The sequence below is a fragment of the Saccharothrix sp. S26 genome (assembly GCF_021390395.1).
Lineage (GTDB): Bacteria > Actinomycetota > Actinomycetes > Mycobacteriales > Pseudonocardiaceae > Actinosynnema.
This window is the reverse complement of the sequence record NZ_JAJUWT010000029.1, coordinates 1-114,914: the sequence shown is the minus strand read 5'-3', so window position 1 is coordinate 114,914 and position 114,914 is coordinate 1. Positions and strand designations below refer to the sequence as shown.

Sequence of the window (114,914 nt, the reverse complement as noted above, 5' to 3'; positions counted from 1 at the left end):
TCACCGGCGACCTCACCGAGGCCGCGGAGGCGATCCACGCCGCCTTCGGCCGCGTCGACCTGGTGGTGAACAACGCGGGCGTGATGCTCGCCAACCCCATCACCGAGGGCCGTGACGACGAGTGGCACCGGATGATCGACACCAACCTCAAGGGCCTGCTGAACGTGACCAAGGCGTTCACCGCGGACCTGGTCGAGGCGGGTGCGACCGGCACCGCCGACCTGGTGAACATCTCGTCCATCGGCGCGCACCTCACCTTCCCCAACTACGCCGTCTACACCGCCACGAAGGCCGCCGTCACGCACCTGTCGGCGAACCTGCGCACCGAGCTGGGTCCGCAGGGCGTGCGGGTGACGAACGTCGAGCCCGGCCTGGTGCACAGCGAGCTGGCCGACCACATCGACAACGCGGACGTGTCCGCGGACCTGACGCGGTGGCGCGAGGAGGTGCCGCCGCTGAACCCGGCCGACATCGGTGACGTGGTCGGGTTCGCCACCAGCCGGCCGAAGAACGTGAACCTGCGGCAGCTCGTGGTGCTGCCGACCGTGCAGGTCTGACGACGGCCGAGCCGCCCACCCCCGTCGGGTGGGCGGCTCACGTCGACCGGCGGTGGCGGTAGGCGCGTTGCTGGCACGCCCGCGAGCAGTACGCGCGGGGCCGCCCGGAGGTCGGCTGCTCGACCGGCCGGCCACACACCCGACAAGTTTCATCACGCTTTACATCACGCTTCTCGATCAGGAGCTCGATGCTGTCGAGCAACCGGTCCAGACCGAAGCCGAACGGGTCGGGCTGGTCGAACCCCCCGGTCTCCCACAGCCGGGTCAACGTCGGGAAGGCGTAGAAGTGGGCGTACAGGGAGTCCCGAGCGCCCCACCACTCCTCGTCGCCGACGCCGGTGCTGCGCTCCGTCCGCGCGGCCTCGACCAGCGCCGCCGCCTCGGCGTCCACGAAGCGGGCGACCAGGCCGACGGACGCGACCACCTCGGCCGGGGTCAGGCCGGTGTCGGCGAGGATGGCCAGCGCGTGTTCGAAGTGGGCCAGCGCGTTCGGTCCGGGCACGTGCCGGGCACCGCGTTCCTCGGCCAGCCACGGGTGCCGTTTCCGCAGCTCCCAGGCGTGCCGGGCGAACGCCTCCAGCCGGGCGCGCCACCCCTGCTCCCCCGGTGGCGCGGGCGGGTCGCCCAGCACCGCGTCCCGCATGAGGTCGACCAGGTGCGCACGACCGGGCACGTGCCGGTACAGCGACATGGTGGTGAAGCCGAGCCGTTCGGCGACCTTGCGCATGGACAGCCCGGACAGGCCCTCCGCGTCGGCCACCTCGACCGCCGCGGCCACGATCGCGGGCAGGCTCAACCCCGGCCGCCCGTCCCACAGCAGCTCGACCGAGCGGTCCGGATCGCCGGCTCTCCCCATCACGCACCTCCGCGCCCATGATATACATCCCGTCTGTTTACGGCATAAACAGCAAAGGATGTGGTCATGGTCGAGTTCCACGTCTCCCCGACCGGGGACGACGCAGCACCGGGCACCGCCGACCGGCCGTTCGCCACGCTGGACCGCGCCAGGGCAGCAGCCCGTGACGCCGGCGGTGACGTCACCGTGCAGCTCCGGGCGGGCACGCACGTGCTCACCGAGCCGTTCGAGCTGACCGAGGAGGACTCGCGGGTCGTCTACCAGGCGTTCGGCTACGGCACCGACGCGCAGGAGGAGGTCGTCGTCAGCGGCGGGCGCGAGCTCACCGGGCAGCGAGGGCCGGACGGCGTGTGGCTGGCCGAGGTCGACGGCCTCCTCACCCGCCACCTCGTGGTGGACGGGCGGCGGGTCGAGCGCGCGGGGATCGACGGGCTGCCCGGCACGGTCCGCCGCACCGACACCGGCTACGTCACGGACGCGCCGCTGGACTGGCACAGCCCGGCGGGCGTCGAGTTCGTGCACCGCGGCGTCTACCCGTGGACCGAAGCGCGCACGGCGGTCGCGTCCGCCACCCCGGACGGCGAGATCACGATGGCGCAGCCCGCGTTCGCCTGGGCGCGGGAGGTCTACAACTCCGAGTGGGGCGGCCACACCTCGACCGGCCTGCCCGAGCCGACCCGGGTCGAGAACGACCCCGCGTTCCTGACCCCCGGCACGTTCGCCCTGGACCGCGCGCGGCACGTCCTGCACTACCTCCCGCGCCCGGACGAGGACGAGCCGCACGTCGTCGCGCCCGTGCTGGAGGTGCTGGTGCGGGCCACCGGCGTGCGCGACGTGGCGTTCCGGGGCCTGACCTTCGCCGACACCACGTGGCTGCGGCCGACCGACGACCGGGGGTTCCTCCACTACCACGCGAACGGCTTCCACGACGGCGGCGCGATCGGGCGGGTCGACGTGGCCGAGGGCGCCTGGCTGACCGTGCCCGAGGAAGCGGCGCAGATCCCCGCCGCCGTGCAGCTGCACGGCACGACCGGCGTGCGGTTCGAGGGCTGCCGGTTCACCCGGCTCGGCGCGACCGGGCTCGGCGCGACCGGCGGTGATGACCTCGTGGTGCGCGGCTGCGACTTCGACACCCTCGCCGCGTCCGCCATCGCCGTCACCGGCACGCGCAAGGCGCTGGTCGAGGACAACCTCGTCGGGCACGTCGGGCTGGACCACTCCGGCTCGGCCGGCATCACGTTCCTGCACACCGAGGACGGCGTGATCGCGCACAACCACGTGCACGACGTGCCGCACAACGGCATCGTCGCCGGACCGTCGCGCGGCGGCACCCGCATCACCGACAACCTGGTGACCCGCGCGATGGGCGTGCTGGCCGACGGCGGCGGCGTCTACCTGTCCGGCCCGCAGGGCGACCGGCCCGACCGCGGCGCGGTGATCGGCGGCAACGTCATCGAGGACACCCGCACGCCGTACAACTTCGGCCTCTACACCGACTACGGGGCCACGTGGGTCACCGTCGAGGGCAACCTCGTCGCCCGCGCCGACAACACCGCCGTGCTGCACGTGAGCCCGCCGCTGGAGCACGTCACCTACCGCGGCAACCTCTTCGACGCCGACCCGGTGGGCAGCGACGCCGTGCCCGACGGCGTCACCTACGAGGGCAACACCACGATCGCCGACCCGGCCGAGCTGGACGCCGCCGCGGCCGACCTGCGGGCCCGGGCGGGCCTGCTCACGAGACGGGCCTGACGAACGGGAACAGCACGGTCTGCCGGATCGACGTGCCGGTGAGCATCATCAGCACCCGGTCCACGCCCAGGCCCAGACCGCCGGTGGGCGGCATCCCGTGCTCCAAGGCGTCGAGGAAGTCCTCGTCCAGCTCCATCGCCTCGACGTCACCGCTGGCCGCCTTCAACGACTGCGCCTCCAACCGGCGGCGCTGCTCCAGCGGGTCGGTCAGCTCCGAGTAGGCCGTGCCGATCTCCGCGCCGAACGCCACCAGGTCCCAGCGCTCGGCCAGGCGGGGATCGGCGCGGTGCTGCCGGGTCAGGGGCGAGACCGAGGTGGGGAAGTCGGTGTAGAAGGTGGGCTCGACGGTGTTCGGCTCGACCAGCTCGTCGTACGCCTCCTGCACCAGCGTGCCGTGGTCGGCGTCGTCGGCCACCTCGATGCCCCGGGCCGCCAGCAGGGCGCGCAGCTCGGGCAGCGGGGTGTCCGGGGTGACGGTCGCGGCCAGGGCGGCGGACACGGCCGCGTGGACCGGGACCACCGGCCACTGCCCCGAGATGTCCACCTCCACGCCGTCGCGCACGGCGACCGGGCGGCCGTGCGCGGCCACGGCCGCGTGCTGCACGAGCTCCCGCACGAGGTGCAGCATCGTGGTGTAGTCGGCGTAGGACTGGTAGGCCTCCAGCATGGTGAACTCCGGGTTGTGCGTGGCGTCCGCGCCCTCGTTGCGGAAGTTGCGGTTCAGCTCGAACACCCGGTCCACGCCCGCCACGCACAGCCGCTTGAGGTACAGCTCGGGCGCGATGCGCAGGTACATGCGCATGTCGTAGGCGTTGATGTGGGTGACGAACGGGCGGGCGTTCGCGCCGCCGTGCACGGCCTGGAGCATCGGCGTCTCGACTTCGAGGTAGCCGCGGCCGTGCAGGAAGTCGCGGATGCCGCGCACCACGTCGCTGCGCAGCCGCAGCATCCGCGCCGAGTCCGGGTTCACCACCAGGTCGAGGTACCGCTTGCGCACCCGGGCCTCCGGGTCGGACATGCCCTTGCGCTTGTCCGGCAACGGGTGCAGGCACTTCGCGGTCACCGCCCAGGAGTCGGCGAGCACCGACAGCTCACCCCGCCTGGACCGGATCACCTCGCCGCGCACGCCCACGTGGTCGCCGAGGTCGACGCCCGCCTTCCACGCGGCCAGGTCCACGCGCCCGGCGTCCAGCATGAGCTGGAGCTCGCCGGTGAAGTCGCGGACGCGGGCGAAGCACAGGCCGCCCAGCTCGCGCAACGCCACCACCCGGCCGGTCACCGACACGGTCTCGCCGAGGCGTTCGCGGGCCTCGGCCAGGGAGTGGTCGCGCGGGAAGTTCACCGGGTACGGGTCGATGCCGTCGGCGCGCAGCCGGTCGAGCTTGGCGATGCGGACCCGCACCTGTTCGGGGCGGCGCAACGGCCGGGGCTCGACCTTGATCGCGTCGATCTCGGCCACCGCCGCGGCGAAGCCCGCGTCGGCGGCCTCGTAGCGCAACGCGCGGGAGGAGCCGCGCTGGAACAACGACCGCAGGCTCGGCACGAACCCCTCGGCGACGCCCGCCGCGATGCTCACCCTGGGCAGGTGGCGGGCCCGGGTGAAGCACAGGTAGCGGGGCAGCCACTCCGGGCCGTACTTGGCGTTGGACCGGTACAGCGACTCGAGCTGGAAGAACCGGGACGCGAGGCCGAGCGCGGCCCGCCAGGTCCGCAGCACCGGGCCCGCGCCGATCCGCCCGCCCTCCTCGAACACCGCGCGGAACATGGCGAAGTTCAACGACACCCGCTGCACGCCCAGCCGCGGGGCGGCGGCCACCAGCTCGGCCACCATGAACTCGTTCAGGCCGTTCTCGGCGTCACGGTCGCGGCGCATCAGGTCCAGCGACAGCCCGCGCCTGCCCCACGGCACGAACGACAGCAGCCCGCGCAGCTCGCCGTGCGCGTCATAAGCCTCGACCATCACGCACCGGCCGTCGGTCGGGTCGCCCAGCCTGCCCAGCGCCATGGAGAACCCACGCTCGGTCTGCGCGCCACGCCACCGCTGCGCCAGGTCGAGGATGGCGGCCAGCTCGTCGGCCGGAATCTCGGCGTGCCGCCGAACCCGGGCGGTGTACCCGGCGCGCGCCACCCGGCTCACGGCCTGCCGCACGGCCCGCCGCTCGGGGCCCGCCAACGTGAACTCGCGCACGTCCAGCACGGCCTCGTCGCCGATCTCCAACGCCTTCAGGCCCGCCGCCGCGTACACGTGCGCGCCGCGTTCGCTCGCGCCCAGCACGCCGGGCAGCCAGCCGTACCGGCGTGCCTCGGCCAGCCACGCCCGCACCGCCAGCGGCCACGCCTCCTCGTCGCCGATCGGGTCACCGCTGGCCAACGTGGTGCCGGCCAGCACCCGGTAGGTGAGGGCGGCGCGGCCGTTCGGCGCGAACACCACGCTCTTGTCGCGGCGGGTGGCGAAGTAGCCCAGCGAGTCCGGCTCGCCGTGCGCGGCCAGCAGCCGGCGCACGGACAGCTCCTCGGTGTCGTCCAACCACCGGCTGGAGCGCTCGCCGCGGAAGAACACGTACAGCGCGGCGATCGCGACGAGCGTCCCGCCGAACCCGAGCAGCACGCTCAGCCACGCCGGACCCTCGCCGCCGCGCCGCTGCGGCAGCACCTCACCGGTGATCTGGTTCGCCGCCCACACCAGCTTGTGCCACGTGCCGTGCAGGTGGCCCGGGAAGACCTCGGTCAGACCCCAGCCGACCAGGCACAACACCGCCAACCCGGCGAGGGACACCAGCAGTGCCTGCCGCCACGCGCCCGGCGCCAGCTTGGCCGGGAACGCGGCCCGGATCACCAGCAGGAGCACGATGAGCACCAGGCTGACGGCGACAGCGCCGCTCAGGCGCACCGCCAGCCGGGCCGGGTCCGGCGGCTCGTCGGAGCCCAGGAACGGGAAGGGGTCGATCCAGTAGAACAGGAGGAAGAGCAGCAACGAGATCACGTTGAGCGCTTCGAACAGCAACAACGTCCACAGGGCCGCCCGCTTGCGCCTGCGCAGCGCCGCGCCCAGCACCACCAGCACCAGGGCGATGAACAGGTTCCCCTCGACGGGTAGGCCCAGCAGGTACGAGACCGCGAGAATGCTCCTGGCGAGGTGCGACTCCTCGGGCAGGAACAACAGCAGGACCGACGCCAGGGCCGCGAGCTGAACGACCGTGGCGACGACTCCCGCCGCCCGCCACTTCCACCTGGCCACCGCCACGACACGCTCCAAGGGATCCGGGTTGTCCACCATGGTCGCCTCACTCGCCGGTCGGGTGCACGTGCGCGCCTCCGGGCGTGTCGACGGGCCCGCGGTGGTGCTCAGCTCGGCACTGGGCGGCGCGTGGTTCGACTGGGACGCGGTGGTGGCGCTGCTGCCCGACGCGCACGTGCTGGTGTTCGACCGGCCGGGCACCGGGTTGTCGGACCCGGCGCCGGCCCCGGCGACGCTGGCCCGTGAGGTGGCCGTGCTGGACGCGGTGCTGGCCGGGGTCGGGCCGGTGGTGCTGGTGGGGCACTCGATGGCGGCGCTGCACGTGGAGGCGTGGGCGCGGCTGCGGCCGGGGCGGGTGCGCGGGCTCGTGCTGGTGGACCCCGACCCGGAGGTTCCCGGCGCGGGGAGGCCGGCCGACCTGTCGGCGGCGGTGGCGCGGTGGGTGCTGAGGACCGGGCTGGACGCCGTTATGGCGGGTCAGGGGCCTCGGCTGCGGCGGTGGGCCATGTGGTGGTCGACGCTGCGCCGGTGTGACCCGGCGTCGGCGGCGGTGCTGCGGTCGGTGTACGGGCGGCCGTCGGTGACGCGGGCCGTGCTCGACGAGCTGGCGTCGTACCCGGCGCAGGTGGGCGCGGTGGAGCGGCTGCGCGCGTTCCGGCCCTTGCCGCCCGCGCCGCTGACCGTGCTCACGGCCGGTCGGCGGGAGTTCGCCGCGCACGTGGCGCTGGCCGCGATGAGCCCCACCGGGCGCACCGTGCCGGTGCCCGGCAGCCGCCACATGGTGCCGGTCGACCGGCCCGACGCGGTGGCGTTGGCCGTGCTCGAGGCGTTGCGCGGCGATGGGGCGGGCGGGGCTCGCGGCTGACGCCGCCGTGTGAAGCGTCTCGCACTCCGCGCAAATCCCCTGGCGTCGGTGTCACGCTGGTCGGGTAACCGTGCAACAAGGCCCGGGGACCCGCGACGGAGCAGGCCCCGAGGGAGGACGGTCGACGATGACCTCGACAGAGGTAGCCGCGCCCTACGGCAGCGGGGCGGGCAGCGCCCCCACCGCCAAGAAGGTGCGCATCCACCACCTGCGGGAGCTGAAGGAACGCGGCGAGCCGTGGCCCATGCTCACCGCCTACGACATGTACACCGCGGAGCTGTTCGACGAGGCGGGCATCCCGGTGCTGCTGGTCGGCGACTCCGCGTCCAACAACGTCTACGGCTACGACACCTCGCTGCCGGTGACCGTGGACGAGCTGATCCCGCTGGTCCGGGGCGTGACGCGGTCGGTGAAGCGGGCGCTGGTCGTGGCCGACCTGCCGTTCGGCTCCTACCAGGTGTCGGTGGAGCAGGCGGTGGCGACGGCCGTGCGGTTCATGAAGGAAGGCCGCGCGCACGCGGTGAAGCTCGAAGGCGGGAAGCACTTCGCACCGCACATCGAGGCCATCGTGCGGGCGGGCATCCCGGTCATGGCGCACATCGGGTTCACCCCGCAGAGCGAGCACCAGCTCGGCGGCTACCGAGTGCAGGGCCGCAACGACGCCTTCGACGCGGTGGTCGAGGACGCGCGCGCCGTCGAGGCCGCGGGCGCGTTCGCCGTGGTGCTGGAGATGGTGACCAGCGAGGTCGCCAAGCAGATCACGCACGACCTGGTGATCCCGACCGTCGGCATCGGCGCGGGCCCCGACACCGACGCTCAGGTGCTCGTCTGGCAGGACATGATGGGCCTGCGCCGCGGGCGCGCGCCGCGGTTCGTGAAGCGGTACGCCGACGTGGCCGGCGTGATGAAGTCGGCGGCGGAGCAGTTCGCGGCCGAGGTGAAGGGCCACCAGTTCCCCGGTCCCGAGCACACCTTCCACTGATCCTGTGACGTGTGATCGCCGCGTCGACCCCTCGGGTCGGCGCGGCGACGTGCGTTCGGCGGTGATCCACTCCGCGCCTCGGGCACAGTGGTGCGCATGTACCCCGAGATCGAACCGCACGACCAGGGCCTGCTCGACGTCGGTGACGGCAACCGCGTCTACTGGGAGGTCTGCGGCAACCCCTACGGCAAGCCGGTGGTGTTCCTGCACGGCGGGCCCGGCGGCGGCTGCGCGCCCGTGCACCGCAGGCTGTTCGACCCGGACGCGTACCGGATCGTGCTGGTCGACCAGCGCGGCTGCGGGCGGTCCGTGCCGCACGCGTCCGAGCCGGGCGCAAACCTGTCCGCCAACACGACGTGGCACCTGGTGTCGGACCTGGAGCTGGTCCGCGAGCACCTGGGCGTGGACCGGTGGCAGGTGTTCGGCGGGTCGTGGGGGTCGACGTTGGCGCTGGCTTACGCGCAGACCCACCCCGACCGCGTCACCGAGCTCGTGCTGCGCGGGATCTTCACGTTGCGGCGCAAGGAACTCGACTGGTACTACGGCGGCGGCGCGGGGATGTTGTTCCCGGAGGTGTGGTCACGGGTGGTGGAACGCGTGCCGCCGGGTGCCGACGTGATCGAGACCTACGCCCGGCTGCTGGACGACCCGGACCCGGCCGTGCGCGAACCGGCCGCGGTGGCGTGGAGCGTGTGGGAGGGCTCGACGGTCACCCTGCTCCCCCGGCCCGAGCTGGTGGAGGCGTTCGCGCAACCCCGGTACGCGCTGGCGTTCGCCCGGATCGAGAACCACTACTTCCGGCACGGCGGCTGGCTGGAGGAAGGTCAGCTCCTGCGTGACGCGGGCAAGCTCGCGGGCATCCCAGGCGTGATCGTCCAGGGCCGCTACGACCTGGCCACACCCGCCACCACGGCCTGGGAACTGCACCGGGCGTGGCCGGGCTCGGAGCTCGTGGTCGTGCCGGACGCCGGGCACGCGTTCGACGAGCCCGGCATCCTGCGCGCCCTGCTCGACGCCACCGACCGGTTCAAGGGCGTGTGATCCGACCCACAGGCGGCCCGCCGTGGCCCGGGGCAGGAGCGGTTCGTCGCCGAGCCGCGCCGGGTTCACGCGGACCGGGCGGGAGTTCCACGGTCAGGTGGTCGCCGAGCGGTTCCTCACGCCCTGAGGGCCGCTTCCAAGGCGGCCCGCGCTTCCACCAGCGACGGGCCGTACCACGTCAGGTAGCGGCCCGAGACGTGCACCGGGCGCAGGCCCGGGAAGAACTGCGGGCCGTCGTCCGGGGTGAACAGGTACGGCTCGTCCGGCAGCACGACCAGGTCCGCGTCCTGGAGGTCCTCCAGCTCCGGACGCGGGTAGCGCTCGGCGTGGTCGGCGAAAGCGTTGACCACGCCGAGCCGCAGCAGCACGTCGCCCGCGAACGTGTCGCGGCCCAGCACCACCCACGGCTTGCGCCACACCGGCACGACGGCCCGCGCCCACGGCGGCGTCACGTCCCGCCACAGCCGTTCGGCCTCGACCAGCCAGCCCGGCTCCACGTCCCACGCCGTGCCGAGCAGGCGGCGCAACGAGCCCAGCGCGGCGGGGACGGTGGCGGGCGCGGCCGTGACCCACACCGGGATGCCGTCGGCGCGCAGCCGCTCGACGTCCTCCGGGCGGTTCTCCTCGCTGTTGGCCAGCACGAGGTCCGGCCTCAGCGCCAGCACCCGGTCCACCTTCGGGTACTTCGAGCCGCCCACCCGCGTCACGTCCAGGTCCGGCGGGTGCGTGCAGTAGTCCGTCGCGCCGATCAGCACGGCGTCCTCGACGGTCGCGACGGCCTCGGTGAGCGACGGCACCAGGCTGACCACGCGCCTCGGCGGGCCGGGCAACGGAACCGGCTCGCCGAGGTCGTCGACCGGGAGCATCAGATGTCGGTGATCTTCAGGCCGGCGTGCGCCTTGTACCGGCGGTTGATCGCGATGAGGTTCGCGGTGAACGCCTCCACCTGGTGGGCGTTGCGCAGCCGCCCGCCGTAGACCCCGCGGAACCCGGGGATCGCGTCGGCCAGCGCGCGGACCAGGTCGGTGGCCTCGCGGTCGTCGCCCAGCACCAGCACGTCGTTGTCCACGGACTCGATCGACAGGTCGGCCAGGTTCACCGCCGACACGTGGTGGAACGCGGCCGTGACGCGGGAGTCCGGCAGGAGCGCGGCGGCCTGCTGCGCGGCGCTGCCCTCCGGCACCGGCAGCGCGAACGGGCCCTGCTTGTCGAAGCCCAGCGGGTTCACGCAGTCGATCACGACCTTGCCGCGCAGCGGTTCGCGCAACGACGCCACGGTGTCGGCGTGCCCGTCCCACGGCACGGCGATCAGCACCACGTCCGCCTGCTGGGCGCAGCCCTCGTTGTCCGCGCCGCTGACGTGCCCGACGCCGGCCTGGGACCGCAGCTCCTCGGCCGCGGCCTCGGCGCGCTCGGCGTTGCGGGAACCGATGACGACCTTCAAGCCCGCCTTGGCCCACCGCAGCGCCAAACCCTTGCCCTGCGCACCGGTACCACCCAGGACCCCGACGGTGAGCTCACGAATATCAGTCACCGGGCCATCACATCACAGGTGATCGGGACGGGCCTTCCGATCGGGTGCGCGATCACAGCCGCTCCAGCCGCAGGGCGAGGCCGTCCAGCATCGAGCGCAGGCCCAGCTCGAACAGTTCGTCCAGGTCGAGGTCGTAGCCCTCCGCGGACAGGCTGGTGAGCATCCGCGCGAACGTCGGGTAGCGGCCGGAGCCGACGATCTCCGCCATCGCGGGCGCCTGGGTGTCCATCCACTCGTCCTCGGACAGCCCGGACGCGCCGAGCGCGTGCCGCTCGCGTTCGAGGTGGATCGCGATGCCGTGCACGTGGCTGAAGAACATGACGTGCAGGTCGCACAGGGCGGCGGCGCCGAGGCCGAACCCGTCCAGCGCGGCCAGCGCCCACTCCGCGTGCACGGCCAGGTTCGGCAGCGGCAGCGGCCGGGTGATCGGGCTGAGCTGGGCGAGCCACGGGTGCCGCCGGTACAGCGACCACAGCGTGCGCGCGCACAGCTCCAACCGGGCGCGCCAGCCGTCCGGCGGCCGGGCCGGGTAGCCGCGTTCGCCGAACGCCGCGTCGGCCATCAGCAGGACGAGTTCGTCCTTGCCCGCCACGTGCCGGTAGGGCGACATGGCCGCGACGCCGAGCCGGGCCGCGACACCGCGCATGGTCAGCGCGTCGAGCCCTTCGGCGTCGGCGATCGCGATCGCGGCCCGCACCACCCGTTCCCGGGTCAGCTCCGGCGGTCGGACGTGCGCCGGGCGTGGTCGGGTCGGGCTCGCCCGACGCGGCTCGGCGACCACCGTGCCGGAGCGCGGTTCGGCCCGGACCAGCCCTTCCTGCGCCAGGGCGGCGAGCGCCCTGGCGGCGGTGGCCATCGCCACGCCCCACTCGGCGGCGATCCGGCGGGTGGACGGCACCTTGGCACCCGGCGCCAACTCGCCCCGCGCGATGCGGTCCCGGAGGTCGGCGACGATGGCCGGATAACGCGCTTCGGTCGGCACGTCCACTCCTGTCTGTACTAGGACAGATCGGCCACTGTCCTAGGTCAGTTTTTGCGGTCTTACTGGACTTCTCGGCACTGTGTGCTCAGTAAACGTACAGCGTCTGACGGGGAGAACACCATGCGGAACGTGCTGATCTCGGGCGGCGGGGTCGCCGGCACCGCCCTGGCCCACTGGCTGCGGCGCAACGGCTTCTCGGTCACGGTGGTGGAGCGTGCGCCCGGCCCGCGCAAGGGCGGCCAGGCCGTCGACATCCGCGGCGTCGCGCTCGACGTGGTCGACCGGATGGGCCTCGGCGACCGGGTGCGGGCCGCGCGGACCCGGATGCGCGGGATGTCGATGCTGGACGGCGCGGGCACCGAGCTGTTCCGGTCCGAGGAGCACGTCCTGAGCAGCGGCCGGCTGGACGGCGAGGACGTCGAGCTGCTGCGCGAGGACCTCGTCGCGATGCTGCACGACGTCACCGCCGACCGCGTCGAGCACGTGCACGGCGACTGGATCACGGCGTTGCGGGAAGAGGAGCACGGCGTCCGGGTCGAGCTGGCGCACGGTGGCCACCGCACGTTCGACTTCGTGATCGGCGCGGACGGCGCGCACTCGGCCGTGCGGCGGCTCGCGTTCGGGCCGGAGGAGCGGTTCGGCACGCACCTCGGGCAGTACCTGGCGATCTTCCCGACGGCCAACTTCCTCGGCCTCGACCACTGGCAGGTCTGGTTCCAGGACGCGGCCTCCGGCGCGGGCGGCGCGGTCTACCCGGTGCGCGACAACACCGAGCTGCGGGTCACGTTGGGCTTCACGGCCGAGCCGATCAGCTACGACCACCGTGACGTCGAGCAGCAGAAGCGGATCACCGCCGAGCGGCTGGCGGGCGTCGGCTGGGAGGTGCCGGCCCTGCTCGCCGCCATGGCCGACGCCCCGGACTTCTACTTCGACTCCATGGCCCAGATCCACCTCGACCGCTGGTCGGCGGGGCGGGTCGCGCTGGTCGGCGACGCCGGCTACTGCGCCTCGCCGCTCTCCGGGCAGGGCACCAGCCTCGCCCTGGTCGGCGCGTACGTGCTGGCGGACGAGCTGGGCCGGGCGGGCGAGGACCACGCGGCGGCGTTCGACGCCTACGAGCGCCGGATGCGGCCGTTCGTCGCCCTCAACCAGGCGCTGGCCACCGAGAACCCCGCCGGGCCGCCCGCGGAGGAGTCCGTGGACCGCGCCAAGCACGCCCTCTCGCTCGACGCGTGAACGTCACAGCCGTTCGAAGACCACCTTGCGGCGCTCGGGGTCGGCCTCCACCAGCCGCACCGCGATCCGCTCGCCCTCCGGCAGGTCCTCGCCCGTGCAGCGGCCCATCACCGGCGGCTGGGGCACGAAGACGTCCGCGCCGTTCCCGTCCGCCCGCAGCACGACCGCCTCGAACCGCTGGCCCACCCGGTCGGCCAGCACCCACGCCTCGACCTGGTCCAGGCACGCCCGGTCGACCTTGCCCGCCAGCGCGTCCGAACCACCCATCAGGCCGGGCAGCTGCGGCAACGCCCTGGTCAGCCACTCCGGCACCGCGCGCCCCGCCGTCACGGCCAGGCACACCTCGGTGGCGAACCGGTCCACCAGCCGGCGCAACGGCGCGGTCACGTGCGCGTACGGCGCGGCCAGGCCGGCGTGCGTGGACACCGCGGGCACCTCGCCGTTGAACGCCGTGTAGCCCGCGCCGCGCAGCAGCCGGGTCGCGTCCACGAACAGCGCCAAGGACTCCGGGCGGCTCGGGTCCAGGCCCGCGAGCAGCCGCGACGGCGTGACGCCGTCCGGCCACGGCACGCCCAGCGCGTGCGCGGAGCGCCGCAACACGTCCACCGCGCCGTCGTCCGCGTCGGGCAGCGTGCGCAGCACCCCGACCTTCGCGGCCAGCATGATCTTGGCCGCGGACATGCCCGTGAGCAGGGAGATCTCCGCGTTCCAGGCGTCGACGTCGGCGCGCGGGCGGACCACGAGCTTCCAGTCGCCGTCGCCGTTGGACACGATCTCCTGCTCCGGCAACTGCAACTCCACCGCGCCCCGGTCGGCCGCGCGTTCCCGCCGCAGCCGGCCGAAGTCCGGCAGCGCCTCGATCGACGGGTGGGGCGTGCCCGCGTCGAACTGCGCCTGCACGCCCTCGTAGTCGAACCGCGCGGTCGACCGCACGACCGCGCGCCGCACCCGCACGTCGGTGGGCTCGCCGTCCGGGCCGCACTCGAACGTCCACAGCACCGACGGCCGCGTCTGCCCCGGCAGCAGGCTCGCCGCGCCCTCCGACAGCACCGGCGGGTGCAGCGGCACGTTGCCGTCGGGCAGGTACAGCGTCTGGCCGCGCTTGCGCACCTCGGCGTCCAGCGCGCCGTCGGGCTCGACGAACACGCCCAGGTCGGCGATCGCGTAGTGCACCCGGAAGCCCGACCCGACCCGCTGCACCAGCAGCGCCTGGTCCAGGTCCTTCGCGCCGGGCGGGTCGATCGTGACCAGCGGCAGCCCGGTCGCGTCCTCGCGCCCGTCCAGGCCGATGTCGCGCGACACCGCCGCCCGCGCCTCGGCCAGCGCGGCGGCCGGGAACTGCTCGGGCAGGCCGAACTCGGTCCGGATGCCGCCGAAGTCCAGGTCCGCTCGGCCGGTGCGGATCACCATGGGGTGCACCCTAAGCCGGCCTCAGCGCTTGCCCCACTCCTTATCGGCCTTGTCCTCGGCCTTGGTCCGCTCGCGGGCCAGTTCCAGCGCGCGCTGGGCCGTGGCCTCGTCGGGGTAGGGGCCCATGCGGTCCCCACCCCGGCAGCCCACACCGTGCTCGACCGTCTGGTGGGTCAGGCAGTAGTACCAAGCGTTCGGGTCAGAAGCCATGCGCCCAGGTTTCCATGCGCGCACGCGCATGTCATGTTCACCGCGGCGGCGGCTGCACCGGGAGCGGGCCCGACTGCGGGTAGGTCGGCTGCGGCACCACCGGCGGCTGGGGGAAGCCGCGCGGCGGCGTGTTCTGGTTGGCGTTGGCGAACTCGCCCGGGATCGGGTCGAGCACCGACACCAGCACCGTGCGGTGCTCGGGGTCGGGGATCACCGCGCCGCTGCGGTCGCGGTAGACCAGCTCGCCGTCCACGTCGATCTCGACGATCGCGCCGACCTCGGCCAACTGCTCCTCGTCCAGGTCGACCAGCCGTTCCACCCGGGACGGCACGACCCGGTACACCGGCCAGTTCAGGTGCGCGTACGTGCGGTGGAAGTCGGCGAGCAGGTGCGCCATCTGCTGCTGCCACGGCAGCGGCATCGCCTCGACCAGCGACCGCGGCAGCACCGCGTAGGACTGGTCGGTGCCCGGCGGCCGGGTGTTGAGGTAGTCCCGCGTCGGCGTGCTCGACGCGGGCGGCCCCGCGTGCCGCTGGATCGGTTGGTGGTTGAACACCGTCGCGCCTCCCTACACGCCCGGCCGGACGGCCAGCGGCATCAACTCGTGGTAATCCCAGTTGATCTTGCTGATCTTCACCACGTCGCCGGTCTGCGGCGCGTGGATGTACTCGTCGTTGCCCAGGTACATGCCCACGTGGTGCACGGTGACCGGGTCGGCCGGGTTGGTCGCCCAGAAGATCAGGTCACCGGCCTTGGCCTCGCGCACCGGCAGGTACGCCCCGCCGGACATGTACTGGTCGTTCGCCACCCGGGGGATCTTCACGCCCGCCGCCGCGAACGCCTTGACCAGGATGCCGGAGCAGTCCCACGCGTCCGGGCCGTTGCCGCCCCACAGGTACGGCTCGCCGAGCTGCTGCTTGGTGAACTCGATCGCGGTGCCCGCGGCGTTGGACGCGAGCAGGTAGCCGCCGACGCTCTCGCCGCAGCCGGCCGGGTCGCTGACGTCGCCCTCCTGCGCGATCAAGAACGCCGCCATCGCCTCCCACTTGTGGTACCGGTCGGGGAACGCCGACCGCTCCACGTCCTGGGCCGAGTCACCGGGCCGCTGCTCCTGCCAGTCCGGCAGCTTGAGCAGCACGTCGTAGAACTTGTTGATCGCGTACTCGGGGTCGGTGACCTGGTGGGGCGTGCCCCAGCCCATCGACGGGCGCATCTGGAAGATGCCCAGGGAGTCCCGGTCGCCGTAGTTCAGGCTGCGCAGCCCCGACTCGGTCATGCCCGCCTGGATCGCGACCTGCCACGCCAGCGGCGGCAGTTGGCGCTTGCGGCCGATGGAGATGATGTTGGCGACGGTGGTGCGCTGCTCGTCGGTGAGGCGGTCGGCGTCACCGCGGCCCTTCGCCTCGCCGCCGCCCTCCCACGGGCCGATCGAGGCGTTGCAGCTCGCCATGCGGATGCCGGCGGCTTCCTCCGACGGCGTGTTCTCGTTGAGCACCGTGGAGACACCGTTGGTGACGGTCACGGCGACCACGGCCACCACCGCGACGACCACCAGCCCGATCTTCAGCATGTCACCCCACCTTGTCGAACTCGTGCACGCGCCAGCCCTCGGGAAGCTTCACCACGGTCACGACGAGCCTGCCGTCCTCCAGCTGGGCCTCGAACTCCGCCGAGTCGGTGAACGACTTGATCGGCTTGACCGGCTGGTCGATCACCACGGGCACGTTCGCGGGCTCCACCGACGCCAACCGGGGGAACAGCTCCTCCGAGGTGTGCGGCTTGAGCCCGGCCAGCCACTTCTCCTTGGTCGTCTTGCCCGCCTCGAACGAGCCGAACGCGTCCACCCACATGTCGGCGACCAGCTGCGCGTTGGCGTTGACCGGCGCGGAGGTGGGCGCGGGCGTGGGGCTCGGCGCCTTGGTCGGCAGCGGGCTCGACGTGACGGTGGGCAGCACGCCGACCTGGGTGCCGTTGCCCGCGGTGGCGGCGGTGGACGTGCCACCCGCCGTGCTGCCCGCCGGCCGCGGCTTGATCGCGTTCGGGATGACCACGCTGATCGTGGTGACCACGACGATCACGCCGACGATCGTGGTCACGAGGTGGCGGGGCGAGCGCAACGGCCAGCCCCACAGGCGTCGGTACACGGCCGCGCGGCCGCGATTGGTGCGGATCGGCATCAGCTGTCCCTGACCTCAAGCCCGCGTGACGGCCGGTAGATCACGTGGACCTGCCGTCCCGCCACGACTTCCGTCTCCGCGCGCCGCGGCCCCGGCACGGTGGTCGGCGCGTCCGCGACCCGACCACCGACCCGTGACGGCACCAGCACCGCGTCGTCCAGCCGGTCGTAGTTCCGGTCGGCGATCGGCGGCGCGTCGACCACCCGCGACCGCCCGGACGGCAACGCCGCCGGACCGCCGTGCCCACCGGCGGGCAACGCCACCGCACCGTTCGCCCCGGCCGCCGACCCCAACTCGCCGACGCTGTTGCCCGCCCGGTCCAACCGCTGCGCCGTCGCCGCCACGGGGTTGGCCGCCTCGGGCCGCACCCGCCGCCGGTCCCGCTGCGGCACCTCGACACCGTCCGGGTCGGTCTCGCGCACGGTGTCCCAGAACTCCTCCTGCGGCGAGGGCCCTTCCTTCTTCTTCCGCAACCGCGACAAGATCCCGCCGCGCATGGGCAGCGCGTTGCTGGCCGACCCGACCGACATCTCCACCATCTGCCACATCCGGCGCAGCGGCTTGCCGACCATGAAGCAGACGACGGTGAGCATCAGGCCGAGCAGCGCCTTGGTGAGCAGGGACATCCCGCTCGCGTCGAGGATCGCTTGGAGCAGCAACGCGTGCGTGCCGGCCAGGACGGCGAGCACGAGCACGTTGAACACGGTGACCGCGGCCGCCCGACCGACCTTGCGCAGCAGGTCGTGGTGGATCAGGGCGACCAGGCCGATCAGCGGTCCGGCCAGGGTCAGGATGCGCAGGAGCAACTGCGCCAGCATGACCGCCGCTTTGGCGAACAGCTGGAACAGCGAGAACGCCACCGCCTGCAGCAGGGACAGGAAGCCGGCGCCGGTCCGACCGCCGTCCGCGCCCGTGAAGTAGCCCTTCGCCGAGCCCAGCTGGGTGGCGATGTTCTTGTACTCGGCCTTCTTGGCGTCCAACGCCGCCTGGTCGCCCTCCTTCCCGGCCAGGAGCTCTTCGCGGGACCATGCCTGGGCACCGAGGAGCCTGGGTCCGAACTGCTCGGCCGTGGGACCGTCCGGCCGGCCGAACTCGCCGCGCAGCCAACTCTTGTAGACCACGGTGTCGTGCAGGCGGGTCGGGAGCGTGTGCAAGGAGTTGGCGTCCGCCGAGGCGGCGAAGCCTGCCTGGATCTCGGAGGTCTTCGTGACCAGCGTGTTGTCCATGAAGCTGTAGAACTGCGGCAAGGCGAGGGTTGACGTGGCGAGCCACATGGCGGCCAGTGCCCACAGACCGCGTTTGCTGATGGTCGCCAGGTCGCCACGCCAGATCTGGCGGAACATCAGCACCGCGAGGATCAACGCCACCAGGCCGAACCACCGCAGGTAGACGTTGTCGTAGACGCGCTGCACACCCGCCCGGACGGCGTCGTCGACCGGGGCCAGCAGGCCTTGCCGCATCACCGTGTAGTGCAAGGCGTTCGTCGCGCCGACGATGTTCTTGGACAGGTTGAAGAGCTGGTTGCCCATCCAGGTGTCGAGCACCGCCGCGGAGTCCGGCAGCTTCAGGCAGTTCTCCTGGTAGACGTGCCAGACCATGCCCGCGTAGTTGTACTCCGCGTACGGCGTGCCGGGCAGGCCCTTCGTGACGGGCGGGTCGATCGCGCCGACCATGCCCGTGTCCTGCCACTCCGGGTTCGGGGCTTCGCCGCAGTTGGCGGCTTGCGCCGCGGGCGCGCCGATGACGACCTGGAGGCTGACGATCGCCACGACCACGGCCATCGCCCGCCAGCGCGCGCGACCCGGTCGGCGATGGGGCGTCGCGTGCTCTCGCGCGTGTCTGATACGCCGTCGCGCGTAGAGCGCGACGGCGACCAGCGCCACCAACAGGAGAGTGCTCATGCGCTGCCTTCCCGGCCCGGTCGGCGGTTTCCTCCCTCGCCGTGCGCCGAGTCGACCAGCTCGTCGGTCAGGCCGACTTCCAGGTCGGCGGCCAGTTCGTCGTCGTACTCGTCGGTGTACTGCTCGGCGTAGGCGAACGGGTCCTGCGGTGGGGAGGAGACCTCCACCTCGGTCGACTCCTGGCCGTCGCGAAGGGCGTCCGGGGTCGTGTCGAGGGCGTTGCGCAGGTGCTCCAGGTGCGGCCCGGAGAAGTCGATGCGGATCCGCTCCACGCCGCCCGCGCCGTCGCCGAAGATGAACTGGCGCGGGGCGCGGTCGCGTTCGACGTTGTTGCGCACGCCGCCCGGTCGACGGCCCAGTGACGCCACGACCTGCTCGTAGCCCGCCCCGACCGGGACCTTCAGCAGGCGCAACGCGTCCGCCTGGGCCTGGTCGTCGTCCAGCCGGCCGACGAACACCGAGTCGAGCAGCGTCACGAAGCCCTGGATCTTGAGGAAGTCGGCCGGGATCTGCGAGGACAGCAGCACGCGGACGTTCCACTTGCGCGAGTCGCGGGCGAAGCGGTTCATCAGCACGCGCCCCGTGGGCACCTCCGACAGGAAGAACGCCTCGTCGATCCAGACGCCCTTGCGCAGGTCCTTCGGCCGCTCGTAGATCGACCGCTGGGTCAGCCACGCGGCGAGGTTGAGCATCTCCACGCCGAGCGCTTCGGCGTCCGTCCAGTGCTCCCGGCCCACGCCGTCCTTCGGCAGGTTCAGCCCCGCCATGGTCAGCACGGTCAACCGGTCGTCCCGCGCCTCGTTGTACGGGTCCAGGTCCTGCTCGGGGATGAGCAGCGACATGCGCTCCCGCATCTCGTCCAGGAAGTCCGCCACGACGACCGCGTGCTCGTGGTGCTCCGACGCGTCACGCCGCAACGCCTCGAACACCATGCCGGGGTGCGCGTCGGGCCGGCCGCCGACCGTTCGGACCGCGCGCAGCAGCACGATCCGGGTCTGCGGCAACCGCGACACCTCGTAGGGCAGCAGGCCGGACAGCACGTCGAGCACGAGGCGACGCCGGGTGGCCGCGGCCAGCGCGCGTTCCCGCCGCCACGACCGTTCCGGGTCCTCCTCGTCCATGAAGTGGTCCAGCTGCGGCTCGGCCACCACCCGGTACGGGTTGAGGATGCCCGCCTGCGCGTTGAGCAGGTTGATCGGCCGGGCGTACGGCTTGAGCTCGGGCAGCTCGCACAGCGCCGCCAGCGGCCCGGACGGGTCCAGCAACGTCCAGTGCGCGCCCGCCCGCAACGTCTTGTAGACGATGCCGCCGCCGAGGAACGACTTGCCCGCGCCCAGGCCCGCGACCATCGCGGTCAGGCCGGACGAGTCGCGCAGCTCCTGCGCCATCCACGGGTCCCACGCCACCGGGCGGCGGGTCGCGGTCACCGTCTCGCCCAGCAGGATGCCGCGGCGGTCGCCCACCTCGGCCGTCGCGGTCGGCACCGCGGACGCCGCCCACAGCACCGAACCGCGCCGCAGGTAGGCCGACGACGACAGCGGCTCGCCCGGGATGAACTCCCGCGCGATCGCGTACTGCGCCTCGGGGTGCTCGATGGCGATCTTGGGCTTGTAGAGGTCGAGCAGGCCCTGGGCCAGCCGCAGCGCCTCGCGCTCGGTCGGGCCGGACACCGCGAGCCGCCACCAGCTGCGCACCCGCGTGCCCAGCGCGGTGAAGCCCGACGTCATCTCGTCGTCGATCTCCAGCACCCGTGACGCCTGGCGGGCCAACGACTGCGGCGGGTCCAGCTCGTGCTCGTCGGTGTAGTGGCGGACCTGCGAGCGCACCTTGCTCATCTGCCGCTGCAACTCGCCGGAGACCTCTTCGGGACGCCGCACGTAGATCCGCGCCGACCACTCCACCGCGGCGGGCAGCCGGTCCGAGCGCTGCACCCACGGGTCGTCCTGCTCGGGGATCTGCAAGCCGTGCATCAGGCCCACGGTGAGCACGGCGACGTGCCGCTTGATGCCCGCGTTCGACCCCGTGCGACCGCGCACGGTCACCGTCGGCGCGTAGGGCTCCTGGTGGAAGTCGGCCGCGTCGGTGAAGGACGCGAGGTCCTCCGGCTCCCACGGCGCACCGGGCACGGCGGGCAGGTTGCGCGGCGCGGGCAGGCCCAGCGAGCACGACCGGTGCATCAGCCAGGACATCTCCTCGGCCGTGGCCGGACGCCCTTCCAGACCGGCGGAGCCGATCACCTGGTCGAGGTGGTCGATCTCGGACTCGATGGCGACCAGCTCGGCGTCCACCGCGTCCGGGAAGACCTTGCGCAGCACGGGTGCGGCGCGCTCGACCGCGCGGTCCATCATGTTGCGGGTCTGCACCTGGACGCCGAGGTAGACCTCCTTCTCGGCCATCGACCGGCCCATCAGCTGCTGCTGCTCGCCGACCATGTAGTCGTCGAAGCTCAGCGTGCCGGGGGTGTCGGGCAGCCGGCGCACGGCGTTGTGCACGTGCGCCTCGGCCCACATCCGGATCGGGTACGGCCGCGTCGTCACGCGCAGGTGCATCCAGCGGCCCTGAAGCTCGGCGTACTGGCCCGCGATCGCCGCGATCAGGTCCTGGCGCTGCGAGTCCGACCGGAACGACCAGCGCTGCGGCGCGAGCCGGTACCAGGCGTAGACCTCCTGGCCGGTGCGCAGCAGGTGGCCGTCGATGCTGCGGGCGGCGATCGACGGTGTGTAGCTCGGCACGGACTGCTCGCCCGGCAGGCGGCGCCCGCGCTTGCTGTAGACCTTGCGGTCGTCGCGCGCGGCGGCGGCGTGCTGGGCCACGTGCGCAGCGGATCGTCGGTCACGGTCACGCCGGCGTCCGAACACCGCGCACCTCCTTCTGACGGCGGTCTTGCTGCCTGCGGTGCTGGGATCGGGCGGAGGCGCTCGCGCGTTTCGCCCCCTTGTGACGCTTGCGGGGCCGTTGCGGGGCGACCCGGATCCGCGCGGCGCTGGCCGCGCCGCCCCGACCCGTCGTGGTCTCCCGCGGCGCGGTCAGCTCGCGCACCCACATCGCCAGGACCGACGACAGCGGGCGCTCGTGGCTGATCCGCGCGCAGATGAACCGGGTCAACGCGATCGTGATCACGAAGCCCCAGCCGGTGTTGATGAAGTCGAAACCGAAGCCGACCTGGCGCTGGACAGCGGTGACCAGCAGGAAGACCACGATGCCGACACCCCAGGCGACGTACCGCGCACGCCAGGGGAAGGTTGCTCTGGGCGGGCCGAGCCAGACGGCGTCGACCCGGTAGACCTCGTCGTCAGTGCGTACCCGCAAGGGTCACCCGCCGGTGAACAGGCCGGCGATCCACTGGCCGATGTTGGCGCCCGCGTTCGTGGTGACGGCCAGACCGATGATCGCCAACGCGATGATGACGCCGCCCAGGCGGCGCATGACCCCGGCGTTGTCGCCCTTGCCACCACCGAGCCAGAGCAGCAGCAGCGCGACGGTGAGCAAGAGGAGGGGGACCAGGTTGTCGAGGATCCACTGGCGCACCCCGCCTGTGCCCAAAGCGGGCGGCTGCTGGGCGAGTGTTACCAGGGTCATGGCGGTCATCTCGTACTCCTGAGTACGCAGGACTTCGCCGGGCGGGCCGAGGGGTGCCCGTCCGGTTGGTGCGCTATCGAGTAGAACACGTCTTCGTCACGAGGTGTATCGGTCGGCTAGCGGTGGGTAGATCAAGAGCCGTTCCCCTGGCAGTCGATTACGTCTAATCTGACCACAGACATCATGGTTCGGGGCGAGCCGGTGGAGAACCGACGTCCCCGGATTCTCCCGATTGCTGAGATAGTTCACCCGACTGCGAACCCCCTGGTCACGCACTGTGTGCACGGCCTGGGGCCCTCTCCCCGCCGGTCACGCCGACTCCCCCGTCCGGCCGAGCCACGGGCACCCGAACGGTCCGCATGCCGGAGTGACGACGCCGAGGAGGCTCGCCGATGACCCAGCCGACCGAGGCCGTGCCCGAACCAGCCGGTGGAGTGAACGAAATCACCGTCTCCATGACCGTCCCGGGCGATGATCAGGTTACCGGTGCGGACCGGCAAACCGGGCGGCGGGTGCAGCGGACGGTCAACTTCGACCAGGACGTGCTGGAGCGGGCGCGCGCCGCGGCGACCTACCTGGCGGCGTACGAGGCGGACGCGGGCGTGCGCAGCCTGGCCGACATCGTCAACCCGGCCGTCGAGGCGTACGTGACCGAGCTGGAGCGCCGCTACAACGGCGGCGCGGCCTTCCGCCCGGTGTTCCGGATGCCACCGGGCCGCCCCTCCCGCCGCGCGTGAACGCGCGACGGGGCCCCTTCCCACCCCCAGGTGTCGGAAGGGACCCCGCCCGCCTCACGCGTGCCGCCGGGTCAGCTGGACCCGGAGATGCGCCAGTAGCCGTAGGTCGGCAGGGTGTCCGGGCCGACCGGGCCCTTGTTCCAGAAGTAGTCGTTGAAGTTGGCCAGCCCGCCGCCGCCGATGGGGCCCATGGTCGCCCACGTCACGGACGCCGGCTGGGTGTCGATCGACGCCTGCGCCCACGCGTCGCGGACCTTCATCGGCTTGTTCCACCACAGGAACGGCGTCCGCACCAGGTAGTTCGCGAACTTCCCGCCGTGCACGGCGCTGTGGTAGGAGACGGTGTCGAAGCTGTTGATCTGGTGCAGGCCGCGGAACGCCTTGCCCCAGCGCGTCGCCCAGCTCTGGCCACCCGCGGAGCCCTGCAGGATCGAGCAGGTGAACAGGCTCATCCACTCGACGTCCTTGTTGCCCCAGCGCGCCTCGTCCTTGGACAGGAACGTGTCGGTGTTGCTGCTGCACCCGGCGAAGGAGAAGCCGGTCGGCGAGCCGTGGCCCTGCCAGTAGGTCATGTCGACGTCGTCGGCGTAGAGGTGGTCCTGGCCGCCGGGGAACACCGGGTCCTTGAAGTCGCGCTCCCACGCGTTGTGGTTGACCCAGCTGAACTGCACCGGCACGCCCGCGGCGGTGAACCGGTTGTTGAACGCGTTGACGTTGTTCACCGTCCACGGCAGGCCGGAGCACGCGCCGGTGCCCTCGCTGCCGACGTCGACCCGCCACGTCCACTGCGGGGTGACCGCGCCCTCCTCGCGCGGCGGGTCCACCGGGTCCGGCTCCGGCAGCCGCGCGTCCACGGCCGCGCCGACGATCACCGACTGCACGGCCGCGCCGTCGGAGTTCACGCCGTCGCACCGCAGGCCGGGCTCCAGCCGGTCGACCTTCTCGCTCAACGGCGGGGCCTCGTACACGTAGGACACGCCGGTGGGCCGCACGCTCGCGCCGAACACCTTCGCGCACCGCTCGCGGCCCTCGTCCAGGCTCAGCACCGGCACGCTGCCGGCCTTCACCACCTCACGGGTGGCGTGGGTGAGGCCGGCGACCGCGCCCTGACCGTCGAACGCGACGCGCAGCTTCGCGCCCGGGCCCTCCAGCGGCACGCCGTCGAGGGTGAAGGTGAAGGACACGGCGGTGTCCAGGGGCGCGGTGACGACCGCGTTCTGGTTGGCGTCGACGACCTCGAACGTCGTCTGCCGGGCGGTCGGGGTGGCGTTGGCGGGCAGCAGCCCGGCTCCGCGCAGCGCTTCGAGGGCGCGCTTGGTGGCGTCCTCGACCGGGATGGCGCGCAGCCGTCTCAGGGAGTCGAGGTCGAGCGCGGTCTGGGTGGTCTCCGCGCCCTCCTCGTCCGGCTTGCCCGCGCCGAGGTCGAGGCCGGGCACGCGCAGGTAGGTCGACTCGTCGGCGAACGACACCGTGCCGTCCTCGGCGAGCTGGACGTCCTTGAGGCCGAACGCGCGCTGCAACGCGGCCGCCTGGTCCGGGGTGCTCCCGACGGACCGCACCGCGTACACCGGCAGTTCCGCCGGGGCGGCGGTGGCGGCGGCGCTCCCCGTGATCGCCGCCGCGCCCATCAGACCGGTCAGGGCGAGCCAGGTCGTGGCACGCCTGGTGTTGCTGGACATGGAATTCCCTCCTCGTGGTTCCGCGGGCCAGAGCCCGTGGTCTGCGAGGGGAGGGTGCGGTGCGCACGGTCTTGATACCGACAACCACTCGAACGGCGTCATTTGTGTAACACCCCTGGGCGACAAGGGATGTACAGGCGGAGCAGTGGGTCGGTCGACTCGGCGGAAAGGGCGACCGGACGCGCCCGAACGGGCGAAAAAGCGGATGAGCCGGCATGTAAGCCGGATTCTGTTCCCGGGCGCCTCGCGGCGGTCCCGTTCGGCGGCCATCCATCTCGGCCTGCCGTCGCCGACAGGCTCTTGCGGCCTACCCGCAGGCATCGGGCGGGCCGCCCTCGAACGCCTGCGCAGGTGCCCTGGGGCACCCTCTTGGCCTTGCTCCGGGTGGGGTTTACCTAGCCGTCCCCGTCACCGGGGACGCTGGTGGTCTCTTACACCACCGTTTCACCCTTACCCCGGCTCGCACCGGGGCGGTCTGTTCTCTGTGGCACTGTCCCGAGGGTCGCCCCTGGTTGCCGTTGACAACCACCCTGCCCTGTGGAGTCCGGACTTTCCTCGGCGACGGAGCTTTCGCACCGTCGACGCGGCCGCCCTGCCGACTCATCCGCGCCACCAGGATACCGGCGGGCTTCCCAGGCAGTGGAACCAGGGCCGCGAAACCTTGTCGCCATGTGGGCTTGCTGCTCTACTCGAAACCATGGCAGGAATCGGGGGGCTCACCCGCCGCCGGTACGTCGACTTCGGCCGCACCGCCGCCGCGATCTGTTGTCGCTGACAGTTTTTACCTCGCACTCCGAGCCTTTTCGTGAAAGGTGTCAGCGACCCATGTCCTCCATTCTGATGATTTCCGGCGGCCCGTCGCCCGCGTCCCGGACCGGCATCCTCGTCTCGTACGTCGAAGCGCTGCTGCTCGACGCCGGGTACGACGTGCGGACCCTGCACGTGCGGCAACTGCCGACGTTGCCGCTGCTCACCGAGGACCTGCGGGACCCGGAGATCGGTGACGCGGTGGCCGCCGTGCTGCGCGCGGACGGGATCGTGGTCGCCAGCCCGGTCTACCGCGCGGCCTACAGCGGGCTGGTGAAGGCCCTGGTCGACCTGCTGCCGAAGAAAGCGCTGCGCGGCCGGGTGATCCTGCCGCTGGCCACGGGCGGCAGCCAGGGTTTCCTGGTGGCGATGGACTACGCGTTGAACCCCCTGCTCGCCAGCAAAGGCGCGGACTCGGTGCTGCGCGGCGAATTCGTGCTCGACCCGGACATCGAGGGCGCGGTCATCGCGCCGAAAGCCGCCGCGGCGATTCGCGGCGCGGTGGACCGGTTCGCGCTGGCCGTCGAGGACGCCCGGTTCCGGCGCGAGCGCACCCGGCTGCGGCCCGCCGGCTAGGTCAGGTGCGAGGTGTCGTTGACCAGCCGCACGGACGCCAGGCCGTCGGGGTAGAACTCGACCACCGACAGCGACGCGAGGTCGAGGTGCAGCCGGAACAGCAGTGACGGGCCGACGTCCAGCGCCATCCGCAGCAGGCACTTGATCGGCGTGACGTGGCTGACCACGACGACGTTCCCGCCGCCGAAGCGGGACAGGATCGCGTCACGCGCCCGCCGCACCCGCTGGTGCACCTGGTCGAAGCTCTCGCCGCCGGGCGCGGGCACGGACGGGTCGCCCAGCCACCGCCGGTGCACGTCGGGGTCGCGCCGGGCGGCCTCGGTGAAGGTGAGGCCCTCCCACGCGCCGAAGTCGGTCTCGATCAGGTCGTCGTCCCACGACAGCTCGGCCCCGGTGGCCGCCGCGACGGCCCGCGCCGTCTCCCGCGCCCGCCCCAACGGCGACGACACGACCGCCGTCAGGCCCTCGACCTTCGCCAACCGCCGCGCCGCCGCCTCGGCCTGCCCCCGGCCGACGTCGGTGAGGGGCGGGTTGCCGCGCCCGGAGTAGCGGCGGGCGACGGACAGCTCCGTCTGGCCGTGGCGCACCAGGTACAAGCGAGTCGGCTCACCGACCGCGCCGGTCCACGACACGGGCGACTGGGTCGCCCCATCCGGCTGCCGCGGCTGGGCGAGCTTCGGCTCGGCCTGCTCCGGCTGAGTCAGGTCCAGCACACCTTGCTCCGGCCGGGCCGACGCGACCGGTTCCGGCGTTCGGTTCGGCTTCGGGCCGGCCGCCTGCTCGTCCATCGCCAGGTTCGCCAGCCGGTCGGCCCGCTGGTTGCGCTCGCGCGGGATCCACTCGTAGGCGACCCGGTCGAACGAGCGCGCCACCTCCCGCGCCTGCGCGACCAGCGGCTGCATGGACGGGTGCTTGACCTTCCACCGGCCGGACATCTGCTCGACCACGAGCTTGGAGTCCATCCGCACGTCGACCACCGACGCGCCCAGCTCCGCCGCCGCCCGCAACCCGGCGATGAGCCCCTGGTACTCGGCGACGTTGTTGGTGGCCACGCCGATGCCGGCCGACCGCTCGGCCAGCACCTCGCCCGACGCGTCCAGCACCACGGCCCCGTACCCGGCGGGCCCGGGGTTGCCGCGCGAGCCGCCGTCGGCCTCGACGACGACCCTCACAGCCCAGATTCCCCGGTGCGCACCATGATCGCGCCGCACTCCTCGCACTGCACGACCTCGTCCGCCGCCGACTCCTTGACGTGCGCGATCGCGCTGCGGTCCAGCTCGATGCGGCACGCGCCGCAGCGCCGCGACTGCAACAGCGCCGCGCCGATGCCCTTGTGCGTGCGCACCCGGTCGTAGAGCGCGAGCAGCGGCTCGGGGAACTGGCCGGTCATGGCCTTGCGCTCGGCGGTGCGCTTGGCCTCGGTCGACTCCAGGTCGGCCAGCGCGCCGTCCCGTCGGCGTGCCGCGTCCGACATCGCCTCCTGCGCCTTGTCCAGCTCGACGCGGGCGTGCTGGATGTCGGCCTCGACGGCCTCGCGGCGCTCCATCAGCTCCAGCAGGTCGTCCTCCAGCGCGCCACGACGGCGGCCGAGGGTGGCCAGCTCGTGCTCCAGGTCGGTGAGCTGCTTCGCGCCCACCGAACCGCCCTGGAGCAGCTTGCGGTCGCGTTCCTCGCGGGCGCGGACCTGGTCGATCTCGGTCTCCTGCCGCTTGACCTCGCGGTTGAGGTCGCCCAGCGTCGTCTCGATCGTGGTCAGCGCGTCCTGCTTGGCGCGGAGCTGCTTCTCCGCCTCGGCGATCTCCGCGATCTCGGGCAGCGTGCGGCGCCGATGGGTGACGCGCGACAGCTCGGCGTCGACCCGGGCGAGGTCGAGCAGCCTGCGCTGCACGGCGGGATCGGCTTTCACTGAGGTCCTCCTGTTCGGCTCGTCACGCCCACGGTCCACGGATCGGTCCGGCGGGTCGAGACGAGGACTTCGACCGTACCGCCGAAGGCGGCGCGCACGACGTGCGCCGCCTGTCCGCACCACGGCTGCTCACTGGCCCAGTGCGCCACGTCGACCAACGCCGGGCCGCCCGCGGCCAGGTGCTCGCCCGCCGGGTGGTGGCGCAGGTCCGCCGTGACGTAGGCGTCCACACCCGCGCGTGCCGCGGCGGACAGGTAGCTGTCGCCGGCGCCGCCGCACACCGCGACCCGCCGGATCGGCCGGTCCGGCTCACCCGCCGCCCGCACGCCCCACGCCGTCGCGGGCAGGGCGTCGGCGACGCGGCGGGCGAAGTCGCGCAGCGGTTCGGGGCGGTCCAGCTCGCCGATCCGGCCGGTGCCGGTGGCGGGGTCGTGGTCGGCGGGCACGAGCGGACCGGTCACGCGCAGGCCGATCGCCTCGGCCAGGGCGTCCGACACGCCGGGGTTGGCCACGTCGGCGTTGGTGTGGGCGGTGTAGAGGGCGACGCCCGCGCGGATGAGCCGGTGCACCAGCCCGCCCTTCGGGTCGTCGGCCGGCACGCCCGTGACGCCGCGCAGCATCAGCGGGTGGTGCGCGACGACGAGCTGCGCGCCCACCTCCAGCGCCTCGTCCACTGTGGACTCCAGCGGGTCGACGCAGAACAGCACCTTCGACACCGGTTCGGCGCGGTCGCCGCAGACCAGGCCGACGGCGTCCCAGGACTCGGCGGTCGCGGGCGGGTAGGCGGCCTCCAGGGCGGCCAGCACGTCCCCCAGCGTGGTCACAGCTCCTCCAGCACGACTCGCAGCGCGTCCACCAGCAGCGCGAACTCCTCCGGCGCGCGGACGGCGACCCTGATGTGGTCCGGGGTCAGGCCGGGGAACGTGTCACCGCGCCGCACCGCGATCCCCTTGTCCCGCAACGCCTGCCGCACCCGCGGCCCCTGCGGCACGCGCAGCAGCACGAACGGCGCGTCCGGCGGCACGACCACCAGGTCACCCAGCCGGGCCACGGCGTGCGCGGTGTGCTCACGGGCCTGCCGCGCCAGCGCCTCGGCCTGGGCCACCGCCGACGGCTCGCAGCACGCCGTGACGGCCTCCAGCACCAGGCTGCCCACCGGCCACTGCGGCCGGGGCAGCGCGAGCCGGGCCAGCAGCTCGGGCGCACCGAGCAGGTAGCCCGCGCGCAGGCCCGCCAGGCCCCACGTCTTGGTCAGGCTGCGCAGCACCAGCAACCCGGGCACGTCGGCGCGTCCGGCCAGCGACTCCGGCTCGCCGGGCACGGTGTCGGCGAACGCCTCGTCCACCACCAGCACCCGGCCGGGCCTGCTCAGCGACGCCACGACCTCGGCCGGGTGCAGCACGGACGTCGGGTTGGTCGGGTTGCCCAGCACGACCAGGTCGGCCTCGTCGGGCACCAGGTCCGGCCGCAGCCCGTAGCCGTCCTCGGGCCACAGCGGCACCCGCTGCACGGGCACGCCCGCGTCCCGCAACGCCACCTCCGGCTCGGTGAACGACGGGTGCACCACCGCGGCCAGGGCGGGGTGCAGGTTCGGCAGCAGCGCGAAGCCCTCCGCGGCCCCGTTGAGGATCAGCACCTCGTCGGGGTCGCGGCCGTGCCTGGCGGCGACGGCGGCGCGGGCGCGTTCGTCGGCGGCGGCGGCCGGGTAGGAGCCGAGGTCGTCGAGGGCGGCGGCCAGCCGGTCCCGCAGCCACGGCGGGGGCGCGGGCACCCGCACGTTCACCGCGAAGTCCGCGAGTCCGGGCGCGGCGTCGACGTCCCCGTGGTGGCGCAGCAGCGCCCGGCCGGGATCCTGGCTGGTCATCGGCGCGAGTCTAGGCGATCTGCGGCAGCGGACCCGCGCTCTACCCCATCTGGGAGCAAGCCCAGTCGAGGTAGGCCGCCGGCAGCTCGCGCAGGATGCCCAACGCCTCGGACTCGGGCAGGTCGGGCAACGCGCGCGCCGCCTGCGCCGCCAGCGCCGTGCAGTGCTCGACGGTGTCGGCGACCAGGCTGGTCTGCCGCAGTCGCGCCAGCAGCCCGGCCAGCTCCGCGTCGGTCAGCTCACGGCCGCGTCGCGCGAGGAACGCGCGCTGGTCGTCGGTCAACGCCCGCAGCAGCGGGAACGTGTAGACGCCCTGGCGGATGTCGTTGCCGACCGGCTTGCCCAGCCGCTGCGAGGTGGACGCGAGGTCCAGCAGGTCGTCCAGGATCTGGAACATCAGCCCGAACAACGCGCCGAACCGGGCCATGGCGGCCGTGGTGGCCTCGTCGGCGTCAGCGCAGTGCGCCGCCAGCACGCAGCCGACCTCGAACAACGCGCCGGTCTTCAGCTCGATGGACCGCAGGGCGTTGTCCGGGCTGCGGTGGACGTCGTAGAGGTCCACGACCTCCAGCACCTGACCCTCGACCAGGTCGGTCACGGCCTGGGCGAGCCTGCTCGCGGCGAACGGCGAGATCCGGTCCAGCGCCGCCTGGCTCGCGCGGGCCAGCATGAAGTCGCCCACCAGGACGGCGGGGCCCGTGCCCCAGTCCGCGTTGACCGTGCGCACGCCGCGCCGTTCCTCGGCGTTGTCCATCAGGTCGTCGTGCACGAGCGAGCCGGCGTGCAGCAGCTCGACGCAGGCGGCGGCGGTGACCGCCTTGTCGGTGATCTCGCCGGACACGGCCAGCGAGCCGGCCAGGACCAGCACCGAGCGCAGCCGCTTGCCGCCGGCCGCGGTGATGCGGCCGGAGAAGTCGTTCACGATCGGCAGCGACGACGACGTCGCCAAGGCCCGGATCTCGTCCTCGACCCTCGGCAGCGCGAGGGCGAGCGCCGGCATGGTCGGCATGGTCGACTGCGGCTGGTTCGACTGCGCTGTGGACACCTGGTGATCGTCCCGCGACGGACCTGAGAGGCCGCTGAGACGGCTAGAGCATCGAGACGGCCACGGCGAAGAACAGCAGCGCGAGGCTCAGCACCAGGTGCGCGGGCGAGGGGGCCTCATACCTGCCGGCCCGGCAGAGCGACGGTTCGGTCACCACGCGTCGCCGATCTCCCGGCGAACCCGTCGCACGCCACGTGTGCGCGTCATCCACATTCCTTCCCGACACATTCCCCACTGCATTGGCGTCGGAATTGCGGGCCGTTCCGTTACTCGTTATCACGCTTTCGCAGGCTCTCTTCCACCGCCGAGAGCAGGCGGGCCCGGTCCTGGCGGGCCAGGCGCTTCCGCTCCCGCTCACGCACCCATGCTCGCACGTCGTCGGCACCCAGACCGACCGCTTCGCGGTAGAACTCGTCCCCGAACCACCACCACACCCGAATGCCGTAACGGGCAATGCGCACAGGCTGTTCCCGACGCAACACGTCGAGTGACGAAAAATCCGCGACCAGCACCGGCGGGCACCCCGTGCCGACGAAGAAATGCCTTTTCCGGAACGCGAAACGGCGGTGCGTGAAGAATCCGGCGTTGGGGTCGGGGACCAGCCCGCCGGGCGAGGTCACGGGCCGCGGCCGGGCGAACGCGGGCGTCTCGGGCCACGACCGGCGGCGCAGCACGACCACCACCCCGGCCACCGCCACGACGGCGAGCAGCACGACGACACCGACCACGACCCCGGACATTGCCTCAGACCCCCAACGCGAACCGGGTGGCAGACTGACCCGCCGTGGCGCTGACCGTCTCGTTCATCTGCACCGGCAACATCTGCCGCTCCCCCGTGGCCGCGATCATATTCCGCGAGCACCTGCGCCGGGCCGGGCTGGGTGACCTCGTGGAGGTGACCAGCGCGGGCACCGGCGGCTGGCACGTGGGCGACCCGGCCGACCCGCGCGCGGCGAAGTCGTTGGCCGACAACGGCTACCCGACCGAGCACGTGGCCGCCCAGGTCGGCGAGAACCACCTCGACGCCGACCTGCTGGTGGCGCTGGACTCCGGGCACGCGCGGTCGCTGCGGCGGATGGTCGCCGACCCGGAGCGGGTCCGGCTGCTGCGCTCGTTCGACCCCGACGCGGACGGCGTGGACGTGCCCGACCCGTACTACGGCGACAAGGCGGGCTTCGACCGCGTGGTGGAGATGGTGGAGGCCGCCGTGCCCGGCCTGCTGGCGTGGGTGCGCGAACGGCTGTGACACCGGCGGAGGCGGCACGGCGGCTGACCGGGACGCCCGCGACCGGGGTGCGGCGGCTCGGCGGCGCGGTGTGGGAGGTCGGGCTGGCCGACGGTGGCACCGTGGTCGTCAAGCGGCACGACGAGCCGGGCGCGGCCTTGGCCGAGGCCGCGTCGCTGGCGTGGTTGGTCGACCCCGCGGGCCCGCCGGTGCCGGGGCTGCGCGGGCACGACGGGCCGTGGCTCGCGATCGACCGGGTCGAGCCGGGCCGGCCGTCGCCGCGGGCGGCCGAGGAGTTCGGGCGACGGCTCGCCGCGCTGCACGCGACCGGCGCACCCGCGTTCGGCGCACCGCCACCCGGTGGGCCGGCTGACGCGTCGATCGGCCTCGCACCCCTGCCCAACGTCCCCGCGGAGCACTGGTCCGAGTGGTTCGCCCGGGACCGGATCGCCTACTACACCCGGCTCGCCGTGGACGCGGGCGCGTTGACCGCCGCCGAGGCGCGCACCATCGAGGGCGTGCGGGTGGACGCCCCGGACGAGCCGCCCGCCCGCCTGCACGGCGACCTGTGGAACGGCAACGTGCACTGGGCCGCCGACGGCCGCGCGTGGCTCATCGACCCGGCCGCCCACGGCGGGCACCGGGAGAGCGACCTGGCCATGCTCGCCCTGTTCGGCTGCCCCCACCTCGACCGCGTCCTCGCCGCCTACGACGAGGCCGCGCCGCTGGCCGACGGGTGGCGCGACCGGGTGCCGCTGCACCAGCTGTTCCCGCTGCTCGTGCACGCCGTGCTGTTCGGTCGCGGCTATGCCCGACAGGCGCTGGCCGCGGCCCGTTCGCTGCCGTCGTGACCGCGGTGCCCGCCCGCCCGCTTCGGCCGGGTGCGGGTCACAACGGCGCAGGGCTTACCGTGGTCACGTGCGGTTGAGGTTCCTGTTGCAGCCCGGCTGGCTGGCGTTGACGCTGGCGGTGTGGGTGTTCGCGGGCGCGTGCTTCACGCTGCTCGCCCCGTGGCAGTTCGACCGCGACACCGAGCGCGAGGCCCAGAACAACGCGGTCACGTCGTCCCTGCGGACCGACCCGGTGCCCGTGACCACGCTGCTCGACCGGCCCAACGCCGAGGTCGAGTGGCGGCGCGTGACGCTGACCGGCCGCTACCTGCCCGAGGGGCAGGCGGTGGCGCGGCTGCGGACCGTGCAGGGCGAGGCCGCGTTCGAGGTGCTGACGCCGTTCCGGCTGGTCGACGGCACGGTCGTGCTGGTCGACCGGGGGTACGTGCGGCCGGTCAACGGCATCAAGGTGCCCGACCTCGACCCCGTGCCGACCGGCGAGGTGACGCTCGTCGCACTGGCTCGCCGCGACGAGTCCGACACCCGTGACGCGTTCCAGGAGGACCAGCACCGCCAGGTGTACTCGGTGAACTCGGCCGTGGTCGGCCGGGCCGCCGGGCTCGACCTGCGACCCGGGTACTTCCAGCTCACCGAGGGCCAGCCGGGCGTGACCGAGGCCCTGCCGCTGCCGAAGCTCGACGCCGGCCCGTTCTTCTCCTACGCGTTGCAGTGGATCGCGTTCGGCGCCATGGCGCTGGGCGGCTGGCTGTACTTCACCGTCCGCGAGGTCTGGCCCGGCGGCGCGCTGCGCGAGGACGCGGGCACGACCAAGGTCAAGCGGAAGTCCGTCGCCGAGCAACTCGCCGAAGACGAGGCCGCGCCAGCGCGATGACCGCGGTCACGGCCGCCGCCGACGCGCCGACCACCCGCGACAGCTCCACCGCCCGCGTCACGTGACCGGCGTCGGGGTTGCGGCCGTGCCCGAGCACCGGCCGGTCCTCCGCGCCGTGCGCGTACACCGTGCGGCCGCCCAGCCGCACCTCCAACGCACCCGCGAACGCCGCCTCGACCTGGCCCGCGTTGGGGCTCGGGTGCGCCGCCGCGTCCCGCCGCCACGTCCGCCACGCCTCGCCCGCCGAGCCGCCGACGACCGGCGCGCCCGCCGCCGTGAGCAGCGCGGCCAGCCGCGAGGGCAGCAGGTTCGCCACGTCGTCCAGGCGTGCCGCGGCCCAGCCGAACCGCCGGTACCGCTCGTTGCGGTGGCCGACCATGGCGTCGAGGGTGTTCGCCGCGCGGTAGCCGAGCAGCCCCGGCACGCCCGCGACCGCGCCCCAGAACAGCGGCGCGACGACGGCGTCGGACGTGTTCTCCGCCACGGACTCGACGGTCGCCTTGGCCAGGCCCATCGTGTCGAGCTTGCGCGGCTCGCGCCCGCACAGGTTGGGCAAGCGATTGCGCGCCGCTTCGAGGTCGCCGCCGTCCAGTTCGCGGCCCATCGCGGTGCCCTCGTCGGCCAGCGACGACCCGCCGAGCACCACCCACGTGGCCGCGGCCGTGGTCAGGGCCTGCACCACCGGGCTGCGCCTGCCGAGCCGTTCCACCGCGGCGCCGGCGAGGACCGTGCCGCCGACGAGGACGGCCGTGTGCGCCACGCCGCCCACCTGGTGGTCGCGGTACAGCTTGCGCTCCAGCGCCGCCGCCGCACGTCCGAATCCCGCTACCGGGTGATACCTCTTGGGGTCGCCGAACACCGCGTCAGCGGCCACGCCCAGCACCAACCCCACCGCGCGCCCCAGACTCACACGGGGCACGGTAGCCCGCACGTGTCGGACCGCCGCACTAGGGTGGCGCACCGTGGAACCAGCCGGCCGCCTCAAGCTCTACGCGTACTTGGACGCCCGCGATCACCAGCGCACGTACCTGGCGATCATGCGGTTGTTCACGTCCACGCTGCTGGCCGACCTGTCCGCGGGCGAGGTCGCGGGCGCGCTGGCGGGCGCGGAGCGCGAGGGCCGGGTCGAGCCGGGCGAGTCGCGCATCGAGAACGTGATCAACCGGCTGCGGCAGCTCGTCGAGTGGGGCAACCTGGTGCAGGGCAGGCGCGAGGTGGTGGCCTCCAGCATCGCCGAGTTCCAGCACGGCAGCGTCCGCTACCAGGTCAGCAAGCTCGCCGTCCGGGTGCAGCGGGACGTGGACGAGCTGCTGCGCGTGCCCGAGGGCGCGCGGGAGGTGTCGCGGGAGCTGCTGCCCGCCGTGGAACGCGGCCTGGACCGGCTGGGCCAGTCGCTGTCGGAGGCGTTGATCAGCGGCGCGCCCCGCAGCCGCGAGGTGCTGGCCGAGCAGGTCACCACGCTGTTCCTCCAGCACGCCGAGCTGGCCGCGACCGTGCGCGACTTCTACGCCTACCTGGGCCAGGTCGTGACGCGGCACCACCTCGCGCCGGAGGAGATCTCCGGGTTCCGCAACCTGCTGGTCGAGTACATCCAGATGGTCGTGGAGGACGTGCTGCGGCACACCCCGGCCATCGCCGACGCCCTGGCCCGGGTGAACTCCGCGCGCTCGGAGCTGCTGCGCCTGCTGGGCCGCGCCGACCTCGGCGACCAGGTCGAACGGGCCCGCGGCCGGTCGCCGGAGGACTGGCAGGAGCTGACCGACTGGTTCGTGGACCGGCCGGGTCGGCCGAGCCAGGTGACCGCGCTGCGCGAGGCCACGGCACGCGCGATCGGGTCGCTGCTGGCGAGCGTGAAGCGGGCGACCTCGGGCGGCGGGCTGCTGCCGAGCCGGCGCGCCGAGCTGCTCAAGCTGGCCGCGTGGTTCGACTCGGGCACGCGGGAGCAGGCGCACGAGCTGTACGCGGCGGCGTTCGGGCTGCACTCGGCGCGGCACGTGTCGCCCGCGCCGGAGCACGACAGCGACAACGAGCGCACACCGTGGCGGGACGGCCCGGTGGTCGAGGTGCAGGTCAGCGTGCGCAGCCGCGGTGATCGCGGCGCGCGGGGGCGGACGTCGAGGATCCTGGACGACCCGATGACCGAGCAGTCGTTGCTGGCGGAGGCCCGCGAAGCGGACGAGCGGCGGGCGGCGTCGGTGGCGGAGCTGGCGGCGGCCGCACCCCGGCTGGCCGAGACGACGCTGTCCGGCGAAGCGCTCGGGGTGCTGTGCGAGCTGCTCACGCTGGCCATGGCGCAACGTGACACGGCGGCCGACTCGGGTTCGGCGACCGACCCGGTGCGCGGGCTGCGCGTGACGGTGGCGCACTCCCGAGGGCAGTCCACCCGGATCCGCTCGGCGGCGGGGACGTTGACGCTGCACGACTCGACGTTGGTGCTCGACTGATGTTCGACGACCTCTCCGAGATCGACGCGGCGAACGTGGTGCGCTGCGCCCGCACCCTGCTGCGGCGGCCGCTGCTGCGCGCCGACGGGCCGGACGGCGAGCTGTTGACGCTCGTCTACCGGCACCGGGCGGCGTTGCAGGACCTGTTCGCCCGGCTGCTGGGCTACCGGCTCGTGGTGGAACGGCGGTTCGCGCGGCTCTACAAGTCCGGGCCGGGCGCGGACGACTCGCGCGGCGTGCTCGGCATGTCGCCGCGCGGGTACGCCTACGTGGCGTTGACCATGGCGGTGCTCACCGGCGTCGGGCGGCAGACGCTGCTGTCGCGGCTGGTCGCGGACGTCCGCGCGGCGGCGGTGGAGGCCGGGCTGACGGTCGTGGACGACGTGGCCGACCGGCGGGCGTTGACGGCGGCGTTGCGGCACCTGGTGTCGCTGGGCGTGCTGCACGAGACCGAGGGCACGGTGGACGTGCACGCCGAGGCGTTGATCACCATCGACACCGACCTGCTCGGCCAGTTGCTGACCGGCCCGGTGGCGGAGGCCGACTCGCCGTCGCGGCTGGTGGAGCTGGCCGCCCGGCCCGGCCCGCGCGGGGTGGAGCACGCGGTGCGGCGCAAGCTCGTGGAGAACCCCGTCGTGCTGTACGCGGACCTGCCGCCCGAGCAGGCCGAGTGGTTGCGGCGCAACCAGCGCAAGGAGTCGGCGTTGCTGGAGACGTGCTTCGGCCTGCACACCGAGTGCCGGGTCGAGGGCGTGCTCGCGGCCGACCCGGAGGACTACCTGACCGACCTGTACTTCCCCGGCACGTCCACGGTGGCGCGGATCGCGCTGCTGGCGCTGCCGGAGCTGCTGGAGTCCGACCCCCTTGCCGGTGGACGGCACGCCGTGGACCGGGCGGAGCTGCGCGAGGTGTGCTCGCGGCTGGTCGAGGACTACCCGGCCGCGTGGTCCAAGCAGTTCACCGACGACCTGGACCGGCTGGTCGACGAGGTGCTGGAGCTGTTGCGCCGCATGGGGTTGGCGGTCGCGGCGGAGGATGGGTGGCTGCTCAACGCCGCCGCGCACCGGTGGCTGCCGTCGCCGGACGGCGACCCGGAACGTGAAGTGGAGCCGGTCGTCGTGCCGGACGTGCCCAGCTGGTCGTTGTTCGATGAGGAGACCGCGTGAACAGGTGGCGGCTGCACAGGGGCGGCATCGTCAACATCTGGCAGTACACCGAGCAGACGTTCGACTTCTCCGGCGGGCGCGCGATCTTCCAGGGCACCAACGGCTCCGGCAAGTCGCGCACGCTGGAACTGCTGCTGCCGCTGTGCCTGGACGGCGACCTGCGGCAGGTCGGCTCCAAGGGCTTCGACACGGTGTCGTTGCGGCGGCTCATGCTCGACGACTACGACGGCGGCCCCAACCGGATCGGGTACGCGTGGGTGGAGCTGACCCGCGGTGACGACGAGTACCTGACCTGCGGGTTGGGCGTGAAGGCGTCCAAGACCTCGCAGGCGATCACCGACTCGTGGCGGTTCATCACGCCGCTGCGGGTGGGTCACTCGCTGGCGCTGGTGGGCGCGGACCGCACGCCGCTGGGTCCGGCGCAGTTGCGCGACCTGATCGGCGCGGACCGCGTGCTGGAGGAGGCGGCGTTCCGGGCGCGCGTCGCCGAGACCGTGTACGGCGTGCCCGCCGCCCGGTACGGCGACCTGCTGCACCTCCAGCGGACGCTGCGCAACCCCGACGTCGGGTTGAAGGTGCTGGAAGGGCAGCTCGAGCAGATCCTGTCCGACGCGCTGCCGCCGTTGGACCAGGCGATGGTCGAGCAGTTGGCGACGTCGTTCGACGACCTGGAGTCGATCCGGGAGAACATCACGCGGCTGTCGTCGGCCGATGCGGCGCTCGGGACGTTCCTGAAGACCTACTCCGACTACGCGTTCGGCGGGTTGCGGGCGGCGGCGGTCTCGCTGGGGGCGGCCGAGGACGGGGTGCGCAAGCTGGAGCGCGCGTCGGCCCGGCTGTCGGCGTCGTTGGAGGAGACGCTGTCGGCACGTGCGGCGGCGGAGCACTCGTTGACGTCGTTGGAAGCCGGTGAGCAGCAGGCCGAGGAGACCATCGGGGCGTTGAAGGAGCTGCCGGCGTTCCGCGACCTGCAGGACTTGCAGACGCGCGAGAAGTTGGTGGCGGAGAAGCGCTCGTCGGCCGTGGCGGCGTTGGACATGGCGAACAAGCAGCGGTTGCAGGAGGACGGCGCGGTCGACGGCGTGCTGCGGCTGCTGCGCCGGCTGGCCGAGGACCTGGGTTCGGCGCGGGAGCTGGCCGAGCCGCTGCGCCACCACCTGCGTGCCGCCGGCCTGTCGCCCGCCGTGGTGCCCGACGTGCCTGCGGTGTCCACTTTGGACGCCGTGGTGCGCACGGAGTCGGTGCGTGCCAAGCCGGACCCGGAAGCCGAACCGCTGCCGATCGAACGCCGCGTGCCGCCGCCGGTCGGCGTCGACGAGGAGACCTTGTCGGCGGTGGCGGAGCGGACGTCGGAGATCGCGTCGGCCGCCCGGCAACGCGGGGCGCTGGCCCTGGCGCTGGCCGCGCGTGCCGCCGAGTTGGATGCGGCGCAACGGCAGGTGGACGCCCTGCGCCAGACCGCCCGGGACGCGCAGCACGCCGCGACCGAGGCGGCGGCCCTGCGCAACCAGGAGGCGCAGGAACTGGCCGAGGTGGCCCAGACGTGGCTGTCCGACGTCGAGGACTGGCGCACCTCGGGCCCGTTGGCCGACGTCCGACCCGACACCCCGCTGCCGCTGCCGACCACCGTCGACCCGGCCACCGCCCGCTCCCTGACCACCACCGCCCGCGACTGGGTGGGCCCCCTCGTCACCGCCGCCAGGGACGACGCCCACACCGCCACCCAACACCGCGCCGACCTGGCCACCAGGATCAACGCGTTGGACGCGGAACTGTCCGCCCTGCGCTCGGGCACCGCCCAAACCCCGGACCGCACCCGCTTCACCGGCGCCGACCGGGACGCCGGGTCAGGTGCCCCGTTCTACCGCCTGGTCGACTTCCACCCGTCGGTGGAGGAGCGCGCCCGCGCCGGCCTGGAAGCCGCCCTGGAAGCCTCGGGCCTCCTGGACGCCTGGGTGACACCATCGGGTGAACATGCCCTGGAAATGTACGGAAACACCGTTACCGCACCTCGGTTGAAAACGAGCAGCCCGACCTCAACCACCCCCGTCCACCCCAACACCCCCCAAGACGTCCTGGCCATCCCGGGCCCACCAGCCCAAGGCCCCTCCCTGGCCACCGTCCTGACCCCGGCCGTCGAACCGAACTCCCCCGTCCCCGCCACCCTGGTGGCCGACCTGCTCGCCTCGGTATCCCTGCACACCCTGACCCCGCCCCCAGGGACTGCCGCCGGAACTCCCGCAGACCCGGCGGCCCCCACGGACCCTGCCGCCCTCACCACCCCTGCCACCCCTGCGGACCCGGCCACCCCCGCGACCCCGGCCACCCTCGCGAACCCGGCCATCGCAGCGGACGGGACCACCCCGACCACCCCGACCGCCGCGTTCGCGGTGTCGCCGGACGGGCGCTGGCAGGCCGGCGTGCTGGCGGGGGCGTGGCACAAGGACGCGGCCGAGTTCATCGGCGCGGGTGCCCGTGAGGCCGCCCGCCGCCGGCGGATCGCGGAGCTGGAGGACGAGCTGGCCGCCCTGCGCGCCGAGCTGGGCGTGGCCGAGGCGGAGGTGGCCGAGGCGCACGGCTCGGTCGAGCGGTGGGAGGGGCACCTCGACCGGTTCCCGGCCGACCGCGAGCTGGTCGCCCGGCACGGGCGGCTCCAGGCGGCGCAGGAGTCCGCGGACCGGGCCGCGCGGCGGGCGGAGGAGTTGCGCGAGGAGCTGGCCACCGCCCAGGCGCGCGGTGAGGCGGCGGCGGCCGAAGTGGTGCGCCAGGCAGGTGACGCGGGGCTGCCCGCGACCACCGACGGGCTGCAACAGGCCCAACAGGCGGCGGCCGAGGCGCAGCGCACGGCCGATCGGTTGGGTGACGTGCTGCGCCGCCAGTGCCGCAGCACGGTGGCCGACCTGACCGACGCGGCGCACCGGTACCACGCGGCGGTGGAGGATCGGGTCGCGGCGGAGGCCGACGCGCAGGCGCGGTGCGTCGACTACGCGTCGCAGGCGTCGACGTTGGCCGAATTGTCCGACGCGATCGGCGGCGAGGCCAAGGAGATCGCGGACCAACTGTCCACTTTGGAGCGTTCACGGCGGGAGATGCGCGCCGAGCTCAAGGGTGTGCGCGAGCAGGTCGCGTCGGCACGCGAGCAGGCGGCCAAGCTCACCGCCCAATTGGAGGCCTCGGCCGAGCAGCTCGCCGCCGCGAAGGACGCCCTGACCCGCGCGACCGAGCACTTCAAGGCCACCGTGCAGGCGCCGGGCATCCTCGTGGCCGCGCTGCCGGACGTGCCCGAAGACGTCACGTCGGTCCGCGCCGCGCTGATGGCCTCCGACCGGCGCGGCGCGGGCGAGGCGACGGTGATCACCAAGCTCCAGGCCCTGCAGACGGCGCTGGCGGGCAGCCACGACATCGCCGCCGAGCAGCACGTCGGCCTGCTCACCGTCACGGTCACCGGCGAGGAAGGTGCCCGCCCGGTCGCCGTCGCCGCACGCCAGGTCACCGCGAAACTGGCCGAGCAGCGCGGTTACCTCGACGAGCAGTACCAGAACATCTTCGCCGACTACCTGATCCGCGACCTGGCCGAGTGGCTGCGCGGGCAGATCGCGGTCGCCGAGGACCTGTGCAAGCGGATGAACGACGTGCTCGGCAAGGCCCGCTCCAGCCAGGGCGTGCACGTGAAGCTGGCGTGGAAGCCGTCGGCGGCGTTGGAGGAGGAGACGCGCGACGCGTTGGCGCTGGTCCGCCTGCCCTACGCGGAACGCACCCCCGAGCAGGACGCCACGCTGCGCCGCGTGTTCACCGAACGCATCGAAGCCGAACGGGACGCGCACACCGGCAACTACGCCGAGATCCTGTCCCGCGCCCTGGACTACCGCACGTGGCACCAGTTCACCGTCACGGTGGCCGACACGGGCCCGGACGGCAACCCGCGCGAACGCCGGTTGCGCCAACTGTCGTCGGGCGAGACGCGGCTCATCTCGTACGTGACGCTGTTCGCGGCGGCGGCGTCGTTCTACGACGCGGTCAGCGGCGAGTTCGAGCCGCTGCGGCTGGTGCTGCTGGACGAGGCGTTCGAGCGGCTGGACGACCCGACGATCGCCCGGATGCTGGGCCTGCTGGTGGACCTGGACATGGACTGGGTGATCACCTGGCCGAGCGGCTGGGGCGTGTCCGACAAGATCCCCCGCATGCACATCTACGACGTGCTGCGCCCGAAGAACGGCCGGGGCGTGGCGTGCACGCAGACCACGTGGGACGGCGCGGCGCTGGACCGGGTCGACCCGTAGTCAGACCGCGACTTGGCCGGCGTCGCGGTACGCGCGAACCGTGGCCATCAGGTCGTCGAGCGCGTCACGCGTGCGCAGCAGCTCGTCGATGTGCGCGGAGAGCCGTTCGCGTTCCTCGGCCATGCGCGCCATCGCGGCGTCGGAGTTCTCGTCGCTGGGCGAGTCGACGCACGGCAGCAGTTCGGCGATCGTGCGGCTGGACAGCCCGGCGGCGTACAGGCGCTGCACGAACGCGACCCGCTCGACGTCGTGCTCGGCGTAGTGGCGCTGCCCGCCGGCGCTGCGGGTGCTGCTGAGCAGCCCCTGTTCCTCGTAGTACCGCAGCGAGCGGACGCTGACCCCGGTCCGTACCGCGAGTTCACCGATCCGCAAGGCACCCTCCCGTTGTGACGTCGGCCGCACGACTTGCCTCTCACATTGATGTCAGGTTTTAGCGTACCAATCGAGCCCGCAGCGGGCCTCGACCAGTACGAAGGAGTTCGGCATGACCTCGCTGTTCGACCGCTACCGCCTCGGCGGCCTCGACCTGCCCAACCGGGTCGTGATGGCCCCGATGAGCCGGGTCCGGGCCGCGGCCGGCGGTCTCGCCACCGCGTCGATGGCGACCTACTACGCCCAGCGCGCCACCGCCGGGTTGATCATCTCGGAGGGGGCGCAGCCGAGCCTGGTCGGGCAGTCGAACCCCGGCACCCCGGGCCTGCACACCGACGAGCAGGTGGCCGCGTGGCGAACCGTCACCGACGCCGTGCACGTCAACGGCGGGCGCATCTTCGCCCAGATCATGCACGGCGGCCGCGTGTCGCACCCGGACACGACCGGGTTCCAGCCGGTCGGGCCGTCCGCCGTCCCCGCCACGGGTGACGTGTTCACCCCGAACGGGCCGAAGCCCGCACCGGTCCCCCGCGCGCTGGACACCGCCGAGGTGCCCGACCACGTCCGCTCGTACGCCGACGCCGCCCGCCGGGCCGTGGACGCCGGGTTCGACGGGGTGGAGCTGCACGGCGCGAACGGCTACCTGATCTCGCAGTTCCTGTCGTCCAACGCCAACCTGCGCACCGACTCGTACGGCGGCCCGATCACCAACCGGATCCGCTTCGCGGTCGAGGTGGTCGCCGCCACGGTGGACGCCGTCGGTGGTGCCCGGACCGGGATCAGGCTCTCGCCCGGCGGCACGTTCTGGGGCGTCGAGGAGACCGACGTGCCGGAGCTGTACGCGGCCCTGCTCGCCGAGCTGGCCCGCTTCGACCTCGCCTACGTGCACCTGGAGGCCACCGCGGACGAGGAGGTGCTGATCGGGCTGCGCCGCGCGTGGCCGGGCACCCTGATCATGAACCCGGTCATGCCGCTGGGCCCGAAGCAGACCGACCGGACCACCGCCGACCACTGGCTCGGCCTGGGCGCGGAGCTGATCAGCTTCGGCCGCTCGTTCATCGCCAACCCCGACCTGGTGGAACGGCTGCGCACCGGCCTGCCGCTGGCACCCGTCGACCCCGACACGTACTACCAGGGCGGCGACGCGGGCTACCTCACCTATTCGGCGTACCAGCACACGGCGTGACCTGCGGCGTCACAGCGCGGGGCTGGGGGTGCGGTGGCGCACGTGGCCCAGGACTCGCACCCCACCGGCTCAACCGACGCACGCGCATTCACGACGTGCTGTGCCCAACAACCGGCCGCAGCGCGGAACTCGACCGCCCGGCCCATGGCAAGCTCTCATCGGTAGCATCTGCACGTGACGTTGAGCAATGCCGATGTGCACAGGATGTACGGCAAGTCGTCCTACGAGGAACTGTGGGAGAAGGCGCTCAACGCTGTGGAGTCGGGCCAGGCCGGTTTCACGCTGAAAACGGGCGATGTGCACACCGCCAACGATCTCAGCGGATTGCTCGGAGCGTTCGACCAGCCCACACCGGCACGACGGAAATTGCGGCCCGGAACGCGCACGACGGTCACCGTGACGGAGTTGGACACTCGTTTACGCCGTAGCAAGTTCGGCAGCGGTCTACGGGAACTGCTCGAGATCCTCACCGGCCGACCGGTGGTGACCACCGCGGAACGACGGGAGATCTTCACGGCCGAGTTGACCAAGGCAGGCATCGTCGACCACCCGTGGATCGATTCCTGGCTCGACTACTGCCAGCACCCTCGACGCGTGCAGTCCATCGAGGTGCGCGTCACCGCGCAACGCTGTGCAGCCATTTTGGCCAGGCTCGTGCTCGATCCATCGACATATCCGGAGGAACACACACCGTTGGAAAGCCTTGCCGACATATACACGGGCGACTCCGCCGGCTTGAGCCCACGGCGCCTGGTCGGGCAACTCGTCATGCGAGCGGTGTCCTCAGCGCACTCCAAACCGATGCCGACGACCACGTATGAACGCTGGCTTTCTTGGCTTCGAGCCGGAGTGATCATGGATGACAGGTCAACCTGGGACGTCTTCATCAGTCACGCGCACGAGGACAAGACCGCCTTCGTGCGACCCTTGGCGACCGCGCTGCGTGAAGCGGGACTCCGCGTGTGGTACGACGAATACACGATGGTCCCTGGCGACAGCATTCGCGAGTCGATCGACAAGGGGATTCAGCGGTCGCAAGCCGGTCTGCTGGTGATGAGCCCGCACTTCTTCCGCAAATTCTGGACCAAGCAGGAAGTGAACGGCTTGTTCAGCGTGGCGAGCAGCCAGGGCACGGGGCTAATCCCGGTGCTCCACGGCTTGGACCACGAGGAGTTCACCAGGCACTCGCCGATGTTGGCGGACCGGTACGCAATCCGGTCGGAAGTCGGGATGGACGCGGTGGTGGATGGCGTGCTGCGCGCCATGGGCAAGCACTCCTAGAGCACCCGGCTGGGGGTGCGGTGGCGCACGCCGCCCGCGGCCAGGAACTCGGCCACCGGCAGCGTCGCCGCACCCAGGGCGACCGACTCCGGGCCCAGCTCGCACAGGGTGATCGCGGCCTGCTCGAACGGTCGGTGCAGGGCGTGGCGGGAGGCCTGGGTGCGCACGTCGTCGAGGATGCGCGCGCCCAGCAGCAGCCCGGCCCAGCCGCCGACGATCACCTGCGACGGGTTGAACAGGTTGATCAGGTTCGCGATGCCCAGCCCGGCGTAGCGGGCGGTCTCGGCCAGGACGTCCCGCGCGGCCCGCGAACCGTCCGCGACCAGCGCCGCCAACGCCTGCTCCTGCTCGGCGGGCACGTCTGCCTTCACCGCGCGGTACCGGCCGACCACGGCCGACGCGCCGATGTACGCCTCCAGGCACCCGTGCGCGCCGCAGCGGCACGGCCGCCCGTCCAGCGCCACGGTCGTGTGGCCCCACTCCCCCGCGCCGCCCGACGACCCGCGGTACAGCACGCCGCCCGTGATCACGCTCGCGCCGACGCCCGACCCGATCAACGCGACCACCGCGTCACCCGTGCCGCGGCCCGCGCCGAACCAGACCTCGGCCTGCCCCAACGTGTTCGCGCCGTTGTCGAGGAACAGCGGCAGGTCGGTGCCGGTGCGCAGCAGCCGTTCCAGGGCCACGCCGTGCCAGCCGACGGTCTGCGCGTACACCCGGCCGTGCTCGACCTGGCCGGGCAGGCCGATGCCGACGCCGAGCACGTCACCCACCCCGCTCTCGGCGAGGCACCGGTCGAGTCCTTCGAGGACACGCCGGGCCACCTCGTCGACGGAGTGCACGTCCGGCTCCATCGGGAACGTCGCCTCGGCCAGCCGCCGCAACGTCAGGTCGAACACCTCGACCAGGACGTGCGTCTCACCGACGTCGACGCCCACCACCGCCGCGTGGTCCGGGTTGACGCGCAGCAGCACGCGGGGCCGGCCGCCGTCCGAGTCGACCTGCCCGGCTTCGACCACGACCCCGTCCGCGATGAGCTCGGCGACCACGTTGCTGACCGACGCCTGGCTGAGCCCGGTGGCACCCGCGAGTTCCTGGCGGCTGCGCGGTTGGTCGAAGTACAGCGCGCGCAGCACCCGCGCGCGGTTGCCGGCACGCAGGTCGCGCACGGTCAGTCTGCGGTGCACGCCCCGACGTTAGTCGGTCGCGAACCTCTTGGCGTCCCATTTGCCGTGTGCTTCCAGCAGTTTTCGCCCGATCCGCTTGAGCTCCGCGACGTCGCGATCACTCAGCGCAGCGGCGAACTCCTCGGCGACCGCGTCGCGGTACGCGGGGGCGCTCGTGGCCGCCAGTACCTGCCGCCCGGCGTCGGTCAACACGGCGTGGACGACCCGGCGGTTGTCCGGTGGCTGTTCGCGCGCGACCCAGCCGCGGCGGACCAGGCGTTCGACCAGTCGCGTGACGCCGCTGGGGCTGACCGCGAGCAGCTCGGACAGCTCGGACATCAGCAGCCGCCCGTTCATGTGGATGCGGTACAGCGCCTCGTGCTCCAGGAGCGAGCACCCGGCGGCGGCCTCGATCCGGCGTTCCACGGCGACCCGGACGGCGTCCACGCCCTGCTGGGCGTACAGCCAGGCCAGCAGCGCGTCACCGGGCTCGTGTCGGCTCATTGCGGCAGCCTAGCAAACTCGCTTGACCGCAGAACATTTTCACTGTCAACCTTTGCTCATGAAACCCATCCTGGTCACCGGCGCCACCGGCGCCCAAGGCGGCGCCGTGACCCGCGCGCTCCTGGCTCGCGGCCACCGCGTCCGCGCCCTCACCCGCACGCCGCACGGCGTTGCGGCACAAGAACTCCACCGGCTCGGCGCGGAGATCGCGCACGGCGACTTCGACGACCCCGCGTCCCTGCGCACGGCCCTGCACGACGTCCGCGCGGTCTTCGCCGTCACGACGCCGTTCGGCACCGACACCGACACCGAGACCCGCCACGGCATCGCGTTGGTCGACGCCGCGCGGGACGTGGAGCACTTCGTGTTCACGTCGGCGTCCAACGCCGACCGCGGCACCGGCATCCCGCACTTCGACAGCAAGCAGCGCATCGAGGAGCACCTGGTCGCCGCCGGTGGCCGGTGGACGATCCTCGGACCGGCCGCGTTCATCGACGACAAGTTCGGCGAGTGGACGTTGCGGGGCCTGCGCGAAGGCACGTTCCACCTGCCCCTGCCGTCGGACCGCCCGCTGCACCTCGTGGCCGTGCGGGACATCGCGACCGTCGCCGTGCTCGCCCTGGAGCAACCCGACCGGTTCGCGGGCAGGCGGCTGGACCTGGCCGGCGAGTCCCTCACCCCGGCGGGCATGGCCGAGGCGTTGACCGCGGCCACCGGCCGCCCGATCCGCCACCACCGCCCGCCGCTGGATGTGGTCGCGCGCTACTCGGCGGACCTGGCCGCCATGTTCGGCTACTTCACCGAGGTGGGCACCGACATCGACCTGCGCCGGCTGCACGCCGACCTGCCCGAGGTCACCTGGACCCGGTACGCGGACTTCGTGCGCACGCTGCCGTGGCCCGACCTGCTGCGGGTCGCCTGACCCGCGCCGCCGCGCCGGGTCAGCCCGCCGCCGCCCACGACTGGATCATCCGGTAGGCGATGGAGGCGCCCGGCGCTAGCAGCAGGTCCGGCACGCTGCCCGGCTCGGCCAGCGCCTGCCGCACCTCCGCCCGGCTGACCCACCTGGCCTGCGCGATCTCGCCGTCCGCGAGCCGCAACGGCTCGGCCGGGTCGGCCACCGCCTCGAACCCCACCATCAACGACCGCGGGAACGGCCACGGCTGGCTGCCGAGGTAGCGGATGTCGGCGACCTCGACGCCGACCTCCTCCTCGATCTCCCGCGCCACGCACGCCTCCAGCGACTCGCCCGCCTCGACGAACCCGGCCAGCACCGAGTAGCGGCCCTCGGGCCACCCCTCGCCGCGCGCGAGCAGCACCTGGTCCGCGCCGTCGTGCACCAGGCAGATCACGGCGGCGTCCGTGCGCGGGTATTCCTCGCGCCCGCACCGCTCGCACACCCGCGCCCAGCCCGCCTTGATCGACTCGGTGCCCCCGCCGCACACCGCGCAGAACTTCGCCGACCGGTGCCAGTGGAACAACGCCACCGCCGACGTGAACAGGCCCGCGCCCGTGTCGTCCAACAACGCGCCGCACGCCCGCAGGTCGAGCCACTGCGGCTCGTCGGTCAGCTCCGGCCGGAACCACGCCCGGCCGGCCGGAGCACCGACGTCCGTCTCGTCCTCGGTCAGCGGAACCGCCCAGTACGCCACGCCGTCCTGCTCGCCGAGCAGCACCGCCGTGTCCGGCGGCCCGTCACCGAACTCGGTGGCGGGCCGGTCGACCACGCGCGAAGCCTGATCCGCCACCAGCGTGCGACCGTGCGCGTCCACGGTGAGCACGCGCGCCTTCGGCCACAACTGCGCGAGGCGCTCCGCGTCACCCCGCAACGGCTCCCGCCGGTCCACCGTGAACCTCGACAGGGCGGGCAGCTCCACCAACTCGAAGCTCACGGCAGGGTCACGCCGCCCAACGCCCGCAGCTGCGGGGTCAACAGCTCCGCGTCGCCCACCAGCACGCCGGTGAACGCCGTCGGTGCGAAGAACTCCAACGCCACCTCCGTGACCTGCTCCACGGTGACCTCGGCCAACCGGCCGGGGTGCCCGGTGAACCACTCCACGTCCAGGCCGAGCCCGGCGAGGTTCACCAGGAACGACGCCAGCCCGCCCTGCGACGAGGTCGCGGTCAGCAGCGACCCGATCGCGTACCGGCGCGCGGTGTCCACCTCGGACTCCGTCGGCGGCACGAGACCCAGCCTGCCCAGCTCGTACCGGGTCTCCAGCAGCGCCGCCGCGGTCACCTCGCTCGCGGTGTCGGCGTCCACCAGCAGCGTGGCGCCGCCCGGCGTGAACTCCGGGTGCGACCGCGCGCTGTAGGTGTAGCCCTTGTCCTCGCGGATGTTCTCCACCAGCCGCGACGAGAAGAACCCGCCGAACACCAGGTTCGCCAACTGCAACGCCGGGTACCGGTCGTCGGTGCGCTCCAGCCCCCGCCCGGCGAGCCGGATCTGGGACTGCACCGCGCCGGGACGGTGCACGAACAGCACGTCACCACCCCGCACGGGCGGCAGCGGCGACAACGACACCGCGGTGCCCTCGCCGGTCCACCCGCCCAGCGCGCCCTCGACCGCCCGCACCGCCGCGTCCGGCTCCACGTCGCCCACCACGACGATCACCGAACCGCGCGGCAGCACGGCCGACGCGTGCAGCGCCAGCACGTCGTCACGCGTGACCGCCGCGACCTCCTCCGCCTCGGGCATCTCCTTGGCGAACGGGTGGTCGCCGTACAGGTGGCGCTGCAACGCCTCCCGCGCGATCACGTTCGGCTGCGACCGCGCCAGCCGGATCCGCTCCACCAGCCGCGCGCGTTCCCGCTCGACCTCGTCGGCCGGGTAGGTCGCACCGGTCAGCACGTCCCGCAGCACGTCCAGCACGGTCTCGAAACCGGACACCAGCGCGTTTCCGGACAACGCCAGCCGCTCCGGGTCGACCACCGCGTCCAGCTCGCCGCCGACCAGCGCCAGCTCGGTGTCCACGTCCACCCGGCTGCGCGTCGCCGTGCCGGTGAGAATCGTGTTCGCCAGCACCTCCGCGCGAGCCGCGTGGGTGGAGCCGACGCTGCTCGTCGCCGGGTCGCCGAACGGGATCCGCAGCCGCACCTCCACCAGCGGCACGGATGACCGGCGCACGGCCAGCACCCGCAGGCCGTTGGCCAGCGTGGTGTCGATCGTGTCCAGGTCCGCCGCCGCCCGCTGCTCGCCCAGCTCGGGGAACGGGCGAGGCCCTAGCTCCGTACGGCCGATCTCCTCGGCGCTGCGGTGCTTGGTCGGGGCGCTCACTCGTTACCTCCACTGGCGGGCTTGAGGGTCAGGACGGCGCGCGAGTCCGGCCGCAACGCCTTGGCCGCCGCGGCGACCTCGTCGGTGGTGATGCCGGACAGCTTCTCCGGCAGCTCGTACAGCAGCTCGGCCCGCCCGAACAGCAGCTCGGCCGACCCGAGGCCCAGCGTCCGGCTGGTGAGCCGGTCGTGCTCGCGGTGCATGGTCGACACCCAGCGGGCGGTGACCTTCGCCAGCTCCTGCTCCGACGGCCCTTCCTCGGCCAACCGCAGCAGCTCCTCGTCCACCGCCGCGAGCACCTGCTCGGAGCTCACCTCCGGCGGGTGGATCGCGGTGATGCTGAACGTGTCCGGGTCGCGCGCCTCCAACGGCCCGAACAGACCGCACCCCGCGCCGACGTCGACCACGATCGCGTCACGGTGCACCAGCCGCTGCTGCAACCGCGACCCGTCGCCGTCGGTGAGCACACCGGCCAGGACCAGGTAGGCGAGGTAGCCCTCGACCTCGGTCACCGGGTCCGGGATCCGGTAGCCCACGGCGATGGCGGGCATGGGCGCGTGCTGGTCGGTGTGCTCGGCCCGCAGCTCGCCCTTCGGCGGCGCCTCGGCGAACGACGGCCGGGACGGCACCGGACGGGCGGGCACGTCACCGAAGTGCTTCTCGACGAGGGCCTTCGCCCCCTCCGGGTCGAAGTCGCCCGCCACCGTCAGCACGGCGTTGCCCGGCGCGTAGTAGGTGTCGAAGAACGCGGCGCAGTCGTCCACGGTGGCGTTCTCCAGGTCGGTGAAGTCGCCGTAGCCGTTGTGCGCGTTGGGGAACGTCTGGAACAAGACCGGCGGCAGGAGGATCCACGGGAACCCCCCGTACGGTCGGTTGAGCACGTTGAGCCTGATCTCCTCCTTCACGACGTCGATCTGGTTGCGCAGGTTCTCCTCGGTGAGCTTGGGCGCCCGCATCCGGTCCGCCTCGAGGAACAGTGCCCGCTCCAGTGCCGCCGACGGCAGCACCTCGTAGTAGTCGGTGTAGTCCGGGTGCGTCGACCCGTTGAACGTGCCGCCCGAGGACTGCACGTGCCGGAAGTGGGCCAGCTTCTCCAGGCTCTCGCTGCCCTGGAACATGAGGTGCTCGAAGAGGTGAGCGAACCCCGTCCGCCCCTCGGGCTCGGAGCGGAAGCCCACGTCGTAGTGCACGCTCACCCCGACGACCGGGGCGCTGCGGTCGGGTGCGAGCACCACCCGCAGACCGTTGGGAAGCGTGAACCTGTGCAGTTCGGGTAGCGCCATGAACGCAGCCTACGGGTTCACACCACTGCCGGGCTCGACGGTCGCCCGCCCGTCGGAGCGCCCCGCTACGCCCAGCGCGAAACGACCGGGTTCGGACCGGCCGACCAGCCGCTCGACGGTCGATCCGGGACCGGGCGCACGCCTGCACCGGTCCGGACCACCGCCTGTCTCAGCAGGCCGCCCACCCGGTGGAGCCGGCGCGCGTGGACACCGGGTTGGCTGGGGCCTGAACCCCCACCACCGTCACCCGCCGCCCGCGGGTTCGTGTTGGGGGATGGCTCCATTGTCGAACTGCTGTTCGACGTGGCGCAAGATCACTTTCGAGTGAACGTTCAGCCGCGCAGCGACCGCAGGTGCCCCGCCTGCGCCAGCACCCCGTCCACCGCGCCCAGGAACGCCGGGAACCGCTGCGCGAACCGCCGCAGGTCACCGCCCCGCTCCGCCTCGCCGAACCAGTACAGCCCCGGCCGCGCCCCCGCGAACGCGGCCAGCCACCGCTCCGTCTCCCCCAGCACCACCGCGTACGGCAACGACCGCGAGAACACCATCTCCCGATCGGACTCCGGGATGTCCTGCGGCGTGACCGTGTGCAGGTACCCGCGCAACCCGCGCACGTGCTCCAACAGCACGCTCCCGCGCCTGGTCCGGGCGGGCATCGTCCGCGCGCCCACCGCCAACGCCACCCCGGCGACCAGGACCACCAGCCCGAACAACGCCGCACCGCCGACCAGCGCCAACACCACCGTCAGCGCGGCGCCCAGCACCGCGACCCCCACCCCGACCCACCACCACAGGCTGCGCTCCGCGTCCGGCCGCCGCGCGAACCAGTTCTTCGCCACCACGTCGGCGTACAGCTCGTCGCGCACCCGGGAAAGGTCGATCCGCCTGCCCCGCAGCTCCGACAACGACACCGCGTCCACCTCGTCTGGCAACAACGCCTCGTACACCGCGCGCTCATACCCCGACAACGACGGGTCGGCCGGGTTGCGCCGCACGAACCGCCAGTCGTGCCCGTCGACCTCCTCGATCCACACGTAGTTGCGCACCGCGAGGTCCACGATCGTGGCGGTCACGTCCACCACGTCCACGTGCTCGTCCACCACGGTCCCGACCTGGCCGGGCAGCACGCCGTCCGGCGAGGCGAACGCCACCCGCCCGGACCCGTCGGCCACCAGCACGTTCACCGGCCCGACCTCACCGGCCAACGCCCGCGCGTCACGGCCCCGCAGGTACCACAACAACAACCCGCCGCACAGCAGCAGCACGACGAGCCCACCGAGCCCCGCGCCGGTCAACGGGGTCAACGCGAACGCCGCCGCCAACCCCGACGTCTCCTCCACCCGCGCGTTGGCGGGCGCCGTGCCCTCCTGCAACCCCACGGCCACGTCGACCCGCTCGCCCGCCGCCAGGCCGATCTCCGTCACCCGCACGCCGCGCCCGTCGCCCAGGTCCGCGCTGGTGCACGGCTTCGACGTGCCCGGCTCGCCGGCCAGGCAGTTCACCGACCGCGGCACGTCCGGCGTGATCACGGAGACCTTCACCGAGTCGAGCTCGGCGTCCCACCCGCTCGCGGGCTGCCACCGCAGCTCCAAGGTGTCGCCGATCTGGGCGACGGTGCCGACCACGGAGTACCTGACGGTGGACGTGCCCGCCTGGAGTGCGATCGTGAGCTCGTCGTCCGATGCTGTAGCGGTGCCGTTGCCCTCCACCGCCACGTCGCCGACCTGGAACACCCGGTCGCGGTCGGAGGAGACGGGGACGCGCAACGGGACGACCCGCTTCGCGGACTTGCCCTCGGGGACGGTGACCACCTCGGTCACGCTCAGCCTGCCGTCGCGCTCCAGCTTGAGCCGCACGTCCGCGCCGATTGTCCCGGGCAGCCCGGCCGTGCTGCCCGGTTGCGCCGACGCTGTGCCGACGCCCGTGCACAGCGCGACCGCGCAGATGGCCGCCGCTCCCCAGTTTTTCAACACGGCCGCGGAGAATAGCGGAGTTCCCCTAAGCTCTTGTGCTGATTCGGGCATCCGCGATATGGGGGACGACCAGCGATGACGCAACCACCGCCACCGGGTGGCTGGCCACCGCCGCGACCGGTCGGGCCGCCACCGATGCCCGCCCCGCTGCACCCCCAGCAGCAGCCCCAGCCGACCCGGCAGTGGCCCGCGCAGCAGCCGCCGCAGACCGGCCCGCAACCCCAGCCGTACCCCCAGCCGCAGTACCCCCAGCAGCAGCCGTGGCCCGGTCAGCCGCCCGTGACGCGACCGCCGATGGCCCCGCCGCAGCCGCCGCCCGTGAACTGGGGGCCGCCGCCCGGACCGCCCCAGGGGTGGGGCCCCGCGCCGAACCCGTACCCGCCGCTGCCGCGGCAGAAGAGCAAGGGCCCGCTGGTGGCCGTGCTGGTCGTCGGCTTCCTCGTGCTGGGCGTCGCCACGATCGGCATCGTGGCCGCGACCAGCGGTTCCAAGGAAGCGAGCGACTCGGGCAACGCCGGGTACGCGAGCTACACGTACACGCCCGAACCCACCACCACCACGACCACCACGACGACGACCACCACCGAGAGCAGCAGCAGGCGATCCACGTCCACCAACACGCCGAAGGCTGGCCCCAAGGCCAGCATCACGCTCGGTGACAACCCGATCCACGCCGCCGGCCTCGGCGCGTTCAACATCGACGGCTGCCCCCTGCCGGCGATGGACTACTCGCCCGCCGGCCAGGACCGGTTCCTCCGGGCCGCGCTGCCGTGCATCGAGGCGATGTGGAAGCCGTCGTTCGAGCGCGCGAACCTGCCCTACCAGCCGGTCGAGCTGGTCATGGTGACGTCCCAGATCACCAACACGTGCGGCAACATGGGCCCCGACCGCACCGCCATGTACTGCGACGGCACGATCTACTGGACGCCGAACCACTACGCCAACGAGCAGGGCTCGGCCAACCCCAACCACCCGGGCAAGTACCTGGGCCAGCTCGCGCACGAGTACGGCCACCACATCCAGTGGCTCTCCGGCATCCTGCGCGCGTCCAGCCAGGCGCAGTACGAGAAGGGCGGCTGGGACACCCCCGAGGGCCTCGACCTGAACCGCCGCAAAGAGCTGCAAGCCACGTGCTTCGGCGGGATGACGCTGGCGCCGCTGTCGCACGGCGCGATCCCCGCGGACGTCATCTCGGTGGCCCTGACCGACGCGGGCAACCGCGGCGACTACCCGATCTACCCCAACCGGGACCACGGCGCGCCCGAGCGCAACGCCGCGTGGGTCAACCACGGGTTCAAAAACAACGAGACGAGCGCGTGCAACACTTGGGTGGCGAGCGCGGCGGACGTCAGCTGACCCGACTGGAGGACCGTGCACACGCCCGAGGAGCCCAAGAACAACCCGATCGTCCTCATCGGCGTGTTCTCGTTGATCGTGTTGTGCGTGTTGGGCCTCGGCGGCATCACGCAGCTCGAGACGTCCCGCCGGGTCAACGGCCGCGCGGTGGCCGCGCCGGGCGTGACCGGCACCCAGACCACCGAGACCGAGGCGCCGCGGCCGCGTGCCGTGCACCGGCTGGCCGACCACCCGCTGCTCACCACGCCCGTTCGGCTGCCCGTCGTGACGTGCGCGTTGCCGGGGTTCGGGGTGTCGGACGCGGAGCTGGCGTCCTACTACAAGGCCGGGGTGCTGTGCCTGGACCAGGCGTGGCGGCCGGCGCTGGAGCAGGCGAACCTGCCGTTCGACCCGCCCGCGCTGGACACGTCGCCGGACCTGGCCGAGGGGCCGTGCGGCTCGGCGCCCGCGGAGAGCGAGGCGGTCGCGTACTACTGCGGGCGCAACAGGACCATCTACATGCCCACGCGGCGGCTGCGTGACAACGGCGGCGGCGAGCGCGCGGGGTCGCACCTGGCGACGTTGGCGCACGAGTACGGGCACCACGTGCAGGCGTTGACCGGCATGTTGCGCGCCGCGGACAGCAAGCTCGTCGCCGCGGGCGAGGAAACGCCGGCCGGGCTGGAGATGTCGCGGCGGATCGAGCTGCAGGCCAACTGCTTCGCCGGGATGTTCCTGGTGGCGGCGTCCGAGTCGCTCGGGTCCGGGTTGGCTCAGGAGGCGGCGGACGACTTCCAGTACGCCGTGAAGGAGCCGCCGGAGAAGAACGCCCACGGCAGCCCGGACAACCAGTCCGAGTGGGCGTCGCTCGGGTTCACGTCGGGCGTGACGACCTCGTGCAACACCTACGCGGCTTCGGCGGAGGACGTGGGCTGAGAACGCCTGGTCAGCAGGTAGGCGTAGAGGCCGCCGGCGAGGCCGCTCAGGCACATCAGCAACGTGGCCAACCTGATCTCGAACGGCACGCCCGCGGGTGCGGCGGCAGCGGCTTGGACGGTGAACTCGCCGTCGGTGTCGGCGGGGACGACGACTTCCACCACCTCGTTCGGCTGGTGGCCGCAGCCGTCGAGCTTGGCCGTGTGCGTCCGGTCACCGATCGTCAGTTCGACCCGGTCGTAAGCGTCGGCGTCGCCGCAGGAGGCCGGTTCGACGACGGTGGCGGTGACCCGTTGGGCCTGGGTGGACGTGCGCGGCCACCACAACGCGACCGCTGCCGCGACGGCCAGCAGGCCCACGACCAGCAGCACCAACGCCCACCTGACCGGGCTTCGCGGAACCGCCACAGCGTGGATGGTCGCAGACGGCGCGGCGGGTTGTCGTGCGGGCCGTGGCGGTGGACGACGCGCCCAAACATCACTCGATCGTGATCTTGCCCACCCTCGAACTCCTGTTCGACACTGGACCCATGCCTCTCACCCCCAAGCACTCCGACCCCATCCGACTCCAAGCCCGACTTCGCGCCCGTCGCCGGATGCCTCACCGAGCACCACGGCGAGATCTCCGGCCTTGGACCAGCCGGCCTCGCCTGAGGCCGCCACGCCCACGACCGGGCCACCTCGGCCGACCACCGCCGCCCTGACGCGCACTTCCCATTCCAGGCTCCATCCCGATGGCGCACCCGCCCCACTCCCGCAGCCGAGCCCTCGCCCCAGCCCGAAGGAGGTCAACCACCAACGCCAGTCCCAGCCGAGCTCGCCCACCAACGCCCGCCACGGTTGGGCCCGCCCAACCCGCCGTAGCACCCAGCCACCCACACCCGCAGCCCGGGACCGGTCCCAGCCAAAGGTCACCGACCGAAGCCCGCCCCCGGCCGCACCCGCCAACAGCACCAGCCCTGGTCCAGCCGCCCAACCCGGCCGCAGCCGCCCAACCACCCAACCCACGCACCGCAAGCCCACGCCCGGCCCTAGCCAAGGCCGCCGACCAAAACCGACCCCTGGCCGCACCCACCAACAGCAAGCCCGGTCGGGCGCCGGCTCGCCCTCGGGTCGCACGACGACGGCGGCACGTCGGCCGTGCTGGGCGGTGCGGTCAGCTCCACCGCGTCGGCCGGCCGCGGCGGGCCCGGCGAACCACCCGATCGGCGGCGCGCCGCTGGGCACCGGCGCGCACGCCGCCGTCACCACCAGGGCCAAGACCGCGGCAGCCGTCTCACCGGTACTCCTTCAGCCGCTGCCACCGCCCGAACCAGCCCCGGTCCAGCCACCCAACCCACACACCGCAACCCACACACCGCAACCCGGGCCCGGCCCAGCCGAGGCCGCCGACCAAAACCAGCCCTTGGCCGCACCCGCCGACAGCATCAGCCCCGGTCCAGCCGCCCGACCACATCCGCCCACCGCCGGCGGCCCAACGGCTGCCCAGACTTCGGCTGCCAAACCCGGCCGGACCCCGCCCCACCCGGCCGATCGCAAGACCGCGAGGTCGGCCATGTCGGCCCGTGCCCATCCACATCGATCCGAATTCCCGCGTCCACGCCGGCCGCTCGCCACCGGCACGTGGCCGGGCCCCACAAGCGGCCGGCCTCCCCCGTCCGCGCCCATGTCGAGGGAGGTCGGCCCCAAGTCCGGCACATCCACCGGCTTCACGGCTGTGCTAAGCGACGCGACGCAGAATATGGAGGTGTCGACTGCTGCCAGAGTGCTGGTGATCGAGGACGCGGAGGCGATCGCCGCCGCGGTCGGTTCCGCTTTGCGGGATGCGGGTTACCAGGTGCAGGTCCGGCCGGACGGTCGTGACCTCGAAGGGGAGCTGGTCCGGTTCCGGCCGGACCTGGTGGTGCTCGACGTGATGCTGCCCGGGCGGGACGGCTTCATGCTCCTGGAGGTCATCAGGCGGACCTGTGGGGCCGGGGTGGTGATGTTGACCGCTCGGGACGGGGTGTCCGACCGCCTGCGAGGGCTCGACCGGGGTGCGGACGACTACGTGGTGAAGCCGTTCGTGCTCGCGGAGTTGGTCGCACGGGTGAGCGCGGTGCTGCGGCGGTTGGGGCGCACACCGTCCACGGTGCAGATCGGCGACCTGGTGGTGGACGCCGACTCGGCGGTCGTGCTGCGCGGTGACATGGTGATCGAGTTGACCGCCACCGAGCTGCGGCTGCTCCGGTACCTGGCCGCGCAGCGGGGGCGGGTCGTGGGCAAGACGCAGATCCTCACGGCGGTGTGGGGTTACGAGGACTACGACCCGAACCTGGTGGAGGTGCACGTCAGCGCCCTGCGCCGGAAGTTGGAGGAGCACGGGCCGCGGTTGCTGCACACCGTGCGCGGGCTCGGCTACGTGCTCAGGGCGGACGAGACGTGAGCTTGCGGACCGTCTCGCTGCGTCGACGGGTCACGCTGTCCGCGATCGGTGTGCTCGGCGTCGTGCTGGTCGGGGTCGTGTTGTTGGTGGACGCGTTGTTCGCGGCGCAGTCCAAGCGGGACGTCGACACCGCGTTGCTGGAGAAGGCGCGGGTGGCGCAGCAGTTGGTCAAGCAGCGGGTGCGCGGGGCGGACCTGGTGAACCGGCTGGAAGGCCGGGGTGTGGAGGTCCGGCTGGTCATGCCGGACGGGACGGTGTTCGGGAACGCGCCGGACGAGGAGGTGGCGAACGAAGTCAACAGGCAGTTGGTCGACGGGTCGACCATCACCGTGTACGCCGAGTCGTCGGTCATCACGGCGGCGCAGGCCAGGCTGCGGCGGCTGTTGTTGCTGGTCGGGGTCGGCGCGCTGGCGGTGACGGTCGGTGCCATGGTGCTGGTGGTGCGGCGGGCGTTGGCACCGTTGGACGCCATGACCACGCTGGCCCGTTCGATCGCGCGCGGCAACCGGGGCTACCGGCTCAACCCGTCGCGGGCGGACAACGAACTCGGTCGGACGGCGGCCGCGTTCGACGACATGTTGGACTCGTTGGAGGGATCGGAGGAGCGGACGAAGCGGTTCGTGGCCGACGCGGCGCACGAGCTGAGGACACCCATCGCGGGCGTGCAGGCGGTCGCGGAGGCCCTGATGCAGACCGCGAGCGCCGAGGAGCGGGAGCGGTTGAACCTGCTGCTGGTGCGCGAGTCGCGGCGGGCCGGGCGGCTGGTGGACGACCTGTTGGCGCTGGCACGCATCGAGGCCGGTCTGGAACTGCACCGGGAACGGGTCGACCTGCTGGCGTTGGCCGAGGCCGAGGTGGGGCGGACGCGGTTGGTCGCGCCGGAGTTCGACATTGCAGCGGAGGGCGAGTCGGCGTTCGTGTCCGGTGACCCGCAACGGCTGGCCCAGGTGCTGGCGAACCTGGCCGACAACGCCCGCCAGGCCACCGGCCCGTCGGGTCGCGTGCGGCTGCGGGTGTCGACGGCGGGCAGCTTCGCGCTGCTCACCGTGTCCGACAACGGGCCCGGTGTGCCGCCGCAGGACCGGGAACGCATCTTCGACCGGCTGGTCCGGCTGGACGAGGCGAGGGACCAACGCTCCGGCGGCTCGGGCCTCGGCCTGCCGATCGCCCGTGGCGTGGTCCGCGCTCACGGCGGCGAGCTGTCCTGCGTCCCGCCCAACCGCCATCCGGCGAGCAGGGAGGAGTCGCCTGCGCCGAGCGGGTCGGTGGCGGGGTCGGCCACCGACGTCGCGCGGCACGGCGGGGCTGCCGTCATGCCCACGGACGAGCCGTCCGAGGACGTGGACAGCGCCCGCGCCGCGCGGCCGGGTTCGGCGGGCGATGCAGTCCGCGACCCCGAACCGGCCGACGGCGTGCGGGGTGAGGGTGCTGCGCGGCCCGAGGTGGGTGGGGCGGTGTTCGAGGTGCGGATCCCGTTGGTCGACTGAGGTCAGGCTTCCTTCGGCGGGGTGACCTTCTTGACGTAGAGCAGGCGGTCGCCGGCTTCCACCGCGTCGGCTTCCGGGGCGTCCACCCGGTAGAGGGTGCCGTCACGCACCACGCCCAGCACTATGTCCGGCAGGTGACGCGGCGAGCCCCCGATCTCGGACGGCTCGACGTCGCGTTCGGCGATGGCCAGGCCGGCGTCGGGGGTCAGCAGGTCCTCCACCATGTCGACCACGGACGGGGTGGCGGTGGCCATGCCCAGCAGTCGGCCGGCGGTTTCGCTGGAGACCACGACCGAGTCCGCGCCGGACTGGCGGAGCAGGTGCTCGTTCTCCCGCTCCCGCACCGAGGCGACGATCTGGGCCTTCGGCGCGAGCTCGCGGGCGGTGAGCGTGACCAGGACGGCGGTGTCGTCGCGGTTCGCGGCCACGACGACCGCCCGCGCCCGGGGGACGCCCGCCACGCGCAGCACGTCGTTGCTGGTCCCCGAGCCGTGCACGGTGACCAGGCCGATCGCGGACGCGGCGTCGAGGGCCTCCTGCGTGGTGTCGACGACGACGATCGAGCCCGGCTCGGCGCCGTCGCCCATCAGGGCGCTGACGGCGGACCGGCCCTTGGTGCCGTACCCGATGACGACCACGTGGTCCCGCACCTTGGTCCTCCACTTCTGGATGCGCAGCGCCTGCCGCGAACGCTCGGTGAGCACTTCGAGGGTCGTACCGACCAGGACGATCAGGAACAGCACCCGCAAGGGGGTGATCACCAGGACGTTGACCAGCCGCGCCGACGAGCTGGCGGGGGTGATGTCACCGTATCCGGTGGTCGAGAGCGACACCGTCGCGTAGTACACCGCGTCCAGGAAGGACAGGCCGTCCTCGTTGACGTCACGGTAGCCGTCACGGTCGAGGTAGACGATCAGCACGGCGGCCATCAGCGCGGTGAGCGCGCCGATCACCCGTTTGAGGATGGCGCGGACGGGGCTCTGCACCGTGTCCGGCATCCTGATCACGCCGACGAGCGAGTGACCGGGCCGCTCGGCGAGCGGTTCCCCCGGGCTGGTGCGGCGGATCATGACAGCCTCTCGGGGAGTAGCCGCCACAGCCGGGCGGCGGCCTCGGCGCCGCGGAGGAGCTGCGGCACGACGACGCGCTCGTTCGGCGCGTGGATCCGATCATCCGGCAACGTCGCGCCGAGGTACACGACCGGCACGCCGAGCCACCCGTGCAGCAACGCCGCCGGGCCGGAGCCACCCGTCCGGCTGAACCTGACGGGCTGCTCCAACGCGGCCTGCACCGCGTCACGCACCGCGCCCACGGCCGGGTGGGAAACGTCCACCGCGTAGGGCGGCGCACCGTCACCGCTGGTGATCACCTCGGCGTGCAGCCCGGCCGGGGTGTGCTCGGCGACGAACAGCCGCAGCGAGTCGGCCACCCGTTCCGGCCGCTGGTCGGGCACGAGCCGGAACGACAGCTTCACCGACGCCCGCGCGGGCACGATCGTCTTCAGCCCCGGCCCGGTGTAACCGCCGTGGATGCCGTTGACCTCGGCGGTCGGCCGCACCCAGACCCGTTCGAGGGTCGACCACCCGGTCTCACCGGCCACCGCCCGCGCACCGCCCGAGTTCGCCAGCCACACGGCCTCGTCGAACGGCAGCGCCGCGTAATCCGCTCGCTCGGCCTCGGTGGGCTCGACCACGTCGGCGTAGAAGTCACGCAGCCGAACGCGCCCCTCGTCGTCGTGCAGCGCCGCGACGAGCCGCGCGATCGCCGTCGCCGGGTTCGGCACGCTGCCGCCGGCCCGCCCCGAGTGCACGTCGGACGTGCCGCCCGTGAACACGACCTCCGCCCCGTACACCCCGCGCTGCCCCGTGCACACGGTCGGCGCGTCACGCGCGTAAAGCGGTGTGTCGGTGAACACCACCAGGTCGCACGAGAGGTCGGCGCGGTGGTCGTCCAGCAGTCGCGTCAGGTGCGGCGAGCCGGACTCCTCCTCGCCCTCCACGAACAGCTTCAGCGTCACCGCGGGCCGCGCCGCGCCGGTCGCCGCCAGGTGCGCCTTCACCCCGAGCAGGTGCATCGCGACCTGCCCCTTGTCGTCGCTGGCACCCCGCGCGAACAGCTCCTCGCCGACCAGCGTCGCCTCGAACGGCGGGTGCTGCCACTGCTCCACCGGGTCGACCGGCTGCACGTCGTGGTGGCCGTAGACCAGCACGGTCGGCGCGTCCGGGTCCGCGGCGGGCCAGCACGCGTACACGGCGGGCAGCGCCGGTCCCTCGTCCCAGACCCGCACGTCGGGCCACCCGTCGCGGCGCAACGCGTTGGCCAGCCAGTGCGCGGAGGCGGCCACGTCGCCGTGGTGCGCCGGGTCGGCCCCGATCGACGGGATCGCCAGCCACTCGCGCAAGCCGATCAGGAAGTCGTCGGCGTGCGCGGCCACGGCCGCCCGCTCGGGATGGTCGGGTTTCTCGGGATCACCGCTCACGGTGCGGGAGGATAGCCCCGCGCGAACCCTGCGGGCGCCGTGCGGCGGGCGGCGTGACAGGGTGTTCCCATGGAACCCACTCGTTCCCGTTCCTGGTCGGCGCTCGCGCTGGCCGGGCTGCTCGGCGCCGCGGGTGTCACGCACTTCGCCAAGCCGAAGCCGTACGACGCGATCGTGCCGCGCGCGCTGCCGGGCAAGCCCCGGACCTGGACGTACCTGTCCGGCGCGGCCGAGGTGGCGTTGGCGGCGGCGGTCGCCGTGCCGCGCACGCGGGGCGTGGGCGGGAAGCTGGCGGCCGGGTTCTTCGCGGCGGTGTTCCCGGCCAACCTCAAGATGGCCTACGACTACCGCACGAAGTCACCGAGGGTGAAGGCCATCGCCTACGGCCGGTTGCCGTTGCAGGTGCCGCTCGTCCTGTGGGCCTTGCGCGTGGGCCGCTCAACTCCCTGATCACTGTGAGCACTCGGTCCGACACCCAGCGCGGCCGAGGGTCTGTCATTGAAACCGCAACCAGTCCTAGGATGCCCGAGTGCAACCGCTCCTCCACCATGCCGCGTCGGCGTTGGGTTGGCGCGGCATCGTCGTGCCCGACGTCGCCGTGCTGGGCCATCAGGTGTCGGCCGTCGTGCGGGTTCGTGCCGATGTGCACGAGTGGCGCAGCGCGAACGGCTGGCCGCCGCAGGCGGACCCGTCGTGGTTCCGCTCGTGGTTCGAGCCGGCCGCGCACGACCAGTTGCCCGTGCCCGCGGTGGAGCTGGTCGGGGTGCTGGTGGGTGAGTCCACGGTGGACCGGGCGTTGCAGTCGTGCGGGACGTTGATGACGCTCGCGCCGTGCTCGGTGGTGCTGCCCGGGCCGCAGGGCGACCAGTCGTGGCCGTTGATCGAGCTGGACTACTACGGCATCGGCGTGGTCGCGGTGGACGAGGCGGGCACGGCCGAGCTGCTGGTGCCGCCGGAGGACCGGTCGACCGAGTTCGGGCCGTCGCTGTTCGGGCGGTGGCTGCTGGAAGTGCTCTACGACCGGGTGCTCCGGGAAGTGCCCGCGAACGCCCGGGTGACCACCTAGGCCGGGATCGACCGGATCAGCTCGCGCAGGCCGTCGGCGTCCAGCAGGTCGGCGGGGCGCAGCGTGTGGTCCTGGCGGACGTAGTGGAACGCCGCCCGCACCTTCTCCACCGGCGTGCCGGTCAGCGCCGCCCACGCCAGCCGGTAGGCGGCGAGCTGCACGGACAGCGCCGGCAGGCGGTCCTCGTCGGGCACCGCGCCGGTCTTCCAGTCGACCACGGTCCAGCCGCCGTCGTCGTCGGCGAACACGGCGTCCATCCGGCCGCGCACCGACAGGCCGTCGATCTCCGCCTCGAACGGCACCTCGACGTCGTGCGGCACGCGGTCGGCCCACCCGCTGGCCAGGAACGACTCCTGCAAGCGGGTCAGGTCGGCGTCGGGTGCCGCGCCCTCGTCGGCCGCGCCGGGCAGCTCGTCGAGGTCGAACAGGCGGCTCGCGCCGAACCGCTGCTCCAGCCACGTGTGGAACGCCGTGCCGCGGCGGGCCAGCGGGTTGGGCGGGAACGGCAGGGGGCGGCGCAGCCGGCGGGCGAGCAGGTCGGGGTCGGCCGCCAGCTCGACCAGTTGGCTGACCGACAGGTGGTCGGGCAGCACGACGCGTTCCCGGCGGTCGGCCGCGGCGGCGCGTTCGGCGAGGAGCACGTCGACGTCCCGCGCCCAGCCCTCCGGGTCGTCGAACGTGGAACCCGGTGGTTCCGGAGGTTCGACACCCGGGTCCGGGGTGGTCGGCTCGCGCGGGTCTTCGTCGTCGGGGGGTGGCTCGAAGTCGGGGGGTTCCGGGGGCAGGTCGCCGGCCGGCGGCTCCGGGACGAGGTCGGGTTCCGGGGTGGCGAGGTGGCGGTCCAGGGCGGCCAGGACCAGGTCCGCGCCCTCGGCCACGGCGGCGCGTCGCTTGCCCAGCGGGTCGTGGGGCCACTGGGCGGTCTTGGTCTGGGAGGCCAGCGGGTTCGGCTCGTCGTCGGCCGGGCGGGGGGCCCAGTGCGCGAGGTCGGCCGGCGGGTGGTCGGCGGCCAGCACCGACTCCCGGATCTCGGTCAGGAACGCCGAGGGCCCCTTCGGCTTGTCGCCCGTCTCGCCCCACCAGTGCCCCGACACCAGCAAGCTGTGCTCGGAACGGGTCAGCGCCACGTACAGCAGCCGCCGCTCCTCCACCAGCCGCCGGGCGTCGAAGTCCTCCTCGTGCCGGACGAGCGCCTCCTCCACCTCCTTGCGGTTGGCGTCGGGCGCGATGCGCAGCCTCGGCAGGTCCTCGGCGTCACCACGCAGGTCGGCGGGCAGCTCGGCCACCGAACGCAGCCAGCTCGACGACTTCTTCCGGCCCGGGAACACGTCCTTCACCACGTGCGGCACGGCCACGATGTGCCACTCCAGGCCCTTGGCCGAGTGCATGGTCAGCACCTGCACCCGGTTGTCGGCCACCTCCACCTCGCCGGGTTCCAGCCCGTCCTCGGCCTGCTCGGCGGTGTAGAGGTAGTCCAGCAGCGCGGGCAGGGTGGCCGACGGGCTGGCGGCGGCGAAGTCGTTCACCACGTCGGCGAACGCGTCCAGGTGTGCCCGCCCGACCCCGCCCGGCCGGGCCATCGCCTCGATGTCCAGCAACAACGTGCGCTCGACGTCGGCGACCAGCTCGGGCAGCGGCTGGTCCAGCCGCCGGCGCAACGCCGACAGCTCCCCGCCCAGCCGCCGGATCCGCCGGTAGCCCTCGGCGGAGTACGCGGTCGGGTCGCCCGGGTCGTCCAACGCGTCGGCGAGACCGGCCTGCTCGGCGTGCTCGCCGGGCAGCGCGTCGGCGATCACCGCCAACGGGTCGTTCGCCACGGCCTGCCTGCTCGGCGCGCCCGCCAGCTCGCGCGCCCGTGCCCACAGCGCGGCCAGGTCGTAGGCGGCGACCCGCCAGCGCGAACCGGTGAGCAGGCGGGCGGCGGCGGTGCCGGCCAGGGGGTCGACCAGCACCCGCAACGCGCTGGTCAGGTCGCGCACCTCGGGCTCGTCCAGCAGCCCGCCCAGGCCGACGACCTCGACCGGCAGACCGCGTTCCCGCAGCGCCGCCGCGATGTTCGCCATGTCCGAACGGCGGCGCACCAGCACCGCGGCGGTCGGCGGCTCGTCGCTGGTGTCCAGGTGCTGCTCCCACTGCGCGGCGACCGTGTCGGCCACCCAGTCCAGCTCCTGCCGCACGTCGGCGAACAACGCCACCCGCACGTCGCCGGGGCCCGCCCCGTCCCGGGCGCGCAGCTCGTCCACGTCCAGGCCCATGGCGCGCAGCGGCGCGGACACGGCGTTGGCCAGGGCCAACACCTCCGGCGGGTTGCGGAAGCTGGTGAGCAGGCCGTACTTCTTCGCGGGCGGGAAGTCGTGCACGAACCGGGGCAGGTTCGCCGCCGACGCGCCGCGCCAGCCGTAGATCGCCTGCGCCGGGTCGCCCACCGACGTCACGGGCATCGGCTCGCCCCGCCCGAACAACGACCGCAGCAGCACGCGTTGCGCGTGACCGGTGTCCTGGTACTCGTCCAGCAGCACGGCCCCGTAGCGCTCCCGTTCGCCGCGCACGACCTCCGGGTGCTCCGACGCCAGCCGGGCGGCCAGCGACATCTGGTCGGCGAAGTCCATCGCCGCCTCACGCCGCTTGCGCGCCTGGTACGCCTCCAGCAGCGGCAGGAGGTCGACGCGCAGGCGCTGGGCGTTCACCACGGCCTTCAGCGACTCCGGCAGGCCGTCGCGCTGCCGCGCGGTCTTGGGCGCGTTCTCGATGATCGCGCACAGCCGCTCGGCGTGCCGCCACAGCGCGACCGGCTCGACCAGGTGCTCCCCCAGCTCACCGGCCAGCGCGAGCAGGTAGCCGGTGACGGTCGCGGGCACCTTGTCGGTCTCGATGTCCTCGGTCCACGTCGACACCACGCGGTGCGCGAGCTGCCACGCGGCGGTCTCCGTCAGCAGCCGCACGCCCGGCTCCACGGGCAGCCGCAGGCCGTGCTCGCCGACGAGCCTGCCCGCGTAGGCGTGGTAGGTCAGGATCACCGGTTCGGTGGTCAGCACGGCGGCCCGCCGTTCGCCGCTGGGGTCGAGCCGGTCGAGCAACGACGAGCCGCCCAGCCGGCGCAGCCGCAGCCGCACCCGGTCGGAGAGCTGGCGCGCGGCCTTGCGGGTGAACGTCAGGCCGAGCACGCGGTCGGGCGTGACGAAGCCGTTCGCGACGAGGTAGACCACCCGGGCGGCCATGGTCTCGGTCTTGCCCGCGCCCGCACCGGCCACGACCAGCGCGGGCGCGGTGGGCGCGGCGATGACGGCGGCCTGCTCGGGGGTGGGCTTGGGCAGGCCGAGCGCCTCGGCGACCTCGAACGGGCTGGCGAGCGCCACCGGCTCACCCGCCACCCGTTCGACCCCGCTCGGCACGACCACGTCCCGCATTCTCCGTGGTCGGGTCGCGCCGGCTTCGGCGACCCGCAGGGCGGACCGGTATTGGCTGGTCAGACGTGCCCTACTGGCTCACCTGACGCCCCGACGAGTGCACCGGGCAGGTGGTGCGGGCCGGGCAGCGGTCACAGTCCGCGTTCTCGGCGGCCTGGTAGGACGGCCCGACGCTGGACCCGGCGGCGAGCTGCACGGCCTCCAGCCACACCCGCACGCCCTGCTCGTCCAGCGGGGCCTGCTCCCGCTCGACGGCCCCGGTCTTCTTGTCCTCCTTGGCCACGTACAGCAGCCGCGCGCCGCCCGGTTCGGTGGCCAGGCCCAGGTGCGTGAAGCCGCCCAGCGCCGACGCGAGCTGGTAGACGGCGAGCTGCGGGTGCTCCTGCGCGTCGTTCCTGCTCACCGGGGTCTTGCCGGTCTTGACGTCCACGACCACCGGCCGTCCGTCGCGGTCGGTCTCCAGGCGGTCGACCCGGCCGCGCACGCGCAGCTTCGGCCCGCCGTCCTGCCGGGGGATCTCGACGGAGATCTCCTCCTCGACCGCGACCTGGGTGAGCTGGGCGCGGCTGGACGCGAGCCAGGCCAGGAACGTGTCGAGCATCCGCTCCACCCGGATCCGCTCGCGGCGGGAGAACCAGGGCGCGCCCGCGTCCACCGCGGCCCACGCCTCGTCCAGCTTGACCCGCAGCTCCTTCTCGTCCGCGCCGGTCGCGGCGGCTTGCGCGAGGGCGTGCACGAGGGTGCCGGTGATGGACGCCAGCTCGGCCGGGTCCTGGCCGCCGTGCCGTTCGACGACCCAGCGCAGCGGGCACTTCGCCAGCGTCTCGACCGTGGACGGGGACACGCTGACCGTGTGCTCCTCCGTCCACAGAGGACTGTCCGTGGTGACGTCGGCCAGGCCGTACCAGGAGTCGGGGTGCGCGCCCGGCACGCCGTTGGCGGCCAGGCGGGCGAGCTGGGCGGCCGCGCGTTCACGGCGGGGCATCGGCTCGTCGTCGGAGCACACGACCCGGCGCAGCTCGCCGACCAGCTCGGCCAGCACGAGGCCGCGCTCGGGGGTGAACGTGGGGCGTTCCGGCTCGTCGGTGGACAGCTCCTCGATCTCGTCCAGGAACCGCGACGGCTGCTCGTCCTCACCGCGCACCGCGCTGACCAGCAGGGTGCGCCGGGCGCGGCCGGCGGCGACGAGGAGCAGGCGGCGTTCCTCGGCCAGGATGGGCGCGACCGCGGACACCGTCTCGGTCGACATGCCCGCGACCACGTCGACCATGCGTTCCACGCCCAGGAGCGAGCCGCGCAGCCGCAGGTCGGGCCAGCTGCCCTCCTGCACGCCCGGCACGGCCACGACCGTCCACTCGCGACCGGCGGCGGCGTGGGCGGTGAGCACCGACACCGCCTCGCCGGTGGGCGCGGCGGCGGCCAGGGTGTCGCCGACGATCTCCTGAGCGGCCAGGTAGTCGGCGAAGCCCTCCGCGCCCGAGCCGGGCAGCCGGTCGACGTACTTCGCGGCGGCCTCGAACAGGGCCACGATCGAGTCGAGGTCGCGGTCGGCCTGCATGCCGACGGTGCCGTGCCGGGCGGACTGGGCCACCCAGCGCGACTCCAGCCCGGTGGCCTGCCACAGCTCCCACAGCACCTGCTCGACGGTCAGGCCGTCGGCGATGCCCTTGCGCGCCTTGCGCAACAGGGCGGCGATGCGCCGGGCCGGCTGCGCCTCCGCGTCCTCCAGGGCGGCCAGGCGGTCGTCGGACTCGATCACCTCGACCAGCAGCTCGCCGCTGGGCCGGTCGCGACCGGCGGCCAGTTCCAGGCGGCGCAGGCCGCGGCGCAGGCGGCGCAGCGCGAGCGGGTCCGCGCCGCCCAGGGGGGAGGACAGCAGCATCGCGGCGGTGTCCTCGTCCAGCGAGCCGGGCACGGCCGCGCAGCGGAGCAGGGCCAGGAACGGCACGACGGCGGGTTGGCGGGCCAGCGGCAGCTCGTCGCGCGGCACGGCCACCGGCACGCCGGCGGCGAGCAGGGCGCGTTGCAGCACCGGGAGCGACCTGGTGGCGGACCGGGCCACGACGGCCATCTGCGACCACGGGATCTCGTCGATCAGGTGGGCACGGCGCAGCTGGTCGGCGACCCAGCTCGCCTCCTGGGCGGCGGAGGCGAACAGGCGGACCTGGACGTTGCCGTCGGTGTCGACGGGGCTGACCTCGCGGGTGGGTGACGCGCCGGGCAGGCGTGCGGCCAGCCGGCCCACGGCGGCGCGGATCTCCGGTGCCATGCGGTGGCCCGTGGTGAGGACCACCGCCGGCGCGTCGGCCTCGGACAGCAGGGACGGGTCGGCACCGCGGAAGGAGAACACGGCCTGGTCCGGGTCACCCGAGAGGATGAACTCCTGGGCGGCGTCACCGAGGACGCGGAGGAACTCGTACTGGAGCGGGTCGAGGTGCTGGGCGTCGTCCACGAGGAGGTGGCGGACGCGGCGTTGCTCGGCGGCCGCCACGTCCGGCTCGGTCTGGAAGGCGAGCAGCGCGCTGCCGACCAGCTCGGCGGCGTCGAAGGACGGCGCGTGCCCCTGGCCGCTGCTGGCGAGCAGGTTGACCTGTTCGTACTGGGTGGCGAACAGGCCGGCCGCGACCCACTCCTCGCGGTTGTGCTTGCGGCCCAGCTCGGTGAGGTCTTCCGGGGCCAGGCCGCGTTCGGTGGCGCGCAGCATCAGGTCGCGCAGCTCGTGGGCGAAGCCGGGGAGGGTGAGGGCCGGGCGCAGGCGTTCGGGCCACTTCGGCGCGCCCATGCTCACGTCGCCGGCGAGCAGTTCGCGCACCACGGCGTCCTGCTCGGGGCCGGAGAGCAGGCGGGGCGCCGGTTCGCCCCGGTGGACGGCCTGGGCGCGCAGGACGGCGAAGGCGTAGGAGTGGACCGTGCGGACCAGCGGTTCCTGGGTGGTCGGCAGAGCAGCACTGGTCCGCGCCCCGGTCAGCAGGCGGGTGATGTGGGCGCGCATGGCCTCGGCCGCGCGGCGGTTCGGGGTCAGGACCAGGATGTTCTCGGGGTGCACGCCGCGGTGCAGCACGCGGTGCGCCACGACTTCGGCCAGCAACGTCGTCTTGCCCGTGCCGGGGCCGCCGAGCACGCGCAGCGGACCGTCGGTGTGGTCGAACACGGCGCGTGCGGGCGCGTCCCAGTCGCGCCGGGGCTCGTCCTGCCGCACCCGGCGCACCAGCAACGGCGCTCGGTTCACTGCCACGCGAGCATGCAATCACAGACCCCCGACACGCTTCGCGAGGACTGTCGGGGGTTCGTGGAAAGCTGTGCGCGTGGACGAAGAGCTGCACGAGATGGTCCGCGAGGTCGTGCGCAAGATCCCCCGCGGCCGGGTCGCGACCTACGGTGACGTCGCCGACATCGCCCGCGCGCCGTCGCCCCGCCTGGTCGGGCAGGTGCTCAACCAGGACGGGCACGACCTGCCGTGGCACCGGGTGCTGCGCGCCAACGGCACGTGCGCGCCCCACATCGCGGACGAGCAGTTGCAGCTGCTGCGCGAGGAGGGCGTGGTGGCCGACGACGGCAAGGTCGACCTGCGCACGTACCGCTGGGAGGACGCGGTCAAGGAGAAGGAGGAACCTCCGGGGTTGTGGTGACGCGCGCCTGCACGCGCGCCACCTCGGAAGCGACTTCCGGGTCCTGCGTGATCACGGCGGCCAGGCGCAGGTGCGGCAGCGCGTCCGCGTGCCTGCTCTGGCGACTCAACGTGCGGCCCAGCAGCAGCCGCGTGTAGCCGTCGGACGGGTCCAGCTCCACCAGGGTGGTGAGGACCCGTTCGGCCTTGCCCAGGGCGGCGGACTGGAAGTGGGCCAGCGCGAGCTCGGTCAGCACGGTCCGGTCGCGCGGGGCGTGCTCGGCGGCTTCGGCCAGGTAGCGCGCCGCGCCGCTCGGGTCGCCGGAAGCGCGGAACATGCGTCCCTTGCGCAGCAGCTCCGTGACGTCGGTCATGACAGCTCCTCATCCGCCGAGGTGACGTGCGGGACGTGCGTGACGCCCAGTCGCCCGGCTTGGAAGTCTTCGACGGCTTGCAGGATCTCGGCCCGCGTGTTCATCACGAACGGGCCGTAACGCGCGACCGGCTCGCGCAGCGGGAGGCCGCCGAGCACGAGGACGTCCCAGGTCGTGTCGGCCCGCATGGTGAGCGCGGAGCCGCGGTCCAGGACGGCCAGGTGGCCTTCGTCGAGCGGGCGGCGGTCGGGGCCGACCGTGCCGCGGCCGGACAGCACGTAGACCATCGCGGTGAAGTCCTCCGGCCACGGGGTCGTCAGGTGGGCGTGCGGGCTGAGGGTGGCGTGCAGGTAGGTGATCGGCGTGTGGGTCGCGCCGGGGCCGCGGTGGCCCGCGACGTCACCCGCGATCACGCGGACCAGCGCGCCGCCGTCGTCGCTGGACAGCAGCACGGTGTCGGCCGCGGTGATGTCCTGGTAGCGGGGAGGGGTCCACTTGGCGGCCTTCGGCAGGTTGACCCACAGCTGCACGCCGTGGAACAGGCCGCCCTTGGCCACCAGTTCCTGCGACGGCAGCTCCGAGTGCAGCACGCCGGAACCGGCGGTCATCCACTGCGTGCCGCCGTTGGTGATCACACCGCCGCCACCGGTGGAGTCCCGGTGCTCGAAGACGCCGTCGATCATGTAGGTGACGGTCTCGAAGCCGCGGTGCGGGTGCCAGGGCGCGCCCTTCGCCTCGCCGGGGCCGTACTCGACCGCGCCCATGTGGTCCAGCAGCAGGAACGGGTCGGCGTCGGCGAGCTCGACGCCCGGGAAAGGCCGGCGGACCTGGAAGCCCTCGCCTTCGAGGAACCGCCGCGCCCGCACGACCCGGCGCACCTCGCGCCACGCGGTCGTGGCCTCGGGCAGCCGCGGCAGGCGCGGCAGGGTGAGGGTGTCGGCGGTGACGGCGGGCATGGCTGCCTCCTCGGACGGTGACCGCCCTGGTGCGGCGGTCTCGCCCGGGTCAACCTTGTTGAAGTCTCAACTATTCCGCCGTCACGACGGCCTGCCGCGCACCTGAGCGTTGAACTCGGGGGTCGCGAACGTAGGACACACGCGTTCTGAACGTAGGACTCTCGGGTCAGGCCACGTCTTGGAAGCAGCGGGCCTCGTAGTAGCGGAGCAGGACGGCTTCCACCACGCGCAGGTGCGCGCCGATCGGGGCGGCGACCACGGCAGCCCCGGAAGCGGCCACGACCCGGTGGAACAGGCCGGGCGCGAGCAGCCACGAGGCGACGGCCACGCGGCCCGACGCGGCGGCGACCACGTCGGAGATGCGCGGCTCGGCGGTGGCGGCGTAGCCGATGGTCACCGGGCCCACCCGGCGGGACAGGGCGGTGGCGACCTCGCGCACGTCGGCCAGGGCCCGCGGGTCCGACGACCCCGCGGCGGCCAGGACCACCGAGTCGCCCGGCGTCCAGCCCGCCTCGGTCAGGCGGGCGAGCAGCGCGGGCAGCAGGGCCGGGCCGATCGGGTCCGTGATCACGGTGTCCGGGTGGCCCGACGCCTCCACCTGGGCCGGGATGTCCACCCGGACGTGGTAGCCGGCGGCCAGGAAGGCGGGCACGACGACCGCCGGCCCGGACACCGACGACAGCACCGACGTGACGTCCGGTTGGCGTACGTCGGCGTAGGCCACGCGCACGGGCACGCCGCCGAGGCGGGCGCGCACGAGCGAGGCGATCTCTTCCACGACGACGGCACCGGCGGGGTCACGGGTGCCGTGCGCGACGAGCACGAGGGTCATACAGCCACTCCGGCGGGGTCCATGGCCAGGCGGTAACCGCGCTTGACGACGGTGGCGACCATGCGCGGCTCGCCCAGCGCCGAGCGCAGCCGGCCGATCGCGGTCTCGACGGCGTGCTCCTCGCCGCCGCTGGGCAGCGCCGCCAGCAGGTCGCGGCGGGACACCACCCGGCCGCGGGCGGCGGCCAGCACGCGCAGCACGGCCATCGGCGCGGGCGGGACGGGGCGCAGCTCGCCGTCCACCACCACGGCCTGGCCGCGCAGTTCGATGTCACGGGCGGCGATGCGCAGCCTGGTCGCCCGGGCGGGCAGTTCGAGGGTCAGCTCACGGGCCAGCGCGCCGATCCGGGCCCGCGCGGGCTGCACGACCGGGATGCCCGCCGCCACGAGCGGGCTCGCGGTGATCGAGCCGACGCCCACCACCAGCACGTCCCGGCGCAGCACCGAGGTCAGCTCGGTCAGCTTGCCCATGGCCTCGGCGGTCCGCAGCACGGACGCCGCCGCGGGCGCGCTGGTGAACGTGAGCGCGTCCACCTGCCCGGCCAGCACGGCCTCCAGCAGCCGTTCCAGCGGCGCGGGGTCGGACGGGCCGGTCCAGCGGTAGACGGGGACCTCCACGACCGTGGCACCGGCCGCGCGCAGGGTCGAGGTGAACTCCGGCAACGGCTCGCCGTGCAGCTGCACGGCGACGCGCCGACCCGCCACGCCGAAACGCAGCAGGTGGTCCAGCAGCTCGGCGTTGCGCTCCCCCTCCGGGGACCACTCCTCCACCAGCCCGGCGGCCCGCACCGCACCCCGCGCCTTCGGCCCCCTGGCCAGCACCCGCGCCCCGGACAGCCGCGACAGCAGCCGCGCGCCCAGGCCCCAGCCCTCCGCGGCCTCGACCCAGCCGCGGAAGCCGATGCCGGTGGTCGCCACGGCGAAGTCCAGCGGCTCCTCCACCACGGCCTTGGTCGCGGCCAGCAGCTCCGCGTCGTCGGGCAGCGGCACGATCCTGATGGCGGGACCGTGCAGCACGGTCGCGCCCTTGCGCTCCAGCAGCGCCGTGAGCTCGTCGGCCCGCCGGGCGGCGGTCACCCCGACCGTGTACCCGGCCAGCGGGGCGGCGGTCACGGCGACCCGACCTGGATCACACCGTCGGTCACGACCACCGGGTGCACCGGCACCCCGGTCGAGGGGTCGTCCAGGCACTTGCCGGTGGAGAGCTCGAACGCCTGCTTGTACACCGGCGACACGACCACCGGCACGCCGCCGCGGTCGCCGACGATGCCGCGCGACAGCACGGCCGCGCCGCTGAACGGGTCGATGTTGCCCAACGCGTGCACCGTCCCGGCCGAGGTCAGGAAGACCGCCACCTGGGAACCGTCGGGCAGCAGCGCCGCCACCCCCTGGTCGGGGCGCAGGTCGCTCAACTCGCACACGGGTGTCATCGGGATACCTCCGCCTGGCTGACACTGGGAACACCCAACAGGACCGGCACCTTCTGGCCGCGCTCCTCCCGGAACGAGATCGTCGGGTCGGGGGTGCCGGGCGCGTTGACGAACGAGGTGAAGCGCGACAGCTTCTCCGGGTCCTCCAGCACGCCGCGCCACTCGTCGGCGTAGTTGTCCACGTGCTTGGCCATCGCGGCCTCCAGGTCGGCGCAGATGCCGAGGCTGTCGTTGACGATGACGTCGCGCAGGTGGTCCAGGCCGCCTTCCAGCGACTCGATCCACGTCGACGTGCGCTGCAACCGGTCCGCGGTGCGGATGTAGAACATGAGGAACCGGTCGATCAGCTTGATCAGGGTCTCGGTGTCCACGTCGGACGCGATGAGGTCGGCGTGGCGCGGGGTGAAGCCGCCGTTGCCGCCGACGTAGAGGTTCCAGCCGTTCTCGGTCGCGATGATGCCGAAGTCCTTGCCGCGCGCCTCGGCGCACTCGCGGGCGCAGCCGGACACGGCGGACTTGAGCTTGTGCGGCGACCGCAGGCCGCGGTAGCGCAGCTCCAGCTCGATGGCCAGCGACACCGAGTCCTGCACGCCGTAGCGGCACCACGTGGTGCCGACGCACGACTTCACCGTGCGCAGCGCCTTGCCGTAGGCGTGCCCGGACTCGAACCCGGCGTCCACCAGGCGCTTCCAGATCTGCGGGAGCTGGTCGACGGTCGCGCCGAACAGGTCGATCCGCTGCCCGCCGGTGATCTTGGTGTAGAGCCCGAAGTCGCGGGCGACCTCGCCGATGACGATCAGCTTCTCCGGCGTGATCTCGCCGCCGGGGATGCGCGGCACGACCGAGTAGGTGCCGTTGCGCTGCATGTTGGCCAGGAAGCGGTCGTTGGTGTCCTGGAGGGTGGCCTGCTCGCCCTCCAGCACGTGCCCCTGGTCCAGCGAGGCGAGGATCGAGGCGACGGCGGGCTTGCAGATGTCGCAGCCGAAGCCGCGGCCGTGCCGGGAGATCAGCTCGGAGAACGTGGTGATGCCGGTCGAGCGGATGATCTCGAACAGGTCGGCGCGCGAGTGGTCGAAGTGCTCGCACAGCGCGCGGGACTGCTCGATGCCGCACTCGGACAGCAGCTTCTTCAGCATCGGCACGCACGAGCCGCAGCCGGTGCCCGCCTTGGTGCACGCCTTGATGCCCGGCACGTCGACGGCCTCGCCGGAGTTGACCACGTCGACGATGTGCTGCTTGGTGACCGCGTGGCACGAGCACACCTGGGCGTCGTGCGGGAGGGTCAGCTCGACGCCGCCCTCCGGCCCGATCAGCGCCACCGGGTCGCCCGGCACGGGCCTGCCGACCAGGGGCCGCAGCGACATGTACTTGGACGCGTCGCCGACCAGGATGCCGCCGAGCAGGGTCTTCGCGTCGTCGGACACCACGACCTTGGCGTAGGTGCCGGCCACGGCGTCGTTGACCACGACCTCCAGCGCGCCCTCCTGCTTGGCGTGCGCGTCGCCGAACGAGGCCACGTCGACGCCGAGGAGCTTGAGCTTGGTGGACATGTCCGCGCCCGGGAACTCCGCGGAGCCGCCGAGCAGCCGGTCGGCCACCACCTCGGCCATGGAGTAGCCCGGCGCGACGAGGCCGTAGACCATGCCGTCGAGGTTGGCGCACTCGCCGATGGCGTAGATGTGCTCGTCGGAGGTGCGGCACGCCTTGTCGACCACGATGCCGCCGCGCTCGCCGACGGTGAGGCCGAACGAGCGGGCCAGCTCGTCGCGCGGCCGGATGCCCGCGGAGAACACCACGACGTCCAGGTCCAGCTCCACGCCGTTGGACAGCTTGGCCAGCAGCCGGCCGCGGTCCTGTTCGATGGAGGTGGCCGACGTGCCCGTGTGCACGGTCAGGTCCAGCTTCTCCACCAGGCGCTTGAGCAGGCCGCCGCCGCCCTCGTCCACCTGCAGCGGCATCAGCCGCGGCCCCAGCTCCACCACGTGCGGCGAGATGCCCATGCCGCGCAGCGCGTTGGCCGCCTCCAGGCCGAGCAGGCCGCCGCCGAGCACCATGCCCGCGTGCCGGCCGACGCTGCGCGCCGACTCGACCGTGGCGCGGATGCCGTCGAGGTCGTCGATGGTGCGGTAGACGTGGCAGCCGGGCAGGTCACGGCCGGGCACCGGCGGCACGAACGGCACCGAGCCGGTGGCCAGGACCAGCGCGTCGTACGGCTGGACCCGGCCGCGCTGGGTGCGCACGACCTTCGCCTCGCGGTCGAGGTGCACCACCTTGTCGTCCAGGTGCAGCTCGACGGCGTCGTCGTCGTGCGGCGCGAGGCTGAGCGACCCGGCGTCCCAGCTGTCGACGTAGGACGACAGCGCGACCCGGTCGTAAGCGGGACGGGTCTCCTCGGCGAACACGACGATCCGCCACTGACCGGTGACGTCCTTCTCGCGGAGGGCCTCCACGAGCCGGTGACCGACCATGCCGTGACCGACCACCACCAGCGTTCGCGTCATGGGACCAATCCCTTCTTCCGCCCAGGTCAATGCTCACCGGGCACCGTGTCGTGCCAAGGTCGCGAATGTTGCGCAGGCGTTAAAGCAGCCTCACGCCGCACTTCAGAGGGTTGTGTGCGTCACACGCCGGCGTAGGCCAGGCTCGGCACGCGGGAGAAGACCCGCCGACGCATGTAGAACCACCAGGTGGTGGCCATGCACAGGCCGTAGAACACCAGGAACGCGGTGAGCGCGGGCGCGAGCGTCTTGCTGCCCTCGAGCGAGAACTTGAACACCAGGTTGACCAGCACGCCGCCGAACGCGCCGATCGCGCCCGCGATGCCCACCACGGCCGCCGCCTGCCGCTTGGCCGAGCGCACGTCCGCCGTCTGCGCGGCGAAGATCGCCGGGATCATCCGGTAGGTGGAGCCGTTGCCCACCCCGGCCAGCACGAACAGCGCGATGAACGAGCCGAAGAACAGCCCGAAGCTGCGGACCTCGATGCTGACCAGCAGGCCGACGGTGCCGACGGCCAGGCCGAGGAACACGGCCATGGTCATCCGCGCGCCGCCGAACCGGTCCGCGAGCCACCCGCCGAACGGCCTGCTCACCGAGCCGATGAGCGCGCCGAGGAAGGCCAGCCCGACGAAGCTCTTGTACTCCACGAAGCTCAGCTTGATCAGCGACGGGAACGCGAACGAGAAGCCGATGAACGAGCCGAACGTGCCGATGTACAGGAACGACATCACCCACGTGTGCTTGTTCGACAGCGCCTTCTTGTACGACGTGCCGTCCGGCTTGGCCTGCGTGAGGCTGTCCATGAGGAACCACGCGCACGCGGCGGCGACGATGATGAACGGCATCCAGAACAGCGCCGCGTAGGCCAGGTTGACGCCCGTGCCGATGGAGATCACGATCGGCACGATGAGCTGCACCATCGCCACGCCGAGGTTGCCGCCCGCCGCGTTGAGGCCGAGCGCCAGGCCCTTCTTGCCCTCGGGGTAGAAGAACGAGATGTTCGCCATCGAGGACGAGAAGTTGCCGCCGCCGAAGCCCATCGCGGCCGACGTGAGCAGGAAGAACCAGTACGGCGTGCCGGGGTTGCTCACCGCGATCGCCAGCATGGTGGTGGGGATCAGCAGCAGGCCCGCGCTGACCGTGGTCCACGCCCGCCCGCCGAACCTGGGCACCGCGAACGTGTAGGGGATGCGCAGCACCGCGCCGACCAGGTTCGGCACGATGAGCAGCCAGAACGTCTGGCCGACGCTGAAGGCGAAGCCGACCGAGCCCAGGCTCACGACGACGATGCTCATCAGGCTCCACACCGTGAAGCCGAGGTTCTCCGCCAGGATGGAGAAGAACAGGTTCTTGCGGGCGATCCTCTTGCCGGTCGCCTCCCAGAACGAGGGGTCTTCCGGCTCCCAGTGCTCGATCCACCGACCACCGCGTTTCGCCTGGGGCGCAACGCTCTGGGTCTCCACCACCGTGCTCATTGGACCCTCCCGGACACCGATTTCCCGTTGCAGGAACCGTAAGAACGGTCCGTTACCCCGACGTTCGGACAGGTGTCGTCGGCGGCAACTCCCGCGCACATCACGCGGTCTGGGGCTGTGAGGCGGCGAGCCAGTCGACGATGCCGCACACCGCGTCCTTGCAGCCGCCGCAGCCGGTGCTCGCGCGGGTGACCTCGGCGATCGAGGACAGCGTCGTCGCGCCCGCCCGCCAGGCGCTGACCAGTTGGCCCTTGCTGACCGTGTTGCACCGGCACACCACCGCGGAGGCGGGCAGGTCGGCGGGGCTGGCCTCGTTCTCGGCGGGCAGCGCCCGGCCCAGCAGCAGCGCGAGCCGGTCGGTCGGCGCGGGCAGGCCGCGGTCGAAGAGCTGGGTGATGGCGGCCGCCGCGTCCGGCGCGCCGAGCACGATGGCGCCCGTGACCTTGTCGTCGCGCAGCACGAGCTTGGCGTACCGGCCGCGCGCCGGGTCCTGGAAGCACAGCACCTCGTCGTCGGGCGAGTCGACGCCCACGTGCACGTCGCCCAGCGCGGCCAGGTCGACGTCACGGGCCTTGAGCCTGGTCACGACGGTGGTGCCGGCGTAGCGCGAGGCCGGGGCGACGCCGGTGAGCCGGTCGGCGAGCACGGCCGCCTGCTCCCAGGCGGGCTGGACCAGGCCGGACACCGTGCCGACGTGCTGGGCGCAGTCGCCGATGGCGTGCACCCGGGGGTCGCTGGTGCGCAGCGCGTCGTCCACGAGGACACCCCGGTCGACCTCGATGCCCGCCTCCTCGGCGAGGCCGGTCTCCGCGCGCACGCCCGCCGAGACGACGACCAGGTCCGCGGGCACGTGCGTGCCGTCGTCGAGCTCCAGGCCCTCGCCGGGCACGTACTGCGTGGCCAGCACGCCGAGCCGGAACTCGATGCCCAGGCCGCGCAACGTGGTCGCGAGCACCCGGCCGGCGCCCGCGTCGAGCTGGCGTTCCATCAGGTGCCCGACCGGGTGCACGACGGTGACCAGGCAGCCCCGGCCGGCCAGGCCGCGCGCGGCCTCCAGGCCGAGCAGCCCGCCGCCGAGCACGGCGACCGGCGTGCCGGGCGAGGCCTTGGCCACGATCCGGGCGCAGTCGTCCAACGAGCGGAACGCCACCGCGCCGGGGGCCAGGTCGCCGTTGCCGTCGAGCAGGCCGGGCGTCGGCGGCACCCACGACCGCGCGCCCGTGGCCAGCACCAACGCGTCGTAGGGCACCTCGGTGTCGCCGACGTGCACGACCCGGCGGGTGCGGTCGATCTTGGTGGCGGAACCGCCCAGCCGCAGGTCGACGTGGTGCTTGGCGGCCCAGTCGTCGTCGTGCAGCCGCACCGCGTCGGGGGTGAGCGACCCGGCCACCACGCTGGAGAGCAGGACCCTGTTGTAGGCGTGGTGCGCCTCGTCGCCCAGCACGGTGACCGAGACGCGGTCCGCCTTCGGGTCGCGGCGCCGGATCTCGTCGGCCAGCCGGGCACCGGCCATGCCGTAGCCCACGATGACAACGTTCCTCATACCGACTCCAATCGGACCGCGCACACCTTGAACTCGGGCATCCGGCTGGTCGGGTCCAGCACCGGGTTGGTCAGCAGGTTGGCCCGGCCCTCGCCCGCGTAGTGGAAGGGCAGGAACACCACGTCGATCCGCATGGACGGCACGCAGCGCACCCGCGCCACGGTCCGGCCGCGCCGCGAGACGACGGCCGCCAGCGCGCCGTCGGCCAGGCCGGCACGGGTCGCGGTGTCCGGGTGGACCTCCACGTACGCCTCGGGCTCGGCCCGGTTCAGCTCGGGCACCAGCCGGGTCTGCGCGCCGGACTGGTAGTGCTGGAGCACGCGGCCGGTGGTGGCCTGCAACGGGTAGTCGCCGTCGGGCAGCTCGGCGGGCCCGCGGTGCTCGACCGGGACGAACCTGGCCCGGCCGTCGGGGTGGGCGAAGCGGTCGAGGAACGTGCGGGGCGTGCTCTCGCGGACGACGGGCCAGTGCAGTGCCTCGCCCTGGCGCAGGCGTTCGTAGGTCACGCCCGAGTAGTCTGCGACGCCTCCCGCCGAGGCCGCTCGGAGTTCCTCGAACACCACTTCGGGTTCGGTCGGGAACCGTTCGGCCGGTTGCCCCAGACGGGTGGCGAGGCCGCGCAGCACGTCGAGGTCGCTGCGCACGCCCTCGGGCGGGGCCACCGCGACCTGGCGCAGCAGGATGCGGCCTTCGAGGTTGGTCATCGTGCCGCTCTCCTCGGCCCACTGCGTGACCGGCAGCACGACGTCGGCGACCGCGGCCGTCTCCGACAGCACCAGGTCGGCCACGACCAGCAGGTCCAGCGCCTGGAGCCGGTCGGCGACGTGCTGGGAGTGGGGCGCGGAGACGATGACGTTGCTGCCGAACACGAGCAGCGCCTTCGGGCCGTCCGGCTGGCCGAGCGCGTCGAGCAGCTCGTAGGCGGACCGGCCGGGACCGGGCAGGTCGTCCACGCCCCAGACGTCCATGACGTGCGCGCGGGCCGCCGGGTCGTCGATCTTGCGGTAGCCGGGGAGCTGGTCGGCCTTCTGGCCGTGCTCGCGCCCGCCCTGGCCGTTGCCCTGGCCGGTGAGGCAGCCGTAGCCGGAGTACTTCGTGCCGGGCAGGCCCAGCGCGAGCGCCAGGTTGATCCACGCCGACACGGTGTCCGCGCCGCTGGCGTGCTGCTCGGCGCCGCGGCCGGTGAGGACGTAGGCGTTGTGCGCCTCGGCCAGGATGCGGACCGCCGCGCGCTGGTCGGCCACCGGCACGCCGGTGACCCGCTCGACGCGTTCCGGCCACCAGGTCGCGGCGATGCGCCAGGCTTCGTCGAAACCGGTGGTGCGGTCGTCGAGGTACCGCTGGTCGAGGTGGCCGTCGGCCACGGCGGTGTGCAGCAGGCCCAGCGCGAGCGCCAGGTCCGTGCCGGGCGCCGGTTGCAGGTGCAGGGTGGCCAGCTCGGCGGTCGGCGTGCGCCGGGGGTCGACGACGATCAGCTCGGCGTTCTTCAGGTGCTGCACGAACGGCGGCATGGTCTCCGCCGGGTTGCCGCCGACCAGCAGGATCGCGTCCGCGCGGTCGAGGTCGGTGACCGGGAACGGCAGGCCGCGGTCCAGGCCGAAGGCCTTCAGCCCGGCGGCGGCGGCGCTGGACATGCAGAACCGGCCGTTGTAGTCGATCTGCGAGGTGCCCAGCGCGACCCGGGCGAACTTGCCCAGCAGGTAGGACTTTTCGTTGGTCAGGCCGCCGCCGCCGAACACGCCGACCGAGTCGGGGCCGTGGGTGTCGCGCAGGTCCTTGAGCTTGGCCGCGACGAAGTCGAGGGCTTCGTCCCAGGTGGCGGGCCGCAGCTCGCCGTCGCGGCGGACCAGGGGCGTGGTGAGGCGGGACGGCGAGGTGAGCAGCTCGGCCGACGTCCAGCCCTTCTGGCACAGGCCGCCGCGGTTGGTCGGGAACTCGCGCGGCGACACCTTGCCGTCGGTGATGGACATCGCGCACTGCAACGCGCAGTACGGGCAGTGCGTGGCGACGCTCGTGCCGGCGTGGGTGTCGATGCTCGCGGAGGCGGTCACGAGCCCGACGGTAGGAAGCGGCTGTTAACGGCAGAACGTGGAATGTTTCGTCCACGCGAACTTAGCTGCTCCGGGCCCGCGGACCGCGGGTGAGGTCACAGCAGCTCGACGACCTGTGCGGCCGTTCGCTCAAGCCCGACCAGAGATTGTCTGCTCGAACGGGGGTGCAGGGCGTGGACCGCGAGCCGGAACAGGGTCGCCCGCAGGAGGATTTGCGGCCACTCGTCCAGGTGCGCCCAGCGCTGGAGCAGGCCGTGATCCGCGCCACCCCACGACAGCGCGTCGACCACGACGACCGCCGCGCCGTAGGGGGCGGGCCGCCAGTAGGCGACGAAGTCGATGATCGCCGGGGCCGCGTCACCGGCGAACAGCACGTTGCCGAACAGGTCGCCGTGCACCACCTGCGGCTTGAGCCCGACGGGCTTGCGGTAGGCCGCGGTGAGCTCGAACAGCCGGCCGCCCAGGTCGGGGTCGAGGTCGGCCTTCTCCTCGTCCCACGCGCAGCGGTCGGCGGTGGCGAACAGGTCGGTGCGGGCGTCCAGGAAGCGGGGCTTGGGCAGCTCGGCGGTCGCCCGGTGCAGCTTGACGGCCACGTCCACCACCTCGTCGTGCCGCGGCTCGGCCCGGCCGGAGAGGTACTTCGTCGCCGCCCAGCCGCCCACGACGTAGCGGCCGTCGGTGGAGCGCAGGGGTCGTGCGATGCGCAGGTTCTCGACGTCGAGCACGTCGAGGGTCTTGGCGACCCAGGTGGCCTCGGCCGGCTTGCCCGCGGGCCGGATGGCCGCGTCACCGCACCGCCACGCCGGGCCGCCGTCGATCAGCTCCGGCTCGGCGTCGCGCGCGCCGAACGCGGCGCGCACGTGCGACGGTGGCGGCTCCGGAGTGGTCACGGCCGGCACGCTACCTGCACGGGGCCTTCGGTTGGTGGACGTGAGGGGTTCGAACACGTGGTGTCCACGCGTTCGGCGTAACCGCATTATTGCGGTTACGACGGGTATGTGCTGGATGTGACCTGAAACACGCGGCTGTGGTCGTCGTGAGCTTGCGCCACCCGGTGCGCGCGATCGTCCTGGACGAGGAGGACCGCATCCTCCTGTGCCGCCTGGAGCTGCCCGAGATCGTGGTGTGGACGCGGCCGGTGTGGCGGCACGAGGCGGTCGAGCCGGGGTACGCGGAGGGTCACGAAGGGGTGGTGAACGAGTACTTCCTCGTCCGGGTCGCGTCGTTCGAGCCGCGCGGGGCGATGACCGATCGTGAACCGGCGGCCGAGAACGTCAGCGGCCGGCGGTGGTGGTCGCTGCCGGGGATCGCCGGGTTTCGCGGGTGACGGGTCGGGTGACGTCGTGGAGCTCGGGCCGTGAAGCCCCGGCCTCGACGGGTCCGCGTTCGCTCCGGCCCGGAATTGTCAGTCCCACCTGCGAGAATAAAAACAGGGGTCCCCTGGGCGGGGACCCCTGCGTGGCGTGGTCGGTCGGTGCGGGTCAGTAGGTCGGCAGGCTCGGGTCGACCTCGCGGGCCCAGGCGAGCACGCCGCCGCCCACGTGCACGGCGTCCTTGAAGCCCGCCTTGTGCAGGACGGCCAGGGCCTCGGCCGAGCGCGCGCCCGACTTGCAGTGCAGGACGACCTGCTTGTCCTGCGGCAGCTCGGCGAACGCCTCGCCGGACAGGATGCGGTCCTTCGGGATCAGCACCGAGCCCGGGATCTTCACGATCTCGTACTCGTGCGGCTCGCGGACGTCGACCAGCAGGAAGTCCTCGCCGCTGTCCTGCTTCTGCTTCAGCTCCAGCGGCGTGATCGTGTTGCCCGCGGCGGCCTGCTGGGCGTCGTCGGACACCACGCCGCAGAACGCCTCGTAGTCGATCAGCTCGGTGATCTTCGGGCTCTCCGGGTCCTTGCGGATCTTGATGGTCCGGTAGGACATCTCCAGGGCGTCGTAGACCATGAGCCGGCCGAGCAGCGGGTCGCCGATGCCGGTCAGCAGCTTGATCGCCTCGGTCACCATGATCGAGCCGATCGACGCGCACAGCACGCCCAGGACGCCACCCTCCGCGCACGACGGCACCATGCCGGGCGGCGGCGGCTCGGGGTAGAGGTCGCGGTAGTTGAGGCCCTGGCCGTTCGGCGCGTCCTCCCAGAAGACGCTGACCTGGCCCTCGAACCGGAAGATCGAGCCCCACACGTACGGCTTGCCCAGCAGCACGGCCGCGTCGTTGACCAGGTACCGGGTGGCGAAGTTGTCCGTGCCGTCCAGGATCAGGTCGTAGTCGCGGAAGATGTCGAGCGCGTTCTCCGAGCTGAGGTGGGTCTGGTGCAGCACCACCTTCACGAACGGGTTGATCTCGGCCACCGAGTCGCGCGCCGACTCCGCCTTCGGCCGGCCGATGTCGGACTGGCCGTGGATGACCTGCCGCTGGAGGTTCGACTCGTCGACGACGTCGAAGTCGATCACGCCCAGCGTGCCGACGCCCGCCGCCGCGAGGTAGAGCAGGGCGGGGCTGCCCAGCCCGCCGGCCCCGACGACCAGGACCTTCGCGTTCTTCAGCCGCTTCTGCCCGTCGACCCCGACGTCCGGGATGATCAGGTGGCGGCTGTAGCGCGCTACTTCTTCCTTGGTCAGCTCCGCTGCGGGCTCCACGAGCGGCGGAAGCGCCATCTGAGTCCTCCTCGACGAAACATGTCCTGTACCGACGGACAACACCAGCCTGCCCGTCCGTCTTCCCGCATGGGAAGTCGTCCCAAGGCGCGGGACACCCGCTACTGCGGCGCGACCGGGAACGGGTTGGGGGTGCAGACCAGGCCGTTGGCCTCCACGGCGTAGCGGTTGGTGGCGTCGACCGAGTTCAGCTGGGCGACGTAGTCGTTGGCCACCCCGAACGACTGCTGCATCATCACGGGCGCGGCCTTGCCGTTCTCCTTGCAGCCCTCGTGCGGGTTCTTCAGCACGTGGCCGACCTCGTGGTTGATCGCGTAGGTCCGGTACGCGCTCAGGTCGCTGCCGTAGACCTTGCCGCCGCGCACCCACCGGGCCGTGTTGATGATGACCCGCTTGGACAGGTCGTGCCAGCACGACGACTCGAACTTGATCTGGTAGCCGCACATGGCGTGGGTGGTGCTGGTGGTGGTCAAGCTCACGGTGAAGTCGACCGGTCCGCTGTCGACGCGCTGCATGGACACCTGGCCGGTGCCGATCCAGCTGCGCGGGTCGGCCAGGATCCCGTCGACGGTGCGCGCGAACGCCTCGCGGTCGCCGTTGTAGTCGGCCGGCTCGACGCCGTCCTCGATGGCGATCGCGTACCGGTAGAGCTTGCCGCCGGAGCCCGCCTGCGGCGTCGTGCCCGGGACCACGGCGAACGTGCCCGCGCCCTGCTCGGAGAACTTCGGCCCGTCCGGCAGCTGCGCGGTGGGGAAGTTCTTCAGGTCGATGTCGACCGGCGGCTTCTCGGTCGCCTCGGGCGGCCCGGACGTGGTCGCCGTCGTGGTCTGCCCGCCGGTCTGGGTGTCGCCGCCGGCGACCGTCGACGGCGTGGCGGTGTCCAGCACGACCAAGGCCGTGAGCACGAGCAGCACGGGGATGGCGTAGATCCGCCAGCCGTAGCCCGCGACCAGCCCCTTCACGCCCCGAGGACGCTTGCGCCGCCGGCGGCCGACCGGTTCCCAGGACGCGGCCAGCGGCTCACCGCCGGTGCGGCGCGCGCCCCGGCGGTAGCGTTCTTCGGACAACGGCGGCCGGTCATCGGCGGACGGCGGCGTGTCACGCGCGCCCTGCGACGTCCGGTTCACGGCGACCAGGGTGCCACAAACCCACCCGGATGGCGGATCCGGAGGTGGCCCGCCGCGTCACCACTCGTGCCGCTCGACCGCCTCCCACATGCCCACCACGGCCCGCGCCACGGACACCGGCCGTTCCATCTGGGCCACGTGGCCCGTGCGCGGCAGCACGAGCAGCCGGCCGCGCGGGATCAGCCGCGCCACCCGCGGCGCCTTGCGCACGCTGACCAGCCGGTCCTCGGTGCCCCACACGACCAGCGTCGGCGCGGTGATCTTCGGCGGCAGCAGCCACATCGACCTCGACCGCGGCACCAGCCACGACCGGATGAGGTCGATCGTGCTGGCGCTGAGCGCGTCGCCCGCCCACGCCTGCGCCGACCGCTCGCTGTACTCCCGCTCGCTCTGCTCGATCCGGTGCGCCGGCACCGAGTCGGGGTCGGCGAAGCACAGCCGCAGCATCTGGTGGGTGCGTTCACGGGCCGTGACCAGCGCCAACTGCTCGCGCACCCGCGGGCCGACCACCGGCAGGAACGCCAGCGGCAGCCGCCGGTCCGACACCCGGCGCAGGCTCGGCCGCAGGTCCGGCACGGCGGGTGAGACCAGGGTCAGGGTGCGCACCAGGTCGGGCCGGGTGGCGGCCACGATCAACGTGATCGCGCCGCCCATGGAGTTGCCGAACAGGTGCACGGGCCCCGCGCGCAGCGACTCGATGTACTCGGTGACGACCCGCGCGTGCGTGGCCATCCGGAAGTCGTAGCCGTCGATCGGCTCGGAGCGGCCGAACCCGGGCAGGTCCAGCGCGTGGCCCTCGACGTGCTCGCGCAGCTGCGCGGCCAGGTCGGTCCAGTTGGTCGACGAACCGCCCAGTCCGTGCACGTAGACGGCCTTCGGGTCGGCCGGTCCGGGCGTGCGGCGGACGTGCACGCCGTGCCCGCCGACGTCGACGCAGTCACCTGGCCACGGCTCGGTCGTTGTGTCCAGCGGAGGCAGCGGCGCGGTGGACAGGGGCACGTGGGTGATGGCGGATCTGCGCGCCTCCAGCGTCTCGGTCACCACCCCAGGATGCCTGGCCCGGCGTCCTACGAAACGAGAAGCTTTCCCGGATCGCTGCTACCAGCGAGTAAGGTTGCCGGCGAGCCGGAAGGGCAACCCCTTTCCCGGTTCCGCGAAGTGATTGGTCGGCTGGAGGCACCATGACGGAGACGGCCCAGACTGCGGTCGGGCACCACGGCGGCACGGCGGGGCGGGGTGTGCGACTCCCGCGGACCGCTCGGCGTGCCCAGTTGCTGGCCGCGGCGCAGGACGTGTTCGTGACCAACGGCTACCACGCCGCCGCGATGGACGAGATCGCCGAACGCGCCGGGGTCAGCAAACCGGTCCTCTACCAGCACTTCCCCGGCAAGCTCGAGCTGTACATGGCGCTGCTGGAGTCCCACGTGGACGAGCTGGTGAACCGCGTGCGCGGCGCGCTGGCGTCCACGACGGACAACAAGCAGCGGGTGAAGGCCGCGGTCGCCGCGTTCTACGACTTCGTGGACGGCGAGGGCCAGGCCTTCCGGATGGTGTTCGAGTCGGACCTGCGCGGCGAGCCCGCGGTGGCGCGCGCTGTGGAGCGCGCGACGACCGACAGCGTGGAGGCCATCACCGACACCATCACCGCGGACGCGGGTCTCGACGAGCACCGCGCGCGGCTGCTCGCGGTCGGCCTGGTGGGGTTGTCGCAGGTCACGGCCCGTGCGTGGCTGGCGGATGACCGGAAGCTCGCCAAGGAGGACGCGGTCGCGCTGATCTCGAACCTCGCGTGGCGCGGCATCGGCGGCGGCTTCCCCTTGCAGCACTGAGTCGTCGGTGGTTGCCGGCAGGATCGAAGCAAGGGTTCCCCTTGGCGGGGGGACCCCTGCTCGACCGCGGCCCTCACCGCTCGGTCACAGCAGCGCGGTGATGTGTGCTGTGACGTCTTCGGCCCTCTCCAGGGGCAGCATGTGGCCCGCGCCGAGGTGGATCACCAGCTCGGCGTGCGGCAGCTCGTCGGCCAGCACTCGGGCGTGCCGCAGCGGCGTCAGGCGGTCCTGCGCGCCCGCCAGCACGACCGCCGGGATGCCCGCCAGCTCGGCCAGCGCCTTGCGCCGGTCGTGGTCGTCCAGCGAGTCGCGGAACCCGACCATGCTCACCGGGTGGCACCGGCCGACCATCGCGGCCGTCAGCGCGACGTGCCGCCACGACGGCCGCTTGCCGAACAGCAGCCACCGCAGGCCCGGCCGGGCCACCTCGGTGCGCTGGAGCAGCTCGGCCCGCCGCAGCCGGGCGATCCGCCGGTTGACCGCCTTCTCCCCCGCCACGAACACCCGGCCCAACGGTCCCGGCAGGCCCAGCGTCGACCCGGCCAGTTCACCCGAAGAGGTGGCGACCAGGACGACGCCGGCGACGCGGTCGAGCAGCGAGGGGTGCTGCTCGGCCAACGCCATGATCGTCATGCCGCCCATCGAGTGCCCGGCCAGCACCAGCCGCCCGGTGGGCACGCGGTCCGCGAGCAGCTCGGCCAGGTCGTCCGCGCACTGCGCGATCGTGGCCGTGCCGGGCGGCGCGGGTGCCGAGCCGCCGTGGCCCCGGTGGTCGTACCGCAGCACGCGACCGGGCAGGCGGGCCGCCACCTCGTCCCACGACGTGTGGTCCAACGTCCAGCCGTGCAGCAGCACGGTCGTCACGTCGGCGTCACCCGGCCCGGTGTCCACGACGTGCAGCTCCGTGCCGTCGGAGGTGGCGAACCGGCGTCCGGCCTCCCGCGGCGCGATCGTCCGGGCGCTCATCCGACCAGGAACGACCGGCGCCACGCCCGCATGCCGGGCTGACCGACCAGGCCGACCTCGTCGAGGAACTTCATGATCCGCTCGCCCGCCCAGCGGATGCTGCCCTGCCAGTGCGGGTTGGCCAGCGCCGCCTTGTGCGCCTGCTCCTTGTCCAGCCCCACGGCCGCGTACACGTCCGGGTTGATCAACGACCGGGTGATGAACATGGACGTGGTGGCGAGCAGCCACCGCTGGTAGGGCAGCTCCTTCTTGGTCAGCTTCGCCATCCCGCGCACGACCTCCTCGCGCGCGAACCGGACGTGCCGCGCCTCTTCGAGCACGTGGATCCGGTTGACCATGCGCACGAGCGGCTGCACGGTCTCGTCGGCCATCGTCTCGCGCTGCAACCGGTCCAGGATCTCCTCGGCGACCAGGATCGACCCGTACAGCGCGGGCCCGTAGCCGATCACCGGGAGCAGCTTGCCGAGCTGGTAGGTGTACTGGCGGGGGCCGTAGGGCGGGCACCCGATCCGCTCGACCATCCGGGCGAACATGGTGGAGTGCCGGCACTCGTCGGCGACCTCGGTCAACGCGTACTGCGCGTGCTTGGTCGTCGGGTCGGAGCGGTAGACCTCCTTGAGCAGCATCTGCATCAGCAGGATCTCGAACCACAGCCCGACGCTGGCCACGCTCGCCACCTCGTGCCGGGACAGGTCGATGCGCTGCTCCGGGCTCATCCGCTCCCACAGCGGCGTGCCGTACAGCGAGCACCGGTGCTCCGGCGTGTACCGCAGGCCGTCGACCAGGGGCGCCGACCAGTCGATGTCGACCTCGGGGTCGTAGAACTTGTCGGCCGAGGAGTTGAGCAGACGTTCGGCGGTCTTCTCGCGATCCGCGACCTTCAAGGCCTTCGTCATCGGTGGTCCCTCCCCGGTGGGATTATCTGTTACTTGAGGTAACGGTTACTTCTGGTAGCGTGCGTCACATGGCTCGAACTGTCAAGGGCGGAACGGACGCCCGCCGGGAACGGTGGAAGGGGCACCGCGAGGCGCGGCGCGCCGAGTTCGTGGAGGCCACGATCCGCGCGGTCGCCAAGCACGGCCCGGACGTGGGCATGGACGAGATCGCCGCCGAGGCGGGCGTCAGCAAGCCGGTGCTGTACCGGCACTTCGCCGACAAGTCCGACCTGTACCTGGCCGTCGGCCGGCGCGGCACCGAGATGCTGATGGACAAGATGGGCCCCGCGATCGAGCAGGACGGCCCCATCCGACCCCGCATCAAGGGCATCGTCGACGCCTACCTGTCGGTCATCGAGGAGCACCCCAACCTGTACCGGTTCGTGGTGCGCAAGTCGTTCACCGACCGCCCGGTCGAGCAGGACGTGGTCAGCGAGGACAAGGAGCTGATCGCGGCGGCCCTGGCCCGGCTGCTCGGCGACTACCTGCGCGCGTTCGGGATGGACTCCGGCGGGGCCGAGCCGTGGGCGCACGCGCTGGTCGGCATGGTGCAGAACGCGGGCGACTGGTGGCTGGACCGGCAGTCCATGACGCGGGCGAGCCTGAGCGACTACCTGACCACGATCATCTGGCACGCCATCGACGGCCTGCTGCGCTCCGCGGGCGTGCAGCTCGACCCGGACGCGCCGCTGGGCGCCGATCGCGCCGTGGCGGACCTGCCCGAAGGACCCCGGTTGCGGGTCGTCGACGTCGAGGAGGCGTGATGAGCGAGGAGCACGGGCACGACGAGGAGGGCTACACCGGCGCGGCCGTGCTGGTGTTCGACGAGCGGGAGGTGCCGGTGAGCGTCGAGCTGCGCGGCTACTTCCAGCCCATCGACGGCCGCTACCACTGGTACGGCCGGGTCGGCGCGAACGACGAGGTCACCGAGCTGGTGGAGGGCGGTGCGCGGACCGCGCTGCTGCGCACGCCCGACGGCTCGGCGACCGGGTCGCTGACCGACCCCGACCCCTGGCGGCGCTACCGGGTGGCGGGCACCTCCACCCCGCCGTTCGCGGTCGGCTGACCAGAGGCTGTGAAACGCGGAAGGGGCACCCGATGGGGTGCCCCTTCTCGTGTCCGGTCACCCGGACCCGAAGTTCAGTCGCCGGAGACGAACCCGACCCGGCGCGAGTCGCTCGGGCCGATCTCCACGTAGGCGATGCGCGCCGCCGGCACCACGTAGCGGGCGCCCTTCTGGTCGACCAGCACGAGCTGACCGGTGCCCGCCTTCAGCGCGTCCGCGACCTGCGCCTCGACCTCTTCGGGGGTGAGCCCGCTGGACACCACGAGCTCCCGCGGGCTGTCCGCGATCCCGACCCTGACCTCCACGCTGACCTCCGTGCGGCGTTGATGGCTTTCGAACACCAACCCTAGCCGAGCCCGAGCGCCGTCATGCGCCGCGTGTGGCTCTGCTGGAGCCGCCGGAACAGCGCCGCGATGCCCGCCAGGTCGCCCGAGCCGCGCACGATCAGCTCCGCGAGCCCGTCCCGCTCCGCCACCACGTACTGGGCCTGCGTCAACGCCTCGCCGAGCAGCCGGCGACCCCACAGCGTGAGCCGGTCGCGCAGCTTCGGGTCGTCGTCGCACGCGGCCCGGACTTCGCGCTCGGCGAACGCCGAGTGGCCCGTGTCGGCCAGCACCGCGAGCACCAGCCGCTTGGTCGGCTCGTCGAGCCACTCGGCGACCTCGCGGTAGAAGTCGGCCGCCAGCGCGTCACCGACGTAGGCCTTCACCAGCGACTCCAGCCACGAGCGCGGCGCCGTGGAGGCGTGGAAGGCGTCGAAGCCCGCGGCGAACGGCCGCATGGCCTCCTCCAGCGAGTAACCGCGCTCGGCCAGGTACCGGTCCAGCAGGGAGTAGTGGCCGATCTCGGCGGCCGCCATCTGCGACAGCGCGGCCCGACCGGCCAGCGTGGGCGCGGTCCGGGCGTCCTCGGCGAGCCGGTCGAACGCCGACAGCTCGCCGTACGCGAGAGCGCCGAGGAGGTCCACGACACCCTCCGCCACCTGCTCACCGTCACCCACCGCAACGGTCTGGCCCACCGCTGCCTCCACTCCCGGGTCGCTCATGGCACGGAGCCTAGTCGGGTGTCGTTGACAACACCCCAGGCACGCGAAACCGCAGTCGACCGCGTGAACCAGCCCGATCGGCCTAGTCGGCGGGTAGACTCGACAGATGACGCCCGGCGCGGCGCGGCCCAGTGGGGGCTCGCAGCGGTGCCGACGGCTGAACTGCGGCGGCACCGTGCCGCCAGGAGAGGGTGCGCGCACACACCTCGCTGGCCCTCCCGCGACCCGCCCGGCCCCTTGTGGTGGCCCGAGTGGTGGTGACGCGGTCGAGCGGCCCGTACAGGCCGTGGCGCGCTGGTACGAGAGAGGCGATCACCCTGACCGCGACGAACGAAGAGACCCATGTCGACCCGGTGACCTTGGAGCACAGCGAGGTGGGCGTCCCCGAAGTCGACACCTCCCACCCGCTCGTGGCCGACGCCCCGGTCAAACCCGATTCGCCCACGTTCGGCGAGCTGGGCGTGCGCGAGGAGATCGTGCGCGCGCTGGCCGAGGCGGGCATCCACCGCACGTTCGCCATCCAGGAGCTGACCCTGCCGCTGGCGCTGGCCGGCGACGACGTCATCGGCCAGGCGCGCACCGGCACCGGCAAGACGCTGGGCTTCGGCATCCCGCTGCTCCAGCGGATCACCGTGCCGGGTGACGGCACGCCGCAGGCGCTGGTGGTCGTGCCGACGCGCGAGCTGTGCCTGCAGGTCACCCACGACCTGACCGACGCGGCCAAGCACCTGGGCGTGCGCGTGCTGGCGATCTACGGCGGCCGGCCGTACGAGCCGCAGATCGCGGCGCTGCGCAAGGGCGTCGACGTGGTCGTCGGCACGCCGGGCCGGTTGCTCGACCTGGCCGAGCAGCGCCACCTCGTGCTCGGCAAGGTGCGCGGCCTGGTGCTGGACGAGGCCGACGAGATGCTCGACCTGGGCTTCCTGCCCGACATCGAGCGGATCCTGCGCATGGTGCCCGACGAGCGGCAGACCATGCTGTTCTCGGCGACCATGCCCGGGCCGATCATCACGCTGGCGCGCACGTTCCTCAACCAGCCCACGCACGTGCGGGCCGAGGAGAACGACGCGGGCGCGATCCACGAGCGCACCGAGCAGTTCGTCTACCGGGCGCACGCGCTGGACAAGTCGGAGCTGCTGGCCCGGGCGTTGCAGGCCCGCGAGCGCGGCCTGTCGATGGTGTTCACCCGGACCAAGCGCACCGCCCAGAAGGTGGCCGACGAGCTGGTCGAACGCGGTTTCGCCGCGGCGGCCGTGCACGGCGACCTGGGGCAGGGCGCGCGCGAGCAGGCGCTGCGGGCGTTCCGCTCGGGCAAGATCGACGTGCTGGTGGCGACCGACGTGGCCGCGCGCGGCATCGACGTCGAGGGCGTCACGCACGTGATCAACTACCAGTGCCCCGAGGACGAGAAGACCTACGTGCACCGCATCGGCCGCACCGGGCGGGCCGGGCGCACGGGTGTCGCCGTGACGCTGGTCGACTGGGACGAGATGCCCCGGTGGAAGATGATCAGCGACGCCCTGGGCCTGGGCAAGCCCGAGCCGGTGGAGACCTACTCGACCTCCGACCACCTGTTCGCCGACCTGGACATCCCGGCGGGCTCGACCGGCCGGCTGCCGCTGGGGCTGCGCACGCGCGCGGGCCTGGGCGCCGAGCCGGAGGAGAACCTCAAGGGCGAGAAGAAGACCCGCAAGCGCCGCCGCAGCGGTCGCGCGGGCGAGGCCGGCCAACCCGCCGAGTCCGGTGCCGGCAACGTCGGCAGCCCCGGCTCCGCCTCGGGCACGGGCGAGGAGGGCGCCACCCGCCCCCGCAAACGCCGCCGCAGCCGAGCCGGCGTCCCGGCCACCGAAACCGGCGGCACCACCGAAGCTCCGGCCGAGGTGCCCTCCGGAGCACCCGAGTCGGCCACCGCCTCATCCACCGATCCGGACCGCCCGCGCCGGCGCCGGCGTCGCCGCACCGGCGGCAGCGAATCGACCGAGACGGCCCCGGCCGAATAGGGAACAATCGTGGTGGGCAGCGCAGTCACGCGCGCTGCCCGGCCCGACCAGCAACACGATCGGGTGATCATCGCCCGGAAATGTACGGAAACACTGTTACCCCACCTCGGTTAGAAGACGAGGCCCCCCGAACCACCCCAGCCCCCTAACCCACCGCCCCACCGCCCCACTGCCCCACTGCCCCGGCACCCTCGGACACCGGCACCGGGTCGACAGCGGGACAGCCGGACGGCAACGGGACAGCGAGACAGCCGGAGCCGGAGCCCGCCGGCCACCCACCGCGGGCCCCCAGCACCGGCCGTCCCCGGGCCCGAACGGCCCGCACGAACCCCGCGCGAGCCGGACCGGAACCCCGCAACGGGCCCCGCGGGAGCTGGAACGCCACCCCCGCAACCGCCCGGCCGCGCGCCCGCCAGGCGGGAGTTGCCCCAGGCGGGCGGCCGTGACCAGCGCGAGCGAGCCTCCGCGACGGGGAGCGAGCCGCGCGAGAACCCGCCCGGACGCGCGTGCCGAGCTGCCGCGTGCGGGCGGTGGCGTGGGGGGCGGAGGGCGGCCGGCGGGCGGTTGGTGGTGCCGCCTCACACCGACCTCTTCCCGGTGGTGGCAGCATGTCGCCAGACCGAACGCGATAGATCACCGACCATCGGGAGCCGGGCAGTGGGCCAGCCGGAGCAGGCGGAGTCGAACGGGCAGGTCGTGGTGGACGGGGAGGACGTCCTGGCCGAGTCCGGCGAGCCGCGGGTCGAGCAGCAGGACGACGACGGCAGGGAGCCGGTGCCGTCGAGGTCGTGGCGCACCAGGGGCGACTTCATCGGCGTGGCGCTGGTCGTGGTGGCCGTGCTGGTGGCGAGCCTGGTCCTGTGGCTGACCAGCGACGCCCGCAACACGGTCAGCCAGACCGGTCCGTCCGAGATCACCCCGTTGCAGCCCGTCACCGCGATGCCGCCGACGCTGTCCGAGATCTGGCGTGCACCCAGTGGGGCGTCCCCCGTTCCGGTGAACCTCGACTCCGTCGTCGTCACCGGTGACGGTGGGGAGGTGGTGGGTCGGGACGCGTTCACCGGCGACGTCCGCTGGCGCTACGCCCGCGACCTGCCCCTGTGCACGGTCTCCACGGCCTGGGGCCGCATCTTCACCGTGTACCGCAAGGACACCAACTGCTCCGAGGTCACCACCCTCGAAACCGGCTCCGGCAAGCGCGGCCCGCAGCGCAACGGCGACGCCGAGTTCGGCACCCGCCTGCTGAACGAGGGCTCGCACGTGCTCACCACCGGCGGCACGTACGTCGAGGTCTACCGCCGCGACGACCTGGTCCGCTCGCTCGAGTACGGCACGCTGCGCGCCATCGTGAACCCGAACAAGCAGCCGCGCACGGGCTGCACCTACCACTCGTTCGCGGTCACCGGCGGCAAGATCGCGCTGATCGAGCGCTGCCCCGCGCTGGACCCGGCCGACCGCCTCACGATCCTCAAGCCCAACCCCGAGAAGTCCGACGAGCCGCAGGTCATCAGCAGCACGGTGATCGGCGAGAACGGGGCACGGGTGATCGCCGTGACCTCGAACCGGGTCGCGGTGGCCGTGCCGGGCCGCCTCCTGGTGTTCGACTCCGAGACCGGGGCCTCCGTCGCCACCTACCCGGTCGACGTCTCGGCCGAGGAACTCGCGGGCGACCCGCCCGGACGGGTGGCGTCGACGTTCACCAGCACCGCGAACACCTACTGGTTCACCGGCTCGAAGACCGTGGCGCTGTCGCTCGCGGACCTCAACCCGCTGTGGACGGTGAACGGCACGCTCGGCGCGGGCACCACGCTCGCCGGCCACCTGCTGCTGCCGGTCGACGCCGGGCTGAAGGTGCTCGACCAGGTCACCGGCGCGGAGGTCGCGTCGATCCCGGTCGACCGCGGCGACCACACCGGCCCGATCGAGATGGCCACCGAAGGCCAGGTCGTGCTGGAGCAGCGCGGCGGCACGCTCGTCGCACTGCGGTAACGCGCCACGCGCCCGCGCGGCCGGTGCGGCAGACTGCCAGACGTGCACTCGCAGTTCAGCCCGCACCGGGCGCAACGCGTGGACCTGCCCGGCAGGCACGGCCCGATCGCCGCCCTGCACTCCCCCGCCGCCGGCCACGACCTCGGCGCCACGGCGCTGCTCGTGCCCGGCTACACGGGGTCCAAGGAGGACTTCGCGCCGCTGCTCGACCCGATCGCCGACGCGGGCGTCGAGGTCGTCGCCATCGACCTGCCCGGCCAGTACGAGTCGCCCGGCCCGCTGGTGGAGTCCGACTACCGGCCCGAGGCGCTGGGCGCGGTGGTGGCCGAGCTGGTGGCGAAGCTCGCCGCCGAAGGCAGGCGCGTGCTGCTGCTGGGTCACTCGTTCGGTGGTCTGGTCGCGCGTGGCGCGGTGCTGGCGGGTGCTCCGGTGTCGGGGTTGACGTTGATGGCGTCCGGTCCGTCGGAGCTGCCGCCCGGCGCGCGCCGCACCGCCCTGGACTACGGCGAGGTCGTGCTGCGCGAGCAGGGCATCGAGGCGTCGCAGCAGGTCAACGAGACCCGCCAGGCGCTCAACCCGGGCTGGCGGGCGTTGCCGCAGGAGCTGAAGGACTTCTACCGGGAGCGGTTCGTCCGCTCGTCGCCCGCCGGGCTGCTGGGCATGGGCGAGGCGCTGCGCGCCGAACCGGACCTGGTCGCGAAGCTGGCCCGGGTGCTGCGGTCGACGGGCATCCCGTGCCTGGTGGTGTGCGGCGACCTGGACGACGCCTGGTCGGCGGCCAGCCAGCGGGACATGGCCGAACGGCTCGACGCCGACTTCGCCGTGCTGTCCGGGGTCATGCACAACCCGAACACCGAAGCTCCGGAGGCCCTGCTGGCCACGGTGCTGCCGACCTGGCGGGCCTGGCTCTCCTGACGCGCGGCCGGCGGGATCACCCCACGGAAGCACGGTGCCGCGCCCGGTAGGTGTTGTTCACGTACACGTCCGTCACCGGGAGGACGTCCGCTTCGACCCGACCGGGTCGTTCGCCCCACCGTAGGTGTTTTCGCGCCCTCGTCGGCCCGTTCCGGCCCTTCTACTTGGCGGTGCACCCGCACGCACCGCCCCCGGAAGGGAAACCGAATGAAGTTCGCACGAGTCCTCACCGCCGTCGTCGCGCTCGCCTCGGCGCTGCTCGTCACGCCGGCCTCGCACGCCGACCCCGACGCGCAGCGGGACCAGTGGAAGTTCGTGAGCGTCGCGGTACCGAACGACGTCTGGGACCAGACCAACTGGGCGTGGGATCCGGAGTACCCGATCATCGGCCACCCGTCCCACGGCGAGGACAACCAGGAGTGGTTCATCAACGGCGACAGCACGATCGAGAGCGTGCGGTACGGGTGGTGCGCGACCGCGATCGGGGACAAGCTGGCGGGCCGGCCGTGCGACGGCTCCGGCAACCAGAAGTGGAAGGGCGAGCCGCACGACGGCTACTACTCCTGGCTGATGCGGCTGGAGGGCACCGACCAGTGCGTCACGCACAACGGCACCTACGCGGAACTCGTCCTCAGGACCTGTGAGCGGGTACGACAAGACCAGCAGTGGATCATCGGCAGGGCGTAGTCACGGGCGCGTCGGCCGGACGCGTCCGGCCGACGCGGCACAGTCGGCTCAGGCCCACCAGTAGAACCACAGGGTCGCCGCCGCCAGCGCCACGACCAGCAGGCCGCACAGCGCCACCGCCCAGCCCCGGCGGCGGTCGGCGACGACCTGCGCCACCACCGCGGCCGCAGCCGCCACGACGTGCCCGATCACCACGTCCAGGCCGGGCCCGGGCAGGTCGCGGGCTCCGGCGTAGACCTGGAAGCCGATCATCGCCAACGCCAGCAGCACCAAGCCGACGGCGAGCGCGCCGCTGACGCCGCGCCACAGCCTCGCCAGGCGTGGTTCGGGTCTGCTGTCCACCATCGTCACGGGGCCAACTCTACGGCGCGAGCAACGCCCACGGGTCGAGCGTCGGCGCCGCCCGTTGGCCTTCGGGGCAGGACCGGCGGAAGTCGCACCACGTGCACTGGTTGCCGGTGCGCGGCGGGAACAGGATCTCCGGGTCGCCGCCCGCCTCCAACGTGTCGGTGGCCAGCCGCAGCTCGTCCGCCGCCTCCTCGGCCCGCGTCACGTGCCGCGCCAGGCTCTCCTCGGTGTGCTCCCACACCGCCACCGTCCGCGTGGGCAGGTGGTGCAACTCCACCCGGTGGCACGGCTTGCGCAACGTCCGCCGTGCCGCCAGCGCGTACAGCGCCAGCGCCTGCGAGCCCCGCGCGTCGTCCACGGTCAGCGCGTGCCGCCCCGTCTTGTAGTCCACGATCACCAGCTCGCCGTCGCGCAGGTCGATGCGGTCGACCCGCCCCTCGGCGACGATCTTGGACGTGGGCGTGGACACCCAGCGCTCGATGCCGACCGGTTCGATCGACGTGTCGAGCCCTTCGACGTAGTCGCGCACCCACCCGACCGCCCGGTCGCGGTACACGGCGGCCTGCTCGGCGTCGCGGAACCCGTCGTTCTTCCACTGCCGGTGCAGCAGCGCCACCGCCTGGTCGGGCGTGCGGCGCTCGGCGGGCAGGTCGAACAACGCCTTCAACGCGTTGTGCACGACCGCGCCGAGGGTGTTGTGCGCCCACGCCCCACCGCGCGGCGGGGACGGCCGGTCGAGGTAGGCCATGCGAAAGCGGCGCGGGCAGTCGGCCCACGTGGCGAGCTTGGCCGGCGTCACCCGCACGAGCTTCTTCGGCATCGCGCCGAAGTCGAACCCCAGCTGTTCCTGCACACCGATCACGCTACCGAGAGGGTCCGACAGTTCTCGCAGCGCTACCTCAGCCGACGAGGATCTTGCACCCGGTCGCCCGATCGGCCAGGGCGTCGAGCACGTCCGGTGACGTGGTCTCCGCGCCGAGCCGCACGGTCTTGTTGGTGCCGTGGTAGTCGCTGGAGCCCGTGGTCAGCAGGCCCAGCTCCCCGGCCAGGCCGCGCAGCCGCGCCCGCGTGGGCTGGTCGTGGTCGGGGTGGTCGACTTCGACGCCGGCCAGGCCCAGGCCCGCCAGGTCGGCCACCACCTGGTCGGTCACGATCGGGCCGCGCGAGGTGGCGAAGGGGTGCGCCAGGACGGTCACGCCGCCCGCCTCGGTGATCATCTCGATCGCCCGCTCGACGGGCGTGTCGGTGCGCGGCACGTAGTACCGGCCGCCGGCGAGGTAGCGGGCGAACGCCTCGTCGACCGTGGCCACCACCCCCGCCCGGATCAACGCCATGGCGAGGTGGGGACGTCCGGCGGGCGCGTCGGGCGGCATGGCCGCCATCAGCTCGTCGGGGTCGATGGGGAACCCGTCGGCGACCATCCGCTCGGCCATCCGGCGCAGCCGCTGCCGTCGTTCCAGGCGCAGCCTGAGCTGCTCCTCGACCAGCGCGGGCGAGGTGTGGTCGTACAGGTAGGCGAGCAGGTGGACGGTGATGACCCGGCCCCGGCCGTCGTCGGACGCGCAGGACAGCTCGGCGCCGCGCACCAGCTTCAAGCCGGGTGGCAGCGCGTTGGCCGCCTCCGCCCAGCCGGCAGCGGTGTCGTGGTCGGTGAGCGCGACCGCGGTCAAGCCGGTGGCGGCCGCGGCCGCCACCAACTCCGCGGGCGTGTCGGTGCCGTCGGACTCGGTCGAGTGGGTGTGCAGGTCGATGCGCACCCTGCCAGTCTCCACCACGACCCCGACGGGCCTACGGCACCATCTTCTTGCCGCGCGCCGCCCGCTGCGCCTTGATCATCGAGAAGCGCTCTGCCTGGGCCTTCTTGTCGCCGAAGGTCAACTCCGAGATGGCGTCGTAGACCTCCTCGGGGTTGGGCAGGTACTCGATCCGGTTGAGGGCCTGGATCTGGCCCGCCGACTCGACCACCAGCGTCCCGAAGCCGAACATGCGCCCGAGCACCGAGCGCTCGTAGGTCAGGTCGGTGACCTTGCTGATCGGCATCATGGCGACCTTGGTCTCGAAGACCCCGGACGAGATCATGAACCTCTTGTCGGTGACGACGATCCGCTCCACCCACCACTCCATGACGAAGTAGGCCAGCCTGAGCAGCACGAACAGCGAGGCGTACCAGAGGATGTTCTGGATGATGCCCGCGTTGTCGGGCAGCAGGTACGAGATCATCATCGCGCCGGCCAGCAGCGCGCCGGCCTCGATGAGGTCCCAGAGCAGACTGCTCCAGTGCCTGCGGACCCGGATGACCCGACGCTCCGTGGGGAGCAGGTACTCGTCGGGATCCCGTGGTGCGAACATGCTTCGACCTCTCGCCGTGGTGGGAGGAGCCGGTCGACTCAGAACAATTGTTTCACGAAGGTGATGAGCGCCTCAGCGGCTTCCCGCAGCGTGCCCAGGATGTTCTGCACCAGCTGAGCCGCCTGCTGAGGCTCCGCGATGAGGAAGAACAGGAGCAAGCCGACCCCGGCGAAGGTGAGAATCTTCTTCAGATTCACGGTGATCAACCCCGTTCGCTACCGCACCCGTTTGGCGCCAGTGAAAACCGTTGTACCGCACTCCGCGACACGTCGGGAGATTTGTACCGCACTTGGGTCAGCGTCCTGCACCGCCAACCCGGTGTGACTACGGTAGGTAACCGTAACGGCCGAACGTGGGCCTCGGATCCGCCGTGTCAGCGGCCTCGCGCACGTCCCGAACGGGCGACCGCTGCTCGTCCGCAGGCGCAATACGCCAGGTGAGGGAGTGTGGCCGGTCCCAGGTGGCCGAGTCGAGCCGAACGAGTCCGGCGAGACCGCAATCGTGCGGAAATCGCGCGACGGAACGAGACTCTCCGTGACCACCGGGGCGTTGATCGGGACCGTCACCCGACCGGCGCCACGGCGGTCTCCACGAGATCCACGACTACGCCTGCCAGGTGCGATCCGGCGTCCTCGACCGGGCGACGACGCGGTGGACGCGCGCCGGGCCGACGCTGCGATCTTGGCCACACTCCCACCCGTCGGGATGGTGCGATTGAGCCTCGGAACCCCCGACCGTGAGCGCCCTCCCCCGATCAGGGGAGCCACACCAACCGTTGGCCGTGTGGCGCGGTCTTCGCCAACGCCTGCGCCGAGCGCACCTCGCCGCCCTCGAACCGGACCAGGCCCACCACGCCGAACGTCGGCTCGTCCGGTCCCGGCCGCAGGTCGTCGCGCCCCGGCAGCACGTGGGCCAGGCCCGTGGCGTACCCCTCGTGGCTCAACCACCACACCGGCCGGCCGAGGTCGCGCACCGCGGCCACGAACTCCTCCCCCGCCAGGTACGGCAGGACGTTGCTGGTCAGGACCACCAGCGGCAGGTCGTCGGGCACCCGGTCGGCGGCCTTGCCCAGGTCGGCCACCGCGTCGCCGACCACGAACTCCGGCGGCGACTTGCGCTGCACGGTCGCGGCCACGCCGAACAGCCGCAGCCGCTCTGGCTGGTCGGCCCACACGCACGCCTCGAGCCACGCGTAGGTGTCCTCGTCGGTCAGGTCGGCGGGCGCGCGGTCCAGCCCGACCTTGGCCCCGATCTTCACCGTTTTGGGGATCTTCGGCAGCTCCGCGCCGGGCGCGAGCTCCAGCGCGCAGTGCAGCCCGAGCGCCGCCTTGGCGGGCCCGGCGACCAACTGCCCGGCCTGCTGGGTCTGGTAGCGGTAGGCGTACTGGTCCAGGCCCAGCAGCAGGCCTGCCGAGCAGCCGACCTCCAGCAGCCCGACGGGCCCCTTGACCTTGGCCAGCGCCGGGTACACCAGGGTGGCCCGCCGCACCTCGTTGGTCTGCACGGTCCGGTTGGCGATCAGCTCGCGCATCCGGTCGGCCCGGTCGAGCACGAACTCCCGGAACAGCCGCCACGTGCCCTCGTCCGCGCCGTACGTGCCGCCCAGCGAGGGGTAGTAGTTCGACAGCTCGTGGAACGGCTCGGCCTGCACCAGCCGGTGCGCCGCCGCCAGGAGCAGGGTCGCGTGCGCGAACCGCTCCGGGGCGGCGGTCAGCAGGCCGGCGACCTCCGGATCGTCGGCGGCGTGCCCGGCCAGGTGCTCGTACAGCGGCGAGACGCCGTGCGCCTCCGTGCGCGCGAACCGGGCCAGTCGTTGCCGCACCAGATCCAGCGAGGTCACGTCACTCCTTGGGTTCGGGCCTGCCCGGCTGCTCGCCGCCGCGCGCCTCGCCGTAGGAGCGCTTGGGCACCATGACCTTCCGGCGGAACACGCAGACGACCGTTCCATCCTGTTTGTACCCGCGGGTCTCCACGTGGACCACGCCCCGGTCGTCCTTGGACTTCGACGGCGTCTTGTCCAGCACCTCGGTCTCACCGTAGATGGTGTCACCGTGGAACGTGGGCTTGATGTGCCGCAGCGACTCGACCTCGAGGTTGGCGATGGCCTTGCCCGACACGTCCGGCACCGACATGCCCAGCAGCAGCGAGTAGACGTAGTTGCCGACCACCACGTTCTTGCCGAAGTCGGTGGTCTCCGCCGCGTAGTGCGCGTCCATGTGCAGCGGGTGGTGGTTCATGGTGAGCAGGCAGAACAGGTGGTCGTCGTACTCGGTGACCGTCTTCCCGGGCCAGTGCTTGTAGACCGCGCCGACCTCGAACTCCTCGTAATAACGCCCGAACTGCACCGCACGCCTCCGTTGGCCGGCTCTGTGTGAGGTCGGTGTGATCGAGGACCACACCGACCGGGACGACAGTGTGAGCACCGGGGGAGTACCCTCGGCAACTGGTCTGTGAGCGACTGCACCGCCGCGACCAGTCGACCCGAGGAGGTGAGGACTACCGATGAGTAACGACCCCCATCCTGCGAGTACCTCGCGCGTCCTCATCGGGGAGCCGGCTGTCCACAGCTAGGCCCAGCGGTACCGGTAGGGGACGTGCCGTCGTCGTTCGTCGAGTCGACGCCCCCTCCTGGAGGACTCCGTGCCCAGCTTGCCCTCGCTCGGCGGCCTGAGAGGCCGCGCGCAGGAACGCCCCGCGATGCGCATCCCCGTGCCGCTGTCGCAGTACGTGGTGGACTGCGGCGTGTACGTCGACGGCACGCGCCTGCCCGGCCGCTGGTCGCACGTCGACGCGGTCGAGGAGGTGCGCAAGCGCGGCGACGGGTTCGTCTGGATCGGGCTGCACGAGCCGGACGAGGAGCAGATCCAGGGCGTCGCGGAGACGTTCGGGCTGCACGAGCTGGCCGTCGAGGACGCCGTGCACGCGCACCAGCGGCCCAAGCTCGAGCGCTACGACAACATGCTGTTCATGGTGCTCAAGACGGTCCGGTACATCCAGAACTCGTCGCCCGACACGGCCAACGAGATCGTCGAGAGCGGCGAGATCATGGTGTTCCTGGGCCGCGACTTCGTGGTGACGGTCCGGCACGGCAACCACTCGGGGCTGGCGGCGGTGCGGCGCCAGTTGGAGGAGGAGCCGGAGCGGCTGCGCTCGGGGCCGGCCGCGGTGCTGTACTCGATCGCCGACCACGTGGTCGACAACTACCTCGACGTGACCGACCACATCGAGGACGACATCGACCAGATGGAGGCGCTGGTCTTCCAGCCGCGCAGCCGGGTCAGCGCCGACCAGATCTACCTGATGAAGCGCGAGGTGCTGGAGCTGCGCCGGGCGGTGATGCCGCTGGCCGTGCCGCTGCGGCGGTTGGCGGAGGGCTACACGCCGCTGGTCCCCGAGCAGGTGCGCTCCTACTTCCGCGACGTGGACGACCACCTCACCGAGGTGTCCGAACGCGTGATCAACTTCGACGAGCTGCTGACCACGCTGGTCAACGCCGTGCTGGCGAAGATCACGTTGCAGCAGAACTCGGACATGCGCAAGCTCGCCGCCTGGGTGGCGATCATCTCCGTGCCGACCATGGTGGTCGGCGTGTACGGCATGAACTTCGACCACATGCCGGAGCTGCACTGGCGCTACGGCTACCCCATGGTGATCGCCGTGATCCTCGTGGTGTGCCTGACGCTGTACCGAATATTCCGCCGGAACCAATGGCTCTGAGTCCGCTCACCTGCCCTTCTTCCTGCGACGGGATGTTCCGACATGACGAGGATGTTCACCAACCTGCGGTTCTGGGTGCTCACGTTCCTGATCGGCTGGCTCGCCACGGTGACCCTGCTGATCGCCAACGGCGGCTGACCGGTCAGTTCCAGGGCGCGGTGTCCCACGTGAACGGGATGCCGTGGCCCACGCCCGTGCCCAGGCGCAGCGAGATGCCGGCCGGCCACAGCTTGAGCAGCAGCCGGAACTCGTACGCGCCCGCGGTGTGGGTGCGCCTGGGCTCGTAGACCAGCAGCGCCAGCGGGGCCATCGGGGTGGCCCGGGCGGCGGCGTCGGCGAGGATCGCGCGGCCCATGGCGCGGTCGGCCGGTGAGACGTACTGCCACACGACCGAGTGCCACACGACGGTCAGCACGTCGCGCTCCGGGCGGGCGAGCTGCTCGGCCAGCCACTCCGGGCCGGTCGCCCGCCGCACCGGCACGGGGTCGAGCCTGGCCAGCTCCACGGCGGCCTGGAGCCGGTCGAAGCGGTCGAGCTGGTCGGCCCAGACGAACGACGACAGGTGCAGCCGCCCGTCCTCTGTGGACACGTCGACCGGGTCGAGGTCGCAGCCGGCGCGCCGGACCAGGCGCAGGTTGTGGCGCAGGTCGACCGGCGGTCGGCCGGTCCAGCGCGGGTCGAGGGTGAACGGGCTGCCCGGGTCGCCGAACGTCTCGCCGTCGACGGAGTAGGCGATGCGGTGCGGGCGCAGGTTCAGCCCGCCGGACGCGCCGACCTCCAGCAGGCGGACCGGGAACGCGGCCCGCCGGTCGGCCTCGGCGGCGGCCAGGTGGGTGGCGGTCTGCAGGCCGCCGAACAGGGGCGCGCTGCGGCCCGGCTCGTTGGTCTGCACGACGGTGGACGTGACCAGGGCGTGCAGTTCGTCGGTGTGCTCGTGCAGCACGGACAGCGCGTCGTCCCAGAGCGTGTCGAGGTCGGGTTGGCCGCCCACCGTCGGGTAGTGCTTGGCCAGCGCCGGCGCGCGGCCCTCCAGCACCAGCCGGTGCAGCGCGCCCGCGAACCGCAGGCCGGGCACGGTGCCGTGGCGGTCGCACTCCGCGCCCGCCATCACCCGCGCGGTGACGCCGCCGCGGGCCAGGTCGTCCGCCGCGGCCACCAGCAGGGTGCGGGTGAGCGGGCTGTGGACTTCGCAGGCGCGGGACGCGTCGAGGAACAGCTCGGCGAGCACCCTGTGACGTTAACCCGATTTCCCTTGTGCGGCAGGAGGAGGAAGGCGTTGTTCACCCTTTCACCGGCGAGGTGTGGCCGACGGCGGCAGCGCTTAGGCTCGACGGGTGCCGAGGGTGCTCGCGGTGGCGGACGAGGTGGTCGAGTCGTTGTGGACCGACCGGGTGCGCCGGCACGACGTCGACCTGGTCGTGGCGGCCGGTGACCTGCCGTTCGACTACCTGGAGTACCTGTCGAGCGCGCTGGACCGGCCGTGCGTGTTCGTGCCGGGCAACCACGACGCCGACCTGACCGGGTACGCCAACGTGCGGGGCCTGTGGACCAAGGCGGGCCTCCCGGCGCGCTGGCCCGGCCCGGCGGGCGGCGTGAACGCCGACGAACGGGTGGTGGACGTCGCCGGGCTGCGGATCGCCGGGCTGGGCGGGTCGATCCGCTACAGCGGCGGGCCGAACCAGTGGACCGAGCGCCAGCAGGCGCGGCGGCTGCGGCGGGTGCTGCGCACGGCCCGGTGGCGGCGGCTGCGCGACGGGCGCGGGGTGGACGTGCTGCTGACCCACTCGCCCCCGCTGGACTGCGGCGACGAGCCGGACCCGCCGCACCGCGGCTTCGCGTGCCTGCACGAGGCCGTGCGGCGGCTGCGGCCACCGCTCATGCTGCACGGGCACATCCACCCGCACGGCTCGGTCAAACCGGACCGGGTGCTGGGCTCGACGCGGGTGGTGAACGTGGTCGGTTACCAGGTGTTGGACATCCCGACGCCCTGAGGAGGAGTGCGGTGCCCCGTGACACGGGCTTCCCGTGGGCCGACGCGGAGAACGACTTCCTGCGCGCCCGCCGTCGCCAGGTGATGTCGCGGTTGGCGGCGTGGCTGCGCCGCGAGCCCGACGACGTGAACATCATGCTGCCGTTCCACGAGGTGGTGGAGTCGCTGGGGGTGCTCAGCGAGCGTCGGCTGGGGTTGCAGGCGATCCGGCTGGACTCGATCGTCGGCAGCGTGGACCGCACGCGGGACTTCGACCGCCGGTTCCGGCCCACGTCGGCGCGGGTGCGGGAGCGGTGGCAGCGGCTGGCGCTGGCGCAGCGGCGCGGCGAGCCCGTGCCGCCGATCGAGGTGTACCGGGTCGGTGACCTGCACTTCGTCCAGGACGGGCACCACCGGGTGTCGGTCGCGCACGCGTTGGGGCTGGAGGTGATCGACGCTTACGTGACGGAGGTCGTGACCCGGATCGCGGCGCACGGCATCCGGCACCGCGGCGACCTGATCGTGAAGGACTACCGGCGGCTGTTCCTCGAACGGGTGCCGTTGGGCGGGCAGGCGCGGGCGGCGGTCGTGCTGTCGGACCCGTGGGACTACGCCGAGCTGGGCGAGCACGTGGAGGCGTGGGGGTTCCGGCTGATGCAGGACGAGGGCGTGTTCCTGGACCGCGTCACGGTGGCCCGCCGCTGGTACGACGAGGAGTACCAGCCGGTGGTGGGGATGCTGCGGCAGGCCGACCTGGTCGGCGACCGCACCGAGACCGAGGCGTACATGTGGGTGGCGGCCGAGCGGTACCGGCTGATCCGGACGCACCGGTGGGACCCGGACGTCATCTCGGCGTTGCGGTCGCGCCGCTAGCGCTGGCGCTCCAGCCGGGGCAGCGGGCGGGCCTGGTCCATCACGCGGTCGGTGTAGCTGTCCAGCAACCGGGTCGCGACCTGCTGGCCGTAGCCGAGGATGACGGCCCACAGCAGCAGCGCCGCCTGCGACGCCACGCCGATGAGCCCGGTCGTCACGCCCGCGCCCAGGCCGAGGATGCCGACCACCGCGAGCGCCGCGCCGAGCAGCACCTTGATCAGGGCCTGGTAGCCGACCATCACGTACGGCGAGAGGCTGGGTCGGCGGCGCAGGAGCAGCACGACGGCCGACAGGACCGCGCCGAACGCGCCGAACAGCTGGATCAGCCACACGTCCGCGCCGGTCGCACCCTTGCCCGCCGGGCACACCGTGGGCAGCTTCTCCGCGCTCACGCACATCGGGATGTAGCCGGGTTCGAGCAGGCCGATGACGCCGAGCGCGGTGTTGACCACGAACAGCACCACCGACGTGGCGATCAGCTTGTTGCGCAGGGCTCGCGACCCGGCGTGGGCGAAGTCGGAGGCGTCGAACGCCGCCCGCAGCGCGTCGACCACGACCTCCCGTTCGACGGCGAGCGGGAACTCGCCGGGCCGCAGCTCCTCCAGCGCGAGGCGGCGCGGGTCGTCCTCGTCCAGGTTCTCCGCGACCCGGGCCTTGAGCCCCGGCAACCGCCCGAGGAACCCGCTGCCCGCCGCCACGACCGCGATCTCGGCCTCGTGCAACGACCTCCAAGCCCGCTCGATGTGCCACCCGGACCACCACGACGCCACCGTCCGCCACCGCGACTCGGCCCTGGTGATCATGTCCTCGACCACCGCGGCCTCCTGCTCGGCCACCGCGCGCCACTGCGTGCTCTCCGGGTCGAGCGGGTCCGGCGGCCCGAGCGCGGCGAGGTCGGCGCGCACGCGATCGAGCCGCGACTGGACCACCAGCCGCCAGTCCGTGATCCGGGGAGCGCGCGTGCCCATGTCCAGCATCGTCGCAGCAAAACCCACCTATCAGGCGATCACCCGAAGGGGTGGTGACAGGGTCCGTCACCGCTTCGCCGATCACAGGTGACGTCCGCCGGGCGACTCCTGGGCCGAACGAGTGAGCGTTGCCGACGACGGCGTCGCGCCGAAGCGGCGCAGGCATCCTTGGGCCGACACGCCGGGGGTGGGATCGATGACCGCACCGCGGGCCGAGCCGCGGTGGACCGGCAGGAGGCGGACGGCGCTGATCGCCGCTGTCGTCGTTCCGCTGCTGGTGATGCGGCTCCGGCGACCACCACCACGACCACCGCGGGTACGACCACGACGATCGTCGCCGCTCCGGCCCCCAGCTCCGATAGCGGGTTGGAGGGCCGGCGGACAGGTGGACCCGGGCGTGGCCGGGGAAGCGCCGGGGCACTTCCCCGCCCCGGCTCAGGCCGTGCGGCCCGGTTCGACCAGGTCGCGCAGGCGCGGTGGCATGCGCTTCTCCAGGCCGAACGGTTCCAGGTGGGCTTGGAGCACGCCGTCGAACGCCCGCTTCACCGACGCGGTGTCCCACATGTCGCTCTCCAGGATCGGCTGCTTGAAGTACGGGTGGCCGACCAGGTGGAGCTGACGGCCGTTGCACCGCACGATCTGCCCCGTGATGCCGTGTGCGGCGTCGCTGAGCAGGAACAGCACGAGCGGTGCGACCTTGCCGGGGGTGCGGTCGGCCGGGATGGCCCTCAAGGACCGCTCCGAACCCCACACCATCCGGGTGTGCGCGACCGGGCAGACGGCGTTGACCCGGATGTTGTCCCCTTCCAGGTCCAGCGCCCACGAGGAGCTCAGCGACGCCACCGCGCCTTTGGTGGCCGAGTAGGCGGCGAGTTTGCGCTGGCCCAGAAACGCCCCTGACGAAATGTTCACGATCGAACCGTGGCCCTGCTCGCGCATCACGCGCATGGCCGCCATTCCGGTGTAGATGACACCCAGGAGGTTGACGTCGACGATCCGCCGGATGGATTCCGGCTCGTCCTCCCACGGCAGCACCTCGTAGTTCAGCCCGGCGTTGTTGACCAGGCCGTCGACCCGGCCGAACTCGGCCCGGCACATTCCCACGATCTTCTCGGCCTCGTCCGGATCGGCCACGGTCGCCGTGCTCGCCACCGCCCGCCCGCCGTACGCCCGGATCCGCTCGGCGACCTGTTCGGCCTGCTCAGCGTCCACGTCGTTGACCACGACCGCCGCGCCTGCCTGCGCGGCCTGCATCGCGTAGGCCTCGCCCAACCCTCGTCCCGCCCCGGTGATCACGACCGCTTTGCCGTCAAGAATCCCCATCTCGCGCTCTTCTCTGTGCTCGGCGGACTCCCCTGCCCCGGGCCCTTTACGGCCGGAGTCGTTTCCGCCTTGGACCAGCGTGGGGATCGGCGGCAGCGCGGGCGCGACAAATGCGACGAGGTGCGTGTTTGCTGCGCTGAATGGCCTATGGAGTTCGTCCCTGCCGATGGTCCGGGCTGGTCAGTAACTCCCCGTGACCTGGGCAAAACCTCCGTGTGGCCTTACCCGAAAGTGTGAAAGGCCGCCCCCGTGAACCCACGGGGGCGGCCTTTCGGCGCGGGCTCAGCCGCTGTAGGTGAGGTTGCGGCCGTTGGCCGGGTCGAACAGCTGCACCTTGTCGGCGTCGAACCAGATGTCGGCCGGTTCGCCCTCGACCGCGGTGGACGTCGCGGCGATCCGGGCGACCAGCGACACGCCACCGCCGGGCACGTCGGCCGCGCCCGCGTCGGCGGCCAGCTCGGCCAGCTCCGCCGAGGTCGCCTGTTCACCCTGGAGGCTGAAATAGGCGAACTTGTCCGAGCCCATCGACTCCAGCACGTCCACGTGGTCGGTGAACGTGACGCCCTTGGCCCGGACGGCCTCGTCCACCAGCCGGGCGTCCTCGAAGTGCTCGGGCCGCAACCCCATGATCACCTCACGGGGCGCGTCCGCGCCCTCCAGCAGCCCGCGCACCCGGTCGGTGAGCGGCACGTCGCCCAGCGCCGAGCGCAGCACCCCGTGCTCCAGCGCGGCGGGCACGAAGTTCATCGCGGGCGAGCCGATGAACCCGGCGACGAACAGGTTGGCCGGGTTGTCGTAGAGGAACTGCGGCGCGCCGATCTGCTGCACCGCGCCGCCGCGCATCACCACGACCCGGTCGCCGAGGGTCATCGCCTCGGTCTGGTCGTGCGTGACGTACACGGTGGTGGTGCCGAGCTGCTTCTGCAGCCGCGACACCGACGTGCGCATCTGCACGCGCAGCTTCGCGTCCAGGTTGGACAGCGGCTCGTCCATCAGGAACGCCTTCGGGTTGCGCACGATCGCCCGCCCCATCGCCACCCGCTGCCGCTGCCCGCCGGACAGGTTGGACGGCTTGCGGTCCAGGTGCTGGGTCAGGTCGAGGATCTCGGCGGCGTCGCGGACCTTCTTCTCCACCGTCGCGTCGTCCACTTTGGCCAGTCGCAGCGGGAAGGCCATGTTCTCCTTCACCGTCATGTGCGGGTACAGCGCGTAGGACTGGAACACCATGGCGATGTCGCGGTCCTTGGGCGCGCGCTCGTTGACCCGCTCGCCGCCGATGCGCAGCTCGCCGGACGTGATGTCCTCCAGGCCCGCGATCATGTTGAGGGTCGTGGACTTCCCGCAGCCGGACGGGCCGACCAGGATGATGAACTCGCCGTCGGCGATCTCGATGTCCACGTCCCGCACGGCCACCGCGCCGTCGGGGTACTGCTTGGTCACGCTGTCCAGAACGATCTCGGCCATTGCTTCACCCCTTGACGGCGCCGGAGGTCAACCCGGCGACGATCCGACGCTGGAAGAACAACACGAACAGGATGATCGGGATGGTGATCACCACCGCGGCGGCGGCGATCGACCCGGTCGGGTCCTCGAACTGCGAGCTGCCGGTGAAGAACGACAGCGCGACCGGCACCGTGCGGGACTGCTCGGTGGAGGTCAGCGAGATCGCGAACAGGAAGTCGTTCCAGCAGAAGATGAACACCAGGATCGCGGTGGTGAACACGCCGGGCGCGGCCAGCGGCGCGATGACCCGGCGGAACGCCTGACCGGGCGTCGCGCCGTCCATCTTCGCCGCCTTCTCCAGCTCCCACGGGATCTCGCGGAAGAACGCCGACAGCGTGTAGATCGCCAGCGGCAGCGCGAACGTGATGTAGGGCAGGATCAGGCCGGGCCAGGTGTCGAACAGCCCGAGCGACCGCTCGATCTCGAACAGCGGCGACACCAGCGAGATCTGCGGGAACATCGCGATCAGCAGCGACACCCCGACCAGCAGCCGCTTGCCGGGGAAGTCGAGCCGGGCGATGGCGTAGGCGGCCATCGTGCCGAACACGACCGCGACGGCCGTGGCGATCAGCGCGATGCCGATCGAGTTCACCAGCGCGCGGACGAACTCCGTGGTGGAGAAGATCGCCTTGTAGTTGTCGAACGTCCAGGCGCGCGGGATGAAGTTGCCGTCGCCCAGGGTCTCCTTGGTCTTGAACGACAGCGACACGATCCACAGCACCGGGACCAGCGCGTACGCCACCACCAGGACGTTGAGCACGGTCCAGCGCGCCTTGCGGCCCGTGGTCACGGCCCCGCCGATGCCCGCCATCAGCGCCTCCCCCCGCCGTCGCCGCCGGGTGCGGCGGTGCCGAACAGCTTCACGAACACGAACGCGATGATCGCCACCGCGATGAAGATCAGCACCGACATGGTGGAGCCGATGCCCAGGTTCAGGCCCTTGATGAGGTTGTTGTAGGTCAGCATCGACACCGATGACGTGCCCTGCGAGCCGGCCGTGAGCACGAACAGGTTGTCGAAGATGCGGAACGCGTCGAGCGTGCGGAACAGCAGCGCGACCAGGATCGCGGGCTTCATCACCGGCACCATCACCTTGGTGAACCGCTGCCACGCGCTCGCGCCGTCCATCGCGGCCGCCTTGAGCAGGTCGTCGGGCACCAGCGCCAGGCCCGCCATGAGCAGCAGCGCCATGAACGGCGTGGTCTTCCAGATCTCGGCCAGCGTCACCACCATGATCGCCGGGATCTTCTCGGTGAGCACGGGGTCGCCGCCCGCGACGGTCTCGGCGAGGTAGCCGGTGCCGGGCGTCCAGGCGTAGCGCCAGGAGAACGCGGCGACGACCGTGACGATGCCGTACGGGATGAGCGTGGACGTGCGCACGATGCCCCGGCCGACCAGGGTGCGGTGCATGATCAGCGCCAGCGCCATGCCCAGCACCAGCTCGACCGCCACGGACACCACGGTGATCAGCACCGTGACCCACATGGCGTTCCACCAGTACGGGTTGGACAGCACGGTGACGTAGTTCTCCAGGCCGACGAACTCGGTGCGGTCGGGGAACTTCAGGTCGTAGCGCTGCAACGACAGCCACAGCGAGTACACGATCGGCCAGCCGGCGACGGCGGCCATGATGAGGATCGCGGGCGCGCACAGCAGCAGCCCGAGTCGCCGTTCGGCCTTCTTGCCCTCGCTGAGCGCGGCCTTGGCCTTGGGCGACAGCCCAGGCGTCGGTCCGGCGTCGGAGCCCGCGGTCCCGGCGGTGTCGGCGTTCACGGCGTGGCTCACGGCAGCACCCCCTTCGAGTCGAGCGCGTCCTGGAGCTCGGCGCGCAGCCGTTCGGCGGTGCGCTGCGGGTCGATGCCCGCGGGCGGCGACAGGATCGTGGAGATGACGGTGGAGACGTTCTGGTACGCGGGGGTCCGGGGCCGCACGCTCGCGTTCTGCAGCGTCTGGAGGATCGCTTCCTTCATCGGGTACGGCTCGGCCATCTCCGGGTCGTCGTAGACGGACTCGATGGTCGGCGGCACGCCGTCGTTGATGGCGGCGAACTTCTGGTGCTCGGCGTTGCGCAGGCACAGCACCGCGTCGAACGACTCCTCCGGGTGCCGGGTGAACGCGCTGACGCCGTAGTTGATGCCGCCGACGGTGACCTTGGCGGGGTCGCCGTCGATCGACGGGAAGGGCGCCCACTTCAGGTGCGGCGCGATGGCCTCGACCTTCTGCGCGGCGGCGTAGACGTACGGCCAGTTCAGCATGAACGCCGCCTTGCCGCCTTCCATGGCCAGCCGGGCGTCGTCCTCGGCGGCGTTGGAGAACGACGGGTCGACCACGTCGGAGGTGGCGAACTTCTTGAGCACTTCCAGCGCCTTCACCGCGCCGTCGTCCACCACGGCCTTGGTGCCGCTGTCGTCGACGATCTGCCCGCCCGCGGTGTTGACCAGCGTGTTGTAGAGCACGACGAGGCCCTCGTACTGCTTGCCCTGCGCGGCCACCAGGCCCGGTGTCTTGTCGTCGCCGTCGGACTGGAGCTTCGAGCCCATCTCGATCATCTCGTCCCACGTCTTCGGCGGCGTGGGCACGAGGTCGCCGCGGTACCAGAGGAGCTGGACGTTGGTGTTGTCCGGCGCGCCGTACAGCTTGCCCTCGTAGCGGGCGGTCTCCAGCGGCGTCTCCAGCGTGCCGTCCTCGACCTCGGACTTGGCCTGGCCGGTGAACTCCTTGATCCACCCGGCCTTGGCCAGCTCGGCGGTCCACGTGACGTCGAGGCCCAGCACGTCCATGCCCTCGTCGCCGGCGGCGAGCCGGCGGACCATCTGCTCGCGCTGGCCGTCCGCCTCGCGCGGCAGCTTGTGGTAGACGATCCGGTAGCCGTCGGCGCGGGCGTTGCAGTTGTCGACGATCTTCTGGAAGTTCTCCTGCGGGTACTTGTAGACGTTGATGGTGATCCCGCCGTCACCCGAACCACAGCCCGCCAGCACGGACGTCGCGATGAGCGCGACACCCCCTGCGGCGGCCAACCGATGACCCTTGCCCCTCATCGGTCCTGCCTCCTTCCCGACAACGGAGGAGCCAGACCGCAGCGCCCGGCACCTCGTCGTGCCCGCCGGTCGGCTGGGCCGACCGGTGCAACGAACGTAGGCCCGGTGATCAGGTGCCGCAACCACCGGAGCCCGGAACGGCGTTACCCGATCCGGTGGTCGCCCAAACCTCAGTCTTGGCCGGCTTTGCCCGCGTCCGAGGGGCGCAGGGCGAGCTTGGCGAGCAGGTCGCGGCCCCGTTCGGCGGAACGGGGCTGGCAGAGCACGTCGTAGCGGCCCGCGACGAGCTGGCTGGCGCTCTGGAAGTCCCGCTTGCCGCGCGCCGAGCCGTACCCGACGGCGGCGAAGATCAGTCCGAACGCGACGCCGACCACGAGGCCCGCGACGATGGGCCCGAGGCTCGTGCCGGGGCTGGTGTTGAACAGGCTGAGCAGGACGCCGACGAACAGGCCGAACCACGCGCCCGACGCCGCCCCGGTGCCCAGCACGCGGCCCCAGGTGAGCCGGCCGGTGACCCGTTCGACGAGCATGAGGTCGACCCCGACGATCGTGACCTCCTGCACGGGGAAGTCGTCGTCGGCCAGGAAGTCGACCGCCCGCTGCGCCTCCTCGTAGGTGCTGTACGAGCCGATGGGCCAGCCGGTGGGCGGGGTCGGCAGGCGGGGAGGGACGCCGGGTCGGTTCTGGCCGGAGAAGGAACTCGTCACGGTGACCACCTCTTCGCGGTGCTGATCACCCCATCCTGCCAATACCGGGCGACCGGCGCGAAACGGGTGGGCGGGAACGGACGCGAAACGTGACCTGCGCGCCCTGCCGCAGCGCCCAGCGGGCGTCCCCGCCAAGGGGACCCCTGCTTTGAGTTTGCCGGCTCGGTCCGACATTTCGAGCGGTCGCGAGGCGGCCTGTGGACAACCGGCCGGGCAGCGAGCCGCCGGCGGGTGTCGGAGGTGAAGACGAGCCGCCGCGAGCGTGACCGACTCGGCGTCGGTGAGCTGGGGCGGACGGCCCCTGCTCGCCGAGTGGTCTCCGGGCGTCCGTGGGGTGGCCTGTGGACAACCGGCCACGAGCGTCGTCGAGTGGTGCCCAGGCGGTCGCCGTCGGGGTGGCGGTGGACGCCACCCCGTCCCGGCGGACCGGTCAGCCGCGGGAGTGGTAGTCGCGCAGCAGGCCCCGGCTGATGATGGTCTTCTGGATCTCGCTGGTGCCCTCGCCGATCAGCAGGAACGGGGCCTCGCGCATCAGGCGCTCGATCTCGTACTCCTTGGAGTAGCCGTAACCGCCGTGGATGCGGAACGCCTCCTGCGTCACCTCGGCGCAGTACTCCGACGCGATGAGCTTGGCCATGCCCGCCTCGACGTCGTTGCGCGCGCCGGAGTCCTTCAGGCGCGCGGCGTTGACCATCATCAGGTGGGCGGCCTCCACCTTGGTCGCCATCTCGGCCAGCTTGAACGCGATGGCCTGGTGCTCGGCGATCGGCTTGCCGAACGTCCTGCGCTGCTGCGCGTACTCGATGGCCAGCTCGAACGACCGCAACGCGATGCCGCACGCCCGCGCCGCCACGTTGACGCGGCCGACCTCGACGCCGTCCATCATGTGCCGGAACCCGCGCCCGGTCTGGCCGCCCAGCACCTGCTCGGCCGGGACGCGGAAGCCGTCGAACACCATCTCGGTGGTGTCGACGCCCTTGTAGCCCATCTTGTCGATCTTGCCGGGGATGGTGAGGCCGGGCAGCACCTCGCCGTAGCCCTCGGGCTTCTCCACCAGGAACGTGGTCAGGTTCTGGTGCGCCTTCTCGGCGCCCTCGTCGGTCTTCACCAGCACGGCGGTGAGGTTGGACGTGCCGCCGTTGGTCAGCCACATCTTCTGGCCGTTGATGACGAAGTCGTCGCCCTCGCGCACGGCGCGGGTGCGGATCGCGGCGACGTCGGAGCCCAGTTCCGGCTCGGACATGGAGAACGAGCCGCGCACCTCGCCGGTGGCCATCCGCGGCAGGTACTTCCGCTGCTGCTCGGGCGTGCCGTGCTGCTTGAGCATGTGCGCCACGATGAAGTGGGTGTTGATGACCCCGGAGACCGACATCCAGCCGCGGGCGATCTGCTCGACCACCAGGGCGTAGGTCAGCAGCGACTCGCCGAGCCCGCCGAACTCCTCGGGGATGGTGAGCCCGAACAGGCCCATCTCCTTCATGCCCTCGACGATGTCCGCCGGGTAGGTGTCGCCGTGCTCCAGCGCCTGGGCGTGCGGGATGATCTCCTTGTCCACGAAGGTGCGGACCGTCGACAGGATCTCCTCCTGGACGTCGGTGAGTCCAGCGGTCCGGGCCAGGCGCGCCATCGCGTTTCCCTTCGTAGCTCACGGGTTACCGGCGAGTATGGCCGGGTTAACGCCCGTTCGCGCCACGAGAGTGCTCATCGCCACGCGCTGAACCGAAACAGCGGGATAGCCTGGGCGCCCGAACGACCACCAGGGGGACTCCCGATGTCGCAGCCGCCGCCCTACCAGCACCCGGGCTACTACCCGCCGCCGCCCAGGCAGACCAACGGGATGGCGATCGCCGCGCTGATCACCGCGTTCCTGTTCTCCCCGGCCGGCATCGTGCTGGGCATCGTGGCGCGCAAGCAGATCCGCCGGACCGGCGAGGAGGGCTGGGGCATGGCGACCGCGGGCCTCGTCATCGGCGCCGTGTTCACGGTGCTGTGGGTGCTGGCGATCGTGCTGTGGATCGTGATGGTGGTGTGGCTGTACCGGGAAGCGGCGAACCTGCCGACGCCGCGCTAGCTGTAGTGACTAATCAGGTTGTTGACGGCGTGTCGGGTTGAACATGGGAGGACCTCCGGGCGGAGTGGATGTGTCTGACGCATCCCATCGGCACACGGAGGTCCTCCCGTGCACAGTAACGCC

103 protein-coding genes, 1 other RNA gene and 1 pseudogene (1 of these 105 running past the window's edge) are annotated in these 114,914 nt (G+C 72.5%); 37 read left to right on the top strand and 68 right to left on the bottom strand.

Annotation, left to right across the window (positions count from 1 at the left end):
- Positions 1-557: the 3' portion of an SDR family oxidoreductase gene (locus LZG04_RS37015; RefSeq protein WP_233826155.1), read on the top strand. Its footprint begins 193 nt before the window's first position; the window shows 557 of its 750 coding nt (coding positions 194-750); its start codon lies beyond the left edge, outside the window; it ends in the stop codon at positions 555-557.
- 37 nt (positions 558-594) lie between these two features.
- Here LZG04_RS37015 and LZG04_RS37010 read toward each other — a convergent pair whose 3' ends face one another.
- Positions 595-1,413, bottom strand: a complete 819-nt coding sequence (locus tag LZG04_RS37010; protein WP_233826154.1) for a TetR/AcrR family transcriptional regulator C-terminal domain-containing protein — start codon at positions 1,411-1,413, stop codon at positions 595-597.
- A gap of 66 nt (positions 1,414-1,479) precedes the next feature.
- Between LZG04_RS37010 and LZG04_RS37005 the strand changes: the two genes are divergently transcribed.
- Positions 1,480-3,165: a right-handed parallel beta-helix repeat-containing protein gene (locus tag LZG04_RS37005; protein WP_233826152.1), complete on the top strand. Its 1,686-nt coding sequence runs from the start codon at positions 1,480-1,482 to the stop codon at positions 3,163-3,165.
- Here LZG04_RS37005 and lysX read toward each other — a convergent pair.
- Positions 3,149-6,442, bottom strand: a complete 3,294-nt coding sequence (gene lysX, locus LZG04_RS37000) for a bifunctional lysylphosphatidylglycerol synthetase/lysine--tRNA ligase LysX (RefSeq protein ID WP_233826150.1) — start codon at positions 6,440-6,442, stop codon at positions 3,149-3,151. The two genes, LZG04_RS37005 and lysX, sit on opposite strands and share 17 nt — an antisense overlap.
- On the opposite strand from lysX, the gene LZG04_RS36995 reads away from it, so the two are divergent.
- From LZG04_RS36995 to pip, 3 genes are all read left to right on the top strand, one after another.
- The gene (locus LZG04_RS36995; protein WP_233826148.1) at positions 6,441-7,268 is read left to right on the top strand and encodes an alpha/beta fold hydrolase; all 828 of its coding nucleotides are present in this window, start codon (positions 6,441-6,443) and stop codon (positions 7,266-7,268) included. The two genes, lysX and LZG04_RS36995, sit on opposite strands and share 2 nt — an antisense overlap.
- Before the next feature lie 127 nt (positions 7,269-7,395).
- Positions 7,396-8,250: a 3-methyl-2-oxobutanoate hydroxymethyltransferase gene (gene panB, locus LZG04_RS36990; protein WP_233826147.1), complete on the top strand. Its 855-nt coding sequence runs from the start codon at positions 7,396-7,398 to the stop codon at positions 8,248-8,250.
- A gap of 96 nt (positions 8,251-8,346) precedes the next feature.
- Positions 8,347-9,291 carry a prolyl aminopeptidase gene (pip, locus tag LZG04_RS36985; RefSeq protein WP_233826146.1) on the top strand — a complete coding sequence of 315 codons (945 nt, stop codon included), beginning with the start codon at positions 8,347-8,349 and terminating at the stop codon, positions 9,289-9,291.
- A gap of 116 nt (positions 9,292-9,407) precedes the next feature.
- Here the strand turns inward: pip and LZG04_RS36980 are convergent, their stop codons facing one another.
- The 3 genes from LZG04_RS36980 to LZG04_RS36970 are packed head-to-tail and all read right to left on the bottom strand — an operon-like array spanning position 9,408 to position 11,807.
- Entirely contained in the window at positions 9,408-10,157 is a 750-nt protein-coding gene (locus tag LZG04_RS36980) for a helical backbone metal receptor (protein WP_233826144.1), read from the bottom strand.
- Positions 10,157-10,825 (bottom strand): NADPH-dependent F420 reductase, encoded by a 669-nt coding sequence (npdG, locus tag LZG04_RS36975; protein ID WP_233826142.1) that lies wholly within the window; start codon positions 10,823-10,825, stop codon positions 10,157-10,159. Before npdG ends, LZG04_RS36980 begins: the two co-directional genes overlap by 1 nt.
- 52 nt (positions 10,826-10,877) lie before the next feature.
- Positions 10,878-11,807, bottom strand: a complete 930-nt coding sequence (locus tag LZG04_RS36970; RefSeq protein ID WP_233826140.1) for a TetR/AcrR family transcriptional regulator C-terminal domain-containing protein — start codon at positions 11,805-11,807, stop codon at positions 10,878-10,880.
- 120 nt (positions 11,808-11,927) lie between these two features.
- On the opposite strand from LZG04_RS36970, the gene LZG04_RS36965 reads away from it, so the two are divergent.
- Positions 11,928-13,043 (top strand): FAD-dependent monooxygenase, encoded by a 1,116-nt coding sequence (locus LZG04_RS36965; protein WP_233826138.1) that lies wholly within the window; start codon positions 11,928-11,930, stop codon positions 13,041-13,043.
- Between the two features lie 3 nt (positions 13,044-13,046).
- Here LZG04_RS36965 and LZG04_RS36960 read toward each other — a convergent pair whose 3' ends face one another.
- From LZG04_RS36960 to LZG04_RS36920, 9 genes are read right to left on the bottom strand one after another with little or no spacing between them, the layout of a single operon-like run.
- A complete protein-coding gene (locus LZG04_RS36960; protein ID WP_233826136.1) occupies positions 13,047-14,453 on the bottom strand; it encodes an RNB domain-containing ribonuclease in 1,407 nt (468 codons plus the stop codon).
- A gap of 21 nt (positions 14,454-14,474) precedes the next feature.
- Positions 14,475-14,663 (bottom strand): hypothetical protein, encoded by a 189-nt coding sequence (locus tag LZG04_RS36955; RefSeq protein ID WP_233826134.1) that lies wholly within the window; start codon positions 14,661-14,663, stop codon positions 14,475-14,477.
- A gap of 37 nt (positions 14,664-14,700) precedes the next feature.
- Complete coding sequence (locus LZG04_RS36950; protein ID WP_233826132.1) at positions 14,701-15,219, bottom strand: hypothetical protein; 519 nt, start codon at positions 15,217-15,219, stop codon at positions 14,701-14,703.
- Positions 15,220-15,231: 12 nt separating this feature from the next.
- Positions 15,232-16,233, bottom strand: coding sequence for a C40 family peptidase (locus tag LZG04_RS36945; protein ID WP_233826131.1), 1,002 nt, complete (start codon positions 16,231-16,233; stop codon positions 15,232-15,234).
- Between the two features lies 1 nt (position 16,234).
- Complete coding sequence (locus LZG04_RS36940; protein ID WP_233826130.1) at positions 16,235-16,840, bottom strand: hypothetical protein; 606 nt, start codon at positions 16,838-16,840, stop codon at positions 16,235-16,237.
- The gene (locus LZG04_RS36935; protein WP_233826129.1) at positions 16,840-18,741 is read right to left on the bottom strand and encodes a hypothetical protein; all 1,902 of its coding nucleotides are present in this window, start codon (positions 18,739-18,741) and stop codon (positions 16,840-16,842) included. Before LZG04_RS36935 ends, LZG04_RS36940 begins: the two co-directional genes overlap by 1 nt.
- The gene (locus LZG04_RS36930) at positions 18,738-21,554 is read right to left on the bottom strand and encodes an ATP-binding protein (RefSeq protein ID WP_233826128.1); all 2,817 of its coding nucleotides are present in this window, start codon (positions 21,552-21,554) and stop codon (positions 18,738-18,740) included. The genes LZG04_RS36935 and LZG04_RS36930 overlap by 4 nt, the downstream gene beginning before the upstream one ends.
- 25 nt (positions 21,555-21,579) lie before the next feature.
- On the bottom strand, positions 21,580-22,050 hold the full coding sequence (locus LZG04_RS36925) for a hypothetical protein (RefSeq protein ID WP_233826126.1): 471 nt from the start codon (positions 22,048-22,050) through the stop codon (positions 21,580-21,582).
- Positions 22,051-22,053: 3 nt separating this feature from the next.
- Complete coding sequence (locus tag LZG04_RS36920; RefSeq protein ID WP_170185127.1) at positions 22,054-22,329, bottom strand: hypothetical protein; 276 nt, start codon at positions 22,327-22,329, stop codon at positions 22,054-22,056.
- 383 nt (positions 22,330-22,712) lie between these two features.
- On the opposite strand from LZG04_RS36920, the gene LZG04_RS36915 reads away from it, so the two are divergent.
- Complete coding sequence (locus LZG04_RS36915) at positions 22,713-23,057, top strand: hypothetical protein (protein ID WP_233826124.1); 345 nt, start codon at positions 22,713-22,715, stop codon at positions 23,055-23,057.
- A gap of 71 nt (positions 23,058-23,128) precedes the next feature.
- Here the strand turns inward: LZG04_RS36915 and LZG04_RS36910 are convergent, their stop codons facing one another.
- Positions 23,129-24,736, bottom strand: coding sequence for a DUF6345 domain-containing protein (locus tag LZG04_RS36910; RefSeq protein ID WP_233826122.1), 1,608 nt, complete (start codon positions 24,734-24,736; stop codon positions 23,129-23,131).
- A gap of 202 nt (positions 24,737-24,938) precedes the next feature.
- An RNA gene (gene rnpB, locus LZG04_RS36905) (RNase P RNA component class A) lies at positions 24,939-25,339 on the bottom strand.
- Between the two features lie 222 nt (positions 25,340-25,561).
- On the opposite strand from rnpB, the gene LZG04_RS36900 reads away from it, so the two are divergent.
- Positions 25,562-26,119: an NAD(P)H-dependent oxidoreductase gene (locus LZG04_RS36900; protein WP_233826121.1), complete on the top strand. Its 558-nt coding sequence runs from the start codon at positions 25,562-25,564 to the stop codon at positions 26,117-26,119.
- Here LZG04_RS36900 and LZG04_RS36895 read toward each other — a convergent pair.
- The 6 genes from LZG04_RS36895 to LZG04_RS36870 all read right to left on the bottom strand — a co-directional run bounded on the left by LZG04_RS36895 (position 26,116) and on the right by LZG04_RS36870 (position 31,662).
- The gene (locus LZG04_RS36895; RefSeq protein WP_233826119.1) at positions 26,116-27,291 is read right to left on the bottom strand and encodes a bifunctional RNase H/acid phosphatase; all 1,176 of its coding nucleotides are present in this window, start codon (positions 27,289-27,291) and stop codon (positions 26,116-26,118) included. The two genes, LZG04_RS36900 and LZG04_RS36895, sit on opposite strands and share 4 nt — an antisense overlap.
- The gene (locus LZG04_RS36890) at positions 27,288-28,025 is read right to left on the bottom strand and encodes a zinc ribbon domain-containing protein (protein WP_233826118.1); all 738 of its coding nucleotides are present in this window, start codon (positions 28,023-28,025) and stop codon (positions 27,288-27,290) included. The genes LZG04_RS36895 and LZG04_RS36890 overlap by 4 nt, the downstream gene beginning before the upstream one ends.
- Positions 28,022-28,849 (bottom strand): Nif3-like dinuclear metal center hexameric protein, encoded by an 828-nt coding sequence (locus LZG04_RS36885; protein WP_233826116.1) that lies wholly within the window; start codon positions 28,847-28,849, stop codon positions 28,022-28,024. The genes LZG04_RS36890 and LZG04_RS36885 overlap by 4 nt, the downstream gene beginning before the upstream one ends.
- Entirely contained in the window at positions 28,846-29,889 is a 1,044-nt protein-coding gene (gene cobC / locus LZG04_RS36880) for an Rv2231c family pyridoxal phosphate-dependent protein CobC (protein WP_233826115.1), read from the bottom strand. The genes LZG04_RS36885 and cobC overlap by 4 nt, the downstream gene beginning before the upstream one ends.
- Positions 29,890-29,929: 40 nt before the next feature.
- Positions 29,930-30,934, bottom strand: a complete 1,005-nt coding sequence (locus tag LZG04_RS36875) for a polyprenyl synthetase family protein (RefSeq protein ID WP_233826114.1) — start codon at positions 30,932-30,934, stop codon at positions 29,930-29,932.
- A 266-nt stretch (positions 30,935-31,200) separates the two neighbouring features.
- Positions 31,201-31,662, bottom strand: coding sequence for a hypothetical protein (locus LZG04_RS36870; protein ID WP_233826112.1), 462 nt, complete (start codon positions 31,660-31,662; stop codon positions 31,201-31,203).
- A 62-nt stretch (positions 31,663-31,724) separates the two neighbouring features.
- On the opposite strand from LZG04_RS36870, the gene LZG04_RS36865 reads away from it, so the two are divergent.
- The 3 genes from LZG04_RS36865 to LZG04_RS36855 all read left to right on the top strand — a co-directional run bounded on the left by LZG04_RS36865 (position 31,725) and on the right by LZG04_RS36855 (position 33,881).
- Entirely contained in the window at positions 31,725-32,180 is a 456-nt protein-coding gene (locus tag LZG04_RS36865; protein ID WP_233826181.1) for a low molecular weight protein-tyrosine-phosphatase, read from the top strand.
- Entirely contained in the window at positions 32,177-33,010 is an 834-nt protein-coding gene (locus LZG04_RS36860; protein WP_233826110.1) for a fructosamine kinase family protein, read from the top strand. Before LZG04_RS36865 ends, LZG04_RS36860 begins: the two co-directional genes overlap by 4 nt.
- 67 nt (positions 33,011-33,077) lie before the next feature.
- Positions 33,078-33,881: an SURF1 family protein gene (locus LZG04_RS36855; RefSeq protein WP_233826108.1), complete on the top strand. Its 804-nt coding sequence runs from the start codon at positions 33,078-33,080 to the stop codon at positions 33,879-33,881.
- Here the strand turns inward: LZG04_RS36855 and LZG04_RS36850 are convergent.
- Complete coding sequence (locus LZG04_RS36850) at positions 33,823-34,791, bottom strand: cobalamin biosynthesis protein (protein ID WP_233826107.1); 969 nt, start codon at positions 34,789-34,791, stop codon at positions 33,823-33,825. The two genes, LZG04_RS36855 and LZG04_RS36850, sit on opposite strands and share 59 nt — an antisense overlap.
- Before the next feature lie 52 nt (positions 34,792-34,843).
- Here LZG04_RS36850 and LZG04_RS36845 point away from each other — a divergent pair, with 52 nt between their 5' ends.
- Genes LZG04_RS36845 through LZG04_RS36835 form a run of 3 tightly spaced genes read left to right on the top strand, consistent with a single transcriptional unit; the run spans position 34,844 to position 41,771 of the window.
- The gene (locus tag LZG04_RS36845) at positions 34,844-36,325 is read left to right on the top strand and encodes a DUF2397 domain-containing protein (protein ID WP_233826105.1); all 1,482 of its coding nucleotides are present in this window, start codon (positions 34,844-34,846) and stop codon (positions 36,323-36,325) included.
- Positions 36,325-37,491, top strand: a complete 1,167-nt coding sequence (locus LZG04_RS36840; RefSeq protein ID WP_233826103.1) for a TIGR02678 family protein — start codon at positions 36,325-36,327, stop codon at positions 37,489-37,491. The genes LZG04_RS36845 and LZG04_RS36840 overlap by 1 nt, the downstream gene beginning before the upstream one ends.
- Positions 37,488-41,771 carry an SbcC/MukB-like Walker B domain-containing protein gene (locus LZG04_RS36835; protein ID WP_233826101.1) on the top strand — a complete coding sequence of 1,428 codons (4,284 nt, stop codon included), beginning with the start codon at positions 37,488-37,490 and terminating at the stop codon, positions 41,769-41,771. The genes LZG04_RS36840 and LZG04_RS36835 overlap by 4 nt, the downstream gene beginning before the upstream one ends.
- On the opposite strand, the gene LZG04_RS36830 is transcribed toward LZG04_RS36835, so the two are convergent.
- Positions 41,772-42,143 (bottom strand): MerR family transcriptional regulator, encoded by a 372-nt coding sequence (locus LZG04_RS36830; RefSeq protein ID WP_233826099.1) that lies wholly within the window; start codon positions 42,141-42,143, stop codon positions 41,772-41,774.
- A 112-nt stretch (positions 42,144-42,255) separates the two neighbouring features.
- Here LZG04_RS36830 and LZG04_RS36825 point away from each other — a divergent pair, with 112 nt between their 5' ends.
- Both LZG04_RS36825 and LZG04_RS36820 read left to right on the top strand, forming a co-directional pair.
- On the top strand, positions 42,256-43,329 hold the full coding sequence (locus LZG04_RS36825) for an alkene reductase (protein ID WP_233826098.1): 1,074 nt from the start codon (positions 42,256-42,258) through the stop codon (positions 43,327-43,329).
- 174 nt (positions 43,330-43,503) lie between these two features.
- Positions 43,504-44,610, top strand: a complete 1,107-nt coding sequence (locus LZG04_RS36820; RefSeq protein WP_233826096.1) for a TIR domain-containing protein — start codon at positions 43,504-43,506, stop codon at positions 44,608-44,610.
- Here LZG04_RS36820 and LZG04_RS36815 read toward each other — a convergent pair.
- Together LZG04_RS36815 and LZG04_RS36810 are read right to left on the bottom strand one after the other, a co-directional pair.
- Positions 44,607-45,797: an ROK family transcriptional regulator gene (locus LZG04_RS36815; protein WP_233826095.1), complete on the bottom strand. Its 1,191-nt coding sequence runs from the start codon at positions 45,795-45,797 to the stop codon at positions 44,607-44,609. The two genes, LZG04_RS36820 and LZG04_RS36815, sit on opposite strands and share 4 nt — an antisense overlap.
- A gap of 9 nt (positions 45,798-45,806) precedes the next feature.
- Positions 45,807-46,280, bottom strand: coding sequence for a MarR family winged helix-turn-helix transcriptional regulator (locus tag LZG04_RS36810; protein WP_233826094.1), 474 nt, complete (start codon positions 46,278-46,280; stop codon positions 45,807-45,809).
- Positions 46,281-46,338: 58 nt separating this feature from the next.
- On the opposite strand from LZG04_RS36810, the gene LZG04_RS36805 reads away from it, so the two are divergent.
- On the top strand, positions 46,339-47,202 hold the full coding sequence (locus LZG04_RS36805; RefSeq protein ID WP_233826092.1) for an NmrA/HSCARG family protein: 864 nt from the start codon (positions 46,339-46,341) through the stop codon (positions 47,200-47,202).
- A gap of 19 nt (positions 47,203-47,221) precedes the next feature.
- On the opposite strand, the gene nudC is transcribed toward LZG04_RS36805, so the two are convergent.
- From nudC to LZG04_RS36785, 4 genes are all read right to left on the bottom strand, one after another.
- On the bottom strand, positions 47,222-48,172 hold the full coding sequence (gene nudC, locus LZG04_RS36800; RefSeq protein ID WP_233826090.1) for an NAD(+) diphosphatase: 951 nt from the start codon (positions 48,170-48,172) through the stop codon (positions 47,222-47,224).
- Positions 48,169-49,557 carry a pitrilysin family protein gene (locus LZG04_RS36795; protein ID WP_233826088.1) on the bottom strand — a complete coding sequence of 463 codons (1,389 nt, stop codon included), beginning with the start codon at positions 49,555-49,557 and terminating at the stop codon, positions 48,169-48,171. The genes nudC and LZG04_RS36795 overlap by 4 nt, the downstream gene beginning before the upstream one ends.
- Positions 49,554-50,840, bottom strand: coding sequence for a pitrilysin family protein (locus tag LZG04_RS36790; RefSeq protein WP_233826087.1), 1,287 nt, complete (start codon positions 50,838-50,840; stop codon positions 49,554-49,556). Before LZG04_RS36790 ends, LZG04_RS36795 begins: the two co-directional genes overlap by 4 nt.
- A 332-nt stretch (positions 50,841-51,172) precedes the next feature.
- Entirely contained in the window at positions 51,173-52,813 is a 1,641-nt protein-coding gene (locus LZG04_RS36785; protein ID WP_233826086.1) for a DUF2207 domain-containing protein, read from the bottom strand.
- Positions 52,814-52,948: 135 nt separating this feature from the next.
- Here LZG04_RS36785 and LZG04_RS36780 point away from each other — a divergent pair, with 135 nt between their 5' ends.
- Positions 52,949-54,169, top strand: a complete 1,221-nt coding sequence (locus LZG04_RS36780; protein WP_267938796.1) for a neutral zinc metallopeptidase — start codon at positions 52,949-52,951, stop codon at positions 54,167-54,169.
- 15 nt (positions 54,170-54,184) lie between these two features.
- Entirely contained in the window at positions 54,185-55,084 is a 900-nt protein-coding gene (locus tag LZG04_RS36775; RefSeq protein WP_233826083.1) for a neutral zinc metallopeptidase, read from the top strand.
- On the opposite strand, the gene LZG04_RS36770 is transcribed toward LZG04_RS36775, so the two are convergent.
- Positions 55,054-55,491 carry a hypothetical protein gene (locus LZG04_RS36770; protein WP_233826080.1) on the bottom strand — a complete coding sequence of 146 codons (438 nt, stop codon included), beginning with the start codon at positions 55,489-55,491 and terminating at the stop codon, positions 55,054-55,056. The two genes, LZG04_RS36775 and LZG04_RS36770, sit on opposite strands and share 31 nt — an antisense overlap.
- Before the next feature lie 1,339 nt (positions 55,492-56,830).
- Between LZG04_RS36770 and LZG04_RS36765 the strand changes: the two genes are divergently transcribed.
- Positions 56,831-57,508, top strand: coding sequence for a response regulator transcription factor (locus LZG04_RS36765; protein WP_374202969.1), 678 nt, complete (start codon positions 56,831-56,833; stop codon positions 57,506-57,508).
- The gene (locus tag LZG04_RS36760) at positions 57,505-58,995 is read left to right on the top strand and encodes a cell wall metabolism sensor histidine kinase WalK (RefSeq protein WP_233826076.1); all 1,491 of its coding nucleotides are present in this window, start codon (positions 57,505-57,507) and stop codon (positions 58,993-58,995) included. The genes LZG04_RS36765 and LZG04_RS36760 overlap by 4 nt, the downstream gene beginning before the upstream one ends.
- 2 nt (positions 58,996-58,997) lie before the next feature.
- Here the strand turns inward: LZG04_RS36760 and LZG04_RS36755 are convergent, their stop codons facing one another.
- Together LZG04_RS36755 and LZG04_RS36750 are read right to left on the bottom strand one after the other, a co-directional pair.
- Positions 58,998-60,065, bottom strand: coding sequence for a TrkA family potassium uptake protein (locus tag LZG04_RS36755; protein WP_233826073.1), 1,068 nt, complete (start codon positions 60,063-60,065; stop codon positions 58,998-59,000).
- Entirely contained in the window at positions 60,062-61,474 is a 1,413-nt protein-coding gene (locus tag LZG04_RS36750) for a M20/M25/M40 family metallo-hydrolase (protein WP_233826071.1), read from the bottom strand. The genes LZG04_RS36755 and LZG04_RS36750 overlap by 4 nt, the downstream gene beginning before the upstream one ends.
- Before the next feature lie 69 nt (positions 61,475-61,543).
- Between LZG04_RS36750 and LZG04_RS36745 the strand changes: the two genes are divergently transcribed.
- Both LZG04_RS36745 and LZG04_RS36740 read left to right on the top strand, forming a co-directional pair.
- Positions 61,544-61,924 (top strand): hypothetical protein, encoded by a 381-nt coding sequence (locus LZG04_RS36745; RefSeq protein WP_233826069.1) that lies wholly within the window; start codon positions 61,544-61,546, stop codon positions 61,922-61,924.
- Positions 61,925-62,003: 79 nt separating this feature from the next.
- Entirely contained in the window at positions 62,004-62,540 is a 537-nt protein-coding gene (locus LZG04_RS36740; RefSeq protein ID WP_233826067.1) for a hypothetical protein, read from the top strand.
- On the opposite strand, the gene LZG04_RS36735 is transcribed toward LZG04_RS36740, so the two are convergent.
- Together LZG04_RS36735 and LZG04_RS36730 are read right to left on the bottom strand one after the other, a co-directional pair.
- A complete protein-coding gene (locus LZG04_RS36735; RefSeq protein WP_374202968.1) occupies positions 62,537-65,947 on the bottom strand; it encodes an ATP-dependent helicase in 3,411 nt (1,136 codons plus the stop codon). The two genes, LZG04_RS36740 and LZG04_RS36735, sit on opposite strands and share 4 nt — an antisense overlap.
- Before the next feature lie 70 nt (positions 65,948-66,017).
- The gene (locus LZG04_RS36730; RefSeq protein ID WP_374202967.1) at positions 66,018-69,182 is read right to left on the bottom strand and encodes an ATP-dependent helicase; all 3,165 of its coding nucleotides are present in this window, start codon (positions 69,180-69,182) and stop codon (positions 66,018-66,020) included.
- Positions 69,183-69,252: 70 nt separating this feature from the next.
- On the opposite strand from LZG04_RS36730, the gene LZG04_RS36725 reads away from it, so the two are divergent.
- Positions 69,253-69,576 carry an MGMT family protein gene (locus tag LZG04_RS36725; RefSeq protein WP_233826065.1) on the top strand — a complete coding sequence of 108 codons (324 nt, stop codon included), beginning with the start codon at positions 69,253-69,255 and terminating at the stop codon, positions 69,574-69,576.
- On the opposite strand, the gene LZG04_RS36720 is transcribed toward LZG04_RS36725, so the two are convergent.
- The 10 genes from LZG04_RS36720 to LZG04_RS36675 form a co-directional block, all read right to left on the bottom strand.
- Positions 69,542-69,928 (bottom strand): tetratricopeptide repeat protein, encoded by a 387-nt coding sequence (locus tag LZG04_RS36720; RefSeq protein WP_233826062.1) that lies wholly within the window; start codon positions 69,926-69,928, stop codon positions 69,542-69,544. The two genes, LZG04_RS36725 and LZG04_RS36720, sit on opposite strands and share 35 nt — an antisense overlap.
- Positions 69,925-70,884, bottom strand: coding sequence for a pirin family protein (locus LZG04_RS36715; protein ID WP_233826060.1), 960 nt, complete (start codon positions 70,882-70,884; stop codon positions 69,925-69,927). The genes LZG04_RS36720 and LZG04_RS36715 overlap by 4 nt, the downstream gene beginning before the upstream one ends.
- Before the next feature lie 166 nt (positions 70,885-71,050).
- Positions 71,051-71,716 carry a sirohydrochlorin chelatase gene (locus tag LZG04_RS36710; RefSeq protein ID WP_233826058.1) on the bottom strand — a complete coding sequence of 222 codons (666 nt, stop codon included), beginning with the start codon at positions 71,714-71,716 and terminating at the stop codon, positions 71,051-71,053.
- On the bottom strand, positions 71,713-72,828 hold the full coding sequence (locus LZG04_RS36705) for a uroporphyrinogen-III synthase (RefSeq protein WP_233826056.1): 1,116 nt from the start codon (positions 72,826-72,828) through the stop codon (positions 71,713-71,715). The genes LZG04_RS36710 and LZG04_RS36705 overlap by 4 nt, the downstream gene beginning before the upstream one ends.
- Entirely contained in the window at positions 72,825-73,145 is a 321-nt protein-coding gene (gene nirD, locus LZG04_RS36700; protein ID WP_233826054.1) for a nitrite reductase small subunit NirD, read from the bottom strand. Before nirD ends, LZG04_RS36705 begins: the two co-directional genes overlap by 4 nt.
- Entirely contained in the window at positions 73,142-75,646 is a 2,505-nt protein-coding gene (nirB, locus tag LZG04_RS36695; protein WP_233826052.1) for a nitrite reductase large subunit NirB, read from the bottom strand. The genes nirD and nirB overlap by 4 nt, the downstream gene beginning before the upstream one ends.
- A 119-nt stretch (positions 75,647-75,765) precedes the next feature.
- On the bottom strand, positions 75,766-77,118 hold the full coding sequence (locus LZG04_RS36690) for an MFS transporter (RefSeq protein WP_233826050.1): 1,353 nt from the start codon (positions 77,116-77,118) through the stop codon (positions 75,766-75,768).
- A 100-nt stretch (positions 77,119-77,218) separates the two neighbouring features.
- Positions 77,219-78,661 carry an FAD-dependent oxidoreductase gene (locus LZG04_RS36685; protein WP_233826048.1) on the bottom strand — a complete coding sequence of 481 codons (1,443 nt, stop codon included), beginning with the start codon at positions 78,659-78,661 and terminating at the stop codon, positions 77,219-77,221.
- Positions 78,658-80,631, bottom strand: coding sequence for a molybdopterin oxidoreductase family protein (locus tag LZG04_RS36680; RefSeq protein WP_233826176.1), 1,974 nt, complete (start codon positions 80,629-80,631; stop codon positions 78,658-78,660). Before LZG04_RS36680 ends, LZG04_RS36685 begins: the two co-directional genes overlap by 4 nt.
- Before the next feature lie 176 nt (positions 80,632-80,807).
- Entirely contained in the window at positions 80,808-81,602 is a 795-nt protein-coding gene (locus LZG04_RS36675; RefSeq protein ID WP_233826046.1) for a TIGR02569 family protein, read from the bottom strand.
- A 146-nt stretch (positions 81,603-81,748) separates the two neighbouring features.
- On the opposite strand from LZG04_RS36675, the gene LZG04_RS36670 reads away from it, so the two are divergent.
- A complete protein-coding gene (locus LZG04_RS36670; RefSeq protein ID WP_233826044.1) occupies positions 81,749-82,039 on the top strand; it encodes a hypothetical protein in 291 nt (96 codons plus the stop codon).
- Positions 82,040-82,193: 154 nt separating this feature from the next.
- Here the strand turns inward: LZG04_RS36670 and moeZ are convergent, their stop codons facing one another.
- The 3 genes from moeZ to LZG04_RS36655 all read right to left on the bottom strand — a co-directional run bounded on the left by moeZ (position 82,194) and on the right by LZG04_RS36655 (position 85,534).
- Positions 82,194-83,366: an adenylyltransferase/sulfurtransferase MoeZ gene (gene moeZ, locus LZG04_RS36665; protein ID WP_233826042.1), complete on the bottom strand. Its 1,173-nt coding sequence runs from the start codon at positions 83,364-83,366 to the stop codon at positions 82,194-82,196.
- Between the two features lie 101 nt (positions 83,367-83,467).
- Entirely contained in the window at positions 83,468-84,493 is a 1,026-nt protein-coding gene (locus tag LZG04_RS36660) for a DUF3152 domain-containing protein (RefSeq protein ID WP_233826040.1), read from the bottom strand.
- Positions 84,494-84,550: 57 nt separating this feature from the next.
- Entirely contained in the window at positions 84,551-85,534 is a 984-nt protein-coding gene (locus tag LZG04_RS36655; protein WP_233826038.1) for an alpha/beta fold hydrolase, read from the bottom strand.
- A gap of 140 nt (positions 85,535-85,674) precedes the next feature.
- Between LZG04_RS36655 and LZG04_RS36650 the strand changes: the two genes are divergently transcribed.
- Complete coding sequence (locus tag LZG04_RS36650) at positions 85,675-86,322, top strand: TetR/AcrR family transcriptional regulator (protein WP_233826036.1); 648 nt, start codon at positions 85,675-85,677, stop codon at positions 86,320-86,322.
- A gap of 84 nt (positions 86,323-86,406) precedes the next feature.
- On the opposite strand, the gene LZG04_RS36645 is transcribed toward LZG04_RS36650, so the two are convergent.
- Positions 86,407-87,288 (bottom strand): alpha/beta fold hydrolase, encoded by an 882-nt coding sequence (locus LZG04_RS36645; RefSeq protein WP_233826034.1) that lies wholly within the window; start codon positions 87,286-87,288, stop codon positions 86,407-86,409.
- Positions 87,285-88,184, bottom strand: coding sequence for a diiron oxygenase (locus LZG04_RS36640; RefSeq protein ID WP_233826032.1), 900 nt, complete (start codon positions 88,182-88,184; stop codon positions 87,285-87,287). The genes LZG04_RS36645 and LZG04_RS36640 overlap by 4 nt, the downstream gene beginning before the upstream one ends.
- A 68-nt stretch (positions 88,185-88,252) precedes the next feature.
- Between LZG04_RS36640 and LZG04_RS36635 the strand changes: the two genes are divergently transcribed.
- On the top strand, positions 88,253-88,987 hold the full coding sequence (locus LZG04_RS36635; RefSeq protein ID WP_233826030.1) for a TetR/AcrR family transcriptional regulator: 735 nt from the start codon (positions 88,253-88,255) through the stop codon (positions 88,985-88,987).
- Positions 88,987-89,289 (top strand): DUF4873 domain-containing protein, encoded by a 303-nt coding sequence (locus LZG04_RS36630; RefSeq protein WP_233826028.1) that lies wholly within the window; start codon positions 88,987-88,989, stop codon positions 89,287-89,289. The genes LZG04_RS36635 and LZG04_RS36630 overlap by 1 nt, the downstream gene beginning before the upstream one ends.
- A 74-nt stretch (positions 89,290-89,363) precedes the next feature.
- On the opposite strand, the gene LZG04_RS36625 is transcribed toward LZG04_RS36630, so the two are convergent.
- Both LZG04_RS36625 and LZG04_RS36620 read right to left on the bottom strand, forming a co-directional pair.
- Entirely contained in the window at positions 89,364-89,594 is a 231-nt protein-coding gene (locus LZG04_RS36625) for a DUF3107 domain-containing protein (protein ID WP_230567250.1), read from the bottom strand.
- A 41-nt stretch (positions 89,595-89,635) separates the two neighbouring features.
- Positions 89,636-90,334 (bottom strand): ferritin-like fold-containing protein, encoded by a 699-nt coding sequence (locus LZG04_RS36620; protein WP_233826026.1) that lies wholly within the window; start codon positions 90,332-90,334, stop codon positions 89,636-89,638.
- Positions 90,335-90,687: 353 nt separating this feature from the next.
- Here LZG04_RS36620 and LZG04_RS36615 point away from each other — a divergent pair, with 353 nt between their 5' ends.
- From LZG04_RS36615 to LZG04_RS36600, 4 genes are all read left to right on the top strand, one after another.
- A complete protein-coding gene (locus LZG04_RS36615; protein WP_374202966.1) occupies positions 90,688-92,334 on the top strand; it encodes a DEAD/DEAH box helicase in 1,647 nt (548 codons plus the stop codon).
- A 657-nt stretch (positions 92,335-92,991) separates the two neighbouring features.
- Positions 92,992-94,323, top strand: coding sequence for a PQQ-binding-like beta-propeller repeat protein (locus LZG04_RS36610; protein WP_233826024.1), 1,332 nt, complete (start codon positions 92,992-92,994; stop codon positions 94,321-94,323).
- Positions 94,324-94,365: 42 nt separating this feature from the next.
- Positions 94,366-95,238, top strand: a complete 873-nt coding sequence (locus LZG04_RS36605) for an alpha/beta fold hydrolase (RefSeq protein ID WP_233826022.1) — start codon at positions 94,366-94,368, stop codon at positions 95,236-95,238.
- 207 nt (positions 95,239-95,445) lie between these two features.
- Positions 95,446-95,925 (top strand): RICIN domain-containing protein, encoded by a 480-nt coding sequence (locus LZG04_RS36600; protein ID WP_233826020.1) that lies wholly within the window; start codon positions 95,446-95,448, stop codon positions 95,923-95,925.
- Between the two features lie 48 nt (positions 95,926-95,973).
- Here LZG04_RS36600 and LZG04_RS36595 read toward each other — a convergent pair whose 3' ends face one another.
- Genes LZG04_RS36595 through LZG04_RS36575 form a run of 5 tightly spaced genes read right to left on the bottom strand, consistent with a single transcriptional unit; the run spans position 95,974 to position 98,819 of the window.
- Positions 95,974-96,276, bottom strand: a complete 303-nt coding sequence (locus LZG04_RS36595; protein ID WP_233826018.1) for a hypothetical protein — start codon at positions 96,274-96,276, stop codon at positions 95,974-95,976.
- Positions 96,277-96,286: 10 nt separating this feature from the next.
- Positions 96,287-97,126 carry a PD-(D/E)XK nuclease family protein gene (locus LZG04_RS36590; RefSeq protein ID WP_233826016.1) on the bottom strand — a complete coding sequence of 280 codons (840 nt, stop codon included), beginning with the start codon at positions 97,124-97,126 and terminating at the stop codon, positions 96,287-96,289.
- Positions 97,127-97,172: 46 nt separating this feature from the next.
- The gene (locus LZG04_RS36585) at positions 97,173-98,030 is read right to left on the bottom strand and encodes a PHP domain-containing protein (protein ID WP_233826014.1); all 858 of its coding nucleotides are present in this window, start codon (positions 98,028-98,030) and stop codon (positions 97,173-97,175) included.
- 31 nt (positions 98,031-98,061) lie between these two features.
- The gene (locus LZG04_RS36580; RefSeq protein ID WP_158849246.1) at positions 98,062-98,622 is read right to left on the bottom strand and encodes a PH domain-containing protein; all 561 of its coding nucleotides are present in this window, start codon (positions 98,620-98,622) and stop codon (positions 98,062-98,064) included.
- A gap of 38 nt (positions 98,623-98,660) precedes the next feature.
- On the bottom strand, positions 98,661-98,819 hold the full coding sequence (locus LZG04_RS36575; protein WP_170211632.1) for a hypothetical protein: 159 nt from the start codon (positions 98,817-98,819) through the stop codon (positions 98,661-98,663).
- Positions 98,820-98,985: 166 nt separating this feature from the next.
- Here LZG04_RS36575 and LZG04_RS42170 point away from each other — a divergent pair.
- Positions 98,986-99,204 (top strand): annotated as a pseudogene (locus LZG04_RS42170) (NUDIX domain-containing protein); the annotation flags it as partial.
- 172 nt (positions 99,205-99,376) lie between these two features.
- Here LZG04_RS42170 and LZG04_RS36565 read toward each other — a convergent pair.
- Positions 99,377-100,462, bottom strand: a complete 1,086-nt coding sequence (locus LZG04_RS36565; RefSeq protein ID WP_233826012.1) for a DUF2332 domain-containing protein — start codon at positions 100,460-100,462, stop codon at positions 99,377-99,379.
- A gap of 1 nt (position 100,463) precedes the next feature.
- Positions 100,464-100,967, bottom strand: coding sequence for a MaoC family dehydratase (locus LZG04_RS36560; RefSeq protein ID WP_233826010.1), 504 nt, complete (start codon positions 100,965-100,967; stop codon positions 100,464-100,466).
- A gap of 295 nt (positions 100,968-101,262) precedes the next feature.
- On the opposite strand from LZG04_RS36560, the gene corA reads away from it, so the two are divergent.
- Complete coding sequence (corA, locus tag LZG04_RS36555; protein ID WP_233826008.1) at positions 101,263-102,339, top strand: magnesium/cobalt transporter CorA; 1,077 nt, start codon at positions 101,263-101,265, stop codon at positions 102,337-102,339.
- A 142-nt stretch (positions 102,340-102,481) separates the two neighbouring features.
- On the opposite strand, the gene LZG04_RS36550 is transcribed toward corA, so the two are convergent.
- Positions 102,482-103,567, bottom strand: coding sequence for a DUF2332 domain-containing protein (locus LZG04_RS36550; RefSeq protein WP_233826006.1), 1,086 nt, complete (start codon positions 103,565-103,567; stop codon positions 102,482-102,484).
- 106 nt (positions 103,568-103,673) lie between these two features.
- Here LZG04_RS36550 and LZG04_RS36545 point away from each other — a divergent pair, with 106 nt between their 5' ends.
- Both LZG04_RS36545 and LZG04_RS36540 read left to right on the top strand, forming a co-directional pair.
- On the top strand, positions 103,674-104,330 hold the full coding sequence (locus tag LZG04_RS36545) for a metallophosphoesterase (protein ID WP_233826004.1): 657 nt from the start codon (positions 103,674-103,676) through the stop codon (positions 104,328-104,330).
- 11 nt (positions 104,331-104,341) lie between these two features.
- Positions 104,342-105,181, top strand: coding sequence for a chromosome partitioning protein ParB (locus tag LZG04_RS36540; protein ID WP_233826002.1), 840 nt, complete (start codon positions 104,342-104,344; stop codon positions 105,179-105,181).
- On the opposite strand, the gene LZG04_RS36535 is transcribed toward LZG04_RS36540, so the two are convergent.
- From LZG04_RS36535 to LZG04_RS36500, 8 genes are all read right to left on the bottom strand, one after another.
- Entirely contained in the window at positions 105,178-106,149 is a 972-nt protein-coding gene (locus tag LZG04_RS36535; RefSeq protein WP_233826000.1) for a hypothetical protein, read from the bottom strand. The genes LZG04_RS36540 and LZG04_RS36535 overlap by 4 nt on opposite strands.
- A gap of 435 nt (positions 106,150-106,584) precedes the next feature.
- Complete coding sequence (locus LZG04_RS36530; RefSeq protein ID WP_233825998.1) at positions 106,585-107,472, bottom strand: SDR family NAD(P)-dependent oxidoreductase; 888 nt, start codon at positions 107,470-107,472, stop codon at positions 106,585-106,587.
- A gap of 282 nt (positions 107,473-107,754) precedes the next feature.
- Positions 107,755-108,936 (bottom strand): ABC transporter ATP-binding protein, encoded by a 1,182-nt coding sequence (locus LZG04_RS36525; RefSeq protein ID WP_233825996.1) that lies wholly within the window; start codon positions 108,934-108,936, stop codon positions 107,755-107,757.
- 4 nt (positions 108,937-108,940) lie between these two features.
- Positions 108,941-109,786 (bottom strand): carbohydrate ABC transporter permease, encoded by an 846-nt coding sequence (locus LZG04_RS36520; RefSeq protein ID WP_233825994.1) that lies wholly within the window; start codon positions 109,784-109,786, stop codon positions 108,941-108,943.
- Positions 109,786-110,760, bottom strand: coding sequence for a carbohydrate ABC transporter permease (locus tag LZG04_RS36515; RefSeq protein WP_374202965.1), 975 nt, complete (start codon positions 110,758-110,760; stop codon positions 109,786-109,788). The genes LZG04_RS36520 and LZG04_RS36515 overlap by 1 nt, the downstream gene beginning before the upstream one ends.
- Positions 110,757-112,013 carry an ABC transporter substrate-binding protein gene (locus LZG04_RS36510; RefSeq protein ID WP_233825993.1) on the bottom strand — a complete coding sequence of 419 codons (1,257 nt, stop codon included), beginning with the start codon at positions 112,011-112,013 and terminating at the stop codon, positions 110,757-110,759. Before LZG04_RS36510 ends, LZG04_RS36515 begins: the two co-directional genes overlap by 4 nt.
- Before the next feature lie 170 nt (positions 112,014-112,183).
- Entirely contained in the window at positions 112,184-112,720 is a 537-nt protein-coding gene (locus LZG04_RS36505; protein WP_233825991.1) for a general stress protein, read from the bottom strand.
- 430 nt (positions 112,721-113,150) lie between these two features.
- Positions 113,151-114,347 carry an acyl-CoA dehydrogenase family protein gene (locus tag LZG04_RS36500; protein WP_233825989.1) on the bottom strand — a complete coding sequence of 399 codons (1,197 nt, stop codon included), beginning with the start codon at positions 114,345-114,347 and terminating at the stop codon, positions 113,151-113,153.
- A gap of 144 nt (positions 114,348-114,491) precedes the next feature.
- Between LZG04_RS36500 and LZG04_RS36495 the strand changes: the two genes are divergently transcribed.
- The gene (locus tag LZG04_RS36495) at positions 114,492-114,791 is read left to right on the top strand and encodes a DUF4190 domain-containing protein (protein WP_233825987.1); all 300 of its coding nucleotides are present in this window, start codon (positions 114,492-114,494) and stop codon (positions 114,789-114,791) included.
- Positions 114,792-114,914 lie beyond the last annotated feature (123 nt).

What these genes read in the sequence shown, in the direction of transcription:
- LZG04_RS37010 (WP_233826154.1), bottom strand. Translation starts at nt 1,413, where the DNA reads ATGGGGAGAGCCGGCGATCCGGACCGCTCGGTCGAGCTGCTGTGGGAC.
- LZG04_RS37005 (WP_233826152.1), top strand. Translation starts at nt 1,480, where the DNA reads ATGGTCGAGTTCCACGTCTCCCCGACCGGGGACGACGCAGCACCGGGC.
- LZG04_RS36995 (WP_233826148.1), top strand. Translation starts at nt 6,441, where the DNA reads ATGGTCGCCTCACTCGCCGGTCGGGTGCACGTGCGCGCCTCCGGGCGT.
- lysX (WP_233826150.1), bottom strand. Translation starts at nt 6,442, where the DNA reads ATGGTGGACAACCCGGATCCCTTGGAGCGTGTCGTGGCGGTGGCCAGG.
- panB (WP_233826147.1), top strand. Translation starts at nt 7,396, where the DNA reads ATGACCTCGACAGAGGTAGCCGCGCCCTACGGCAGCGGGGCGGGCAGC.
- pip (WP_233826146.1), top strand. Translation starts at nt 8,347, where the DNA reads ATGTACCCCGAGATCGAACCGCACGACCAGGGCCTGCTCGACGTCGGT.
- LZG04_RS36980 (WP_233826144.1), bottom strand. Translation starts at nt 10,157, where the DNA reads ATGCTCCCGGTCGACGACCTCGGCGAGCCGGTTCCGTTGCCCGGCCCG.
- LZG04_RS36965 (WP_233826138.1), top strand. Translation starts at nt 11,928, where the DNA reads ATGCGGAACGTGCTGATCTCGGGCGGCGGGGTCGCCGGCACCGCCCTG.
- LZG04_RS36960 (WP_233826136.1), bottom strand. Translation starts at nt 14,453, where the DNA reads ATGGTGATCCGCACCGGCCGAGCGGACCTGGACTTCGGCGGCATCCGG.
- LZG04_RS36955 (WP_233826134.1), bottom strand. Translation starts at nt 14,663, where the DNA reads ATGGCTTCTGACCCGAACGCTTGGTACTACTGCCTGACCCACCAGACG.
- LZG04_RS36945 (WP_233826131.1), bottom strand. Translation starts at nt 16,233, where the DNA reads ATGCTGAAGATCGGGCTGGTGGTCGTCGCGGTGGTGGCCGTGGTCGCC.
- LZG04_RS36940 (WP_233826130.1), bottom strand. Translation starts at nt 16,840, where the DNA reads ATGCCGATCCGCACCAATCGCGGCCGCGCGGCCGTGTACCGACGCCTG.
- LZG04_RS36935 (WP_233826129.1), bottom strand. Translation starts at nt 18,741, where the DNA reads ATGAGCACTCTCCTGTTGGTGGCGCTGGTCGCCGTCGCGCTCTACGCG.
- LZG04_RS36920 (WP_170185127.1), bottom strand. Translation starts at nt 22,329, where the DNA reads ATGACCGCCATGACCCTGGTAACACTCGCCCAGCAGCCGCCCGCTTTG.
- LZG04_RS36915 (WP_233826124.1), top strand. Translation starts at nt 22,713, where the DNA reads ATGACCCAGCCGACCGAGGCCGTGCCCGAACCAGCCGGTGGAGTGAAC.
- LZG04_RS36910 (WP_233826122.1), bottom strand. Translation starts at nt 24,736, where the DNA reads ATGTCCAGCAACACCAGGCGTGCCACGACCTGGCTCGCCCTGACCGGT.
- LZG04_RS36900 (WP_233826121.1), top strand. Translation starts at nt 25,562, where the DNA reads ATGTCCTCCATTCTGATGATTTCCGGCGGCCCGTCGCCCGCGTCCCGG.
- cobC (WP_233826115.1), bottom strand. Translation starts at nt 29,889, where the DNA reads ATGACCAGCCAGGATCCCGGCCGGGCGCTGCTGCGCCACCACGGGGAC.
- LZG04_RS36840 (WP_233826103.1), top strand. Translation starts at nt 36,325, where the DNA reads ATGTTCGACGACCTCTCCGAGATCGACGCGGCGAACGTGGTGCGCTGC.
- LZG04_RS36825 (WP_233826098.1), top strand. Translation starts at nt 42,256, where the DNA reads ATGACCTCGCTGTTCGACCGCTACCGCCTCGGCGGCCTCGACCTGCCC.
- LZG04_RS36810 (WP_233826094.1), bottom strand. Translation starts at nt 46,280, where the DNA reads ATGAGCCGACACGAGCCCGGTGACGCGCTGCTGGCCTGGCTGTACGCC.
- LZG04_RS36805 (WP_233826092.1), top strand. Translation starts at nt 46,339, where the DNA reads ATGAAACCCATCCTGGTCACCGGCGCCACCGGCGCCCAAGGCGGCGCC.
- LZG04_RS36790 (WP_233826087.1), bottom strand. Translation starts at nt 50,840, where the DNA reads ATGGCGCTACCCGAACTGCACAGGTTCACGCTTCCCAACGGTCTGCGG.
- LZG04_RS36780 (WP_267938796.1), top strand. Translation starts at nt 52,949, where the DNA reads ATGCCCGCCCCGCTGCACCCCCAGCAGCAGCCCCAGCCGACCCGGCAG.
- LZG04_RS36755 (WP_233826073.1), bottom strand. Translation starts at nt 60,065, where the DNA reads ATGATCCGCCGCACCAGCCCGGGGGAACCGCTCGCCGAGCGGCCCGGT.
- LZG04_RS36745 (WP_233826069.1), top strand. Translation starts at nt 61,544, where the DNA reads ATGGAACCCACTCGTTCCCGTTCCTGGTCGGCGCTCGCGCTGGCCGGG.
- LZG04_RS36735 (WP_374202968.1), bottom strand. Translation starts at nt 65,947, where the DNA reads ATGCGGGACGTGGTCGTGCCGAGCGGGGTCGAACGGGTGGCGGGTGAG.
- LZG04_RS36720 (WP_233826062.1), bottom strand. Translation starts at nt 69,928, where the DNA reads ATGACCGACGTCACGGAGCTGCTGCGCAAGGGACGCATGTTCCGCGCT.
- LZG04_RS36715 (WP_233826060.1), bottom strand. Translation starts at nt 70,884, where the DNA reads ATGCCCGCCGTCACCGCCGACACCCTCACCCTGCCGCGCCTGCCGCGG.
- LZG04_RS36710 (WP_233826058.1), bottom strand. Translation starts at nt 71,716, where the DNA reads ATGACCCTCGTGCTCGTCGCGCACGGCACCCGTGACCCCGCCGGTGCC.
- nirD (WP_233826054.1), bottom strand. Translation starts at nt 73,145, where the DNA reads ATGACACCCGTGTGCGAGTTGAGCGACCTGCGCCCCGACCAGGGGGTG.
- nirB (WP_233826052.1), bottom strand. Translation starts at nt 75,646, where the DNA reads ATGACGCGAACGCTGGTGGTGGTCGGTCACGGCATGGTCGGTCACCGG.
- LZG04_RS36690 (WP_233826050.1), bottom strand. Translation starts at nt 77,118, where the DNA reads ATGAGCACGGTGGTGGAGACCCAGAGCGTTGCGCCCCAGGCGAAACGC.
- LZG04_RS36685 (WP_233826048.1), bottom strand. Translation starts at nt 78,661, where the DNA reads ATGAGGAACGTTGTCATCGTGGGCTACGGCATGGCCGGTGCCCGGCTG.
- LZG04_RS36680 (WP_233826176.1), bottom strand. Translation starts at nt 80,631, where the DNA reads ATGTCCATCACCGACGGCAAGGTGTCGCCGCGCGAGTTCCCGACCAAC.
- moeZ (WP_233826042.1), bottom strand. Translation starts at nt 83,366, where the DNA reads ATGGCGCTTCCGCCGCTCGTGGAGCCCGCAGCGGAGCTGACCAAGGAA.
- LZG04_RS36650 (WP_233826036.1), top strand. Translation starts at nt 85,675, where the DNA reads ATGACGGAGACGGCCCAGACTGCGGTCGGGCACCACGGCGGCACGGCG.
- LZG04_RS36645 (WP_233826034.1), bottom strand. Translation starts at nt 87,288, where the DNA reads ATGAGCGCCCGGACGATCGCGCCGCGGGAGGCCGGACGCCGGTTCGCC.
- LZG04_RS36640 (WP_233826032.1), bottom strand. Translation starts at nt 88,184, where the DNA reads ATGACGAAGGCCTTGAAGGTCGCGGATCGCGAGAAGACCGCCGAACGT.
- LZG04_RS36635 (WP_233826030.1), top strand. Translation starts at nt 88,253, where the DNA reads ATGGCTCGAACTGTCAAGGGCGGAACGGACGCCCGCCGGGAACGGTGG.
- LZG04_RS36630 (WP_233826028.1), top strand. Translation starts at nt 88,987, where the DNA reads ATGAGCGAGGAGCACGGGCACGACGAGGAGGGCTACACCGGCGCGGCC.
- LZG04_RS36620 (WP_233826026.1), bottom strand. Translation starts at nt 90,334, where the DNA reads ATGAGCGACCCGGGAGTGGAGGCAGCGGTGGGCCAGACCGTTGCGGTG.
- LZG04_RS36600 (WP_233826020.1), top strand. Translation starts at nt 95,446, where the DNA reads ATGAAGTTCGCACGAGTCCTCACCGCCGTCGTCGCGCTCGCCTCGGCG.
- LZG04_RS36580 (WP_158849246.1), bottom strand. Translation starts at nt 98,622, where the DNA reads ATGTTCGCACCACGGGATCCCGACGAGTACCTGCTCCCCACGGAGCGT.
- LZG04_RS36535 (WP_233826000.1), bottom strand. Translation starts at nt 106,149, where the DNA reads ATGGGCACGCGCGCTCCCCGGATCACGGACTGGCGGCTGGTGGTCCAG.
- LZG04_RS36530 (WP_233825998.1), bottom strand. Translation starts at nt 107,472, where the DNA reads ATGGGGATTCTTGACGGCAAAGCGGTCGTGATCACCGGGGCGGGACGA.
- LZG04_RS36525 (WP_233825996.1), bottom strand. Translation starts at nt 108,936, where the DNA reads ATGGCCGAGATCGTTCTGGACAGCGTGACCAAGCAGTACCCCGACGGC.
- LZG04_RS36520 (WP_233825994.1), bottom strand. Translation starts at nt 109,786, where the DNA reads ATGGCGGGCATCGGCGGGGCCGTGACCACGGGCCGCAAGGCGCGCTGG.
- LZG04_RS36510 (WP_233825993.1), bottom strand. Translation starts at nt 112,013, where the DNA reads ATGAGGGGCAAGGGTCATCGGTTGGCCGCCGCAGGGGGTGTCGCGCTC.
- LZG04_RS36500 (WP_233825989.1), bottom strand. Translation starts at nt 114,347, where the DNA reads ATGGCGCGCCTGGCCCGGACCGCTGGACTCACCGACGTCCAGGAGGAG.
- LZG04_RS36495 (WP_233825987.1), top strand. Translation starts at nt 114,492, where the DNA reads ATGTCGCAGCCGCCGCCCTACCAGCACCCGGGCTACTACCCGCCGCCG.